The organism is Paludibacter propionicigenes WB4, from assembly GCF_000183135.1.
GTDB classification, from domain to species: Bacteria; Bacteroidota; Bacteroidia; order Bacteroidales; family Paludibacteraceae; genus Paludibacter; species Paludibacter propionicigenes.
This window is the reverse complement of record NC_014734.1, coordinates 2,768,226-2,883,568: the sequence shown is the minus strand read 5'-3', so window position 1 is coordinate 2,883,568 and position 115,343 is coordinate 2,768,226. Positions and strand designations below refer to the sequence as shown.

The window sequence follows — 115,343 nt, the reverse complement described above, 5'->3', positions numbered from 1 at the left end:
TCAAACTGGAAATTACAGCAAAGCACTGACCGTATTGAATGAAATAGAAGAAGATATAGAGAAACTTAAAGGACAATCTAAACGATATAACCAGTTCTTGGAAAGTGTTACATTCTTAAAAGGTGTTTGCTTAGCAAGACTAAAGAAATACAAAGAATCAAATAAGGAATTTACGAAAATACTGAAGAAGAATCCAACGAATGATAGATATATAAACTGGTATAAATCTAACAAAAAAAATGAAATAGATCGATTATTTTGGATATTCTTGATTTTGGGGCTTGGCTATTATTTACTTGTTCTTATCTTACAATTTTCAGGACTTAAAATTGAAAATGTAATTTTAAGAGAAATTGGTTCTGCAATAGCTTTGCTGTCAATTGTTGGATCTTTTGCTTGGAAAAAATTGATTGACAAACAAATTTTAAAATTGAAATAAAAAACCGTACGCCTAACACACGCTTTTGTTCATTGGCTTGCTGACGTACAATTTGGCAGTTTTGCTCCTGCCTGCCGCAGGCAAGCCCGCATTAGCTACGCTGATTTGCAATTAGCTTCGCTGATCTTCGATTCACTTTGTCGTTTCACGACAGCGAATGCTCCCGCAACCAACGGTCACGACCAACGGGAGTAAACCGCCAAATACCCATAGCCTCGGTCGTTAAGACCAAATGTAAAGAATAATAAAGCACAGAAATATGAATAGACCCAAAGTTGTATTACAAGTAAGCTCGTCAATTGATGGTAGAATTTCATTTATGCCAAATTCAACAATGTTTTCACCAATAGATAATTCATTAAAACCTTTTACTTTAAAAGATGAGGACTGGAAATATTTCGATAAAACAGTGAAATCTTTACATGAGATTGATTTCTATTTAGAAGGAAGCAATATGTTGATTTCTGATATTGATAAGATAAAAGAATTGCCGGAATACTCAGGTAATAGGGAGTTGTTGTACCAAGATTATTTACCTGAGAAAATTATTAATCGAGAAGGTCGGAGGACCTGGACTTCTGTTGTTGATGGACGTGGTAGATTTCGTAATGGTTATAAAGCATACTTTGATAATCCTGAAACCTATATGATTCATTTGACTAGTTATAATGCGCCTCAAGAATATTTAGCTTTTTTACAAAGGGAAGAAATTCCATATATAATAACTGGCAAAGAAAAGGTAAATCTTACCGAATCATTTGATAAGCTTTATAACATACTGAATGTAAAATGTATTTTGACCACTTCTGGTGGAAAACTTGCCGGGGCATTAATACGCGAGAATTTACTAGATGAAATCAATATACTTTTTAGTCCTTCGATTTATGGTGGATTTCAAACGCCTATCCTATTTAATTCACCAGATATTGAAGTCCCTAAAATATTGCCAAATAAATTGAGGTATATTGAGTCACATGTGTTTGATAGTGGGTCGATATGGGTTAGATATGAAGTAATAAAAAAATAGCACTATAGCTAACACACGCCTATGTTCATTGGCTGGCTGACGTGCATTTTGGCAGTTTTGCTCCGGCCTGCCGCAGGCAAGCCCGAAACCATCGGTCACGACCAACGGGAGTAAACAGCAATTACCCATAGCCTCAGTCGTTAGTAGCAATTATAGAAAAAAAAGAAGGACCATTTAGAGGACGAATTATGAAAAAAATCACATTATTACTACTAGTTATAGTTACTTTATCTTGCAATTTGAGTCGAGAGCAGAAAGACAAAAGTTCGTCGACATTCTCGGATGAAATTATCAATATTTCGAACAAAGAAGCGAAATTATTGTACGAAAAAAGCATTGAAAGTGCGAAAAACAATGATTTTAAAACAGAATTATCTTTGTTGATTAAGGCTGACAGTATTTGTCCAAATACGCCATGCATTTTGACTAACATTGGGACTGATTACGCAATTTTTAAGGATTATACACTCGCAATTAATTATTACGACAGGGTGTTGAATATAAATTCACAATACTCAAAGGTACATGTCAACTACGCTAAAGTACTTAATCATTTGGAAAGATATAGCGAAGCTGTTGAAATTGAAAAAAAAGGCTTAGAAATAGATTCGATTCACGAATTAGATAAAAAAATGTTGTTGTTTAGTTTGGGAATTACATATTCTAAGCTAGAGAAGTATGATTTGGCACTGAATGCATTAACTAAAGCAAATGAATGTTCAAATCATGAATATAAAAAAGACGAAATTAAAGGACTCGAAGACTATATCAAATCTAAAATGAAAAACAAATAACTGCTGCTAACACACGCCTATGTTCATTGGCTGGCTGACGTACATTCCGGCAGTTTTGCTCCTGCCTGCCGCAAGCAAGCCCGCATTAGCTACGCTGATTTGCAATTAGCTTCGCTGATCTTCGATTCACTTTGTCGTTTCACGACAGCGAACGCTCCCGCAACCAACGGTCACGACCAACGGGAGTAAACCGCCAATGCCCATAGCCTCGGTCGTTATGCATAAGTTATAAAAAAGAAAAACATGAGACAATTAATGCTGACTGTTATCGTATTTCTCACGACTGTAATATCCGGACAGACAAAACAAGAGCTGACTAATTTTGTTCCTAAAGGATTCGTAATTTCTGAAAAAATTACGGGTGATTTAAATAAGGATGGATTAACCGACTGTGTTCTCATTATTAAAGGAACAGATAAAAAGATGATTGTTAAGAACAGGAATTCTGAGGAAGTTGACCGAAACCGACGAGGAATAATCATTTTACTCAACAAGAATAACAGTTTCGAGTTGACAACTAAAAACTATAATTGTTTTTCGTCTGAAAATGAAGATGGTGGTGTTTATTTTGCACCAGAACTCTATATTGAGATAATCAAGGGAAACTTAAGCATACATTATGGACACGGACGATATGGATTTTGGCGTTATACTTTCCGATTAAAAGATTCGTACTTCGAGCTTATAGGTTATGATTCGAGTGATAATAGAGGACCTGTGGTAAACAGAGAAACAAGTATTAATTTTTTGAGTAAGAAGAAGAAAATAAGAGAGAATACAAACCAAAATGTGTCGGCAGAGAGTGAAGAAGTTTTTAAGGAAACTTGGGAGAAAGTTCAATTAGACAAGCTTATTAAATTGTCTGAAATTATAGACTTCGATGAACTAGACCTTGAAAACAACTAAAAATAATTGCCCCTAACACACGCTTTTGTTAATTGGCTGGTTGACGTGCATTCCGGCGGTTTTGCTCCCGCCTGCGACAGGCAAGCCCGCATTCACTTGTCGTTCTATGACAGCGAATTGAACTAAAAATCAGCAAAGCTAAAATCGGCGAAACTAATGCTACCGCAACCAATTGTCATAACCAACAGGAGAAGATGGGCACAGGCTAGGATACTAGCTAACATAGAAAATACTTAGCATGCAATTTAATCTTAAAATCAATTGCAATATAGAAACAGTTAGAAACAAGGAAAATAAGATGAATAAAATATTTTGCATTAAAAGTTGTTTGAAGCCATTGTGCATATTAACGATTGTGATAGTCACTATTTTACAATCCTGTAATCAAAATAATGACTTGGTTGTGAAAACGGAGAATTTGACACAGTTTGAATTAACACAACCGGAGATACTTGATGTAACTAAAAAGGGATTATCTCTACAATTCGATTTTAGAAGTTGTGTTGATCTGGCAGTAGATGAATATGGATTGATATGGTATGATAAAGAAGACTCCATATTAGTAAATAATTGTGTAAAATCAGTCATGGGTAAACCAACTAATAGAGAAAAAATATATTTTGAAATAAATAGTTGCCTACCCATAAATAAAATAATCTACATTCGCGCTTATATCAAAGTTCAAGGTAAAGTAAAGTATAGTCAATTTGTATCTGTCGAATCTCAGGGTTGTATTGCCCCAGTAATTACTAAATTGTTGCCTGAAAAAATACTAGCATCAAAGCAAATAAAAATTGAGGGTACAAATCTTATAAGGACAAAAAATCCTTCGTATTTAAAAATATCTGTCAACGATTATCAAATCAATCCAGACTCGGTAACCGAAGATGGAATCTATTTCACTTTACCTTCGAAATATTTTGAATCGAATCATTTCAGTTACGAGATGACATTAAAAATAATCATGTTTGGGAGTGAATATCCAATTGAACAGAAATGGACGTTAACCAATCCGTGGCGCAACATAAGCTTGTCTGGAAACTTTCCCTATAACTTTTCATTTTACAAAGGCTGTGCTACAGGTTATAATAATAAAGGGTTTGTGTTATTCGGGAATCAAAATTCTAAAATTTATACCTACGATGCAGATAATAATAGTTGGTCTAATTCGGACATGCCATTATCAGTGGATGAAAACAGTTTTTGTTTTAATGCAAATAATAAAATATATGTTATGACGCAAGGAGTTATGTATTCGCGAGATGTAAATGGAAGCACTTGGGAACAGGTAACCATATACCCGTCAAAATATTCTAATAATAAACCTTTTTTTCATTTTGTAGATAATTGGTTATATATAGGTTTTTTTCAGAATTACAATTCATATGGTGTACGGGAATTTAGAAGATATAATATAAAAGAAAATGTATGGGAAAAGCTAGCATCTATACCAGATGCCGGTGGTAATGTATACAGTTATTTTACTTTCGATTTTGCCAATAAAATTAACTTTGGGACGCGAAGAGTTAATGAACCATGGGAGTATTCGTCCAACCATCGGATATGGTGCTATTCAATTTCGAAAAACATATGGTCATGGGATTTTGAAGCAGAATACTCAGATTATCCAAACCTGTATGATGAATTAGAACTTACCAGTTTTAATGATGGAATAAATGTGTTTATTGGTTTTGGTGAAAATAGTGATTGGCCTTCATATTGTGCCGATTATGCTTGGAATCTTAATAAGAAGAATGGTACGTGGAATATGATTCCAAGATGTCCCTCCCATATTAAATTAATCGCATGGTTCTCAGTTGGCAGAAAAATTTATTTATTGGGCACAGATCAAGATCATATTCAAAAGTATTTTTATGAATTAGATACAACCAAAATATAAAAATTATAGGCAATGAGAATAGTCAGTAAATATAGAGTATTACTTTTTCTATTTGTTGTAACTTTTTTATCGTGTAAAAATGACGAAATACAACCTACGACAAACATTAATAAGTATTCAGAGAAACATGCACTATCTGTTGATACTATATTGATTTCAGGTTCAGCATCTATTAAAGTCAAATCTACATTTAATTTGGCTTTCGATCCTACTATCAATGAAATCGGCGTTATGTTAACAAACGATCTAAATAGAATAATTGGGAAAAAAGTATTTGGTCTAAGTACTATCAAATCAAAAGAAACTACCTATTTTGACAGTTTATCAATAGGAAGCTATTCAGTCAGGTCTTATCTGATTAATCATAATAAAAAGGATACAATTTATAGTAATACAGAAACGATTAAAATTCAAAATATTGATTTTAATGATTATGCGATTACGTGTTATCCTAGCTACTATTCATCAGATGATAAGGCAGTATACAGTAAAAGCACTGGCGAGTTTATAGTGATTTTTCTGCATACAAACAGAGAGTTACCTCTCGATGAAATCAAAATCAAACTTGGTGATAATTTGATATTTAAACCGAATAATATTGAAAAAGAAATTTCTTCGGAAATAAAGAAATATGAATATTATATTCAACTGAATATAACCGATAATATACCATCAGGGGTATATGATGTCGAATTAACTGAAAACAACGTGAAATATCCCACAGGAGTACAGATCGACAAACTATCGGGTAGTTGGGAACGAATTAATTCTCTTTTTTCTGGCAAACTAAAGGGTGGCACCAAAATTTATTTCCAATCAGGAAAAGATGCTTTTATTGGAATTGGAGAGTCTTTTTATGTGTCCAATTCAAAGATTAATTTATTCAAATTCGATTTACAAAACTATACTTGGGAAGAATTAACTACTTTAGACTTATCACCCAAACAGATATGGGATCAAAATACGGGTGTAGTTATCAATAACACGGGATACGCATTGTTAAACATATTTACCGATTACGAACTGTGGGCTTACGATATTATACAAAACAAATGGATATTTATTACAAGTGCACCGAACGAAATGAAAAAATCTGATGGAGCTATAGTGTATTTTCTCAACAATAAACTATATCTAGCAGGTGGAACATATGCTTCAACAGGTAATGAATTAATATATCTAAATACTGTTTGGTGTTATAACATTGAGAGAAATGAATGGACGAAAAAAAACAATAAAATGCCATTTAATTATCGAGGATTTTCATACACTTATTCAACATTTTCATCAAGTAAATCAGCATACTTTATTTTTAGCAATGCATCTCTCAGAGAGTTCTGGCGATATACAGAAGCTGATGATTCATGGACAAAACTATCAATTCCTTATCCTCTGTTATCTGAAGGAGGAAGAGCTATTTATCACAATGGATTGTTTTATTATGTGGGGGGAAAATTAATTACATCTTTTTTTGATGCCAGTACAAACTGTTGTTACACATATTCAGAACAAACAAATACTTGGAAACAAATTGCCAATTTACCAAATGAAATTTCATGTGGAACTGCCTTTGAGTATAACAATCATCTTTTTTTCGGTATGGGTTATGGAAGCTATGCAGCATCACTTTCAATGTTTAAATACAGTGAATAATTGACGTGACGAACATTCGTGTTTTTCAATTTCATGAACAATTGAAAATACACTTTTGCTAACACACGGCTAGCCTCGTTCCAACCTTAGTTTCAGTAGTATACTCAGGCTCTAGTTCAGCGTAGTTTGTTCGGCCAAGTGTCTTCGCTTGGTCGTAGCTAGAAGAAAGTCTCCAGACTTCCAAAAAATACAAGACAGAGCATCTCTATATCCCCTGAATATATTCTTGATTAGATAAGAAAAAAATAATATTGATTGGTGTTAGAAGTTTAGCGGGCAGGATTTCTGTTAGCAGTCTTTGATCCTGCATTCACCTTATCGTTTCACGACAGCGAATGCTCCCGCAAACCGCCAAATGCCCATAGCCTCGGTCGTTAGCGGGCATTTTAGAAAAAAAAGAAAGACAAGATGAAAATAAGGTTTTTAGTTTTTTTGACTGCAATTTTAATGTTGAGTTGCAAGGGAAAATCCCAAGAAACAACTTTATCACAAGTTGACAGCTTGAAAACGGTGCGATCCGTGACACAAGAAGCTGTCGAGCAAAAAAGTGAAGTCAAAATTGAAACAACTGAAATTTTATGCGACTCTGTTTATAAAGACAAAGGGTACAAAATTACCTTAACTAAGTTTGACTTAGACAACGTTGGAGACGAAACAAGGTCAAATTCCATTTTCTCTCTGTACAAATTTGTAGAAGGAAAATATTCTCTGATTTACAAAGACTCAATATTTTTTCAATTTCAGGAGGTGAAGTTTGAAGACTTCAACAACGACAAAGTAAAAGACATTCTCATACAAAACTATTCGTCGGCGAGAAGTAATTTGTTCTATTATTTGTATACTGTTGACACGAAGAATGACAAATTGAAAAAAATAGATGGTTTTGAAAGAATTCCAAACCCGACATTTCTGTCAAAGTACAAAATTATTGAGGGCTCGGCTGTTGCAGGAAAAGACTGGACTAAGTTCTATGAAATTAAAGGTGATAGTATTCACGACTTTGGAGTTGTAATTTACGACAACCATTTGGAAAACTCGAATTATGAAAGAAACTATAAAAAAGCAATCAACAAATTAATGAAAAACAAAAAAACTACCCCCTAACACACGCCTATGTTCGTTGGCTGGCTGACGTGCATTCCGGCGGCTTTGCTCCCGCCTGCAGGAGGTAAGACTGCAACCATCGGTCACGGCCAACGAGAGTAAATCGCCAATGCCCATAGCCTTGGTCGTTAGGTGTAAGCGTAAAAAAAATAAAGACTGGGCATAACCATTCGAAGAAAATCTTATTTGACGTTATCTTGACGACATAAAAGGCTGAATTAATATGAAAATTCTTATATCGATTTTATTATTATTGACTTTTACACCTGTTTTTATGCCTTTCGGTAAACTTTCCGAAGATAAAAGAGGTCAACAGACATTGACTGTGAGTTATGCTATTTATCTGCTTTCATTTTCGATTCTAGTATACTGTGCTTTATTTAGAGATTTATATTGGGGATTTGAACTCGGGGATTTGATGATTTACTTTGTTTTTACAGTCACAATGGTTGTTTCAAACTTTGGTATTGGATTGAGAAATAAAACTGGAAGAGAAATTAAGTATTTCTTTTCGACGATAAACATAATTGCAAGCATATATTTAATCATAATGTTATGGAAGCACTTAGTTTGATTGAATGTCGCAACACACAGAAAGCTATGAATGGAATTCTAAAAATATTAAAATACATTGTGGTGATTTTAATTATATTCAGTCTCTTTGGTTTACTCATGGAATTAGGTTTTTCCTATTTCAACCAAAGTAAAAATCAAGAACATAAACTCACATTTATGAATTTCCTTTTGCCATGGCTTATTACAGTCGGATTTATGATTTTTGGTTCAATAGAAATGTATACTGTGAGAACCAATATTGTGAAAACCAAAATTATCTTGATTCTTCTAGGTTTACTCGAATTGATTTCAATCAGATGGCAGTTTGAGTTCTTAATATGGACAATCGAGAAAAGAAATATAGGTGATATTTTTCCTATTTTGACTGGGATTTTAATGATAGCATTCGTATTTGTGAAGTTGTCATTGAATCTGGTGAAACTAAAGAGACAAGAAAAATAAAACAATGGAAATAAACGCCTAACACACGCTATGGGCACAGGCTGGCTGACGTGCATTCCGGCAGTTTTGCTCCTGCCTGCGGGAGGTAAGCCTGCATTAGCTACGCTGATTTGCAATTAGCCTCGCTAATCTTCGATTCACTTTGTCGTTCCACGACAGCGAATGCTCCCGCAAACCGCCAAATGCCCATAGCCTCGGTCGTTAGGCGCAACTATAAAAAACAGAAAACAGATAGTAATAAATAAGAATCAAACAAAAAAAAATATGAAAATGACGACAGGATTGATAATTGGATTGATAGTTTTGATTTCCGCTTTTGGATTTTATTCTTGTAAAGGCAAGGATAAGTCAAGTGAGAAATATGTTCAACCGGAGAAAGTTACAGTGACAAAGGTTAATGAAAATCCCTATCCTGGACTGAGAACTCAGGCAATTAACGTGACTGCAGAGCAACTAAAATTGAAATTAGATGATGATAAAGCGGTATATGGGATTGCAATGGACTGGAATATGGGTAATGCTATTATTACTGTTTTCTCTTTTACAACTGGAGATGCAAGTGTATATATAAGTACTGGACAAGTTCTCATTGGTGGTTATGCACATGAGACTGTAGTTGATGCCGCAAAAGAATTTGTGAAAATAGGAGAAAATTATATTTCAATAGCAAAAAAAACTGATAAAATTGAACCAACGAATGAATCTAAAGTTGATTTCTATTTGTTGACTAAATCTGGAAAATATTATATAGAAGATGATTTGACTTTGATTCAGAATGGAAAGTCTGAATTATCTAAACTTTTTGAAGCGGGTAATAAAGTTATTACAGAATACAGATTAATTGCCGACAAAAAATAGCAGCGCATAACACCCGCCTATGCGCATTGGCTGGCTGACGTGCATTTAGCAGTTTTTGCTCCTGCCTGCGGGAGGTAAGCCTGCAACCAACGTTCGCCGCGACCAACGGGAATAAATTGGCAAAAGAGCTTAGGCTCTCTCGTTATGCTGCATAGTAGAAAAAAACTGAACGTTGACTGAAATAAATTGAATGATTAAAACTCAACACTAACAAGATATAAAATAACAGCAAAGAATGAAGAAAATAGTTCCAATCACTTTGATATTTTTTTGCACTTCAATTTGGGCGCAAATAAAGCCTATTGCCACAATTCCATTTACGTTGGAGAGAAATTCCATATATTTTTACTGCAAAGTAAACGGTTCAGACAGTTTGAAATTTTTATTTGACACAGGTGCCGACGGTTCGGTTATTAATGAACAGGCAAAACAGAAAATTCCATTAAAAATCAACAATCAATCACTTAATGTTGGTTCAAATGGGGCTAATTTAGTTAGTCAGACTTTAGACAACACGATAGCATTTGGAAACATTACTAAATCAAATATTGATTTTACAATAATTCCGTATGGAACTTCCAGCTTTGATGGAGTATTTGGTACAAACTTAATGACAGACCATGTAATTGAAATAGATTATAGTAAAAATGAATTACGCTTTTATGAAATCGCAACATACAACAAGGACTTGAGTGACTATGATGCATTCAAAATTTATTTACCGGGGAATTACGTGTCAATCAAAGGTAGTATTAGGATAAAAGGTAAAAGATATAGTGGATTATTTGGACTGGATACAGGAGCAGACAATGTACTTACCCTTTCATATCCATTTGTAATAGGAAATAAATTAATCAATAAGACAATAAAAATTGGAGCTTCATTATCACAGGGTTCTGATGGGTCTGAATATGAAAATCCCCTTGTTCTACTGCCGGAAGTTGGCATTGGAGCAAAATCATTTTATAGAATACCTGCAGATTTATCCATGTCGAAAGAAGGAGTCGATGCTTCAACAGATAAAATAGGATTCTTTGGAAATAATTTTTTGAAAAGATTTAATGTGGTTCTAAATCTCAAACGAGGGTTTATATATTTAACTCCAAATCACAATTTATATACTGATTTCTTTTAAAGTATAGATTAATAGACAAACAAAAACTACGACCGCTTAACGCACAATTTTATGTTTGTGGAATGAATAAAAATTTTGCTAGTTACAGTTAATTATTGTACTTTTGGTGTGAAAAACCCCGAAATTAAAGGGCTTTTGAAACTACTTCAAATACAGGAAAAAGCCGCAATAGAAATAAGAACAGGTGGAGAACAGGTACCACCATTAAAAAAATGTGGCGAATTCCGAAAAGCCATACGAGTAGGAAATTTTATAGATAAATGAGGATGAAAAAAACTTTTTTTTGCTTATTAGCACTGTTTTATTTTGGATTACCGGAAGTAAAATCGCAAACTTTGAATGACATACCAATAAAAGACATCAATGTTCAGTATTTACAGATTGTTGGCAGGGCGCTTAATTCAGGTCGGGCATTCGACATTGAAATTGATTTCGGTCAGGCCACTAAAATATTCTCGTCGAAGGAGACACGCGTAAAAGACGAAAACGGCAAATCGGTCAAATTCAATTCGATGATAGATGCTCTCAATCTTTTTTGCAAAAACGGATATAAATTCGTCACTGTTTATGTAAACTCAAGCGCCGAACGACCGATTTATTATTATCTGTTGGAAAAAACAAGCAAGTAAACTCTTTAGTGTCTAAATGTCCGGCGTAGTCTCCAGACTACGCCTTGCTAAAAGGAAAGCTTCACCTCACATATTGAAAAAAATAATTAGATTCTTGAGAAGCGAACAGGGGTTTTCAAGATCTTCACACCCCGATCTGATTTTATAAAAAACAATGCTCTGATATGCTTATTTTGTAGAACAAATATAGTACTTTTGGCTTCCCATGCCGGGTAACCTCTGGCATGTTCAGATTTAATACTATCATAGTTTTTATAAACAAGAAAAATATCACTGCGTTATGACCCAAAAATTGATTGGTTATTTGTCGATTGCCTGCATTGTTTTTACTGCTTCATGTTCAAAATCAGAAAATTCTCCGATATATACCCCTCCCCCCACCGTAAATGACACTGTGCCTTCAACTACTGCCGGCAATGCGATATTGAATTTGACGGACGAACAACAAGTGATCGACGGATTTGGTGGTAGTACGGCCTGGAATGGCGCTTTGTCGGATGCTCAGGCTGATGCTTTATTCGGAAACAGTGATAATTCCCAAATGGGTTTGTCCATTTGCAGGCTACGAATAGACCCTAACAAGTACTGGGACCAGGAAAAATCCAATGCCCAGAAAGCAAACGCACGGGGAGCCAAAGTGTTTGCATCTCCCTGGTCGCCACCTGTTACAATGAAGACCAATAACAACGTAGTGCAAGGGGCTTTAGATCCAACCAAATATGCTGACTATGCTTTGTACCTGAAAAGCTTTGGCGATTATATAAAAAATGCAGGCGTCACGCTAACCGCTATATCCATTCAAAATGAACCGGACTGGAAGCCCGACTACGAATCGTGCTCATGGACTGGGGAAGAAATAGCAAAATTTGCAAAAGAAAATGCACCTGCAGTAGGATATCCGTTGATGATAGGAGAAAGCTTAAATTTTAATCCGACAATGGCAGACCCTACCCTGAACGATGAGGCTGCTTGTGCCAATGTATCATATATTGGAGGTCACTTATACGGACGAGACCCCTTTAAGTACACTAATGCCATTGATAAAGGGAAGAAGATATGGATGACCGAGCATTATTATGATAATGCAAATAATAATATCTCTGTAGCTTTGTCGGTTGCCAAAGAAATAAATGCGTGTATGAACCTCAATATGAATGCTTATGTATGGTGGTGGGTTTTACCATTAAACGGAAGCATCTGCAATTTAATTAATGAAAATAAAGCAATGACCAAAAATGGTTGTGCGTTAGCTCAGTATTCCAAATGGGTAAGACCCGGATTCAAGAGGGTTTATATCACTCCCGAACCTTATACGGGCATATGCATGAGTGCTTATAAAAATGGGAATAAAACGGTTATCGTAATTGTCAACAGTTGTGTAGTCGCTATTAAACAACCTATCACTATTCAAAACGGAACCATTACTGCGTTCACTCCTTATGAAACAACCGCTACAAAGAACGTTGCAGCTTTATCTAAAATTGCAGTGAACAATGGAACTTTTAGTGTTAATCTGAAAGGACAGAGTATTACAACATTGGTGTCTGAGTAAACATAACCGACAGAATTCATTTGAAAGTATAAGAAGCAAGCTATTCTGGTAATATTAGTTTATTACCAGAATTTTTGTGATGGTACTGAGCGTTCCATCGGCATTGGCACAGATGGCGAGATAAATTCCGGTATTTACTTTTCGTCCGTTAGCGTCTTTGCCGTTCCACGTAGCCAGGCTGCCATTCGACACGGTTTCGCAAACCAGATTCCCAGCAATATCCGTAATTTTCACTTGTGTGTTTTCTACCAGACCGGTGATGGTAATTACGCCTGAGTAGCCCTGACGCACCGGGTTTGGATAAGCGTAAACATTACCAAAAGCGCTTTCCGCATCGGCGGCATCGCTCTGGTAAGAAACCAAACCCTGATCGGTGCCAAAAAAGACCTCACCCGTAACAGGATTTACGGCTATCGACAGAACGTTATCCGATAGCAACGGGCTATTGGTGCTTGTAAAGTGCTGTATGGTTTGCTGTCCGTTGGCCGACATTAAATAAACGCCGGAATTCTCGGTGCCTATCCATTTCCTGTTTGCCCCATCAATGGCTATGGCTTTGATATGTTCGTTTACCAACAGATAATCGGCCAGATTGGTGCTGTCCGCACGTGGTATTTTTACCCGGGAGCAGGTGTAGTCATCGTTGTACACCTTCGAGATATTGTTGAACAAAAACGGTCCAATGTCCGTACCTACCCATACCACGCCATTTTTATCCTGCGCAATGCAGTACACGGCAGAGGGATATTGTGAGGTATGTATGGTGTTCCCTGTTTTATCCTGTTCGGGGTAAGTGAATTTCGATAGAAAAATAGCCTTATCGTCCGACTGGTCAGTCAGGGTTTTGTTGTCGTCGAAAACAAAAATACCGGGTTGCGATCGAACGGACAGAACCCATTTCTGGTTGACATTCTGATTTGAAATCAATATCTTGCCCAATGTCGGTTTAGAAGCTATAGCCGGATAGGTAAGCTGAGACCATGTGCCGTTGGATGCAAGAATTTTAATTCCGGCTGCGGCACTCGTATTGCTCACAAACAAATTACCCTGTTGATCAAAAACAGCTCCATCCAATCGGATATAACGATACGGATCGTTAGCAACAGCAGTTTCCAATTTGCTGTTCAGATGATTATACCAGTTGGCAAATGTGTTGTTTTTAAATTCATACAGCCCTGTTCCGTAAGATGACACGAAAAAATGGTTGTTGTCCAAGGGGTCAACAGCCACATTCATAAAGTCGTTGACGAGGTGTCCTGTTTTATCTTGTATGGTTTTGGCATAGATATTTGTCCACACGCCGGCTTCGTACATCATTACGTCTCCATTGGTGAAATTCTGCGATGCCCATCGCCCACCAGGTACAACGAATAGCTTCTTACCTGAGAATGTCATATCCCAAGGGATGTTTACGGCCGGCCCTACCGGTTTAAAATAATTAACCACGGGTGTTTCGCTTCCGGTTTGCTTGTACGAAATGATGCCCGAACTATTGGCGGCAAGATAGTAAGTGCTGTTTTGGGCATCATATTCAGCATCGGTAATTGTGCCAAGGTTATTGATTGTTTTCGCATTGAAGCTCGTATCGTACAGATAGGTTACATTGTCCGTAAAGACGGCTAAACTTCCATTTGAAACGTTGAATGCATTTACGCCGACAAGTAAAGGTGTCCATGAGTTATCATTTTCCTGTTTATATAGTTTTCCGCCGCGCTGCAATATCAGCTTTCCGCCAAAAGAGACAATTCCCTGGAAGTCACCTGTTCCGGGCCACGATGTACCGCTAGTCCAATAAGCATAATTCACGAGTTGCGGTTCTGTTATCGAAGCCTGATAAATAGTCGATTTGCTGAGGGCGTAAATAGTGGCGTTGTGTATGGTGGTATTCAATACAGCCACCTGGCTTGCATTTGGTCCTATGTAGTAAGTATCAGCCACCTCTTTTTTATCCAGATTCAACACCACAATGCCAAAGTCGCAAGACAGGTAAGCCTTTTTCTGATAAAACAATATGTGATGAACCGCTTTACTGGCGCTCATTTGCTTGTTGTACAGATCAGGAATATTGATTATGCCGTTGTTTCCCAATGCATCGATATTCCCGTTGCTGTAAATAATAAGCAACTCCTGTGTGGTGGGGTTGTATTCAATATTGGTAATGCCCGAGCCGTTGAGTCCGTTTGTCTTGCTATAGAAATAGAGACTGCCGTCCTGTTTATCCACCGAAAACAAAGCACCCTGACTCACCGCGAAAATTTTATTGGGCGATTGAGCAATTTGCGTAACATTGTTGTAGGAGAGATGTGTTCTCCATTTGCCCATAGCAACCTGCGCCATTACCGAAAATGAAATTGCCGATAAAAGAAAACCTATAATGATTATTTTGTTATTCGTATGACGCATAATTTCATTCTTTATTGGGGAAAAACAGGAAATTCAGGTGCTAAACACAGTTGGGTGTTTTGGTGCCTGACGGTGTTGGTTCGGGCTGTTGCAGATAGTTTACCAATTGCTTTACAGCCAATGCCCGGTGACTGATTTGGTTTTTCTCCTCAGCGCTAAGCTGGGCAAAAGTCATCAAATAATCTTTTGCTATAAAAATCGGATCGTATCCAAATCCGCTGTTACCATGAGGCTGATGGGTAATTTGTCCATCAATTTTTCCTTCAAAATACAGGATTTTGTCTCCCTGTATCAGGGCTATCACGGTACGGAAACAGGCTTTTCTATTCGGGTTGTCTCCCAGTTTGGTCAATACTTTGCTCATATTCTTTCGGGCATCGCATTCTATGCCTGCGTAGCGTGCCGAGTAAACACCGGGTTCGCCGTTGAGAGCTTCTATTTCCAATCCGGTATCATCAGCGAAGCAGTCCAACCCGAATTTATCGTGTATATATTGAGCTTTCAAAAGCGCATTTCCATCCAATGTATCGGCGGTTTCCGGAATGTCTTCGTTACAATTCAGGTCGGCCAGGCTGATAATGGTAAACTCAGGTTCGAGTATAGCTCTGACCTCGGACAGTTTATGAGCGTTGTTGGTGGCAAAAACCAGTTTTTTCATAATTTGTGGGCTTAATAAATCAAATGTATGCAAAGATAATTATTTCTCTCAACATTGAATCTATTCAGGATATACACAACGCAATATGTAACCGGGTTTTTACAAATAATGATTAGCCGGTTTGATACAGGTCTTATACCAAACATTTTTGTTATTTTTGCAGGCATAATTCTCTTTAATACATTGCTCTGATGAAGAAATTGGTTTTAGTTACTTTGGTTGTTTTGTCTCATCTGGTTGCTGTGGGGCAGCAAACTGAGGCAGATAAATACCTGGTGACTACCCGAACAAATTCATTGGGATATGTTTCGCTTCAACTTACTGATCCTTATCTGTCGCCCCTGACCTACAGTGGTGATGGTTTTGATTTTAATCATGAAAGTCGCCGCTTTTTGTCGTTACACAACAACAATATTTCCATTCAGCATCAGTATTATCTGGTAGGAGCCATCGCTTACAATCCGGCGGGAACGGCTTCGATGCTTTACTTCGGGGCAAACTACAGTTTCGGAATGCAATACCATTTTCGTCCGGCACAGGGATGGCAAATACTGGTTGGTGGAAACTGGGATGTTGATTTCGGATTTAAAGATCTGACCCGTAATATCAATAACCCGGTGAATCTGGATATGGCAACGAATCTCAATCTATCGGGTGTGATACGGTATGATCTTCCCCTGCGTCGAAGGACATTGCGCCTTCAGCTCTCGGCCGAAACTCCCGTAGTAGGATTGATGTTTGTTCCGTTGGCAGGAGCATCGTATTACGAGATGTTTGAACTGGGAAATCATGCCGGATTGACTCATTTCAGTTCGCTACTCAACAAACGCGGCATAAATCCAAAACTCACTGTAGACATTCCTTTCGCACGATCAACCTGGCAGGTTGGATTGGCTTACCAACACCTGAAGTATGAGGCTAACGATATGGTTTTTAAACGAAACTCGTTCAGCCTGATGGTTGGAACTACTTTCGATGTCGTATCTTTCTCCGGCAGAAAGAAAAAGCTCTCACCTAATTTTATCAGCACCAATGAATAAGACGGGAGTAAAGAAAAGATCTGGTTTTGTGCTGTTGTTTGTGTTGACCATGATAACATCGTGCATGCGTGAGCCCGAAATTCAACCCAACACCTACGAAGGTAATTTTCAGGCTTTGTGGAACATCATCGATACAAGATATTGTTATCTTGACTATAAAAAAATCAATTGGGATTCTATTTATACGGTATATCATCAGAAGTTGCCGGCAATAAAGGACGAAATTGCTTTCTTTGATTTGTTGGGTAATATGCTTGCTGAGCTCAAAGACGGTCATGTAAATCTGTATTCGAGCTTTGACCGAAGTCGTTACTGGAAATGGTTTGAAGATTACCCGGACAATTTCAGCACTGATCTTATTGAAAAAGACAGATACTTAGGAAAGAATTACAGGATTGCCGGAGGATTGAAATACGCGCGGATCAGCAATAATCAGATCGGTTACATTTATTACGGCAGTTTTTCCGATTATTTTTCGGACAATAATATGGCGTATGCCATGAAATCATTTGCAAACTGCCGCGGATTGATTATCGATGTCAGAAATAACGGTGGCGGCTCGCTGGATTTGTCGAAACAACTGGCTTCCTATTTTTTTACCAGCGATGTAGTTACAGGATATATCCGTCATAAAACGGGTAATGGTCATTCGGATTTTTCAGCACCGGTAGAAATTATTACGCCGGCTCATAAAACTATACAGTGGCAGCGTCCGGTGATTATTCTCACCAACCGTTTGTCCTACAGTGCTACCAATGACTTTGTAAACCGAATGAAAAAAGCCCCTCACGCCATTATCGTAGGCGACAAAACAGGCGGTGGAGGAGGATTACCTTTTTCGAGCGAACTTCCTAACGGTTGGATGGTCAGGTTTTCGGCAAGCCCCATGTTCAATTCCGATATGCAAAACACTGAATTTGGTATTGATCCCGATTATACTGTCAATTTGAGTATTGTTGATATGGAAAAAGGAATAGACACGATTATAGAAAGGGCAATCTTATTAACAAAATAGAGACAAGAGATAAGGAGTAAGAGGCAAGTAATTTGCACTGCTATTTTCACTTACTCCTTACCTCTAACCTTCTTACCTCTGAATAGAAATGAAAAAACTTAAGATAACAGAAATGCACCGCCTGACGGTGGATGAATTTAAAGAAAAGGCGAAAACTCCACTGATTGTAGTGCTTGACAATGTAAGGAGTTTACACAATGTGGGGTCGGTTTTCAGAACTGCCGATGCTTTTTTGGTGGAGGCTGTTTATTTATGTGGTATTACCAGCACACCTCCGCAAGCCGAAATTCATAAAACGGCGCTTGGTGCGGAAAATACAGTCACGTGGAAATATTTTGAAGACACGCATCAGGCTTTAGAAGAACTTAAAGCTCAAGCTTATACGGTGTTTGCGATAGAACAGGCCGCAGGAAGCACGCTGTTGCCGGAGCTGGCACTCAACCCGGCAATGAAATATGCGGTTGTTCTGGGCAATGAAGTAAAGGGAGTGCAACAAAGCGTAGTAGATGCATGCGATGGTTGCATCGAAATACCTCAATTTGGCACCAAGCATTCACTCAATGTGAGTGTAACCGGTGGAATTATTATCTGGGAATTCTTTAGATTAATGCATAATTCATAATGCACAATTTATAATTGAAAGAAGAGCTAAATCCTTTCAATGAAGAAATAGAGCCCTATGGATTAGAATCTAGCAGTGATGACAGATCATAAAAAGAGAATCTATAAAAGAGACAACTAAACAATTGTGCATTATGAATTAATATCATGGATTGGAGAGATAAACTGAACGAAGTAAAGAAAACAGTACCACAGGTGGAAGAAAGTCCTGTTCAAAAAGCGGCTCAAAAACCTGAGAAGAAAAGGCAATCTGAGCCTTTACGCGTGGAACTGGACAAACGCAACGGTAAACCTGCCACACTCGTTACAGAGTTTCAGGGCAAAGACAGTGAACTGAAGGAACTAGCAAAACTACTGAAAGTGAAATGCGGTGCAGGCGGTTCTTCGCGCGACGGTGAAATATTGGTGCAAGGCGATTTTCGGGTGAAGATTGCAGAGATCTTACTCGAAATGGGCTTTAAAGTGAAGAAGATTAATTTCAAATAAATCCGGATTAGTAATACCAGTAATCATTGTTGCGGCACTGAATGCAGGTGGATGCAGCTTTGGAAGGTATGCGATACTCAAGCATAACTTCGTGACTGGAGTTCTTGTTGTATCCGGTCAAATAGCTTTGATCATACGCATAGCCTACACGAAGATTCTGGGTGATATTCAGTCCGAACAGAAAGGTAGATTGATGGGAAGACCGGTAGGTTATTCCTAAATCAAATATCTCCCGTGGACCTGTATTAAGCCCGGTGGCATGCTTAAATCGTACGGAAGCATTACCCTCGTAAACCATCAGACTAGAGCGGTTAACCACTTGTAATCCTACATTGAAATTAAATAATTCGGAATCGGTATTCTTATAAATAGCATAGCCGTAACGGTGGTTTGCATTCAAAAAAGAACTGCTGTCTTTAGCTATAGAAAACAAGTGGGTCGAAGAAATACCGAAAACAAAATGGGATGTCTGAAGTTCAATTCCCACATTGGCATCCGGCTTGATAATTCTTTCCATGGAGGTGTATATCGACGGATCGCTCACATTATCGGCTTCCAGCAGTGATCCATCAATCTGTCTCGAAAATACTCCGGCAGATAAACCCATGGATAACGACCAGTCTTTTTCATTAGAAATACGATAGGCATAAGTGAGCATAGGGTTGATAGCCTGCGTAGCACCGATCTTGTCGCTAACCAGAGAAATTCCAAAAGCAGAATGCAGATTGTGAATGTACTCAGATGCCTGCACATTAAAAACGGTAGGTGAGCCTGTCACGCCAACCCATTGTTTGCGTACATTGCTGAAAAGATAAATATATTCTGTTCTGGCTATAGAGGCAGGATTATAATTAGCCCGGTTATACCAGTGAGTAGCCATGCTTATATCTGCCTGGGCTATTACTTTCGTGCTTGTAAAGCAGCAAAAGGCTATGATAGAATAAAGAATTGATCTTTTCATTTTATCTCTTGAGTGTAATATAGCCTTTTTTTATCTGTGTATTCTTATTCCTATCAAGATACCGGACTTCATAAAAATAGGTATCATTATCCATCTTTTTTCCATTGTATGTCCCGTCCCACCCGGAAGAGCCACTGTATAACTGTAGCCCGTATCTGTCAAAAATATGAATATCAAATCCGTTCATAAACACATCATTGATGCCATCTCCATTGGGCGAAAACACATTAGGAATAAACGGAATAACTTCGATTGTTTTGACACTGGAACTGGTACATCCGGTTGAATTTGTAGCCGTTAGCTTAACAGTAAATTCAGCTGTTGAGCCGGTTATCTGATAAGCATGCTTTGTGGTAGGTTGGTCATCTGTTGACCCGTCCCCAAAATCCCATTTATAATTTATCCCACTTTCAGAGAGCGACGTCATTGAGACTTCATTGTTTCGGCTATCTATTTTTTCGGTCGAAAGTTTAATATCGCTTTTAGGAGTACTGATGACTATAACATCCACACTGGCACTGGCTATTTGTCCTATTGCATCAGTCACTGTAACAGTATATAATCCATCCATATTCTGGCTGCTGTTTAGTATCGTAGGGAGTTGATCCGTTGACGCATAACCATTCGGTCCGCTCCAAGAATAGGTAAAAGGTGGTGCACCTCCACCCACTATTGAATGAAGACTTATCCCCGTTCCTTCGCATACAGGCCCGTTGCTCGAAGCGCTTACTGTTACCGGATCGGTATGGAGTGTGCTCAATAAAATGTCGTCGATATAATAATCATTCCCCATCACAAGCGAGTATTTGTTCTGTAGGCCTGTAGATACATTGTTCGTGACGTTGGTTGACGAGAGTGGTACCGGAAAGTCCAGCGTGTACTGAGTCCATACGCCTTCGGTATTAAGCACCGGACCGGTAAAAGTTTTATTGGTATTGTTGGTAGAATTGACAACTTCCATCGAAAACTGAGAACTTCTGGCTACAACGTAAATCCAAAATGAAAAACGATAACGAAACCCGGTCTTAAGAGCTAAATCACGTTTGTATAAATAGTTTATGGTGGTACCTGCATTTACTACCATAACGGCTCCATTAGTATCTCCGGTGTGGTCTGTGGTGTAATAGGGTCTGGCTCCTGTGGGGATAAAAGAAGTTGGGCTCGTAGAAGTCCAGTAGTATGACGACTGACCTGCATCGACTATATGTCGGGGATCTATCACTGCATAATAGTTGTCCTGAATCTCTTTTGCTGCTGAGGTGCCGTTTGGATCGGCAAAGACATAACTGCCTCCAGGCATATAAGGTGTGGTAACACGGGTGATATGTTGTCCGAAACTATCATAGAATATTGTGTCTCCATAGGTAGTTTGAGCATGTATCGTACACACCAACGATAATAACAGTACAGTAAAGACTGATTTTAAGACATTGCCGGACATGATTATCATGGAGCTGTTTGTAAGGGTTGTATTTATTTAAGGCAGTTGTATAGTGAGAGCAAAGATAATGGATAAAAATTATAATCAGGTGTTTCCATCAAATTTAAGTACCCTATAAAATCTCATTCTACTTTTTTATTATCAACCCGCCATATATCCACTCAAACCATATCAGTTTTAAGGTCAAAAAGGCTCCAGCAAGTAATAATTGACGTTACAACAGCTGCAAAGCCCTGTCAACGACTGTTGATACACCTTTGCACTCGCTGTAAAGCACCTCCAATAACTGTTGAAACCCCTTTACAGTCGATGTAAACCACCTCCAACAATTGACAATACATCTTTGCACTCGGTGTAAAGTACTTCTGACAACTGACAATACCCCTTTGCACTCAGTGTAAAGTACCTCCAACAACTGACAATACCTCTTTGCAACCGATGTAAAGGCTTTTGTCAACCGTCGACACCCCTTTACAGCTGTTTTTGAATAAAATCAACCTTATTCGTTAGAGAATATTGAAGATTTCGCTTAGGCTATGTATCCTGTAAGTAGCCTTTTTGTCGGCAGCATCCGAAGCGGGATTAAAATATACCTGATCTATTCCGGCATTGATAGCTCCCGTAATATCTGCTTCGTAACTATCTCCTATCATTATGCAGTCCTCGGCTTTAGCGGCGTTGTTCAGCTGCATGGCATACTCAAATATACGTTTATCGGGCTTTAGCGCTTTAGCTGCCTCCGAAAGCACCACATGGCTGAAATACCGCTCCAGTCCGCAACTGTTCAATTTCTTATATTGCACTTCTATAAATCCGTTCGAAACAATCGTAAGGGGGTATTTAGGATAAAGATATTCTAACAGTTCTTTAGCGTGAGGTACCAAAGCTGTTCGGGTAGGCAGCATCTTCAGGTACTCCTCTCCTATTTCTACTGCCAATGCAGAATTATCAATGCCAACCTGAATTAGCGGATGCAGAAATCGTTCCAGCGACAGTTCAGCTTTAGAAATGGTGCCTTTACCGTATTCTTCCCAAAGTTCGGCGTTACGTTTGGCATAAATACTGAAGTATTGCTCAAAGCTGTCGAAAAACTGACCCAGCTTTCTTGTTTCGTACATTTCCTGTAGGGACGACTTTGCATTAGCATGAAAGTCCCACAGCGTGTCGTCTAAATCTATAAAAACATATTTATAAGTCATATTGTAGTCTGTGTTATCAAGTTTGTAAAAAAAACAATGCGCTTTCCGGAAAAAGGAAAACGCATTTTGTATTGGTTTTTGTCTGTAATACGCTTTTAGGAATTTATTCCACTTCCACCACCAGGTATCTGCTTATACTCCAAAATTCGTCGGTATCTACAATCAGCAGCACAAAGTTTCCATTTTCCTTTTCAAGTGTATAGGACGATTTCGGGTGATTAGTCAGAATTTTAGCACGCGACGAATAAAGAGGAATTGATTTTGTATTGCGGGCATCAATTCTTACAAAATAGTTTTTGTTGAAATCACGTTGAAGCACTCTTTGCTGACTGAATAATCCATCAGACGTAATAATGTGTTGTTGTTTGAGCTCTGTGCGCGTACCGAACACATACCATGCGGTGTGAATAACTTCGTCCTGCTCCTTTATTTTCGATTCTTTTGATTTATTTTCGTTGGTTAGATCTTCCACATTTTTGCCCAACTCATTAACTTTTGTATCAAGGTTCACAATTAGTGAATCTTTTTTTGCCAATTCGGCCTGTAGAAGCGCAACTTTCGAAGTTTCCTCTTCCAGTGCTTTGGTGATACGCAAAATTGTTCGTTCCAGTTCAGCTGAGCGAAATGCACTTTTCTTTATTTTTGATTTCAACCGGGCAAGTTCATCTTTGTTGGCCTGAAGCATATCGTTCAGATACATCATGTCCTCGTTGATTTTAGTCCGTTGGTCATCGGCCAATTCTTTACCTACCGGCTGAATGGATATGACATTCTCCGTATTCTTGATCTTTTCAATGTTTTGCTCAATCTGGTTCATGGCAGAGAAGTAACCGTCAACTTCTTCCTGAAGTTTAAGTTTTGCGTTCATCAGCGAATCGTTTTGAGCTTGCAGCCTTTTATATTCGGATGATTGTTTGCCACACGAAGTGAGCACTACAAGAGAAATAAGCAAAGAAAAAGGAACTAATTTCATATAAAAAGATTGATAAAGGCGGTAATTGAGAATTACTTATACGGATAATAAAAGCTGTGATTTTTTCTCAATTTTATGATTACAAAGGTAATGTTATTCTTCTAATCCTGCAACAATTAGCACAATTTCACCTTTAGGATTATGTTCGGTAAAATATTGCTGCAACTCGGCCAGCGTTCCCCGTTGAGTTTCTTCAAAAATCTTGGAAATTTCGCGCGATACGGATGCTCTTCTTTCGGCACCGAATACTTCGGCCAGTTGCGTCAGAGTTTTCACCAAACGGAAAGGCGATTCATAAAAAATCATCGTTCTTTTCTCGGTTGATAAATCGTGTATTTTCGTCTGGCGTCCTTTTTTCTGTGGCAAAAAACCCTCAAAACAAAATCTGTCGTTGGGCAAACCGGAAGCAACCAAAGCCGGCACAAAAGCAGTAGCTCCGGGCAAACATTCCACTTCTATTCCATTTTCCACACATTGACGCACCACCAGAAAACCCGGATCGGAAATAGCTGGAGTTCCTGCATCCGAAATCAGGGCTATCGTTTGTCCGCTTTTAATGCGTTGAACTATGGTTTCAACGGTTTTATGTTCGTTAAACTTGTGGTGAGATTGCATCGGAGTCTTTATTTCGAAATGCTTAAGCAGAAATCCGCTGGTGCGTGTATCTTCTGCCAGAATCAAATCTGCAATCTTAAGTATCCGAATGGCACGAAACGTCATATCTTCCAGATTACCAATGGGAGTTGGAACCACATACAGTTTTGCTCCTGCTTTTTCGTGATCGACCGACGTTTTGCCTGTATTGCTCATTGTTTTCGTATTCGTTGAATTGGTTGATTATTGTATGGCTCTTGTTTTTCAGATTCAGTTTTTCTGCTGCTTGCTTTAAAGAAGACACCCTTTATCATTGCTTTTGCAAAGAATAGCTTTCTTCTGTGCTGTGTTCATATCTTTTTTTATAAAAGCAATTTCTATCCTTGTTATTTTTTTATCTTTGCAGAATACAACAAAACAGAATTTACCCGACAGCACCTTTAAACGGGTGTAAAGGTACAATAAACAAGAGACAAACGAAATAAAGTAGAACCAATTTTTCAACAATATACCATGATTTATTCTGAAAGAAACCATCCCATTCAACAAAAACGTGGAAGTATCGAAGTGATTTGCGGCTCCATGTTTTCCGGCAAAACGGAAGAGTTGATTCGGCGGTTGAAACGAGCTAATTTTGCCAAACAACGTGTAGAGATTTTTAAACCTAAAATTGACACGCGTTACTCCGAAGATGAAGTCGTTTCTCATGATAAAACAGCAATTCGTTCTACTCCGGTTGAGTCTTCAGGCAGCATTTTACTCATGTCGGGCGATGTAGATGTTATTGGCATTGATGAAGCTCAGTTCTTTGACGAAGGGTTGGTAGATGTATGTACACAACTGGCCAATCAGGGAATAAGAGTCATTATCGCCGGTCTGGATATGGATTTTAAGGGAGTTCCGTTTGGGCCTATGCCTGCCTTATGCGCCATTGCCGAAGATGTTTTTAAAGTTCACGCCATTTGTGTGAGGTGTGGTGCATTGGCTTACGTGTCGCACCGGCTTGTAGACAGCGACAAGCGCGTACTGCTGGGCGAAATGACTGAATACGAACCAATATGCAGAGATTGTTATAACGCAAGTAAACATCAAGAATAATTTTACGCTTAAAATGTAAGTCATGAAGAGAATTTCAAAACCTTTTACTTTCGATCGGGTTGTACGAATAGTTATTGGCTTAACGGTACTTATATTGCTTTTTCTTCTGTTAAACAGATTAAGTGGTGTGTTGTTACCATTTTTGGTGGCATGGCTATTAGCATACTTATTACAACCGATTGTAAAACTATTCCAACACAAACTCAGGTTCAAAAGCCGGGTTTTGTCAATTATTGCAACTCTTATATTATTTTTCGGTTCAATAATAGGCCTAATCTCTATCCTGGCTCCTATTGTTAGCCTTGAAGTTCAGAAACTATCGCAACTAATCGGCGCGTTCAGCAAGACGATTGATGTAAACACATTTATCCCAGCAGCCTGGCAAGATGAGATTAAGTATTATCTCACACATCTAGACTTTCAGACATTACTAAAAGACCAGAACATAATGGAGGGATTTAAAAAATTAGCACCGGGTTTGTGGAGCTTTATTAATGGATCGCTGGATTTCGTCATGGGTTTCTCCGTGATTGTTATCGTTTTTCTTTATCTGGTTTTCATATTACTTGATTACGAAAAAATAACCTCCGGATTTTATGGCATCATTCCTCCCAAATACAAAACACTGATAACCGAAATCCTATCTGATCTGGAATCCGGAATGAACCGTTATTTCAGAGGACAGGCTTTAATTGCACTAATTGTCGCTATTTTGTTTGTCATTGGGTTTAGCATCATCCAGTTACCTTTGGCCATTATACTCGGTTTGCTTATTGGTGCACTCACTTTGGTTCCCTATCTGAAAGCTTTGGCGCTGATTCCGTGCGGTGTAATGGGACTGCTTCAAGCTGCCGAAACCGGTCGAAACTTTGGTTCCATCCTGCTAGGTATAGCTATTGTTTTCACGGTCATTCAGGTTATTGAAGATATGGTTCTAACACCAAAAATTATGGGAAAAGTAACAGGACTTAATCCGGCAGTTATTCTGTTGTCTTTGTCTGTATGGGGATCGCTAATGGGAATGGTGGGAATGATTATAGCATTGCCCATGACAACGCTGATGATTTCGTATTATAAACGTTTCGTGCTCAACGACGAGGATGAAATTCAAACGAATAACCCCGAGGATTTAAAACCCGAAGAAACTACCATGTAACACGTGGCGGTCATTCAAAAACAGACGAAGCCGGATAAATTGATTTATCCGGCTTCGTCTGTTTTATTCAGGACAATATTCCTTATTTCTCAACAACTTTTATATCTCTTATCATCAGCTGGATAGAAGTATTTCCATTAAACGAATTTTCTTCTATTGTGTAACATATATCCAGCGGATTGAGCGCTTTCAAATGATCGTTGTACTCATGCATACGGAAAGCAATGCCGTTCATCACATTCTCCGAACTGGAGTCAACCAACTCAAGTTTTAAATGCTCCTGCTCTTTTCCAACCAATCGACTGGTTCCATAGTCCAACACATTTTTCGACACAAATATCGGTTTCATATTTCCCGGACCGAACGGACCAAACTGTTTCAGAACCCTGAAAAACTTAGGAGTAATATCTTTGAACTCCAACACAGCATCGATATCTATCTGAGGATAAGTTTGCTCCTTCAGAATATTCTCTGCCACAAATTTTTCGAATCGTTCGGTAAATGCCGGAATGTTTTCTTCCTTCATCGATAAACCTGCAGCATACATGTGCCCACCAAAGTTCTCAAGCAAGTCGCGGCACGAATCAATGGCCTTATAAATATCAAAACCCGAAACCGATCTGGCCGATCCGGAAGCAAATCCGTTGGAATTGGTTAGCACAATGCTTGGTTTATAGTACTCTTCGGACAATCTAGAAGCTACAATTCCAATAACGCCTTTATGCCAATCGGGTTTATGCACCACTATTGATTTTCTATCAAGATATCGCTTGTCAGCTCCGATAAGCGCAATAGCCTCATCAGTGATATTCTTGTCTAAGTCTTTTCGGTCGTTGTTATACTCGTTTATTGTATCACTTTTTTCTTTTACAAACAGATAATCGCTCGACACAAGCAACTCTACAGCTTCCGAAGCCAGCTTCATCCTTCCAGAAGCATTGATACGGGGACCAATTTTGAAAACAATGTCACTTATGGTTATTTCTTTGTCCTTCAGCCCACAAACTTCCAAAATTCCCTGTAGCCCGATACTTGGGTTAGAATTAATTTGCTTCAATCCATAAAATGCTAGAATTCTATTCTCGCCTGTGATGGGAACTATATCAGAGGCAATGCTCAAAGCCAGCAAATCAAGCAATGGAGTAAGTTGCGAAAAGTCAATGTTGTTGGTAATAGCAAAAGCCTGCATCAATTTAAATCCAACTCCACAACCCGAAAGATGCTTGTAAGGATAGGTACAATCAGCTCTTTTAGGGTCTAAAACGGCTACCGCAGGAGGTAAAACTGCATCGGGGGTATGATGGTCGCAGATAATGAAATCCACACCTTTTTCCAAGGCATATCTCACCTTCTCCACTGCTTTGATTCCGCAATCCAAGGCGATAATCAACTTGAAGTCATTATCAGCCGCAAAATCAATTCCCTGAATAGAAATGCCATAACCTTCGTTATAACGGTCGGGAATATAAAAAGCAACGTTCCGGTAAAATTGCTTCAAAAACTTATAAACCAACGCTACAGATGTTGTTCCATCTACATCGTAATCACCATAAATGAGAATTTTCTCATTCTTCTGCATTGCCTTCGTGAGTCTGTTTACTGCATTATGCATGTCGGCCATCAGAAACGGGTCATGCAAATTACTCAGATCGGGACGAAAAAAACTACGCGCTTCTTCAAAAGTCAGAATATCTCGCTGAACTAACAATTGTGACAGTATAGGACTGATACTCAATTCTTCTGCTAACTTGTTTTGTGTTTCACGTTGTTGTTCGGTAAGGGTTCTGTAAATCCAGGTATTTATCATTGTATATTATTTTTCCACTCAAGCGGAAGAGACCACACTCTTCCTGAAAATCCAAGCTGTTATTTATCAACCTTATAAGAAAAAACATTCAACTTTTTCGAATAACAAACAAGGTTCAATGCTGTAAAAGTACAGATTTTTTTCCGAAAATACAATAACGGTACATCGATTAGAGTCCAAACAAAAGCTTAACAATACATAACGATTGAAGAGATAAAATACTATCTTTGCATGGAAGAAAATGATATTTTAAAAGTAGTGAATCTAGTAAGTTGCATTGATGAGTTTACCTTCCATCTGCTTCATTAAACTGTCATTTACACTTTAAACAAATCCGAATAAAATTATGCACGAAGAAATTATAAAAACGCTTGAAGTTCTCCGGTCCGGAGGTGTTATACTTTACCCAACCGACACTGTATGGGGGCTTGGCTGCGACGCAACAAATGAAACTGCCGTAAAACGTATCTTTGATATTAAAAAACGAGCCGATGCTAAAGCCATGCTTGTGCTGATTGATAATCCGGGCAAGTTGCAATCTTATGTTGACGAAGTTCCGGACATAGCGTGGGATTTGATAGAAATGTCTGAGAAACCACTCACCATCATTTATCCTCAGGCACGCAATCTGGCTCCAAACCTTGTTGCAGAAGATAAATCAATCGGAATCAGGGTGACTAACGAAGAATTTTCAAAAAAGCTCTGCGCTCAATTCAGAAAACCCATTGTTTCCACTTCGGCCAACGTAAGCGGCGAACCAACACCTCAAAACTTCAGCCAGATAACAGATGAAATTAAAAATGCTGTAGATTATGTGGTGAATTTCAGGAGAGAAGAATTGTCGTTACCCAAGCCATCATCCATCATAAAACTGGGAAAAGGAAATCTGTTCCAATTAATCAGGAAATAAAACAGAATGAACAAAGGCCGCTTACGATTTGAATTTGTACTATGCGATATGCTTGCTTCGCTCATCGTATGGGTGCTCTTTGTGGCTTTCCGAAAACTCATCAACGACATTCAAATTTTTGAGAGTATTCGTTTTCTGATTCCAAACTACAGTTACCTGATAAGCCTGATTTGCTTTCCTTTCTATTGTATTTCAATTCATTATTTGTGCGGCTTCTATTTAAACCCGATAAAAAAATCCAGAGTTGCCGAGATATTCAGTACATTCACATCATCAGCATTTATATCTATTTCCATTTTTTCTATCAGAATGATTAAAGATATTTCTGTTTCGTACCAGTACTTCTATATTTCACTTCTTGTATTATTCGGGTTGCTGTTTATTTTCACGCTGAGCTTCAGGAGTATTGTTAGCTCAAAAATCAGAAACAATTTCAAGACCAGAAAATGGACTGTTAACACAATCATCATTGGCACAGGAAAAAACGCATTAAAAATAGCTTCGGAATTTGAAAAATATGCCAGACACAACACCCTGATAGGCTTCATAAGCAACGATAAACACACTGCCGTCCCACCCAATAAGGTTTTGGGTAATCTTTTTCAGTTGGACTCAATCATAGAAAAATACGATATCAAAGAAACCATAATTGCGCTGGACGATGCTGATGATTATCAACTCTTCAAAATTATCAACTCATTGTATAAATTCAATATCGAAATTCAGTTTACTCCACGACTGTATGAAATACTAACGGGAAGTGCAAAAATAAAAAACCTGGATATAAGCCCTTTGGTAAACATCACCGATTCTACAATGTCCGATTGGGAAGAAAGTGTCAAGCGTCTTTTTGATATTATCATTTCGCTTTTGGCCTTAGCTTTAGTTGCGCCTTTTGTGCTTTCCTTTATTTTCCTGATAAAGCTAAACTCAAAAGGACCTGTATTTTACAAGCAGGAGCGGGTAGGTCGGTTTGGCAGGACTTTTACGATGCTGAAATTCAGAACTATGTACACCGGAGCCGAAAAAGGTGTACCACGTCTCAGCAGTCCTAATGATCAAAGAATTACAAATGTAGGCAGGGTGTTGAGGAAATACAGGCTGGACGAAATTCCTCAGTTTTGGAATGTGCTCAAGGGTCAGATGAGCGTAGTGGGACCCAGACCGGAGAGAAGATATTATATCAACAGGATTATTGATCAGGCACCGTATTACTGCCTGCTTTACAGAATCAGACCCGGGTTGACTTCGTGGGGTCCGATAAAAATCGGTTATTCTGATACGGTGGATAAAATGATAGAACGACTTAATTATGATATTATTTACATGGAAAATATGTCGTTACTGACCGATGTGAAAATTCTTCTGTACACCCTCGAAATTCTATTTAAAGGAAAAGGTGTTTGATTTAGATTCTAATTTATATATCTTTGTTGAAAGTTTTTTGAAAGATTGTTAGGTGTTTTTTATAAAGGTATGGAAAATAGGAATTGGTATTTGAGAATGATTGCATGGCGTGAGGCTCATGTTAAGCAGCGAAACTTTATACTCATATTGAGCTTCGCAATAGGAATCTTTGCCGCTATTGCCGCCTTTGTGCTAAGAACTATTATTCATCTCATCCAGCACCTGCTTACCAGTCATTTTAGTCATCAGGATGTAAATTACTGGTATTTACTCTTCCCCATCGTTGGTATTTTAATCACTTCTTTATTTGTTCGCTACATTGTAAAAGATGACATCAGTCACGGGGTGACCCGGATTTTGTATGCCTTCTCGCAACGAAAAAGTATCCTGAAACTTCATAACACCTGGACTTCAATAGTAGGAAGTTCCATAACCATCGGCTTTGGTGGATCTGTAGGAGCCGAAGCACCTATTGTGCTTACCGGAGCAGCTATTGGTTCAAATCTGGGAAATTTTTTCAAAATGGATCAGAAGACATTAATGCTTCTGGTGGGTTGTGGCTCTGCCGGAGCTATTGGCGGCATCTTCAAAGCACCAATTGCAGGTTTGATGTTCACACTTGAAGTGCTGATGCTGGATATGACACTCACAGCGATTGCACCACTTTTAATTTCCTCTGTTACAGCCACATCACTATCATACTTCTTCTCCGGAAGTAACTTCATGTTTCAGTTTAGCAAATACGAGCCCTTTGCCATAGAGCGAATACCTTACCTGATTCTTTTAGGCATTATTTGTGGACTTGTATCGCTCTATTTTACACGGGGAATGAATAAAATCGAGAGTTTTTTCAGAAGATACAAAAATCCCTATTCGAAACTGATTATTGGAGGTCTGATCTTAAGCATACTTATTTTTATTTTCCCGCCGCTTTATGGCGAGGGTTATGATACAATCGTCGCTCTCCTAAATGGTCAATCGTCTTCTGTTCTCAATCAGAGCTTCTTTCTGGGACTCGGAAACAGTCCATGGGTAATAGTTATTTACCTCTCTTTAATCGTTATCTTTAAAATATTTGCATCGGCATCTACAACTTCGGCCGGTGGCGTGGGTGGAATCTTTGCGCCATCGTTGTTTGTCGGTTGCTTAACAGGTTTTGTGGTGTCTCATGTTTTGTCGTTTTTGGGAATTCATGCTCCGGAAGCTAATTTTGCATTGGCAGGAATGTCCGGGCTTATGTCGGGCGTAATGCATGCTCCTCTGACCGGAATATTCCTTATTGCAGAACTAACCGGTGGCTATAATTTATTTATGACGCTGATGATTGTTTCCGTAGTTTCCTATCTGACCATTATTCTTTTTGAACCGCACAGTTTGTATGCCATGCGATTGGCCAAGAAAGGCGAACTGCTGACTCATCATAAAGACAAGGCGATACTTACGATGCTGAAAATGGAGAACTTCATAGAGACGGATTTCATAACATTGTACCCCGACATGACATTAGGCGAGCTCGTAAAGAAAATATCAAAATCCAAAAGAAATATATTTCCTGTTGTAAACCCGGTTACTAACAGATTAAACGGTATAGTGCTGGTAGATGAGGTGCGCAATATTATGTTCCGCCCTGATTTATATAACCGGTTTAAAGTAAATAAATTGATGACGTCTCCTCCGGCATTGCTCAATGCCAGTATGCCTATGGAGACTGTAATGGATATTTTTGAAGATACTAACTCCTGGTATCTGCCGGTGGTGGATGATAATAAAGTCTATCTGGGATTTTGTTCGAAATCTAAAATCTTCAACTCTTACAGACATGTGCTTGTTCATTTTTCTGAAGAATAGCATAAAATCATTTCCCCTGACGTAAAAATTAAAACAATGGCAAAACTAAAGCTAACATACACCGAAGCAGTTGCTGAACTGGAGCAAATTCTGGCTGAGTTGGAAAGCAATTCAGAAATAAATATGGATTTAATTGCTGAAAAAGTAAAACGCGCTGCCGTTCTGATGGAGTTTTGTAAAAAGCAATTGCACGAGTTGGATGAGGAACTTGAGAAAATGATGGCTGATCTGGAGAGCTGAATTATTCAATAAAGTGAACCTCTACATTTGCTAATTCGGCATACTTTCCCAGCAATTCAATAGAAAAATCTACAGCATCCTGAAGCCCTGACCTGCCACTGTATCCGTTTATAATCATTAGCAGTCTTGTTGTATCAGCAGATATTTTTGTTCGCTCATTGTCGCTGGTTGGCGTACCTATTCCACCTGTTTTATCTTTGTAGAGCGGCAATCCTGCCACATTTAAAAGTCCTCTGCCTATAGCTTCAAATTCGTCATCGGCTGTTCCTACCTCCAGTCGAATTTCTTTACCCTCTATCTTATCTAAATCAAAACCTCCGATAGAAAATCCGCTTCGAATGGAAACCAGGTTGATAACATCAACTAAAGTACTGACTTTATAAATTGAAATCTCGCGCAGTATGCGCCTACACAATGCTTCTGCCGACGGACGATAACGATTGGGATCTTTACCCAGTATTTTATAAACCTTACGGGTTGCTGCTATTTCGGGACGCTTGTTTATTTCCTCCAACGCGTAAACCGATTTTATTCGTTGAACTTCGGCCTCCATTTCAGACCAAAACTCTGATGAAGTTTCAGCGTTCTTCACCTCACATGTGATGGTTGCCAAAACCAGCTGCGGACAAGCCTCACGTATTCTATTTGAAATTATAATATCCATACTTAGAACTACGAATGAATGTTTCAAGATTTCTTAATCATTATTCCACTTAGCATCCTGCCTGACTTTATTCCTAACCTGCGGGCTGAAAAGAAACGATCAGGGCTGGTAAATGTACAAAGCCCCGCAATCTCTATATTTTCAGCCGGTATTCCTGCTTTTTCAAGTGATTGCTGATTTGCTTTCCACAAATCGAGAAAAAATGAGCCTTCCCGTTGTTCACAGATGTTGGATACATCAAAGCCTGCCACCTTAAATGAATCAATCACTTCAACACCGACTTCATATACCTCGCTCGATATTGATGGTCCAATAACCGCCAAAATATCCTTTACACTGCATTTATGTACCTCAACAAGCCTACGGATAGTTTTCTCTGCAATCAGACCACACGTGCCACGCCAGCCTGCATGAGCAGCTGCCACCACTTGCTTAACCGGATCATAAAATAATAACGGAACACAATCGGCTGTGGTAACTCCGATACAAATTCCCGGTAAGTTGGTATATAAAGCATCAATACCATTTAGATATTGCAATTTCTCTGCTTTTGATAGATGAAAGTAAGCTTCGTCAATTTCTCTAACCTCAGTGCCGTGATTTTGATACGGAAGGATAAGGTTTTCCAAATTTATACCAAGCTGATCACACAAAATTTGCTGATTTTGCGAAAGACTCTCGGGCGCATCACCACAAAACGGACTCAAATTGAATGATGCATAATTGCCCATACTTACACCACCTTCCCGGCTCGTGCAAAAATGGGCAATTTCATTATATCTTTCCAGTAACTTGTACGTAATCATAGTTGCTTACCTCTTACTGCTCACCTCTGTTTTACAGTTCATCCCAGCCTATTCCTTTATATTGACTCAAGTCATCCTCCTCTTCATCTTCTTCCTCTTCCTCAAGCTCTTCCTCCACTTCACGATAGGCTATTTCCATTGGACGATGCGTTATTTCAACGATTTTATTGGATTCCTTGTTTATTTCAGTCCAAATCAAATCTTTGAGCTCTGCAAGACCCAAACCCGTTACCGACGAGATGAAAACAGACTGAATATCTGTAGGCACCAGTTTCTTTATTTCTGCTGTCAACTCTTCATCCAGCATATCACATTTGGTTATAGCCAAAATTCTCTGCTTGTCTACAAGCTCGGGATTATATTGTTTCAGCTCATTAAGCAGGATATTGTACTCGGCGATAATATCATCCGTATCGGCCGGAATCATAAACAGCAAAATAGAATTTCTTTCGATATGACGTAAAAAACGTAATCCAAGACCACGGCCTTCCGATGCTCCTTCAATTATTCCCGGAATATCAGCCATTACAAATGATCGGTCATCACGATAAGAAACAATACCCAGATTTGGCACCAATGTGGTAAAAGGATAATTCGCAATTTCGGGTTTTGCAGCAGATACAACCGATAGCAGGGTTGATTTGCCAGCATTAGGAAAACCTACCAAACCAACATCCGCTAATACCTTCAATTGCAAGATCACTGTTTTCTCTATCGATGCTTCACCGGGTTGTGCAAAACGCGGTGTTTGATTGGTTGCAGAACGGAAATGCCAGTTGCCCTGTCCACCACGTCCACCTTTAATCAACACTACCTCTTCGCCATCTTCCTTTATATCAGAAAGAAATTCTCCTGTCTCAGCATCATATACTACAGTTCCGCAAGGCACTTCGATAACTTTATCCTCGCCATCTTTTCCAAAGCTTCTGCTCAAACCTCCACTTTCACCATCGCCGGCATAAATATGTCGGGCATATTTCAGGTGAATCAGCGTCCAGTGATTTTTACTGCCTCTTAAAATAATATGGCCTCCACGTCCGCCATCACCTCCATCGGGACCACCCTTTGTCGTAAGCTTGTCCCGATATAAGTGTTTTGAACCTGGTCCACCTTTGCCCGAACGACAAAAAATCTTTACGTAATCTACAAAGTTAGAGCTTGCCATTTTATTTGTTTTGTTTATGAGATAACAAAACACACCTGAATAAGTTTCCGGTGTGTTTTTAGTATTTTTTAGTCAGAAAAATTATTTCTTTGAATCCAGAATAGAAGCTATACGTCCGAAGATTTCTTCTACAGAACCCATACCGTCAACGGCTGCATATTTGCCCAGTTTTTTATAGAAATCACTTACAGGAGCTGTTTGCAGTTCATATACTTCTAAACGTTTCTGGATTGTTTCCAGATTATCATCGCTTCTTCCTGAAGTTTGTCCTCTTTTTAAAAGACGATCTATTAATTCATCTTTTTCTACACTTAAATCAAGTAAAGTACTGATTTCCTTGCCACTGTTACTCAACATGGTTTGTAAAGCCTCAGCCTGCGCTACTGTTCTCGGAAATCCATCCAAAATCATACCATTGATATCATTATCAAAAGCTTCAATATTCTTCGACAGGATATTGATAATCATTTCATCCGGCACCAAATTCCCTTTCGAGATATAACTTTCAGCAGTTATTCCCAATTCGCTTTTTTCAGCAATTTCTTTACGCAGTAAATCACCGGTAGAAAGGTGTTTAAGATTGTATTTACCTACAATCAAATCACTTTGTGTGCCTTTTCCGCAACCCGGCGCACCACAAATAATAATGTTGAGCATTTCTTTATCTTTAATATATTAACTAAAACAAACTGCAATGATACCTAAACATTACAGTTCATGGAATTTTCATTCAGAAACCACTGTGTAAATATCCTTCAAATTACGACCATACCCGTCGTAATCCAATCCATATCCGACTATAAAATCGTTCGGAATTTGCATTGCCACATAATCAATCTTTATATCCCGTTGCAAAGCATCTGGTTTTTGTAAGAAAGTAGCAACTCTTATATCATTGGCACCTTTAGCTCTGAGCGAACTCAGAATACGCTCCATAGTAACGCCTGTATCCACAATATCTTCAACCACCACCACGTTACGTCCTACCACACTCTCATTTAAACCGATTATCTCTTTCACCGAACCACTGGAATATAGCCCCTCATACGACGACAACTTAACAAAAGTAATCTCACACGGAATACTTACATTTTTCATCAAATCACCGGCAAACATAAATGCACCATTCAAAACGCAGATAAATAATGGATTTTTTTCTGCAATATCATGGTTGATAGCTTCCGCTACTTTACGAACCGCTGCTTGAATTTCTACCTCTGGGATAGATAGTGAAAACTTTTTGTCTTTAATTTGTATCGTGTTCATGTGAAATCCGGAAATTTAGAGAATTGTTTTTTAGTTTATTTCTATTTGAAAATGCTATCTAGCAATAGTTTAAAAATATTACGGCAATATCATTAAAAGTTTTGCAAAAGTACAAAAAAACATCCGTTCCCGAAAGATACTGTTTCAGGTTATTGCAATATGAAGATTAGATTATTAAAAGATTTAAGCACCGTTTTTAGTCATGTCATATGAAAACACCTGACCAAATGCACTTACAACGGAGAAGTAAAAATAAGAACCTATAAAATGACCAACCGTATCAAGGCTAGCCTTGATACGGTTGGATAAATTATCTATTTTTTTAGAATAAACCTGTAACGGTTATTTAGTAGTAGTCTATCTTCCGTTATTGTTTATCCCACCAAACACGGCTTGTTATTGTAAGCCCTGCGTAAGGTTTAAAATTATCAAAATTATACAATCTTTCATCCTGAGCATAAGGTAGTCTGCGAGGAATTTCTGTAGTAACAGCACCTGTAGCAAGAGCTAGTGTTGGAAATCCTGTTCTTCTCCAATCTGTGAAAGATTCAATCTGCAAGAATGAACTCAAATACTTTTGATTCATTATTTTTTCTAATGAAATAGTTCCAGCAGTAATAGAATTCGCTGCAAACCAAACTGCATCATACACACCTTCACGATCCAATGATGCCTTTAAGCCTTCATTGTAAGCTGTAACAGCACGTGGAATATCATTAGTCTGGAAACTTGCTTCTGCTTCAATGAATTTAATCTCAGCATAAGATATTAAATAAACAGAACTTGCTGACGATGCATAATTTGCCCCTACTTTAGATGCACTTGAGTTTGACTGACCGGCAGCAGAACCTACATTACCAGCAAAATAGACAGCTCTACGCGGATCATTTACAGAGTTCAACATATTCAAATATGTAGTATTAGCACCGATATAATGTGCACGCTCCGATTGAAATTGAAAAATTGGATTTGAATTGTTGTAAGCCTCACCAAACACAAATTTTAAATCATCATCATTACTTTTATAAGCATTTGCGATAGCTTTTAAAGCATCCGTATACGCAGATGTACCTTTTTGCTTTACTAAGTGTAGGCTATATCTTGCTTTCAACGCATAAGCAGTTTTAGTCCACTTTGTTAAATCACCACCGTAAATTAAGTCTTCTGTTCCGGGTTCATAAGCACTTGAAGCAGCACTTAAATCAGCGATAGCATCATTTAATAAAGAAAAAATGGTAGTATAAATTGCTTCTTGTGTATCATACTTGGATTTTGTTTGTCCTGTTGCACCTTTGAACGCATCCGAATATGGTATATCACCAAAAAGATCAGTTGTCACTCCTAAATGATATGCCATTAAAACTTTAGCAATACCACCATAATGAGGCGATTTAGTGCTTACAGCTTTTTCCATAAGCAACTTGGTATTAATCATGCCTGGTGAATAAAGATTATAACTCCACGCATTTTCTGTATCTGCCTCACTGATATTATAAATATCAATATCTGCTGACTGACTCTGTAGTCCTGCAATTTGTTGCATCCAACTACAAGTAAATCTGGGTAACTCTCCACCTACAATATAAGCTAAGTTAGCCTCTATGGGTGCAACAAGCTGCGCCATAGCAACATCTGTTGGATTATTTGGGTCATCATTAAGAGAGGAGTCAATCCAGGTCGAACACGAGCTTAATAGCACCGTAAACGACAATATAGAAATAATTTTTATTTTCATAATAAATAATTTTTATAATTATAAATCAAGTTTCAACCCAAATACAAAAGACTTTGTGTTTGGCATATTAAAATAGTCAAGCCCTTGAGCATTAGTCGCACCCATAAGATTGGTTTCAGGATCAATACCATCATAAGGAGTAGACAACCATAAATTACGACCAGTAGCATAAATCTTTAAACTCTTCATGAAAGGAGCATTAAGAACTCTTCCAAGTTCATACGAAATTGTGATTTCACGTAGACGCACCCAATCTGTTTTTTCTACAAATTGCTCTTGTGCAGGACTTGCACCTCCACCAATATTTTTATAATAATACTCTGAATAAGTTGTTTGAATATTATTAGTAACACCTGCGGAAACAACAGTACCATCATTAGCAACATGACCCATAACTCCATCGAATACAACTGCCTGACCTCTGTTTTCGGTAACCTGAGCAGTTCCAAAACCTACAAGACGACCTTTTGTTCCATTCCACATAAGTCCACCATGTTTTATATCAAAAAGGAACGATAATCCAACGCCTTTATAAGAGATATCATTATTAATTCCAAGTGTCCATTTTGGTGCAACACTTCCTAAAGATTTCATAGTATTATCTTTAATCGGAAGTCCATATGCAGGATTTGGCTTGTTTGGCTTGCCGGCTTCGCCGGGAATTTCAGCAACATCATTTATAATAACTTTACCCTGAGCATCTTTATAAAAACCGGTACTATAAATACTTCCATAAGGTTCACCTGCTACAACATTAACAGTGATACCCGTAAATCCACCTAATTCGATATTGTCAACACCTGGAGCCAACGATAATACTTTATTGTTATTCTTAGTGAAGTTAGCCGTAAGAGTCCAATTCAAATCTTTAGTTTTAACAGGGACAACACTTGCCATAATTTCAATACCTTTATTTTCCATTGTAGCAGCATTCATATAAATTGATTTATAGCCGCTTGTACCACTAATTGGAACCGGAATTAACAAATCTTTATTTTGATTATTGTAATAAGTAATGTCAAAATTTACTCTGCTATCGAAGAGTTTAAGTTCAAGACCAATTTCTCTGGACAAAAGAGTTTCCGGTTTAAGTTTAGGATTTCCAAGGCTGTTAGATATATTAAATCCGGCAACGCCATTCATTGGGAACGAAACACCAGAAGCCCAACCATCACTCACTGTAGCTGAAGTGTAGACATTTTGAATACTATAAGCTGATGGAGCATTTGCAATCTGAGCATATGAAGCTCTGATTTTTCCGTAATTAATGATTCCATTAGTTTTCAATGCAGGTAATTCAGTAAAAATGAACCCTAAACTAGCTGATGGATAAAAGAAATTATTATCCGCTACAGGTAAAGTTGTAGACCATTCATTTCTTCCTGTCAAACCTAAATACAGCATATTTTTATATGAAAATTGTACATCTGCATAAAACGCAGCAGTTCTGTATTCTAGCGTAGATTCACGAACAAACTGCGAAGTTGTATTTGACATATGATAAAAGTCAGGAACTACAAAACCATCACCTTCAGCAAAAAATTGCTGATAATAACTTTGATACATGTTTTGACCTATCGTTATATTCGCATTAAAATCAGCAAATAGTTCCTTATTAAAGTTGATTGTCAAATCAGAATTTATATTATTGCTATAATGATTGTCTACTTGTTGTTGTCCGTCTGGTGCGTTTGCAGAATATATTGCATAATGACCTTTACGTCTGTCACTATATAAGTCATCACCAATCTTATATGCCACAGTAAGAGAACTGATTGGTTTATATACAAACGACAGGTTTCCTATCAAACGATCCACCTGATCTGAAAAAGTATTCTGGTTAACTGTCCAATATGGATTGTCATAACCTGCATAAGCACGCTGTGTACCATCTTCGTACATATATGAATCAGAATATTTATATCCATCTTTGCCATGTCCATTTCCATTATCAAAAGAAGTTGCCCCTCTGAACAGACCCAACATAACACCCGAGGTATTTGATCCTTGTTGAACTCTATCACCCCCTGAACGAACATAATTTAAAGATCCTGAAGCAGTAAATTTCGAACCAAATTTAGTTTGACCTGACAATTTAATTGACGTTTTAGCAAATGTATTTTTGGGAATGATACCCTTTGTAGTTATATTACCAATAGACATATAGTAATTACTAATTTTATCTCCTCCGGATAATGCTAGTGTATTATTTACTGTTGTGCCGGTTTGAAAGAAATTACCCACATTATCATAAGCATTCGCCACCAGATTAGCTTTAGCGGCAGGATTAGTAGCAAGTACCAGATTTCCATTTACGTCACGAGTAGAATTTGTTGCTCCGTCGTAACGCATATCTGATAACTTTGGACCAAATGAATAAGGAGTGCTGGTAGAATAGCTACCATTTACACCTTGTGCATACATAGTCTGAGTCGCTGGTAATTGACTTACCTTATCTATAGCAAGCGAAGTTGAAAAACTCACATTTGTTTTTCCACTACTGTTACTTCCCTTTTTTGTTGTAATAAGTACAACTCCATTACCTGCTTTCATACCATATAAAGCTGTAGCAGCACCACCTTTTAATACCGAAACAGTTTCAATATCATCGGGGTTAATATCAATAGCCCGGTTGGAGTAGTTAACACCAGCTGTTAAGTTGTTTTTACCATCATCAGGATTACCAGAATAATCCATAGAGTTATCAATTGGAATACCATCAACAACAAACAGAGGTTGGTTATTACCTGTAATTGAATTCTGACCACGAATTGTAATAAATGAAGCAGCACCTGCCACACCAGCCGAACTAGTGATGTTAACACCAGCCATCTTACCAGTCATTGCTGATAAAACATTTCCGGTTTCAGCATTATTTATTGCATCCCCTTTTACATCCTGAACAGCATAACCTAGAGACTTTCTATCTTTTGAGATGCCTAAAGCTGTTACAACAACTTCATCAATCATCTTAGAATCTGGTTCAAGCTTAACAAGCAAATTATTTTTTGCTTCAACCTGTATTGTTTTCATGCCTACATACGAAATAACAAGAGTCTTTTCATTTTCATGCAAAGTGATTCTAAAATTTCCATCTGTATCAGTAACAGTACCCAGAGCGGTTCCATTTACTCTTACAGTTGCTCCAATAATAGGTTGCCCATCATCTGCGGAAAAGACTTTTCCCGAAATAGATTTTGATTGAGCATTAACCAAACCCACACTTACCAAAAACAGGCAAGTCAATAAGAACGTTAGTTTTCTCATAAATTTAACATTTTGTTTATTAATCTTCTTTAATTTGCGTTTCTTCCTGTAACCTCTTTTAAACAGTTTGCAAAAATAAAGTATTAATGATTAAAAAACAAGTGTTTTTGATGACAAATAGAAAAAATATACAGAATTTTTGTGTCAATATGTAGGTAAAAGTATATTTTCGACATCGAAAAACACACAATGAAACACATTTTTATCTTTTAACTGTTTTATACACGCTTGTATTACAGCCATATAACTCACGCTATTGCGTCGATTAAAATGTAAAACAAAAAAATGTAAATGAAACAAAAATAAACACCTTAAAGCGAAAAATTCTTTCAATAAAAAGAACTTTAACATTTTAAGCACGCAAAAAACAGCAAATTTAAAGCAAAACCACATAAAAAAAACATGAAATCATACAAAATGTTTCAATTTTAAACCATCAACAAACAAAAAGGAATTATTCAGACAAACAGTTTATATACATAAGAATAAATTTTAAAAGAGCAGTCAGCGTCAAATTCAACTCCGACAAACAACAACTTATCTACATAAAAAATCTTATGATAACAGTATTCTCTAAAGTCTACCCTAAAAAATCAACATTGATTGTTGGTTTTTATGCAAAAAACTGTACACAAAATAAACCCGTAAACAAGTTTGTAATAGAATTAGCAAATGAGTGATATCTGATACGTTTAATTTTGCATATATATTTCGATTCATCATTGACAGACTCGATGACAGCACCTTTTCTAAGGATTAGTCTATATTTCAATGGAATTTCGCCTCTTTTTATACAGTTTCTCATTTGGGTTATCAGTTGAACAACATCAACAAAAAGGTATTCATGAAGTTATTCTGATATGTAACCTCTGTCACCAAACAGCTGGACAAAGACGATCTTTGTAAATCCCATTGAATAAAGTAGTTGCCTGTCATCTATATTCCCTTGGATAATAACAAAGTTTTGTATTCCTCCTTTGTCATTAATGATAACATGTGATTTGAATCCGAAAAACCAACCTAAGCTTCCATAAAACTAATACCTATTGTTTTCACCCATGCGACACATTTTCAAGAATTCATGTGTTTACAAACATAGAAGAAATTAAAATGCTTTAAATTGCGATAAGCACCTGAATGAAATGAAACTATAATAGTCATAAATTTTCTCAGAAACTGCTACTTAGTCTAGTTTCGACTTAAATTATTATCGTTATCTTCTTTTAAAAGGTATTTTAAAGGTTTTATCAAATTACTCTATGAATTCATCATTTAAATAATAAATTTTTGTAACCTTGTTAATTATCGACAAATGGCAAAATTATAGTTATCTATCTGTTTTTAGAAGTGTAGATATAATTACTTTCTTGTCTTATGCTAATTTTTTCAACTTTCTTATATTGAACTCGCATTAAATTAGGCTGAATTCTCACAGTTGAATATTTAAAAATCTTTGATTGCAAATATATTTGGAACAATTAATCAATTCAAAATAAGCGTAAAAAACGAAATAACATTCGAAGCACGTTACTTCGTAAAACAATTTAAAAACAGAAACAGTTGCAAGGCATACCTTGCAACTGTTTCTGTTTTTAAATTCTACAAATAAAACTACATGAAAATAGTCCTATAGTTCATTTTGCACCATCACTGGATTTGTATCCATTTCTTTCTGAGGGATCAACCATTGCCATAGCTTATCTCCAACAGGTACAGTAGCTACATTCATTTGAGCAACTACATGGTTAGCACCCGTACGATCAAGAGGCAAGTTTAATCGTTTCAAATCAAGAAATCTAAAACCCTCACCCCATAGTTCTACACGACGCTGAACCATAATTTCATCGATCAAAGTCTGACCAGTACTAGTAGATTTTACATACGAAGGATTTCGATTTACAACTAGCGTATACAAAGCATCCTGAGCTTTCCCATCTTGACCCGCACGCGCATAAGCCTCAGCCTCTATCAAGTACATTTCAGCAGCACGCATCATTACCACATCACCAACACTGGACGTATAATCAACAACAGCAAACTTAGTATTCATATAATTATATCTAGTAAAGGAAGCTGTAGGAAGAACAACTTCTTTAACTGTACCTGTTTTTTCTGTTGGATGCCAAAGACCTTTTCGAACATCAGTTGCCGAAATTTTAGCATACAGCAGAGAGTTAATACATTTAGGGCAAGTTCTGACAGCACCTGCATTAAAATTATAAGACATAAAGGCAAAATAACTATAGAAATAAATTGTTTGATCTGCAGACATAATAGACCCCCAAATCCACTCAGGATTTGTAGCACTATTGAATCCCGCTTTATATTCTGCATTCGACATTAAACTATATCCCGAACGAGCCGCAGCGGCAGCAGTTGCAGCAGCAATCCAATTTCCCTGTGTAAGTAAAACACGAGCCTTAATCCCATTAGCAACATTAGCATTAAAATGCGATTTATTAGCACGTTCAGCAGTTCCAGCAAAAAGAACAATTGCATCATCAAGATCTTTGTTTACTTGAGCATACACTTCTTCAACAGTAGCTCTTGGCTGAGGCACTGTTGAAGACTTTAACATCAATGGAACGCCTAATTGAGTATTCGCAGCTCCAGGAACATAGCGTTTTGCATACAATTGAACCAAAAAGAAATGCGCCCAAGCACGGTAAGTCAATGCTTCAGCCTTAACACGATCCTTATCTTTTTGAACACCTGCAATTCCATCAATACCATTAATAACTATATTGGCATTATTTATCACCTGATACATAAAATCGTACGGGTAAAAATCCCATAGAGCATTAACATTCCGATGCACCGTCCATCTATAAACAGAATTAGAATACCATTGATTTATAGGAAAAACCAAGTCTTCCCCCATAGCATCCATAGCTATCATCATACCGGCATATCCGCCCATATCTTGGCTACTTTCCCATTGTTGATAAAGCATACGGTGAATACCGTTGATTGAAGCTTCCGCATTTCCTACAGAAGCCAGAATAGAACTTGAAGAAACCGAAGTCGTCGGAGTTGTTTCCAGAAAACTTTCCTCGCAAGAAGAAAGTAACCCCAATATTAGAGCTATAAGTGTTATTTTTTTCATATTACGTATTTTTAAAATGTAATGTTGATGCCAAGTGAAACAATTTTAGACGGATTGTAAACATTTGAGGTAGTTCCGGCAAACGATTCCGATACATTCATCCCTTTTCGCTTGGAAAGAATAAACAAGTTTTCGGCCGACACAAATATTCTACCATCGGTAGCCTCAATTGTGCGCATCCAATTGGCAGGAAAACTGTATCCAAAAGTTAAGTTTTTAAACATTAAATAATCTCTAGAGATTAGAAACCGATCACTATTCGCATTAAAATTAGTCGCTTGTCCTGCATCCATTCGTGGTACATTGGTAATATCACCTACATTCTGCCATCTATTCAAAATATCCGTATGTTTTGGACCATAGGCTGAAGACACCATCAACGATTGATAGTTTGTATCATAAATTTTACCTCCTAGAGAGTAAGTGAACATAAAGGAAAGATCAAAATGCTTATATTTCAAAGTATTGGTAAATGCTCCCTGCACTTTAGGTAATGAAGAACCAGAATAACCATAGCGCGCATTATTTACATTTGTAGTCAGAGTATCAACTCCAATTACAACCCGATTAGTTGTGGTTACTTTATCTTGTGCATAATACAATGCCGAACCATCAGCTTGATTTACGCCATACCATTGACGCAACCAAAAATCATACATAGAATGTCCCTCAGAGAGCTTCTTTGTACCTGAAATAATTTCTTTCGAGGTGCCATCAATATTTTTAGGCATCTTAGTTATTTCGTTCTTATTTGTAGAGGCTGTCAAGTCAATCGTCCAAACAAGATCTTTAGTCTTAACAGGATCCACTGACACCATAACTTCAAAACCACGATTATACATAGTTCCAATATTACTCCAGATACTTGATACACCGCCTGAAACAGGAAGTGGTACAGAAAACAGAAGGTTCGTAGACTGGCGATTATAAAATTCAAAAGAACCTCTCAAGCGATTAAATAAACCATATTCAATCGCAACATCGAATTGAGCATTTTTTTCCCAAGACAAATCCTTATTTTCTAAAGAACTTAACCAGAAACCAGCCTCAGTACCATTATTTTGAATGTTATAGAGCCCTTGATATGGAAAATAATCTTCACTACCCGAACTCGTCAACAAAGATTCATTACCATTCTGACCATATGAGCTCCGTAATTTCAAGGAGTTAACAAAGCCAAATTGATTCATGAATTTTTCTTGATCTATTCGCCACGAGGCACCAACGCCCCAGAAAGTTCCCCAACGATTTTCTTTTGCAAATTTAGAAGAGGCACTACGATTAACATTGGCTGATAAATAATACTTATTATTAAAATTGTACTCGAAATTTCCTAGATACGACTCTGTCCTTTTCTCCGAAGTGTAACTATAAACATCATTGGTCGTAGTAAAATTATACAATTCAAAATTACCATCAGCTATCAAACCTTGGCGCATGGCATATAAATCCTGATAAGTATATTTGTAACTTTCATGTATCGCTTTTACAGCAAAGCTATGTAGTCCAAACGATTTTTCATACGCCAATACTTGATTCAAATTCCAAGTTTTGCTGTCTGAAAAGTCTCTTTGACCACGACCAGAAGGAGCACCATCACCAACTAAAGTATTCTCATAAACAGATTCTTTATAGTCCGAGAAATCTCCTGCACCATTCAAAGTAAGTTTAAAATCCTTCAAAAAACTCAACTCAGCAAATGCTCTAACACCTATTGCCTGACGAACATAACTGTTATTATTCCATTCTGTTTCAGCAATCACATGGCGACCCGCGTTAGTTGCACGGCTCGAGGTGTAATCATATTGTTTTTGACCAAACGCATCGAGTATATAGTCACCACTAGTTGGATCGTGCAAATAGATTGGATAAATAGGAGCCATACTACGAGCAAAGTTAAACGGATTCACGTAGGCTGAATTATCATCCGAACTTGTTCTTGCAAATTTCGAATTAGAACGAGATCCATTAATACTGACACCAGTTCTTAAATAACTTGTTACATTCGATTCCACATTTGCGCGAGCATTAAACCGTTCAAAATCAGAATTTATAACATATCCCTTTTCATTTAGATACCCCACAGAGAAAAAATATTGTGTCTTATCATTACCTCCTGATATGTTCATTCCGTAATCTTGACGAATTCCGGTACGCTCAATTGCATCAAACCAATTACAATCATTTCCATATTTTAATTTAGCCGCCGAATTCAACACTCCATCTGTTGAAAATATTTCTGTATTCCCAACGGTGTAGGGATTCATATACAAAGCACCTGAAATTAAGTTATCAGAAGCATATTGACCAGCAGCAGTTGCAGTCATAGCAACTCCGGTAGTTGGATATATTTTGCTATTACGAAGAGTCTCCCAAGACAATTTCATATAATCGTCTACGCCAACTGTTCTCTGCTCTGGCAACCCTCTAGAAACAACTCCTGTAGTAGCCTTAAACTGCACACGAGCCTTATCTTTTTTACCCTTTTTTGTTGTCAACACTACTATACCATTGGCAGCCTTAGCCCCGTAAAGAGCAGTAGAAGCAGCATCTTTCAAAATCGTCATACTTTCAATATCATCTGAACTTATATTAGAAATAGCTCCCTCATAAGGAACACCATCTACAATATAAAGAGGAGTATTGGAAGCATTCACTGAACCAAAACCACGAACACGCACATTGATTCCAGAGCCTGGCTGACCACTATTGCCTGACACTGATACACCTGCAGTACTTCCTTCAAGAGCAGCCGTCACATTAGACATTGATCTATCTGCAATTTTAGCTGCTGAAACTACACTGGCTGATCCAGTAAATGAACTTTTCTTTGCCGTTCCATAAGCAACTACCAAAACCTCATCTATTATTTTTGAATCAGGATGAAGTATAACTGTCATACCATTTACAGCTTGAACTTCAGTCTTAGTCATACCAACGTACGAAACGATTAAAATTTTTGCATCTCCCTGCAAACTAATTTTAAATTCGCCATCTACATTGGTAATTGTACCTACAGTGGTACCCTTTACCTTTATATTAGCTCCAATAATTGGCTGCCCGTCATCCGCGGAAAGAACTTTTCCGGAAATTGATTTTGATTGAGCATTAACCAAACCTACACCTACCAAAAACAGGCAAGTCAATAAGAACGTTAGTTTTCTCATAAATTTAACATTTTGTTTATTAATCTTCTTTAATTTACGTTTTTTGTTGTAACCTCATTTAAACAGTTTGCAAAAATAAAGTATTAATAATTAAAAAACAAGTATTTTTGATGATAAATAGAAAAAATATACAGAATTTTTGTGTCAATATGTAGGCAAGTATATAATTTCAGTATCAAAAAACAGCCAATGAAACATATTTTCATTCTTTTTACTTTTACTTATTCAATTAGTTTTCATGGTATTACACAAATTAAGCGTATGAAGAAAAATGTAAAACAAAAAAATGTAAATGAATCAAAAATATTTTTTTTAAAATAAAATATTCCTTTCTTAAACGGAACTTTAACGTTTTAAATACGCAAAAAACGAGGAAAGAAGAGCAAAAACACATAAAAAAAACAGGAATAAATACAAAATGTTTCAGTTTTCAACTAACGACAAACAAAAGGGAAATACCTCTTTCTCAAATCCAATATGTCAAAACACACTTGAAGGTAATAATTGGGAATTATGAATTTAATAAAACCAAAAAAAACTCATAGGAAATACTTTCTCTGAGTTTGAAATATAGAACTATTCAAGACATATAACTGGCACTTAATATTTAAGAGGTATTTCTATATAGCTTTTTCCCTACAATAGTTAATACTACAATTTTTAAATTCCACCAAAATGTCCGGTTATTCAAATAAGCCATGTTATATTCTACACGCTTTTCCATCTTCCATAATTCATCTGTCTCTCCTCTGTATCAATTTACCTTAACCCAGCCTTTAATTTCGAGTTTCACATCATGACGAACACCACAAATCCATTTATATTAATCCTTTAATAAAAAATATAAAAGTGGAGATTTGAATGATTAAAACAGACTCACACTAACATCAAATAAAAAAACCTTCAACAAAGATTGTCAAAGGTTTTTAAAATGAACTAGCTTAAAACTAAAGTGCGTTTTTATATGCACTTTTACCAAAAATAGTCAGAAATATAATTCTTAGATCCCAGCCAAATGTCCAATTCTCGAGGTATTTCATATCGTATTCTACACGCTTTTGCATCTTCCATAACTCATCGGTCTCACCTCTATACCCATTCACTTGAGCCCAACCTGTAATTCCCGGTTTAACATAATGCCTAACTCTATAATAATCAATGAGCTCTGAATATTGGTCGGTATGCTTTATCATGTGTGGTCGTGGCCCCACAATAGACATTTGACCTATGAGTACATTCAGAAATTGTGGAAATTCGTCCAAATTCGATTTCCTCAAGAATCTTCCTATTCGGGTAATTCTACCATCTCCTTTTGTAGCTTGCTTTTCATCGGCATCATTGCTCATGCGCATACTTCTGAACTTAAGGCAAGTAAAGGTTTTATTATTTATTCCGGTACGCTTTTGACGAAAGAAAACAGGGCCTTTTGAACTTAATTTAATTAATATAGCGAGAACAGGAAACAGCCAACTAATGACGAAAATCAAGACTAAAATAGAAAAACAAAAGTCAAATACTCTTTTAAAAAAACGGGATTTTAGATCATCAAGCGGTATTTCCTGCGGATTGAATACAACTAGAGAGCCTATAGACTCCATATTCATTTTGGTTCGAAACCAGTATTGGTTTTCAGGAACAAATCTTAATCTTACCCCTATTTTATTGCAAATAGCCAGTAATTCCTTAGTTTTCTTTAAATCATTATATGCTGAATTTGTTACGAAAAGAAAATCAACTTCATTCTCCCTTACAAGCGTTGCCAATTTGTCTATAGAACCCAGTATACTATTATCATCTTCATGTTTATCTTCTACAAAACCAACAAATTCATAGCCAAGCATTGGATTATTCGTCAAAAGATTGCGTAGAAATGTGCTCATATCATTTAATCCAATAATAAGCACTCTATGAACATAAAATCCTTTAGATCGGCTCAATCTGAGGTATCCATACAAAAAGTAGTAGAATACCAACTCTCCGATATAAAAAAGGACAGTATAAATAACAATGAATAATACAGAATAATTTGGAGGTAAGAAAAGTTGCGCAATAATAAATAATACAACAATGAATACGAGTAATCGATTCGTAATTCGTCGTACTCGGTTTAAGAAATTATCATGTAAATATAAATTCTTTCTGGTGAGTGCAGAATATGCTATTACAGCCGACATATTAGCATGTAATAAATATAAGCTTATATCATGAATATTCAATCCTTTCAGTAATGGCGTTACTGATATAATGATTGCAATGGCAACATTTAAAATAATCAGATCAAAAAACAGATATAAGAAACTCAGTTCGGTTTCATTTGACTCCATAGAATTAACTTGTAAAACAATTATAAAATAAGAATCCTGAGTCTGGAATAAAACATTTATGACTTCAATTTTTCAATCAATATATATCCCAAAAACTTTGTATTTCCAATCAAATATCTCCTCCAAAGACGACGAGGCTCCTTGATTAATCGATATAACCACTCAACTCCAAGCTGTATCATCCACTTTGGAGCACGCTGAATTGTGCCAGCGTAAAAGTCAAATACGGCCCCAATACAACACACATGCCCAACCTGCATTTGATTAAAATGCTGAAAAGCCCATTTCTCCTGTTTTGGAGCAGTCATTCCAACAAAAAGCACATCGGGATTAATAGTATTTATTGCATCTATCATTTGCTCATTATCCTCATCGCTAAATTCAGCTTTATATGGAGGAGAAAAACTAAAAACCTGCACATTAGGGTATTCTATAGCTGCTCTTTTTTGTATTTTCTCTAAAGTATCTTCGGTACTTCCAAGAAAAAAACATTTGCCTCCCTTAGCGTTTGCACGCTCCATTTCATAAAAAAACAAATCAGCTCCGGCAATTTTCTGAATTTTCAAACCATTCAAAAGCCTCATAGCCCACACAACACTTATTCCATCAGGCAACAAAACATCACTGCACAATAGAGCCTTGTTGAAATCATCATCCTTTCTCGCCGTATTAAACGAATGTGCATTAAGCGTGTTTATTAGAACTTTTGGATGATCTATTGATTTTAATGGATGATTGAACAAAGTATATTCTTGTAACATAAATATCTCTTAAATAGCTTGATTAATCAGTTATTTAATTTCATAACAAAATTATAGCTTTTAATGTTGTATAGAAAAGTTCTTTTAAGCTTTAGGTGTGGCTGCTATTTCAGCACATCTTCAATAATCGATTGCAAATGATGCTCAAATTTTATTTGCGTAAAGTCCGATTCATATTTCTTCCTACCAGCCTCACCTAGCTTTGCACGCAGTTGAGGGTTACTGATTAAAGTTTCAATTTTATCAGCTAATGCGTAAATATCCCGTTGAGGAACTAAGAATCCGGTGAAACTATCCTCAACAATGTCAGGAATACCGCCTTCGAAAGTGGAAATTACAGGTAAAGAGTAACTCATAGCCTCTAAAAGAACTAATGGAAAGCATTCATTAGAGTAGAAAGTTGGAAAAACAAAAATATCAGCATCAATAAAGTACTCTCTTTTATCAGCGCCATATTTCCGACCGGCATAAGTAACATTGTTAGTCAGTTCAAGGGCTCTCACTTTTTCATTAAAATGGAAGGTATCAATATTTCCTTCTGCACCTACAAAAATGCAATTAAAATTTAGACCTCTATTTTTCAACGAAGAACAAGCTTCCAATAATACTGTGACACCCTTTGAATCAATCAAATTAGACAGAAACAATATATTAACAATATTATTAGCTTGAAAATTCTTTGGTTCAGCTAAACCTTCGTCAGTTATACCATTCGGACAGATATGAATTTTAGAAATAGGAACAAAAGACGCAATATCCTGATACAAATGCTTTGATAACAAAATTACATCTGCATTTTTAAATACAAACGAGTACAATAACCTGTATCTCTTTTTTGTTTGAAATTTCAAAACTCCTTTATTATGGAGATGATAAACTCTCTTTATCCTCAAAAATCTCAAAACAGCGATAAGAATAAAGTCTTTAAAAAAAGCAGTTCCGGACACTGTAAGTGCTAAGTAAACTAGTTTTGGTCTTTTTACTACAACTCGAAATAAAAAAACACACCAAATCAACATAAATCTAAACACTTTAAGCGAAGTTGCCCTACCAGTCTCATTCAATGATCTTGATACCAACATATTTATATAGTTGCAGCTAAAAGAACTGTTGATAAGAGTACTGTCAAATATCATTTTACCAACAATGGACGATCCATGCACAGGAGGAGGCATGTGGAGTATAAAAAGGACTTTTTCTTTGGGTTTGGGCTTTATTTTTTTTTCACTACCTATGTGAAGAAGAATATTTGTTAGTTTGTTTTCAAAAGTGCTTAACGTAAATTGTTTCTCATATTTAATCCTCCCCGCATTTCCCATTTGTATTCTCAACTCAGGGTTTTTAATTAAAACCTCCAGTTTTTCAGCTAAAGCCTCAGCATTTTTAGGAGGCACCAGAAATCCTGTTACTCCATCTTCAATGATATCAGGTATTCCTCCTTCAGAAGTAGATACAATAGGCAAACAAGATTGCATCGCCTCCAAATTCACTAATCCAAAACACTCAAAAAAAGTAGGAAAAGCAAATATATCAGCCTGTTTAAACAACTCAAATTTCTCTTGTCCGAATTTTTTGCCTAAATAATGAACTTCAGCTGAAAGTTGCTTTTTGTTTACCAGATAATTAAATTGACCTTCGCAAATATCACCTTCAGCTCCCACAAAATTGCACTCAAAATGTATTCCCTTTTGTTGTAGAATTGAACATGCTTCCAAAAGTATAAAAAGTCCTTTTGACTCTAATAAATTTGAAAGAAACAAAATCTTAGGCACTTCATTTTGTTCTACTGTCCGATTTATTGGTTTATCAAAAACCTCGTCAATTCCATTCGGGCATATATGCACTTTCGCAAGAGGAACAAAAGACTCTACATCAGCGTACAAATGCGACGAAAGCAAAATAACGTCTGCTTCTTTAAAAACAAATTTATAGGCTAGACGATAAATCCATTTAGATTCATTCTGTTTAACTCCTTTATTGTGAAGATGAAACACATGTCGGATACGCAAAATCCTCAACAACAAAACTAACAATACATCTTTCAGAAACGCCGAACCATATACTGTGAGTGCCAGGTAACATACATCCGGTCTATTACACAATATTTCACGTATAAAATTTAACCAAATGCCAATAAACCGGAATACTTTTTTCGGACTGGATTTCCCAGTTTCATTAAGTTTCCTGGAAACAAGCAAATTTACATATCGACACTTAAATGTATCATTAATTAACTTTGAATCTCTAATCGACTGGCCTATGACAGATGAACCATGTACCGGTGGAGGATAATGTAATATAAATAAAATTTTCATATACAGGGGATAAAATTAGATATCAGGATTGCTCTTTATTCAAAAAATTCCAACACTCCGTGTTGTTCATATAAGATATTCCTTCATGAAAAGCCAGAATTTTCATAACTTCTTCTAGCTCTGTCCAGAGTCCGTATTTTTCTATTTCCCAAGAATGTCCCCATAAATGAAAAACTCCACCATTTAGCAATAATTTTCTCAACATATCTTCGGCTAAAACTCTGAATTTGTTATGATTCTTATAAAACAAACAATAATCCAAAATCGGCAATAAGTATAGATTTTTCAAACAATGCCTTATTAAAACCGCATTGTTATGGTTGTAAGCCTGCATTCCTGTGTGCATTAATTGCTGAGAAGTATCAATTGAAGTATGAAGCAATTTTGTAGTTCTTCCAAATAAAAACCCAGCGTCTTTTACTATTTGAATATCCCGCTGAGAGTATTTTCCTCCGGGATAACAAAATGCATAAATCGTTTTTCCTAACCTTTCTTCCAGCATTGCTTTACAAGCAGAAACTTCATATTGAGCGGTTACCAGATCGACTGTATTAAGAAAAGTGTGATTTACGGTATGTCCTCCAATCTCATGACTTTTAGAAATTTCTACCAACATGGCTGAATTCATCACCTCGCGCTGAGGATTATTGATTGGAACATAAAAGGTACCGCCAAGTTTGTATTTTTCTAGCAACTCAGCAATTCTAATATCCAATGCAAACCCATCATCCCAACTAGTAGTTATTATTATTTTCTTATTTTCCATAACTTTTTCAAAGAATTATTTATCAAAGAATAAAGCCTGAGGAATTGTCTAACACAAATTCATCAAGGATTATATTGAATTTAAATTTTAACTAAGCTTATTCCATTCCTTGACAAAATTTTGTTGATGATTAAACATTAAAGTTGGCTTATTCTCAAGGTTAATGTCAGCAACAACATTAATTAGATTCAAAAATCGGTTCAAATCATGAATCGTTTCACTTTCATCCAAGGGATCAAATATCATCCCTGTTTCAGATTGGATTAAAACAGAAGCCCCTGCATATTTTGAACAAAAAACTTTTGTGCCAAAAATTAATGACTCATTTACAACTGCTCCAAAAGGTTCATAAGTGCTTGGTAAAACTAAACCTGATGCACATAAATACCAAGCATAAAGTTCCGTCCCCTCATATCTTCCAGGCAATAATACTTTATCTTCCAATTTTTTGTCTTTTAGAAAGACTTCAATATTTCCTTTTTCTTCTCCATCTCCGACTAAAACAAATGCAATATTCTCTTGTTCATGGAGGATTGCTTTTATAGTATCGATAAATCTTGTAAGACCTTTTACCGGAACAAATCGCCCAACAAACAATAAAACTTTTTTTCCTTTCAGATGATATTTCTGCGTATATTCATTAGCTATACACTCTAACTCTTTCCGCTTTTTTCTGAGTCTTTCAGTATCTTGCAATAAAGGATTAATAATGACCTGATTTTCTTTAAGGTTAAATTTGTTTTGATAAAATTGTGAGACTTCTTTTGAAAGCACTATTAAGTAATCTAAACGTCTGACAGAAATATGACGCGCAAAAAAACGGATTCTCGATTGGACATTATGGCAAATATCTATATTGTCATCGATTATTGAGCCTATGCTTTGATGTATTAACCCTAATTTTTTCAACAAAAGCAGATATTGAGTTGTAAATGAATATTCATAACCAATAATAATATCCGGATTGATCTTTCTAATAGTACTTAAGATGCCGAAACGGAATACTCTTTCCTTGTAATGAAGTCCTTTTAATAAAAATGAACTCTTAAATTTCAACAAAGGAAGCAACTTGCTTTGATCAAATTTATCATACCGCAGATTACGAAAAAGGAATACAACATGTAAATCATACAGTTGACTTAAATCATTAAATTGGTCAACCATATATGGAGCTAAGGCAGGATGAATAATTAATATCTTTTTCATAATTATTATCTTATTGATAAGACAATTTTTTAATATAAAAAACAGCGTTGTTATAGGTTGTGAGTTGAAAAATCTTTTAATCTTAAATAATATTCAATCAACTGTATATCATTTTTATCTGATTCTAATCTATGTCTTAACTTTGAAAATTCCTGTAAATAAGGTATCCAATTATCAATCTCAAAATGGTGAAAATATCGTTGTATAATATCAGAATTTTCCTTTAGGATGAGCTCAAACCGCATCTTTTCTTTTACTATAAACTCATATTGAAAAACATATGTAAACAAATCGTAACCCAGTAAATACTGACCGGCAAGCTCCCAATCGAACAATTTAATAGCTCCCTCATAAATCAATATATTCCATGGACAAAAATCACCATGAGCAAAACAAGATCGTAAGTTCGAATCATAGATTCTATTACTTTCTACTTGCTGATCTGCCAAAGTGAAAAGTATAGTCAACATTTCTTCATTGATTGGCTCATGTTTCATTTTTTCTCCAGACAAAACCGTAGTTTTGATTAAAGTAAATTCATGCTCCATATTGACAATCAATTGTAACGTTGGCACAAATGATAAGTGCTTTATTTGTTGTAAAACAACACCCTCATTAAATACATTTTTGCAGGCAGTTTCTTTCGTTGCATACTTAATAAAGAATGTATCATTAGTTATTGTATCAACCCCTAAAACGGTAGTTTTTTTCTCAATTCCGTCAGTTCCGAAATTGAATGCTAAAATTGAACTTGGCGTTACAAATTGTCCAATTTGTTCCAATGGTAAAATTTCCTCGGGGTGACTAGTAGAGAATAAATAACGAACAAATGACGAAATTTGCCAAATTTGCCACATTAGCCTGGCACTCAATTTATAGGGTTTATAAAAGGTTGTAAATAAAGAGTAATTTTTAAACCCTTTCGGAAAATAGTATGCCCTGCTAAAAGGATTAAAATAATAATATCTCATATTATTGTATTTAAGAAAACATAAATCGTTTTATTACAACTTTTAAAATACATTTATCCAATAATGTCAATCAGTAGTTGAGAACGAAAAGAAATAATACCGAAGGTATAAAGTTATTGAAAAACAATTATTTAAAAGCAGTTATACTACTTCAAATCTTCACCTTTCAAAAATGAAATCAGTTCACAAATTTTCTGATTAAAGGTATATGGCATTAATGAGGTATTGTTTAATTTACTTTTTTCGCTAAACACCTTTTCAATAGTGGTTAACAATTCGCCTTTATCATAGGGATTAAAAATCACACCGTTTCTATCGTTTATCAGACAAGAAGCACCTGCTAAATTTGAACATATCACCGGAACGCCCGCGATTAAAGATTCATTTACTACAGCACCAAAAGGCTCCCATGTACTTGGGAGTATAAAATAATCAGCTACCCGAAACCAAGCATACAATTCTTTATGCTCAAATCGACCGGCAAAAATAACATTATCTTTCATTTTCAGTAGTTCTACCAGCTTTATTAATTCTGATTTCTTATCGCCATCGCCAACTAATATTAATACTGTATTTTTATTCTTTGATACATAATCGGAAAAAACTTCAATCAGAAAGCATAAGTTTTTAACTTCCACTAACCTGCCTACAAAAAGTAAGACCTTCTTTTCGGCTAAATTATATTGACTAACATAACTCTGCGTAAGAGTCTTAGCTTCATTGATAATGGATAAGATTCTTTCTTCCTTCTGTATAATAGGGAATACAGTAGTTTTGACATTAGGAAAGTTCTTATTATACCACTCTTCGGCAAATTCATTATCCAAAACAATTCCATCCAAAAAAACAAAGCACAATAGTCTTCCAATCTTTCTGAGAGTGGAACTATTTTGGGCGATATCTACACTATCATCACAAAGGCTATACACTTTTGTTTTGGGAAATACTATTTTTGTAAATAGAGCAGTTATAAATGTTATTATATTGTATTCCCAGACTAAAATTAAATCTGGTTTGAACTTAACTATCTTTTTTAAATAGCCAAACCTGATCATTCTACCTTTATGATGAAGCTCAAAACCTGATGTCAGAAATTTAGGTGTAAAATTTAATTGAGATACTAACTTATTCATGTCAAATTTCTGAGACCGTAGATTTTTCCGAAAAAAATAGATATCGGCTTCAAAAGCATTATTCAATTCATTAAAGAAATCAATGCTGTAAGGAGCCAACGCCTTCTGAAATACCAGTATCTTCTTTTTCATATTTTCATTCTCATTTAATTGAAAATTGTTGATTAAGTATGAAGTAGTCGTCTTGACTTTTTATTTGCTAATTCTAAACTCACAAAACAATTAATGATATTATAATGATTTCACTCCTACTGAGCTAATATTGACTATATAATTATCAATTTCTAGCCTGATCTTGCTTCTATAAGAAGCAATGGAATATGAAAAATCCTTTAGGAGCGTTATATAAGCAAGAATGAATAGAAATTGCTAGCCAAACAGTTTACTTTTACATTAACTTCCCCCATTCTTTAATAAAACTTGTTTGATGATTTGACATCAACGAAGGTTTATCTATCAACTTAATATTTTCAATTGCAGCCAATGAGTTCATAAAACGATTAAACTTCTCAATAGTATCTTTTTCATCAAGCGGATTAAAAACTATTCCGTTTTCACCTACTAAACCAGAACAACCCGCAAATTGAGAACAAAGGACTTTTAATCCAAAGATTAGAGCCTCGTTTACAACAGCCCCATAAGGTTCATAAGTACTTGGCAACACAAAACCGGATGCACAAAGATACCACGCATGAAGTTCTATTCCTTCAAATCGACCAGGAAGAAGAAGCTTGCTTTCCAGCTTATGCTCAGCAACAAAATTCTCTACAAATTTCTTTTCACCACCATCACCAACTAAAATGACTATAAATTCATCTTGCTCCAATAGGATTTTATAGATAGTTTTCACAAATGCTTTCAAACCTTTTTCAGGAATAAATCGCCCAACAAATAAAAGAACCTTTTTGCCAGCCAACTGGTAATCCTGAGAATATTGAACTGCAAGGCGTTCTAATTCTTCAGCATTATTCCTCAATCTTGCGGAATCCTGCAAAATTGGAGATACAATAATCTGCTTATCACTCAAGTTAAAAGTATTCTGATAGTATTGTGAAACTTCATTCGAGAACACTACCAAATAGTCTAAATTGCTAACAGAATTTTGACGTGCTAAATAACGAATTCTTGATTGAACATGATTACAAATATCTATACTATCGTCTATTGTAGAACCTATCTTTTGTTTTATTAATCCTAATCGTCTTAATAAAATGAGATACTGGGTTGTAAGTGAATATTCATACCCCAAAATAATATCCGGTTTAATCCTTTTGATAGCTCTAAACATACCAAAACGGAACACCCGCCCCTTAAAATTAGGCCCTTTTAATAAATACGAAACCTTGCATTGCAACTGCGAAAGAAGTTTACTTTGATCAAATTTATGGTTCCAAACATTATCAAAAATAAATACAACTTCCAAATCAAACAGCTTACTTAAAGCATTGAATTGATCTACTCTATATGGAGCTAAAGCCGGATGGAATATTAACAGCTTTTTCATTCTTTCAGATTTAGTCTCTTTATTCTATTAATTTGTGTCATCTTTCATTTTTCAAATAAATTGCTTATAAATATCAATTCATTTGCTTTTGGATCTTTTTTTTCCTGTAGTTTTTAATTCCGTCTCTGATAGGTTTTGAATAATTTGATTGTCTAATTTTTGACGTAGTAGCGGAAATTAGACCCTTAACTTTATCAACCATATAATTAGCCGAGTAGGATCTATAAATATAATAAAAAAAGAGTAAATGAGGTTCTGCTAATAATCTCCTTTTATACTCCGTCTGTCCCCATAAAAAATGAAATGTAGATAATCCCTTGTTTATTGAAGTTTCAATTAAATATATAAAGCACATTTCACCCAAATTAAAATTCGAGTAATTATTGTCATGTCCAATCACATGAGCAAATATATTTTTATTTAATATAGTTGAAATACAACCGGCTACAATTTCACCATCTATCTCAATATAAGCAACGCATCCATAGAACGTTGAGTATTTACAAATACTATCTTTGAAAGCGTTATCAATACCGAAAACTGTCCCTTTTGATTGCATTCTATTGCTATTGAGCAAAAGAATTTTATCAACGATACTTTCATCTATTTCAGAGCCATATTTAGTTTCGAATTTGGCCATTGGAAATTCTCTTAGAAATCGATTTTTCCGGTTCTTACTATTTTTCCTTACATGGTAATTAAGTTTCTGATAATACTCATCTAATGTCGAAGGTAATTTTAAGATTTGATCATCTGATTTAAAACTTAAAAAAGATTTCTTTAAAGTATAGTCTTTATAAGACGCAACAATCTCAATCTTTGAAATGGTTGGATGCTTTATAAATAATTTTTTTGTAAACTCAGAAATAATATTCTCATCAATAGACACCAGTGAGTTAAAACACGTGGCAGTATTGCCTTTATTCCCATAAACTAATAATTCAATAAGTTTACCATTTTCCTTAACCGTAAAATAATTGATATCAAAGTCAGGATAATTTACTTCAATATAACGACAAGTGGTTATAAATGAGGCATATTCTTCAATCAAAAATAATTCATAATCAACGGGTATACCATTAAAACTTTCAAACGTCAACATACTAACTATTTACATAAACAAGGTTCAAAACTATTAAATTTTAAAATACAATCAAAAATACTAATTTGGAAAACTCAAATAAGACGAGTGTTGACAATTCAACTGCTCCAGCAATTTGTGTTGATCAAACTTATCGTATTGTTACATTTCCGTTCAAAAATACGACCTTAACTACATACAATTTATTCAAATCGTTGTATTGATCAATCATATTAGGAGCTAATGCAGTATTAAAAATCAGCATCTTTCTCATACGTAGTCTTCCACTTTCCGTTTATATCATCTTCAAGTAAATTATATCAGGCTTTCTTATATTTTGTCCAAAACACAGGAAACATCGTTTTAACCCACAGCATAGTAAAATAATATGGAAACTGATACCTAAAATTCTTCTTCAAATAATAAATCTGTTCTTTGTACGATAATCCCAAAGTGCTATACAGGTATTTTATTCGTTGTTTTAAAGGTGCATCAGATGCCAACCAGCTATTCCCGTGGTCATCGCTACAATAACCTCCAAAACCAGGACAAACCAGTACAGGGATTTCATTTTTCGAAGCCACGAGTGTATAATCATAATCTCCGAATTGATGTACATAGTTTTCATCCAAAATACCAATTTTATCAACAACTGATTTTGTGACCATCAAGATATTAGCATTTGCCATTGTGCATGCTATGGGGACATCGGCCGGTTGAATCAAAACAGACTTTATTCTTATTCCCCAGTGAGTGATTAATGTTCCACCATACGATATTTCTGAAGTAGCCTTATCTTTTGTAGAACTTACGTAAATTCCCGGCTTATGATATTCTCTCAAACAATAATCATGAGTTAGAAATAAATCATTAAGAAAAGTTTCCACTAGCTCAACATCATCATTTAAAAGTAAGAAGAAGTCATAATCCTTTTCTTGAGATAATGCAGTTTTCCATGCAAACCTCATTCCTCCAGACCAAAACAGGTTACCGGTTCCTGCAATTACATTTACCTGAGAGAACAATGCCTTAACCACATCGGGTGTTCCATCTGTACAACCATCATCGACCAAAAAGACATCAAATTCTCTATCTCCGTTAGATAAACCAACAGCGGCATAAAATGATTTCAAGCAACTTATAGTTTTATTTCTTCTATTATAGCAAGTTAGCAACACTGCAATTTTATCCATATACATTCCTTTTTAGCAATTAAACACAGAGTAAGATACTATATGCCTCTTATAAATTTAGCTGGATTTCCGCCCCATATCTCATTCCTTGGAATTGATTTTGTAACGACTGAACATGCACCAATAATTGAATTTTCACCAATACGAACTCCTTTTAAAATAGTAGAATGCGCACCGATAAAAACATTATTTTCAATAATTACGGCTTCCTGATTAGTATTATTGTAATCAGCTTGTTCCTCGTTTCTCAGATTAGAATCTAAGGCATGAAAGTCAGTATCATAAATCACAACATTACCTCCAATTTTCACGAAGTCACCAATTTGTATATACTTATCACAGATAATGGCTGTTGAACTTATACCTACATTATTTCCAATGACTAAATGACCTTTTTCTCTTACAATAAAGAAACATTTTTGTTGTCGACCTATTTTATTGTACTTGTGACCATTATTCATATCAAAATTGTTCCCGATAGAAAATTTTCCTCCTAAAGAAACATCTACACTCGGTATACCCCTCGATTTCAGTCCGGAACCAATTGTAACGCCATTCAACCTCAACAATACATAAGAAACAATCTGTTCAAAAAATAGAGATACAGATTTATATATTCTCTTATTGATTTTAAAAAGTATAATTAGAATTTTCATAAAATCATTTTAATTAATCGACAATCAGTATAATTCAACAAATAGAAAATCTATCTATTGATTATTTTCAGCTATCCGTTTCATTTTTATTCTTTGTAACTCTCTCTTTGTCAATCCATTCTGAAACCTAAAGATTCCTCGTACCCAACGCTGTACTTCTTTGTCAGACATGGATCTGAAAGACCTAGAAAAGCAAAAACCGATAGTTAGCCAAAGAAACACTGTTGTCAACGTAAAATAGTTAATATCTTCAACCCATGCATACGCCCATCTAAAAGCAATAAACAGCCCAATGATTTTACTAAATATATTATTAGATTGATTTATAGCCAAATACGAAGCCCTATAAAATACAAAAAGATATAATATAACTCCCACTATACCTGTCCATGTAAATACATTTAAAATAGCTACTTCGTTCCCTAATCGCTCGCCAACTCTACCGCCTTTATCTTCACCATAACCAAAAGCTTCACTCAAGTTACCTCTAGCAGGCGATCTTCCAATAATCCAGCTATTATAAACCTTTGCTGAATATAAAACTTCAACATATAAAAAAGTTCGTGTATCTGCCTTTAGATCATCCTCAACAATGTTACCATTAGCGTCTCTTTCAACGGTATTATAATCTTTCTTTACATACTTATCTATCTCAAATACGTTGAACAATCCACTGACTGCCAACGAAAATAAGATCACCGGAATTATTATTAGTATTAGCCTGATTACTTCCAATAATTTAGTAGAGATTCTATACCTTAAATAATAAAGAAGCATTAAAACTGAAGGTACTCCGAACTTAATAACATTACTTCGTGCACCAAGATCTGCTGACATAACCAGCACCGAAAATATTGCTATAATCCATTTCCAACGAACAGATAAAACCGGGAAAAATAACATTAAAAAGCCTATGGGAACTAAATAAAAACCATAAGAATCAGTATTGATTATAATAAAAAACACAAGAAAAAGAGGTAGTACGTACTTCAGGTAAGTAGTCAATATAGACTGTAACAATTTAGTATTTAAGGCCGAATACGCCACCAATGGGGCTAATAATCCAAATGAATTACCGATTAATCCTTTCCAATCCCAATAAGTTTCTGAAACAAACCCACCTCTAACAATACAAAAAAGATTCCAAACTAAATACCATTGAATTACCCTCATATTTTGGCTGTTTCCTTTTTCCAAATAATAATAACTATTTAGCAAAAAGGCAACAAAAATGAGCACTATCACAATCCACCAGAAAGTTGTTATATTGAAATAAGCAATAAGATTAGTCCTTGGTGCCGGATGATCAATCACTGAAAAAACAGTGATAGGTAACATCGAGAATGATATGGCATTTAATAAAAGCTGTCTTTTGGTCATTTTGAATTTATAAAACTAAAAGGATAAGTTAGAATACAAATAATAAATAAAGGCAATCATCTCAGAATGCTTTCATATATCGAACAAAGTTGTTGGGCATTTATCTTACCATTATGACGAAAAAGTGCCTCTTCCTTACCTTTTTTTGATAATTCTGTGGCCAAAGTATCATTATAGAAAATTTCGCAAACACCATTCGCTAGAATTTCAATCTCTTCAAATCGATACAATATCCCTGTTTTTCTTTGCGAAATCAAATTAGACATTCCACCTACATACGAAGCAACACATGGAACGCCCAATAATTGGGCTTCACCCACAGAATTAGAACTGTTTTCTATAGACGATGGACAGACAAACACATGCGAATTTAGGTATCTTTCACACATATCCTTTTCCGATAGATTTCCCGTGAAAATTATTTTGTCTTTTAATCTGAATTTATCTATCTGTGAACTAATGTATTTTCCATACCCACTCAATTTCCATCTTCTGTTTGTAATAAAATCATTTCCGGCAACATATACTTTAACAGAAGGAAAATGTCTAATTATGAGCGGCAATGCTTCAATCATCTTGTGCAGTCCTTTTATAGGATAATTAGCCTGACTAAGAAAAATGCTATATCTCTCACATTTTTCAATTTCCCAATTTCCAACATAAAAGCTTTCTCGTAAAGTTTCGTTACAAAAATGATAATTTGCTGAAGGGTTCAATGCCCATGTATGAATTTTATCCCAGGATGTTCTGCCTATAACATGATCAACAGATTGTAGAGTCTCTTTTTCCCAAAGTCCACGCCTACGCATATTTGACTGTTGAAAAAAGATTGTATCTAGTCTGACAAGATCTCTTAAAGTAGTATTTTTGAGCAATGTATATCTGGAAATACCTCCATAATAATACTTTTCATAAACGCTTACCAATCCTTGAATTGACACTACAACATTCCTATTACCACAAGCTTTTATAAAAGCCAATCCCACAGGATATTCTGAACCGTGTAAATGTACAATGTCTGGTCTAAACTGACTATTAATGGTTTTCCAATGCGACTCTAACGCATACTCATACTTCCTGTTATTCCGCTTATTAGGAAGCAGAAAGTAAGTAATCCCATTCAAATGTATTGATTTAAACTCTTTACCTTTATATAAAGTCGCTACACCCAATTTTATTCCGGAGTTCTCATTCAAAAGAGCTTTTGCGCCCGAGTGCATCCAACCACCTATAACGGGAACGCTAATACCGAGTTCGATACAGATATCAGGGAAGAGCGTATTTGTAATCCAAAGAATCTTCATATGCAAATTTTTACATTACCAATAACAAGCATCCTCAACATTAGATGCATTGCGGGGTTTTTCTTGTTCCGCTGGTTTTACCCAATGTTCATTCATCAGTTTGGAGTAATTATATACTTCATTATAGTTCTCATTTTCCCAACGTTTACCACGTATGCCGAAAACAAGTTGAAGGCTGCCACCCACATGAATAGCCTTTTTCCCAATACGTTTGACGTATGCCGCTAATGGAAATCCGTATGCTCCGGCTCCGATAAGACAAATATCAAAATCAATTTTATCAATCTCCGATTTCATGTAATCCAATGCTTCAAACCAGGTAGAAAATTCACTGTTCCCACCCAGACTTTGTACAGCTTTTATTGTCTTCAGCTCGAATTCAGGAAGAATATCTGGGTTTGTAAACAGCAGTTCTCTTTTTTTGTATTGCGACTTAATCGTATCCTCAAACGGATGTATTACCAATACTTTCTTTCCCTTCAAAGCCACAGTCCAGGGCGTATCACTCCAGAATGGGTCTAGAAGAAGACCTTGAAAACGATATGCATCCGCGATATATTCCTGCATATATTTCTCGTTGTCTATCCATGAAGCCAACGCATCGACTTGGGCAGAATCATCAATCATTAATTCACAAAAACGTTCAACATTTTGGATTGTAGCAGGGAAAAAACCACTCAGCTCCTCTATTTGCTTTAATTTGTTGTCAGCCCACCACCAATCAGAATCTTCAGTATTAAAATACTCTCTTAAATTAGGCCTGCCTTTCTTTATATTTATGTAATTCACAATACACAATAATTCCGTAGCACCGTATCTGGCTACCATTATGGGTTTGTCTGAAGTTATCAAATCAACAAGTTCCTTACATACAACATTGGGGTCTTTCTCAAATTCAATTGGTTCACCCTTGTTTGTATTAAAAAATTTCCTGTATATTTTTTTTATACTTTTCAGAATAAAATAATCTATCCTCATATTTTTCAATTTATGTGTAAATCTCTATCAAGAGAACCTTTTTTTACCGCTGGAATACCCACTATGACAGAATTTGGCTCAGTGAAACTTTTATTTACTACAGCATTAGCACCGATAGCGCAACCGTCAGCGATATAAATATCTCCAAAGAGCTTTGCTCCCGGTCCGATATAGACATTATTACCAATTTTGGGAACTTTATCAATGTACCCTGCCTGAGTGCCAATATTTACACATGCATTTAGAGTACAGTTCTCACCTATTTCACATTGTCCGTTTATGACTATAGTTCCACGATGCAGTATCCTCAAACCCGGACCAAAACAATTCGTAGGAATAGTAAATCCTAACTTACACGAAAGTCTTTTAAAATTTCGCGCAGCAAAAAATTTCTTTATTCTCCACATTATTGAATTGTTATCGATATTATAAAAATACTCACACTTTCTTAATGCTTTCTGGAACTCCCAAATCTCCAAATCAATTTCAAATGGATTTAAGAATAATGGCTTGTGTTTTTTTATACCAAGTCGTAATCTATCCTTTTCCAGATATTCCAAATATGATGCTTTAGAGTTAATCATTGTAATGCTTCTATTTGACAGCTAAATCTGTATCAGTTTATTATTCTTTTATGTATTGGACTACGTTAAACCCAAAATTCCTAAATATTAACAGCGCAAATAATCAAAACATTTCATTTAATCATTCGAAGAATATTCACTCCTTTTTCATCCAAGACTCCGTTTTGATCAACCAATATCCAATCAGCTGTTTGCGGATAACCATGCCAGAAATCTTTTGGACACACCTTAATGCCTCTGTTAAGCAAAGCCGGTTTATATGAAAATGAACTTTTACTCGTAATAAGCAAATCCGCATAAACCATGTGTAGAAATGAATCTTTAGCACCCATATCCAAGCAAAAATTCAGATTCTCAAATCTATCAAAGTCTTTAAAATCTTCTTTGACTCCTTGAGAGAACAAATAAATTGCTATGGGTTTTGCAGGTTTAATAGTTTGAACCACATTAGCAAGAACGGTTTCGAAGTATTCATTAGCCTGCCAACGCATTAACAAATTTTCATTCCGATTAAATTGTCCCACAACGATGTCGCCCCTTCTTACATGAATTGCAATATTGAAATAATCACTCGAATAGAGTAATTTATCATCAATCCTTGCTTTGGCTGAATAAAATTTATCTTTTATTTCAGTCATTACACCAAACTGATCCCGATAAAACTGATCCTGCTCAGCAATGAAAACTATCTTTTTACCATGAAACGACGAAATAATATTCTTTACAAGATCAATCTCCTTAGTATTATATTCATCAAATAAAGGTAGAAGTCTTTTCTTATAACCCTTCAACTTCACTAGATCCACTGATGTCATTTCTTCATCACCAAAGCCTAAAAAAGTTTCCCAAGACTGTTGCGAAAATGGAATATGAGCGAATTTTAATCCAAATTGCTTTGCAAACCAAAATCCTGCAATCCAGTTGGCTATTTGGTGTCCAATACCTGCACCCGGGTTGGGTCGTGCTCCAAAATAACAGGAATCAGAGGTTATAGCTGCTGATGTACCATGTAACAAATAATGCCAATAAGACTTATAAATGTATGGATAAATGCGTTTGTTTCTTGTAGAAGACACCAAATAGTACCATAACTTTCGCCTTACTTTAAGTATAAATTGTCTAATTGTCATGGATCTTTCTCCTTCTTAATAAATCAATATAACTTCCCATTAATCCATTCCTGACAATTCGCCACTTAAACTTAATTCTACTTTCAAGCGTACTTGGTAGTTCTTTAAAATACCCTCTTCTGTCAAAATCAATCTTATAGTTTAAGCTATTAAGATGTTCAATGGCATCATCAAGCCATTTCCCCTTATGCAAACAACCGGCGCCATTATAAGGAATAGGATTATACTTGTCATCCGCAATGTAAGCAAGTCGAATTTGCATTTTCTCGGCTCTGAGGGTTCCATACCATTCTGACATCCATGGATCCTCGTGTGGCAATGCCATTTGATAAAGAATAGCCTTTTTCCAGAAGGCAATTTGATAGGAAAACATGATATATGGGGCTGGTGGATTCACCATTAGTAATTCAGGGTGCTCACTATCTGTTGTATTGGGATATTTTTGATTAACCAGACACAAAGAATCAAGCTTATTATCAACAAAATAAGAATAATACTCCTGCATCTTATCACTATTGACATTTCCCATGAAAAAATAATCAATCATCATTAATAAGACATTATCATCTTCAATTGAATCTAATCCCTTTCTGAAAGTTATGCCAAAAGATTTGTTCTTTCCAACCTGAGTGCATACAATCTGCAATCCTTCTGTTGAATATGTTTTCTCCTCTGTATTAAGGTAAATTATTCCAGAGTATTGTGGCCAATACATCTTAAAAAGATCAAAAAAAACAGGCCATAAATCTGAGTAAGAATCAGATGAGCTTATAAATATAGGACAATCCTTCATTATCTTTAAATTTAATTTGTCTTTAAAATATACGCGGTAACAAAATACATTTATGCCACTTTAAATAAGCCTTTGATTTTTATAGCAGTTGCTTTCAAAATTTCCTTTGATTTAGTCCTTTCTTCATTCTTAAAACCAAAAAACCAAACAAATACAAAAAATGACATTGTACTAACAATGCCACTCGTAACAAACCGAAGAAAACCCTCTTGCATAAGAAGGAACGGAATCAGTGTAAAACCAATAACCAAAACAACCACTACAGAACTCGGCATAATAACTTCTTTTATATATAGTCGTAATGATAAGTCGCATACTTTTTTTGTGAAATATAAAGTAAGAATTCCGCCTAGCATAGTGTAACCTATAAAAACAAGATACAAGGTATAAGGTGGAAAGTTTAATTTAAAAAGTATATATGAAATTACTAACGGGAAGAGATTAAGAATAGAGTTTGAAATCTGATACGATTTTATTTTACCCACAGCACCTATAGAGTTAGACATAGTTATATATAGTTGCTCAATAACGCTTCTGATTAATGCAAGTCTACAAAATAAAATAGCATAATCAGGAATATTTTTCAGCCAAAATCTAAAGATATATGGCATTTCTATAAAAACAGGAATCATAAACAGAATTGACAGGTAGAACGACATTTTAGCTCCAGTCATAGAGATCATTAACATTTTTTGTCGGTCTCCTCCACCCTCACTTTTATCTATTACCGGGTTTATTGCCTTGAGCATATTCATTGCAAATGCACCAAGCTGACCATTGACCTGTGCCGCTACACCCTGTGCTGCATTAATAACTGTACCAAAAAACATATTTATAACAACCCCGGTACCGTAATTAGCAACTATACTGGTCGATGAGCCTAAGAATGTCCAACCGGCAAATTTAGTCATCTCCGAAAACACCGGTTTACTAAAATGCTCCTTCAAATCAACCCTACACTCAGGATACATTCTTTGACAATAGACTGCTCTAATTATAAGCAATAAAACAGACAACAATGTCATCAACAAACCATACAATATCAGTTTATCAGAACTTGCATAAGTTACGTAAAATGCGATTGCCAGCTTTAATACAGCCTCTACTATTCCGAATAATGCAAAAACAAACATGTTTTCACGAGCATTTAAAGCAGCATCGTAAGGAACAGATATAATCGTAAAGAAAGTACTTATAATGGTAAATTGATAGATTATTTTAGCTACCGTAACACGATCCGATGGAATCACTAAGATGCCGTTAAACAAATAAAACCCTACAATTTCCAATATTACCAAAATCAATATTGCTATAGTAATATGTAATACTACACTTACATTAAATATTGTTTTCACTCTATCAGGATCTCCGGATCCCTGCGAGAAGGACATAAACCGCTGTGTAGCTGAGGCCATTGCAGTATTCAAAAAAGTCAGCATAGAAATTGCTCCTGCCACTACATTGAAAATACCAAAATCAACAACGCCTAATGCCGCTAAAATTAAACGGGTACTATAAAGAGAGATAAAAACGGTTATAACCATTCTTGCATAAAGAATGCCGGTGTTATTTGCGACTCGATGAGCAGACTCCATGTATAAGAATTAATTTTAAAAACTATTTTTTCTCTGATTTATATCCGTATTCGTATTTTCGGCTTAAGCCATAACGATAATCTCTGTCATTGTCGACTCCATTCAATACGAAATACATATTTTTCAGCTTTTTATTTATGTATAAATCTGTGGCTTCTTCTATGTTTCTTTTATGAGTAAAGTCAGCTCTTACAACATAAAGACTTGTATCTGCAAATCGATTCAGTGTGAAACTATCCGACACTACACCAATTGGGGCTGTATCAATTATAATATAGTCATATTGTTCTCTTAACTCGATCATCAATTTATCAAGTGCGGGTTTAGCCAGTAATTCATTAGGATTTGGTGGTACTGGTCCAGCAGTTATCACAGATAAATTCGGATGAATTCCCGATGGTCTTATCAATTGATCCTTGCTTAAATGTTCGGTAAGAAACAAAGTTATACCGGATTCATTACTTAACGAAAGATATTCTGCCAACTTTGGTTTGCGGATATCCAATCCTATAATCAATACTTTCTTATCAAGCAGAGCCAGACTAACTGCCAGATTAATCGTCACAAATGTTTTACCTTCTCCACTAACACTAGAGACTATATTAATCACTTTCTTTTCCGGACTATCTAATACAAATAATAGATTGGTTCGTAAAAGGCGAACTAATTCTGTAAAACTATCGGTGCTATTTTCTTTTATTATTACATTCTCCTTTTCATCAACTCTTGGAATTTGGCCTAAAATAGGAACAATCGAAAGCTCTTCCAGTTCTTCTTTGTTTTCAATCTGGAAACGAAGCATATCTTTTATTTTAATTACCACGATAGGAATTATAAGACCTATAAATAAGGCAATAGCTAAAATTATTGATTTTCTTGGAGAAACAGGAGTTCCGGTGCTATTTGCATTATCAATCATTTTAGCAATAGGCTCTACTATAGACATATTCATGTATTTTTCTTCTTTTTTCTGAAGCATATACAGGAACAGTCCTTCCTTCACTCCTTGCTGACGTTTAATTTCATTATACTGACGTTCCTGACGTGGTATTGCCCTGATATGAGCGGCAGTTTCCTGATTTTTTGACAACAAGTCTCTAAGAATTATCTGTAGATTATTTTTCTCATTTCGTACACTTGCCTGCACCGTATTAAACATAGATTCTATCTGATTAGTCAAATCAATCATTGCCTGATTACTGCTTGAGGCAATACGCGAAAGGCGATTACGTTCAGTCAATAGCCTGTTGTAATTGGTTATCAGCTCACTAAGACCTGCAGTCTGAATACCTGTACTTGCAGGAAGCAGTTGATATTTATTTTCCTTTTTGTGCATATAGTCATCTATGTCAGTAACAATGGCTAACTGAGATTCTATATCCAGTCGTTTCTGATCAATGCTACCCGTTTGTTGAATAAACATATTGCCTTGAGACTGAATATCGGTAATTCCCTGAACCTGCTTATAATTCTCGGCTTGAGATTCAACATCGCCCAGCTGTTTACTTAAGATCATAAGCCGCTCATCGATAAACTGGGCAGTTTTATTTGCCATAGCAAGTTGTTCATCTACATCATTTCTGTTATAGATTTCGATATATTTCTTTAAAAAATCTTTTCCTAGTTGAACATCCGAAGTTGTAAATGTAACAGCCACTACAGAGGTTGTTTTTGATGTTAACTCCAGTTTTAGACCCGCAAGCATTTCAGCAGCTTTGCTCGATGGGCTTTGAATACTTACACCAATGAGCATATCTTCAGTTGGTCTAAACTGTCCACGTGATATATAAATTTTCCCAAATGGCAATATCACCTGATTATCAGAAATTGAAGCTTTAACTTTATACTCTTTGTCTTGATATACGCCGGAAAATTCATACTCACCATAGGGGTGGACTAAAATTTCGAACTCATAACCAGTAGTTATGTTTTCCAATAAAGTAGCTGGCAAGCGAAGAAGTATAGGGCATTCAGAACCATATAATATTTGTTGGTCATATTTTCCAATCTGAGGGTATTTACGATCTACACCTAAAGTTTTTGCTAATTGAAGAGTACCTCGCTCGGTATAATTTATGTACAAGTCCAGTTCACGAACTACCTGCTCAACAAGTGTCGATGTTTTTAGTATTTCCAACTCGTTATCAACATTATTCTTTTGCGTATAAAGACCTAATTCTTTAAACGCACTCAATTCTGGTTGGCCTCCGCCTTTTTGATCATCTTTCAGCAAGATAGAAGTATCAACTTCATAACTTGGCAGGGTAAATTTCAACTTAACAATTGCCACTATCAAACATAAAGCTATGCTAACTACAAACCATTTCCAGTATGACAAATATTTAAAGAAAATACCAACAAAATCTATTGGTTTTTCAAATTCTTCTTCTGACTCAGAGTACTTATTCATATTCAATTATTTATAATGGACTTTATGGTATTTATACAAATACATTCAACTTTATTTTTATTATAGCTTGATACTGAAGACGGTAAACACCAAACTTGTTAACGTAAGCAAAACAGATAAGGACGAAATTCCAAATGATTCCGCGGCACCATAATTAGAAGATCTTGATCTTGATTTATTTGGTTCTACATAAACCACATCATTTTGTTCTAAATAGTAAGCAGGTGAATAAATTACATTTTTATCATTTAAATTTATCGTAATATATTCTTTAGAACCATCAGCCTTCTCTCTAAGCACTTTTACGTTATCACGTCGTCCGTATATCGTTAAATCACCGGCTAATGCGAGTCCTTCAAATATTGTAAGTCGCCCATTATTTGTCTCAAATTTGCCTGGCCTCTGAACTTCCCCTAATACATTAACTGAATAATTTGTGAATCGTATGGTTATTATGGGAGATTCTTTTGTAAATGCAGCTGATAGTTTTGAATGCAGAATTGATTCTAACTCATGTCGGGTGAGTCCGACAACTTTTATTTTTCCTAATACAGGGAATTCAATTTCTCCGTTGTTATCTACCTCATAAGTTTGTAATACTGGTTGCGAGGAAAGGGCGGCCTGAGTTGATGCTTTTTCTACCTGAGGCATTATGAGATTATACATTTTTGATGCCTCCGGCTCAGAACTCACAACTGTAATACTAAGTAAGTCTTTCGGTTTAATTTTTGCTTCATATAAGCCTGTAGGAATCGTTGGCGTATTCCCAAATTTCTTTGAAGTAGGATTTACTTTTTGAAAGTAAGCAATATCTTTTCCTGGCGCACATGAATACATGAAAAGTAGGCTGAAAAACAGATACACGAAAATTTTAGTTTGTTTGCAACACATAATAAATAACTTTATTGAATTAAAATTAAATTATACACAAAAGAATAACCACGTTTATCGTTATGCATATTTCAAATATGTTTTATTCTACGATTATGATCGATTGAATAGGATTGTATTAGATTTCAGAACTCGTATTTTACGCAAAAATGTTCGTCAATCCCATATAGAATCAACCAATTAGAATAAAGTTACGAAAAAATATATTGTTTATTACATCTGTAATAATGTATGACAAACTATTTCATTAACACACAAAAGTGAATAGCCAGGAAATATCAACAATGATCTTTCAGTATTCTTTAACACCCCGACAACAGACAGCTTAGATTATTGATAAATTCAAATTTTTGAGTCGTATAAACTGTGACAAATTAAAAATGTAGACATCTTAAAAAAATCACAAAATATAGTCCATCAAGTCTATTTAACTGTAAATTTTGCATTGAGATGTAGAATAGCTCTTTTTAGAGTTAACAAGAGTAAGGACAAAATGTTTTAATCTGAATATAATTATTGCTACAAAAACACCAATAAATAGTAAGATAGTTACAGAATATTCTATTCTTCAGGTTAATAGTCTAATACTAACTTTTTAAAAATTATATAACACAACATAAAAAAACCCCTTCAAAATTGAAAATTTTGAAAGGGTTGGATGTTGCAAGAAAAAAAGATGGATTATCCGACTCTTATTTTTCTTACTTCCAAGGTTTTATTATCTTTTGAAATTTTCAACAAATAAATACCTGCAATAAGATTACTCGTATTAATCTCTGTTCTATTACTACTTATTGATTGGTCGACAATCATTTGTCCATTCAAATTATAGATAGATATTTTCTCGTTTCCAGGATTCTCAAAAGTTATAACTATCGATTTTCCAAAAACTGGATTAGGATATATCTTGTAAAGTGTATTGGTTGGGACTACCACCGGTTCTGTTTCTGTAGTAATACCTTTAGCCTTAGCGATATTCTGAGGTAGAATTGATGCACTCAATGTGGGGTCAGAAATATTTGTTTCAAGCCCGGCAATAGGGCCACAATTGCTATTCGCTTGAATATTCAATAGATTTCCGTTAGTTGTAGAGTAATAAACTCTATTATTTCTTATTGTATTAGAGGAACAGTCAATTTTCCCCTCATCAAAATTGTACATAATTAAACCAGCAGTTTGATTAGCCGGATTTGCCGTTGCACGATCCTGAAATAAGATATTATTTTCAAAGACAATATTACTACCACCTGCATTTCCGATACCTCCTCCTACAACATTAACAAGTATATTGTTTTTGACAAGAACGTAAGCCCCCCCATTATCACCAACCGTTATAGCTCCTCCAGTGTGGTTCTCAGCATTATAATCTCCACCTCTAAACCAATTACCAATAATCTGAATCGAGTCATTGACAGATCCGTATGATTTAAAAAGACTTACAATGTCATCGACATGCGATTGAAGATGTATACTTTCAAAACTATTATAGTTTACTTGATTACCTCCACCGCCATTAACTCCTGCAAACTGTACAGCATGATGTCCGGGCCAACCTCCTATAATATTTTTAAAATAATTATGAGTCACTTTAACACCGGAACATGTACCTCCATTAAAAGGATTTCCATTGTGGCTATTAACTAACACACCATCGGCTACCGAATCAAATACACAATCTTCTATCAATAAATTCTTAGCATTCTCAGCCGTAATGGCTTTGTAAGCGGATTTTGAAAACTTACAATTCTTAATTGTGATATTAGAACATTCCCACAATTGGATATTATCCTGATTTAGCTTCGTAAAACTTAACCCACTAATAATCTTATTATCCACACCATTCCAAACAATCGGGCCTGAAGGTGTATAAGGACCCGTGTATCTGGTTCCCTGACCAAAGGAAAGTATGTGAGTTATGAATATCAACGTTGTAATTAGGACAACTTGTTTGTATGTTCTTTTCATTTTTCTTTCAATTCAATGTACTTGTGTACGGATAAATATGGTTATGAACTATTGCTTTGAAAATCATTATCTCGTATAAAGATTGTGATTAACACTGTGTATTTTTAAAAATTTCAAGCAGAGTGCTATGTTTTCAATTTTCATAGTTCAAAAATACAAATAAACCTATAATCTATTGATAAATAGGTGTTTGTAGTAATTTCTATTGTCTTTGTAGTTTAAATTCCGACTAACTCAGTAGAATAAAGAGAAAGCAGAATTTGGTAAAGCAGAATAAATGCAAGATATTAGGCATAAACAGCATAAAAACAGATCAGTAATACAAATTAGAGTAGGTTATTCTAACGTATTTTCAATTCGCATGCTGTATAAACTGGAATTTTTCCAATATATTATTACAGCAAATCAGAATAATTATTTATTTGCACATCCAACAAACGGAGAGTTATTGAGAAAAAGTATAATTCAGATTAACTATTTTTGCGTTTTTTGGCAATATTATTCCTGATTTTAAACTTCTATAACTTTAAAGGATGGAAATTTTAGATTCAAAGACTTAAAATAGTGTAAATTATTTGACAGGAAAGAATGATTATACTATTAAAAATAGCTATATCATAAGGCCATATATCTGCGTTATGATAGCATCCCGGTATTTTTACGAAGTAATGGCTTAACCACAGTCCAATGGTCATACTGTAAGGGAATGAACATAAATCCTGAATAAACAACACGAGATAGAAAATAAAAAAACCTCCAACAATGATTGCCGGAGGTTTGAGTAATAAGAATGTAAGGTATCATATCAGTGACTCTACAGGTTGATTAAGGCACAAAAAAAACAGATGGCATAAATGTGCTCACCTGTTTTTCATCAAAATTCATGTAGTAACTAACTTTTACAATCTACCGATACTTTTTGAATATAAAGATTTCAAATTCTCAATATTAGGATATTTAAATATTTTCAGCTCTTTCTCGTTTAAATCTTGGGAATTTACTGAACTTGATAAATCTCTATACAAGTAATTATCTTCGGAAGCCATAGCCGTTTGGGGTTCAAGACAGTCATTATCAAAAAGCAGTGACACGCTTTTATAATATATTATTTTAAGACCCACAATAACCGGAGCTTTAAATATATTCATCTCATTACCAAATCGCTTAAGCGATTTACGGGTATGCAACAATATTTTAGATTCACCATAAGTGTCATCATCAGTCGACTTCCAACTCTCTTTGTCGAAAATATAAGTTATACTTTTCCGATACATTCTCTTAAGATATTCAATACTTGGCTTCCTGAATATCTTCAATTCTTTTCTTGTGTCCATAATCTCTCTTATTATTGGGTGTAAACTCTCTGATAACTATACTCTGACAACAAAAAAACATAATTAAAGTTCTGTTTTTGATGACGAAAATCGCGATTAATATATCGAAGTTAGAGTTGTCTATTTCACAACATTTATCGTGCCAAATTGATATTATTTCAGAATATTCGCTTCTTTTTTATAAAAAACTTCAATCTAAATTAAAAAACTCATAAACAGGACTATAAATCGCATATAAAAGTTCAAAACAGATGAGCTATGGTGCAATCGCCAACACTTCAAACCAACATAAATGTAAGGAAAATATATAAATATACTCCGACGTACCATTTAGCATACAGTTCAAAAAAAATGCTGGCAATGATTTCTGAATTTATCCGTTTAATACATAAATATCATATGCCTCAAATAATGAGAAATGGAATCAGAATTGTTACGCAAAACTCGAATTGGCTGACTTTTATAGTTGCTGCCGCATTATTATTTTTTGTCCAGTGTAAAGACAACGATAGCAGACAAAACGCTTATTTTCAGAATCCGTTGCAAAACCCTGCTGATGGTCCTGCTGCTGGCAATCAGGATGGTAACTATCCCATACCTGCTGAAGCCGGCCTGGAAGACGTATCAAACCCGACACAAATAATAGGAACAGGAACACCCGAAAGTGTAACCGAGGAGACATTCATTAAAGCTGTTGCTAAAGGTGGTATTATAACATTCAACGGAGGAAATAAGCCTTTCACATTAAAACTTACTAAAACCGCTAAAATATACAACGATGCCAGTCAGTATGTAGTCATTGATGGGGGTGGATTAGTAACAATCAGCGGATGTGGCAAAGTACGAATACTGTATATGAATACCTGTGACGAAAACATGCATTGGACCACGTCTCACTGCCAAAATCAGGAATTTCCACAGCTTACAGTGCAAAATATAACATTTGCAGATGGAAATTCGAGTTCAGAAACTGAATTCGACGGTGGAGGAGCTATATGGGTACGTGGAGGCAGATTAAAAATTGTAAATTGCAGGTTCTTCAACAATGTTTGTGCAACAAAAGGAGCGGATGTGGGTGGAGGAGCTGTTAGAGTATTCAGTCAGTACAACAACCTATCGGTATATGTTGTGAATACCACATTTGGAGGAGCCAGTGGATATGGCAATATTGGTTCAAACGGTGGAGCTATCAGCAGTATCGGGGTATCGTGGACATTTATAAATTGTTTATTGTCGTACAATATGGCCATAGGAAATGGTGGAAATCCGGCACAAGCCGGGACTTCCGGTGGTGGAAGTGGCGGAGCTATTTACAATGATGGTAACACCATGACATTGTCTGTATTAGGATCACGGATAGAACACAACAGTGTAAATGCATTCGGGTCTTCTATTTTTTTCGTCAGCAACGATCATACAGGCTCAATAAAAATCGATCAAAGTTTAATACAGTTGAACACCGGAGGCTCATGGTATCCGGTTTATCCTTCCATTTCTATGCATGCCGATACAAAAATCTCGGTTAGTAATTCCATCATTAAATAAGCTTAGGAAAAGGTCAATATGTTAATCACCTTCTCGCACTGACTACCGTTAAAGAATATACTTAAAAGAACAAAGCGCTCATCAAATCAGTTAGTTTATAACAGGAACATTACACTAAAAAACAAATCGTATGAACCTACTTGAACAAATTAAAAAACACACAAAGGTAGTGGCCGACACCGGCGATTTCACATCTATTCAGGTATACAAACCCGTAGATGCCACTACCAACCCATCACTTATTTACGCTGCTGCTATGGATACGCAGTATAGCTCATTAATTGACGATGCTATACAATATGCCAAAAGCGCTTCGACAGACAAGCAAAAACAGCTAAATGTAGCCCTGGATAAACTCGCTGTGAATTTCGGACTAAAAATACTGGAGATAGTTCCGGGAAGAGTATCTACCGAAGTGGATGCCCGCCTTTCGTTCGATACAGAAGCAACGGTAAGCAAAGCGCACGAACTGATTAAACTCTATGAAGCAAACGACATTTCGAAGGAACGTGTACTAATAAAAATTGCTTCCACCTGGGAAGGAATTCAGGCCGCGGAGCAACTGGAAAAAGAGGGGATACATTGCAATCTGACATTGCTTTTCTCGCTGGCACAAGCCATCCGCTGCGCCGAAGCCAAGGTAACATTAATCTCACCTTTTGTCGGTCGTATTCTGGATTGGCACAAAAAAGACAGAGGAATATCAGATATTCCGGCTAATGAAGATCCCGGTGTAAAATCGGTAAAAGAAATATTCGACTATTACAAGAAATTTGGATACAATACCACGGTAATGGGTGCCAGTTTCAGAAACATCGGTGAAATAACAGAATTAATCGGCTGCGATGCCCTAACTATCTCACCCACTCTTCTAAAAGAGCTTGAGAGCAGCCATGCCATTGTAGAAAAAAAACTGGATGCAGAAAAATCGAAGTTACTAGAAATTCAGAGAATAAACGTAGACGAAAAAACATTTAGATGGATGATGAACGAAGATGCTATGGCTACTGAAAAACTGGCTGAAGGAATCAGAAAGTTTACTGAAGACCTAGTTAAGCTAGAGAGACACATAGAAAAACTATTGTAGCCACTTTACTGCATTAACAACAAAGACCGTCGAGTACTTAATCCCGACGGTCTTTATTTTGGAATAAATTCTGATTTATCAGTTCCAGGTTTTCTGTCCTTCTCTCATTTTTTGCAATGTGTTTTTAAAGCCTTCTTTGCTATCTTTGCCAACCAATTCCAACGCTTCTTCTTCCATAGCTACTGCTTCTTCGTTTTTGCCCAGTTTATACAGTAAATTTGCGTAGGTATCCATCCACATAGGGTTTTCAGGATAGATTTCAAGCGAACGTTTGGACCAGCTGAGAGCATCGTTGAGTGCCTTCTTATCCGATACAGTTTCAAAGAATTTCCAAGCTACATTATTGAGAGCCTCGCTGATTTTATCTCTCACGGCATGTGCCGAATACTGTCTCAGCTGTGCTAACTGTACAGAATCAATCTTGGCGAGCGCTCCCGATTTAATCTGGTTCTCTATCAGTTGCAAGGTCAGTTGGTCTTTTTTATCAATAGAATCTTTGGATATTTTCATTAGATAGTTATTACAAAAACCGGTAGCATATTTCTGGTATTTATTGGTATTTTCGGTTCGTTGATAATACTCCATGTATATCTCATCTCGTTGTTTCTGCAACGTGTTTCCAGGTAGTTGATCGTAAGCCTTAATTGCTTTTTCCAAGAGTTGATCATCCTTTAGTTTTGCAGCTTCGCGCATGGTATTTACGACTCCGGCCATAAGATATAAGTCAGTATATCCAAACAGCTTAGCAAAATATTTAGTCCTGTTTTTGAGCAAGTTTTCATACGCATAGCTATTGACTTTCATCTGTTGCCCATCGTTTATATATTTCTTTATTACAATATCAGACGTGAGTTCCTCTTCGGGAATGAGCTGAAGATACTCATCAAAAAGCTGATCGTTTGGTTTTCCCAGCTTTGAGCGTTTGTCCATGTAGCCTAATAAAAATGCAGTTTCATTTTTGCGGGTAGCATATTCCTTATCCCATTCTTCAATGGGCTTCGGATCACTCAGATCGGCTAAAGCCACTGTTGCTACATTTATAAAATCTTTTGCGGGCATAGAACCAAGTGCTCTTGAAAACAGCGTTCCATCAGGCTTAATAAAAACATAGGTAGGATAGGCTTTTACTTCATATTTCTTTGCAAAATCAATCCCTTCACCTTTTTCGGCATCAATCTGGTAACAAACAAAATTGGCATTGTATACAGCCCCAACCTCAGCCAACGGAAAAATTTCTTTGCTCATTTTTTTACACGGTCCGCACCATGTGGTATATACGTCCACAAAAATGGGCTTGTTGGTCTGTTTGGCCTTTTCCAATACTTGCTTCCACGTTCCTTGTTCGAATACAATACCCTGAGCGAAGCTCGAGATTGCAATAAATAATGTTGACACAATGAGCAACTGTTTTTTCATACGGTGTAGTTTTTTTATGATTATCTTATTAGTCTTATAATTGAAGGATATTTTCTACCATTACCTTTACGTGATACAATAGCAAAATATATCGGGAGAATTAAATTCAATGCATATAAACCCAATGCGATTTCAATCCAAATATTTCTCACGTGAAAGTGCATAATCTTTGAAAATGCCCACTGAAACATGGCTAGAAATGAACACACCGTCCATATAATCTGATAATTTAGAAGATTTGCACCTGATTCTTTAAGTCCTATTACTTTATCTTTTTTGGTCAACCACAGAATCATCGGCAAAATGATATTTCCAAGCGGAATAACAAAAACCGAAAGCACCGAAAGATGGAAATATACCATAAAACTGTTGTCAGTTTGCTTTCCGTAATCCAAAATATCCTCCGCGTGAATGTCAAGCACCTTACATATCAGGTGCATCGTATTGCCCCGCGGTTCACTCTCGTTGTTCTCAATTCGTTGAATTGTTCTTAAATTAATGCCGGCTTGCTCGGCTAGTTCTTCCTGCGAAAGTCCTTTTTTCCTTCTGAGCTCTTTAATCTTTTCTCCAATCTCGTTCATAAATAATTTGTTTTAAAATTTCCAGCAAAATTAGATATGAAACAATACTGCTGATAACGGTTTGTTTGCGACATTTTTACGGCATATCTGACAATACATTGATTTTTAGATGTTTTATACAAAGCCTTTCCGTGTCAACCTATCGTTTTACAACAACAATTGTGACTACGGGCGCTTTTGTTTCGGAACTTTTAAAACAGCTTCAAAAGCGGGTTTAGGATTCTTGTTTCTGTCGAACAACAACGGATAATCTATTCTACCCGGTATTGGATAATCGTTTTTCCATGACATACCATCATGCAGTCCCCAAACAGTAACACGGTCTATTTTATCACGTTTTTTATAAAAAATCCCGAACAACTCAGCATAACGATCGGTTAGTTGCTTTTCTACTTCTGCAGGAAGTCCGTTTCGGTAAGGATCCAAAAATGTCTTGAATTCTTCCAACTGAAACTGCGGGTCACTCATGCCTTGTCCTATTATCTGTCCTTCTTTAGTTAGCGGAAGTACATCCACATCCAGCTCGGTAATCATAACCTTAACACCCAATGTTGCAAACGTATCAATAGCCGCTTCGATATATTCCTTTTTAGGATAATTCAACCCCCAGTGTCCCTGAATACCTACACCATCAATGCGAATACCCTCTTTTTTGAGCATACGTATCATGCGTGCTATTCCATCGCGCTTGGCAGGGCGCCAGACATTAAAGTCATTGTAATACAATTCTGCATCAGGAGCATACTGGTTGGCAAATTTAAAAGCCAGCTTAGCCAACTCATCACCACCGCCAATACCTTTTACCCAGGTAGTCTGGCGATACGAACCATCGTTGTCTATCTGCTCATTCAACACATCCCAGGCTTTAATGCGTCCTGTATATCTTCCGGCCACTTTTTCTATGTAACTCCTGAGTTGTTCTACCATGGCTTCGTGCGATTTAGGGTTTCCCTTATCATCTTTGAAAAACCAATCGGGAGTCTGGTTGTGCCAAACAAGCGTATGACCTACGGTAAACATATTGTGCTCTTCCGAAAACTTCACATAAGCATCGGCCTGTGCAAAGTTCCAAACTCCAGGGCGGGGATTGACCGTTTCGGCTTTCAACACATTTTCGGGTGTGAGGGAATTAAACTGTTTCAGAACGATTTGTTGTGATAAAAAATCAGATCCCTGAACAATGGCATTATTTACCGAACATCCTATTTTGAAAGCATCTTTATAGGCATCCTTCAGGGTAAGATTGTCCTTTACCGGATTTGCTGCAAAAATAAAGTTAGAGAAAAGTAATGCATTTAGCGTTAGTAAAAATTGCTTTTTCATTTATTGTGTTTTTTAATTGACATCGTGTTTGACTGTATCCTCGTTAATTGAAAGAAAGCTCCGTTTTGAGTACGGAAACTCTGTCTCCTTTCGAAACGTAAAGATACAAAACAGATTTCAATTAAAAAATCTATCAACCAGCCTAAATCTCTTGAGAAAAAGTTCATGCAGAAGTTCCAAAAGAGATGTTTTACATTCATCCAACACAAGTTTGAAAATCCATTCAATACCGTATCGAATCCTGAGCCATTGGGGTGATTACTTCGTTTTGGAAATTATAAAGTTTTACATAGGTTTGCGAAGAGGCGTTTGCATTTTGCGGAGTAATAACCACAAAACTCATGGTGGTAGGAGCTACTCCATTATGATCAATCCATGTTCCTGAATTTGCATAGATGCATTTCTGACCTGTCAAGTTTGTCGAAGCAATTATCTTCGGATCGTGCGTATGACCAAAGATAACGATTCTTTTATCCGAAGCAGGATTCAGAAAATACTGATTTTGTGCTTGTAACTCCGCTTCACTTGCCTTACCCGAACCTGCTATTGCCTGACCGACAGGAATTGGTATAGCCACATGATTGAGAGCTTGACGTTGAATCCAACTGTCCTGAATACCTTTATAGAGTTTCACGTCTATTGCACCTCCCGGGGTGGTTTGATAAGGCAGTATATCATTTACCGCATAATTTCCTTTGAAACCATTCACATTGGTGACAATGATCTTCTCGTCAAACTTATTGGCTATCGGGTAGGAAGCTAATGCTTTGCTCCACACATACCAATAGGTGTATAGCAAACTTTGGCTGGCAGTCGCCGAAGGGTCTTTTGTAATCACAGGAGGTGTGTCGGCAGGTGTTACTGGTTTTTGCATTACATACAGCACAGCTATTCTGGTGTAAAAGTAACCCGGAGGTAAAATTGTGCCCGGAGCAATATCCTGATTGGAGATAGGATCAGGAGCACAAAAGAAATTATAACGATGCCCATGCTCAATAGCTATCTTAGAACAATCGACCGGCAAATAAGTGCCCAATCCCTGTTCTTTATCCCTGGCCTGATTTATTCCAGGAAGGATACTCTCAACGTTGGCAGCCGTAATGGTCAAATCATGATTTCCCGGCACGTAGGTAACCCGTATCTTCTTTTCACCGATGATGCTATTAAGCGCATCTATCACCCCCTTATTCGTTGCCGCAATACGTTTTACAAAATCAGCCTGATCCTTTCCCTGATAAGTATCCACGTTAGCAGGCACAAACCATTCGTCAAGCATATCGCCGGCAATAACCAGTTCCTTTACGTTGGGCGATGCTTTTATTTGTTTCAGCAGTTTCTCCAACGACCCCAGATTTTTGTTACACTCAGCATACGTCAAATCGGCACCCAGATGAAGGTCACTCATCACCACTATCATATTGCGTTCATTGCCTCCATTATTAAAAGCGCCGATGGTATGATCAACTTGTTCATCCTTACAGGCCGAAAACAGAGTTACAAAAAGAACTATAAAACTTAAAACAGAAATGCCTGCCGGATTTTTCATATAGATTGTTTTTATTACGGTTTAGTATTTTAAATAGATAGTTATTTTGCTAATCTATTTTTTCAAATAAGTAATACCCACCCAGTCATCAGTCCGAAATGGAGATGCCGGTAAGCCAGCGCCATTAATTAAATTACAAACCGGATTCGAAGCCCAGGCATAACGAACGGCAACAGGGTTTTCAACCTCCTTGCAGGAAACCACTATTTCATTGCCATCGATTACAGCTTCTGCCCAATGAAATTTATGATCAGATCCTGCAACGGCAAATCCTTTCACCGGTTCTCCATTCTTAGTCTTCAGACCTGTCTCAGCTTGTTTAAATGTGATTCGGATGGAATTCTTTTCTATCCGATAAGAGTCGTACACCGGACCCGAAAAAGGAATGTTTTTGTTGTAGGTTTTTGCCAGAGCAATCAGTGAAAGCCTGCGTCCAACTTCTTGTTTGTTTTTCGGGTGAATGTCTTTAGCCTCGCCTATATCGATGGTCACAGCCATACCAGTATTTTCGAGATGCAACAATGTTTGAAACTGGGCTTCACGTAATTCTGCCCACGAAGCTTCTGCCGGTTGAGGTAGTTCTGGCATATAATTGGCTAGTTGAACAAAATAAAACGGAAAGTCCGACTTCCATTGCTTCCGCCAGTCTTTAATCAGCAGTGGAAACAACTCCCTGTATTGATACGCTTTGTCGGCATTACTTTCTCCCTGATACCAGATAGCTCCTTTGATCGTAAACGGAACGAGTGGACTTATCATGGCATTATATAAAACAGTCGGTTGATTCGGATCGTTCCATGTTTGCGGAGCAGCGGGTATTTCATTCAGGTTCATACCTACTTTATATTGCCATGCACCTGCCAGCGGAATGGATTCCTCTTTCGATAAACTTAGTTTCATCAAACCAGACTCTCCGTAGAAACCTCCACCTCCTCCGGTATCTACAATACGGACAGTAATGACAGCTTTTCCCGGTTTTACAAGATTTGATGGAATGGAATAAGTTCTTGATGCCGTATAATTTGTGGTTTGTCCAATTTCTACTCCATTAAAATAAGCAATATCAGTATCATCAATCTTATCCAGCGAGAGAGTGAGTGATTTATTCCCCCAGTTAGCAGGGATATCAATTGTTTTGCGTAACCATACTACTCCGTCAAAATCGGGTAATACAGTTTCTTCCCAGAAACCGGGGACATTCATTGGTTTCCAATCGGTTTCCACTGTATTGTTGGCTGCCCAAAGAGCTTTTCCGTTAGACATTCCACGGTCTTTTTCTTTTACCAACGCTTGCCACTTAATAGAATCTTGTTTGAACTCCACGGTCAGATTTTTGAAGTTGGCAGATTTCCGGTCTATCTCTACAAGTGGAGATATGAAATCAGGCATTGTTCTCAGTGAACCAGAACTGGTCCATGCTTCGGCTATAGTTCCTCCCCACGAAGCATCAATAAGCCCAATGGGAATATGTAGATTCTGATTTAAATTACGCCCGAAGAAGTACGCAACAGCCGAAAATTCCGGAATTGTTTTGGGCGAACATGTTACCCAGCCTTTATTCCTTACGACCAACTCATTTGTAGGTTTGAAGGCAACACTTTTCTCCACCCGTAGCAATCGGATATCAGGATAATTGGCTTCGGCTATTTCTTTTTCATAATTCATAATTCTACCCCAACCGTCCACTGGCATTTCCATATTCGACTGACCGGAACACAACCAGACTTCGCCTATCATTACGTTACGAAGTTCAAGCTTTGTACCATCTGTTATCTGTATGCTGAACGGACCACCATATTCGGGTGTAGTCACTTCTGTTTTCCAACTCCCATCTTTTTCTACTGTAGTTTGAATGGTTTTATTGTTCCACGATGTAGTGATTTTTAAAATCTTACCCGGATTGGCTGTGCCCCAAAATGGAACAGAAGATTTCTGCTGAAGTACCATGTTGTCGGAAAAGACAGCAGGTAATTTTATTTTGGCTGCTAAAGCAGAAAAAGAGAAAATAAAAATGAATACTAAAATGTATGAGCTGTGCTTCTTCATATGATTTGTATTTTTAAATGGATTCAAAGGTTGCTAAATCATTTCTGATTTTTTGAACTCCAAAAATAATAAAAAACGAGTTTATCGTGCGATAATAGGAAGAATATATTTGAACCTGATATCCAAACATCCATTGCACTATTCTCAAAGAGCAAGAATATCCTTCGTCTTTCCCTATATAGATCTTATTCTTTTCATATAGGTTATGACCGTTAGCGGGGATATGCTTTTTCCAGATTCATACAATTATTACAATCTATCCCTATGCTCCATTTAATTTTAGTTGTTTGGCTATAAATTTTCTTTATCTGCAATTACTTTATTTGTTTAGTCAACAGTTCAACAGCAATTGATACATCTTTGTCTACTTCACTGTTCAGATATTCATCAAGACTGTAATCTACTAAAATATCCGGCATAATTCCTTCATTAAATGGTTTCAGGGAATATGGGAATAACACTCTTCTGGTACAAACTTTAGCCACTCCATTTTCAGGAAATTTATCCAATACCAAAGGTGAACCTGTTGAACCCATTGTAGGGCGACCAATAAAAACAGGTCTGTCTTTCCGCTCTTTTATTGTTATTAAAAAATCTTCTGCTGCTGAACAGGTCTGCTCTGAGATAAGCACTACCATTGGTACATTAAAGCGTTTAAAAGAATCAGGAATCCTTATCGTATCAGCTGCAAAAGTTTGATAAGCTCTGTTTTTATAATAATCCTCATTCTCTTTAACGTAATTCCCATTTGCTTTTTTGACTCCACTATTGATACGCGTTTGCCATGCATAGGACAAAAAGTAAGGGTCTTTAATCATATAGTTCAACAAATACCAACCTGTACTCGTATCTCCGCCGCTGTTGGCTCGTAAATCGATAATTATCCCTTTGGCAGTATACAACGTATCTTTTATGCTTTCAAACATCTTCACAAGCCTGTCTTTCGGGGAAAATGTATTGAATGCCAAGCGGGCTATTTTATTTTTTTCCCAAAACACTTCTACCGGTTTATTCCAGCGTTTGGGTTTCGGTCCCATATATTTTCTATCAACCGATTTTCCGTTGCGGGGAGGAGTATTGGTAAGAATTCTTCCATCGGGTGTTTTATACGTAATGGTTATTTTTTTTGTGGATAAACCGTACCCAAACAGGTGGGAAGCAGATATTTCCTTTACGGTAGGCCTGTAGGCCGAACAAACATAGTTTTCCACATTGCGTTTCATATACTCCTGCGTGGGCAAGTCATTTATTCGTAAAATTTGAGAGCCTATAGGATATTGTTTTGCCAAGTCTTCTCGTACATTTACGATATACAAACTATCTCCAAAATAACGCGCCGACAATGGATAATAATTTGAATATATACCTTTCATCCTATAAAAAACCTCCGAATGCAAATCTTTGAGGTTGGCGGCAAATAACTCCATTTGATCATAAAAATCATAGTCGGTATGGGTAGCCAATACTTTCGGAATATATGATTGGTATAAACTGTCCAAATCGAAAGGAAGTCGGTCAATAAAAGCAAAATTGTATTTTGTTTCGCTCCAAAACGAACTCAAAGCATATATTTTATCTTTATTGCTAAGCGTACTTGGTATTTTATTGCTTAAACCAATTACCACCTGAGCCGTATCTTTATTGTTTAAGACTATTGCTAATTTTACAGGCTTATTTAGTTTCACGACGAAAGTGATTGAGTCAATATCCGTAATAAATCTGATTGTTCGGAATTTCACGGTTTCACTGTACATAGTGTAGATTTCAGGCTTTAACTCGGGAGCGATAGTCCAATCATTTTTCCCAGAGTTAATCATCATTACTATATGCTTTTTGTTAGAATGAATAATAGTTTGCTGCTTTGCATTTGTAGTCAGCAGAACCATACAAAAGATCAAAAACAATGCGTTTCGTTTCATGTTGTGAAATTAAATTTATATATTATTCGAGTTTAATTGTCTTACGCTTGTATTAAATAATACGATTTTTCTATTGCAACTATCACCACTTTTCCCTACACAAATTCTTTTTATCTTTTCTGTAACTACGCCAAACAATACACGATACTGTCAACAGAAATCATTATTTTTTATTTGCCTTTTACAGTGGATATGAAAATAAGAATGCTCGTTTCTCAAATCCAAGTTTCAGATAGAATTCATGAGCTTGTTCGCGGTGAAAGGCAGAATCTAATTCCAATCGTTTTAATCCTTTGTCTTTCGAGTCTTTTATCGACTCTTTAATCAACATGGTACCATATCCTTTTCCTCTGTGTTTTTCATCTACTACCATTGCATACATATAAGAAATGTATCCGGCTTGCCATAAATTGTTCACAATGGCATAGGCACAAAATCCAATCACTTCACCACAATAGTCAAGACATAATAATTCATCTGTGTCCGAGTTTACTCCCCGGTCAAACACAATTCTTAATGCTTTTTTATCCAACTCTTTATTTGGCCAAAGTTGCTCAAACAATGGATAAACTTTCTCAAAGTCATTTTCTGTTGCTTTTCTTACTGTTCCGCTCATATTACATAAAATATTATTCTGCGTTTAAATGTCTATCTGTTTATTTATTCTCCTGAAACACTTTCATCTTTCCCTATATCTCTATCTTATTCTTTATAGAAAGGTTTTGACCGATTGTTGTGAAACTATCTAACCCACGATTATATCAGATTAAAGGATATATCAGATTTCAAAGTATCTGTTCTTCATCTGATCTATCTGCTTCACGAGTTCAGACAATTTCTTCGCCATACAAAGTAAAGCGTATATCTTATAAATCGTCTTTGGCTTTCGTTCTAATTATGTTGCCATTGATTTTATCTGAGTAAGTCAACATGACGAAAGCGTTTGAATTGGTGCTTTTGATTGATAATTGAATACTGCCTCTTTCTGTTTCATAAGTCGTAACATACTTGCAGTTACCAAGATAAACTTGTTGCATTTTTGAACCATCATCTACTTGAAAGAAAGACCCAAATTTTTCAACACTTTTAGAAGGTTGACCATACTTTTCAGTAAGCAACTCTTTTAGATTGAAATAATTTGAAGCAAGGGAGGACCAAGCATCTTGTTTTGGAAAATTCACCGTGACATAACTTACTATATCCTTTCCTTTTAATGTTGAAACTACAACGTTACAACCCTCGTAAGAAGCAAAATCGCCTTCGAAACTTGCAAAATCAGGTTCTGATCCTCCCTCTTTAAAACCGTTTTGTTTCATTTTCGAAACGAATTTATCAAGTGTACCGTCAATTGGAACTCCCTTGAAAGTAAGGTGTTGAGACGTTTGACTTTGAGCAAACGAAACGATTGTCAGTAGCAAAATAACTGTCATTAAAAGTTTGGTTTTCATCTTATTCATTTTTTTTGAATTGATTTATTTTACAATAGTTGTTTTTTATATTTATCGTACAATGCGAGTTCCTACACTCCCGCCAATTTGTAATCGGTATGTTGCTCGTTAGAGAAAAAGAAGAATAAATTGTTCTTCAAGATAAGACACAAGTTACAAACTTGCGCCAGCGTGTGATAACTTTTGTCTAACCCACGATTATATCAGATTAAAGGATATATCAGATTTCAAAGTATCTGTTTTCATTTGATATATCTGCTTCATCCGGGTTCAGACAATTTCCATTCCCCAAACAATACACGCTACACTCAACAAGGATTTTGTTTTAGATGCATTTTAATCTTTTCCACAACACGATCAATATCATGAAGTATTTCTTCGTTTGTGAATCGGAGAACAGCTATGTCGAAACGTTCTAATTCTGCTGTACGACCTTCATCGTAATCTTTTTGTGATAGATGTATTTTGCCATCTATTTCTATCACTAACCGATGTGGATGACAATAAAAGTCCACAATAAAAATGTCAATAGGATGTTGTGCTTTGAAACGTACTCCAAGTTGATTTTTACATAATCGCTCCCAAAGTTTTTTCTCAGCCAATGTCATGTTTTTGCGTAACAAAGCTGCATTCTGAAATATTGTGCGTTTTGCACCATAAAACATATTCGGAAGTTCTGTCCGTTGCATGATAATCCTTTTTTTAAATTCCACCCCTAAATCCCCTAAAGGGGACTTATAGTTAGTACCGCCTCCTATAAGTGCTTTTTATAGATAAGTAAAGTTTATAATACCATTGTCTTTTTCATATTGATTAAGTGTAAATCTTCTTGAATCGCACTCTTAAGCCCCTTCAGGGGTTTGGGGTGCATTTAATCTGCTTCATCCAGGTTCAGACAATTATTACAACCTCTCCCTACGCTCCTACTCCCGATGATTCTTTTCTTCTTTTATTAGCACGGGTTACAAACCCACGATAGCTAAAGGCTTGCTTATATTCTTATTTGTCTTCTGATACAATAGTATTCTTATCCATATCGTATGTAAAAGAAAGAGATAAGGCCGGGGAATAAACCTGAAACTGTTTCAGTCCGGAGAAAATTGCATAAAGTTTAAAAGTACAGATGTCTGTGGCTGAAATAAAAGGTTCTGTTCGAAGGTGGCTATGAAAGACTCCTTTTACAGTTTCTCCGTTATACTTTGTCATGGTTGGAATCAACCTTGAATGGAATTTTCGCCAGGAAGTTATTTCGCCATTTTTATCTGCAAAGAAGATATAGTCGTTACCAAATGGAATAACACCCGATTTAGAAGTCCCCGGGATAATATAAAGTTTATAACCCGATGCATAAGGAATCAACTCAACATTTAAACTATAGCCTTCAGGACATGTTATTTGATATTTTGGAGTGAAAATATCGTTGACTAATTTCGTCTTGATAGCCTGTAATTTCTTTTCTGCATCATTTAGTTTTCTAGTGACAAGATTTTCCTTGCTTGGAATAGATAAGTCTTTAAAATAAGTCATTTCATATATGCAATTGTCCTGACCTTTCTCAAGAATGATCGCTTTTATAGAATCCCCCGATTGATAAATCAGATAACCTCCGAACTTCTGTTTTATATCTTTCAGAGCTAAAGCCTGATCGGTTGAAACCCATGCAACTTTTTCATATTGATACAATAAATTGCCTTCTGCCAGAATGGAATCTGTCTTTTGTTTAATTTCTTCTTTTGAAAAAGTCTCTTGTGCGTTAAGTAGGACTGCTACGAAAACAAATAGTAATAAAACGATCTTTCTCATGATATGATAACTTTATAGGTATGTTTCTAATATTGTGTTCAGCCTTTTTAATCGTAGCGTAAATAATGATTTTAGCAATGTTTGAAGAAGCGGGGCGCTTCGCCAAACAAATAGACTACGCTCAACTAGGGTTACAAACCCGCGATAGCAACCTCTAGACAAGTTTTCTACTACAAATCATTACCTAATATCTTACTTGCCAAAAAGTCTGCAATTTTGGATCTAAATGCAAAATCTAATGGCAGTCCGTTTAAGATAGCATTTGACAATGATGTAGGTATTATAAACCATGTTGGATAACCTCTTGAAATTGGATTACCAGATTTATCCCAAAACCAGCGAATCCCTAGTCTTGGTTCACCATCCCAATCTAATGCAATTATTACCCACCGTTCTTTTATGTGCTTATATACAATTTTATATGGACCATTAACACAAGATTGTGGAGAATTAATTGCCAATATATTTGCATCAATTTCTAAATCAAATTTTTCACCAGACATATTTCTATAATTTTATAATTTTTGATATCTCTTTTTGAACTTCATCGGAAAAATCATTACTTATTTTAGTTTCAAGAATTCCTTGTGCTTCATTAACCTGATCAATTTCAAGATTTTTCAACTCAAAATAATCATATGTATACTGACCTTTACCATTTGTCAACACATTATATTTGATAAGTTTAATGTCGTCATTTATTTGTACTATTAGATTAATATGAGTTTTATAATCATCTAAATTAGGATGTATAAATTTATATTTTTTCGATTCAAAAGGATTTGACAGAATATCTTCTCTTGAAGTAATAAATGATATATTTGCACCCTTAATTTCCATGTTACATCTTTTACAAGAGATATTCAAATTATATGGATGAAACATATATTTACGAAAATCAATATCAGACTTAGGCAAAATATGTTCTATATCAATAACCATTGAAAATTCACCAACAAATTCTCTTCGACAGTAACAACATTGGTTTCTTCTATTTCTAAAATATCTTTTAATTTTATCTTTGACGGGTTTTATTTTCTCATTTTCCCAAATTTTGCCACCTTCATCTTTGACAACTCTAATTAAATCTATGTCTTCTTGAGTAAACATAATACTAATTTTTTCTTTGAAGAACAATTTTTTCAGCTAATTTTGAAATGCCATCTAACATCTTTATTTGACGCTTATCACGAACATTATCATAAATTGGATCAAGATATTTAAGAAAATTCTCTAGACTAATCTCTTTCTTTTCTAACTTATTCAATTGATTTACAATAATATTAGATAGTATTCGATTTTCGGGCATAATTGTATCAAATAAATCATAATATATCTCTTCAATGTTTAGCGTTCTTTTTTCTTGTAGTTCAAGTTCAAAATTTTGGGCTTTATATATTTTTGCTCCTTTTACATTTAATTCAGCACCACTTACTATTAATGGTGAGTGAGTTGCAATAACTATATGGGGTTGATATAAGTACACAATGTCAACAAGTAATTTTACATATTCTCTTTGCCATTTAGGATGCAAACTATTTTCGGGTTCATCAATTAAGATTACAGTTTTTTCATTTATAATTGATGTGATATATAAAAAACTTGTAATTAATGCTAACTCACCCGAACTAGCTGACAACAATGGAATAATTTGGTCGTTTTTTGAGAGAAAAACATCAATGGGTTCTATTATCTTATTTCTAACTAATATATATTCCCATTTAAATAAATTGATTAATGAAAATTTATACGAAGATTCATAATCATTCATATTAAACCAAATTATATCATAGAATTCGTTGTAAGTTCTTTGATTGTAGACTTTTTTGTTTTTGATAGAGTAATTTAGATATTTCAATAATTCAGAATAAATATCTTCCCGTTCTTCTTTCTCAATATCAATATCTTGTAATTTATATTTTAGAAATAACTCATCATTCAAATCGAATATATCATCTATATCATTTAGAGATGTATTTTTGAAGTGAAGTCTAAATCCAATTTTTGAATCAAATCCAACATATTTAAGTACGTTTGTAGCGAAGTTAATTCTCTTTGAAGAATCTTTACTCATGTTAATGAGTGATTTCTTTAAAACATCTTTAGTATATTTTCTCCCAACACTATTTTTTAGTGGGTGAAATCTTATGGAGTGATGAGGTTTAAATTTATCATGAATTGAATTGGCAATGACTACAACATCTTTATTATTTGATTTTAAATGATTTTCAGCCAATTGTGAGAGCATATAACTTTTTCCGCTTCCATTCTCTCCAACAATGATATTTACATCTTCTGGTAATGTATTTCGGAATGAGAGTAATTCTGTGGGTATTTGAAAATTTGAATCAAACATTAGCTCTCCTGATTATAATAAATCTTATAATACTTCCTTCCTTCTTCATCTGTTCCCTGCTCAATCATATCTCTGTCACCATGCACATAGATATGAAAGTTCTTATCCAGTTTAATGACGCTTTTTAAAGCACGTGCTTGTTTCTTTACTGCTGCTTCTGAAATAGAGAACCTATCCAGAACAGCTAGTTCACGAGCAAATTCATACTCCGATTTATATTGATCAAAACTCTGAGCAACCTCCGGTTTACCCATTACTACTTTTTTAAAGTCTGACATATCAAAGTCTTCATTCTTTTTGAAGTACTCTACCGCCTTATTTAAAAAGTCTACCTGATCTGCTTTTGATATATCCAATTCTTCCGGAAGACCTTCTTTGATAAAGTTCTTACACATTGACAGTACATTTTGAGTATTATAGTACTCGTCTTTTCTTTGTTCAACGTGTAAAAAGTTTTCAGTCCAATACTTTGCTTCTATACTTTTATTCGTCCTATCAATTATAGATACAATATTACCATTTCCCTTTTCTAAGTTAAATATAAGACATCCTTTGTCTATTTTTTCAATATTAATGCCTTGCTCATAGTTTATATCATATTGTTTGTTTGATTCATGAGTTTTCAAAAAATAATCAAGATTTTCAATTTTGAAAATGCCAATAGCGTCAGTTACTATATCATCAATAATACAGTTGTCAAAATAGGCAATGAAAACTTTTCCATTTTTTATTTTTGGATGAATTGAACAATCTGAGAGATATTTGGCAATATTAATTGAGTTTTCTAAAAAGGTACTATTATTGTCAAATATTTCATTAGTGTATGAATATATTTCATTCATTTCTATATTTGAATTATGAATAAAATGATAATAATTATCATTTTTAAATGAAGAAAAAAAATACTCTATAATAATTCCTCTTAACTGTTCATCATCAACTGTGGTTTCATTTGAGGAAAGAATAAAAGGTCTAATACTTTCTTTGTTCTCAACATGATGAACAATAAACTTATTTAACTTTACACTTGAATAATTAATACTCATTTCTTTGTTTTTTTTAGATTATTGATTTTATCCAACTTTTCTTTATTTATGAAATAGTGATGGAGTTGACTGAAATTAAATATATTGATAGTTATTTGAATAACCAAAAAGAGTGATATTATGAACCAGTAAAGAATTAAAAATAGACCTAATTTATTTATTATATCGTAATAATATATTTCTATATTAGAAATTATTTCATTATCAAAATAAATAATAAAGTGAACAAAAAAAGCAAATATCAAAGCAAACCCTTGAAAAATCACATTTAAAGCAAAATTAGATGACATATTCTGATAAAGACTATATTTGCTATCTTCTATTGGTTCTGATATTTTACTTAACATGCCAGATTGAATAAAACCAACTACTAAAGTATAACCGGCAATAGTGAAACCGAGTATACTTGGTAAAAAATTCACCATCAGTCCAACTATCTCAACTATCAACTTATATTCATCTAACTCGAAAATAAATGAGCAGATTATAATAATGATAGACAAACTAATGGAAAGTATATTTACTACACTAAAAATAATTTCCTTTAATCCGACAATTTTAAAAATACCTTTAAGTCCTACAACGAAATTATCCTTTATGTTTTCATAAGTATATTTAGTTTCCATTTCTGAACATTTCCATAATTTTATTATGAACTAATGCATTAAATCTGCTCGGAAATCCAAATACATGATCCTTTAATGGAAAGTCTGATGTATTAATTGTATGTGTTTTCCCTTTTTCATCAATGACTCTAGCTTGAGTCTCACCATTACTTAAAGAAGATGATATTGCACCAGATAGTATCTTACTCTCTTTTACATCTATTGATACGCCAGGTTTTTGTGTTGCCTCTATTTTTAGCTTAGAAGTATTAGACTGCCTAACATCATCGTCTACAAATCTTTTTAGTACATTTCCACTGTCAAAGTTTGAGTAATTAATGTCTATAATTAGTTTTTTTATTACAGGGGATGCAAGAATCATTTCAATAGTAGATGCATCTGTTTCTACATCTACTTGCACATATTCATTAGATTTGCACACTTCATTTAATGCCTTTTCAAAAAAGTTTTTTATTGGATAAGGATTAGTTTGAAATTCACTAGTTATCTTGTAACAAAAACGATGTGCTTTTGGGATAAAAACATATTCTGTCATTTTAGCATCTGGGAATAAACCTTCTGGAGCTGCGAATTCTTCATCAATATCCATTGATTTAACATTGAACCATTTTTCATTTTCAATGTAGGTAAACTGAGCTATAAGTCCAGATAAATACAGTACTTCATCATTTTCTATTTCTTCAAAAAGATTCTTAATGATGCAATGCTTAGTGTTTGATGATCGCTTATGCACCCTATTATTAAATAGACTTTTAAAAATTCTTGTATAATCAGTATGTTCTAAGTCTTTTTTACTTTCTTTATCTCTTAACTTGATGTTTATTACATAAAAATAAAATTCTTTTTCTTTCTGTTTTTTGCTCATAATATTAGTTATTTTATTGGTTTATTATTTAATTACTAGATATTTGCAAATTTTATAACAACATTAGATTCTAAACTTAACTCGCTTACATTTTATAGTTTAATCATTTTCCTCAAATCATTATCGTCTAAAAACTATATCGACCTTTTAATCTTTAAAATCAAAAGAATTTAGACCTATAACAATATCCCTCTCACCAACAAATCTTACACTCTCTCCTACCCATCTTTTTAGCTTTAGCTATCGAGACAGCTACTATAGCATCGCTACAATTTTTTGCTCCACGGCAGGTACTTATAGAATGATATACTTTGGCTTTTGGACCGGTGCAGATATAGACGGTTGATGAAGGGCTTTCGGGAGAAAAAGCGGAAAGAAGCAAAATCGTAAACAGACTAAGTGTAAGTTTTTTCAAGGTAGTATAGATTCTTTAAATAAAACAATTCACAAACTTACATATTTTAGATATAACATCCAAAAAATTAGACTCCTTTTTATAAGCAAATTTAAAAGTTGTTTATTGGTGCGGGTTTCAGTGTATAAAAAAACCATCCACGCGGCGGGGCATAGATGGTTTTAGGGGTAAGTAGCTGTACGATAGCGGCGCGTTATAAAATGTAACTGGTAGCAATCTCGCTGTAAATGCGCGAAGGATCGGAGCCTGCGCCTGCCACACGGAAAGCATATTGCTTGCCGCTGATGAGTCCTTCGAGTTGAAGTCGGCGTTTGGTGCAAGTTTTCTGAATCCAGTTGGGTGTTGCTGTCAAAGGCATTTCGGTGTATTCAAATTCGTAGAACGATGCACTGGGCACCACGTCGCAAGTCAGTATCACGGCACCTTTGTTGTCGCCCGGTTTCACGGTTAAGTTTTCGGGTTTGGGCAGTTGTCCCACGGGGCTTTTCTTTTTGTTCACATCCATGCCGCTGCTCAGTATAATAGATTCGTCGCCCCCGCTAATGGTCTGCACATAGCCTCCCAGCGTTTGCAGCATGTCTTCTACTATTGCACGCAAGTTGTTTTTGATTACCGTATCCTGTTTAGTACCTCCCTCTACCTTAGCCAGCGACGCAATGTAGTTGTTGTTGGCCGTACGCAGTTCCTGTATCGAAGGAGTAGGTGACTGAAAGTTCGGGTTTCTTTCCATGTTTTCGATAATGTTGTTGGTTTTGGTACCCAGGGCTTCGTCAGAGTATTTGCCCGACGAAAAATTGATTGAAACTTTTGCATTTCCCATAATGTTGTTGATTTTTTTAAAGGATTAGTATATAATTAATTGAATCTGTGACTATTATTCTGTGCTTATATAGGCCGCAATTGCTGTTAGTCAGGAAAACAATAGAATATTGTTTGCTTAAGTTGCTTCTACTTTTCCAAACTATGAAGCATTGTTTGCCAACAATGAGCGCATTTCTTCCAAACAACGAAGCATTGTTTGTTTAAAATGTTTCTGCTTTTCCAAACAATGAAGCATTGTTTAGCAACAACGATTGCATTTCTTCCAAACAATGAAGTATTGTTTGTTTAAGTGACTCCTGCTTTTCCAAACTATGAAGCATTGTTTGGAAAATCTGCTGTAGTTTTCACCTGACAATGAGTCGGTTTATACCATAGTTGCACCTACTCTTTGATGAAATACGGCTGCTTAACAGAAAGGGCAAGCTACTCAGGTGTACATTCAACCAACTTACGGCTAAGGCAACAAACTTTTTTGTTACGCTGCAAAAAAACAGAATTATTTCGGGCTATTTTTTAAGTCACCGATACCTTTTTTAGCCTAATTAGTTAAATATTATTAACACTCCTTGGAAGTTAAGGGTATTTTTTATTTTTTTGCAACGTGAATTATAAAGTGCGTCATTGATTTTTGTTTGTTATGATATGGCGTTGATATATGTTCAACCTAAAACAAATGACTATGAGTTATCTGCCGACTACACATCAGTTGGTAAAGGAGTTATACAAACTTCTGTCCACACACTATTGTACAATAGCACCTCTTATGCTGGAGCAAAAAAAGTATTTTGAAAAAACTTTCAGTCACCGAAAAGGACTGCGTGACTACAGCGTGACGATTTTCGACCTGCACACGAAACATTTCACGTTTCACGATTCGCTCTTTAATAAATACCTGAAATATCCGTCGCTGAGTCCTGCCGTGATGGACAATATGAAAACACTGAACGACCTGACCGAACCGCAAAACCTGCGTTTCTGCCTGGACACCATCCTCAGGAGTTATGAATTTATTCAGAGTCTTACTGCCGAGGAGCGACTGCACTTTCGTGTGCTGTACATTCGCCGACTGCTGGAAAGGGATGGACTATATCACCCCTACCTGCATCATACGTACATAAGCGAATATGATGAACACGGCAATGCATGGTTAATTACCACCGAAACCAAACGACTACAGGATATGAATATCCCTGAGTTTAGGAAATTTAGTCCGCCAACGGAGCAGTACACCGAAGAGCACCAATATTCGGCAAAACTACTTACCCTTAAACTGGATGAGATAGACCGGGAGCTGATAAAAAAGCATGTTGAGGATTGTAAAAAGAAAGAGCTGAGCAGGGAACTGTACAAGAGTCCGCACACGGTATCGAACCGATACAATAAAGTAAATGCGCTGTTTGGAGTAAACTCCATAAACACCACCTGCCTGATAGCCAAAATTATGGAACTGGTGTGATACTCCGTAAAGTTATATGAGATAAACACAATGCAACCCTGACGAGCACAGCATACGCTACCGCGTAAAAGTCAAAAGCAATCCATACCGCCTTTGTGCGGATAAGTAGTATGGGAAATATAATGCTCTATTTAATCAACCACATAGTAGCACTTAGCTACATAGATTCAGATAGCGATTCTGAAGAATACATAGAAAACAGAGTTTATTGCTTATGGTTTTTACTCAACATGACGGGGACTGACCTTGTCCGGTGAGCCGAAAAACAAGAAAGGAAAGCGTGAAAATACCCACTGTTTGACGACCGAAGGGAGAAGTTTGGGGATTTTAGCTTTCCGATCGTCAGTTTTTCGAGTGAAGCGGGCATAGTCTTGAACTTTTTTGCTTCGTTTTTTGGTTCAAGCCAAAAAATGAAGTGGGGTTTGGGGTAAGACCCCAATATGAAAACTATTCTTTTTTATAAATACACTACGAGTTAAGTAAGTGTAATAATTAAATGTCACAATTATCAAAAAGAACATTCAATCTCACAGTAACACTTAGCTACATAGAACCACTTAGTGGAAAATCATGGCTTCAGAAAAATATAATCTTGATTTTTAGTTGACATAGAATCACTTAGTTTATTTTTGAGACAAATAGCATTGGTATAAAATAGAATCTATCAAATAAATGCACTATGGGTTTACTTAGTATAAAAGGACATTGCCGCCGGTGAATTACATGCGGATGGTAAGTTTTACGGTGCGGTTGGTTTTAGTCCATGCAGGGCTGCCCATAAGCAGTGCGGTGAATTCCTGTTCTATTTCCGGGCAAGGCGACTGAGTTACTTCTATTTGAAGAGGTTTACCATTCGCATCAATACGGAAGCGGGCTTTCAATTCATATTCTGTCCGGTCGCAAAGTCCGGCACGATGGTGGGTTTTATAGTATTTCTCAAACTCTTTTTCGCCAAATTTTTCACCCGTAACGGGAGTTTCCCGTATAGATCCTACTACAGATGATTTCCGTTGCGATGCATAACCCACAACCACTACTTCGCTCAGTGCCGAATTGGACGGTTTGAGTTTGATAATGTACGAATTGCCCGCAGCAGGGACTTCTTCGTTTTGGTATCCGATATAAGATGCCACAAGTTTGTCCTTACCGTTGAGCTGAGCAGGAAGTTCAAACTTACCTTCGGCATTGGTAATGGTGCCATTGTTCATACCTTTTACTTTTACGGTGGCTCCTATCAGCGGTTCGCCTGCATCATCAAGCACCTGCCCGGTAATAACCCCCGATGGTGCTTTCACGTCCGACAGCTTTGTAATGGTTCGGGTGGCAGATTCTTTTTGGACGGGACTTCCATTGACAGAAACAGCCTGTACTTTATCCGCCTGCGTTTTATTACTATCTACCGGCCTGAACGACATTACATCGGCAATGTCTTTGGTGGAATGCACATCGGCAATGTCATATCCCGGAGATACATCGGACACACTGATATGCTGCTTGCTTTCGTTAATCTCTTCCTGAGTCTTTATCGGTTCGGCGTTGCTATCGGCAACCGGTGGCACACTGAGTACAGCGACGGGTTTCCGGAGTTTTTTATCCAGATGTTGTGCCACCGCACGTTCTTCGGGAGCAGGGATGCTTTTTCGGGCAGTATCGGCAGGCGGCAGGGTTACACGCACGGGTGGATGCAGTGCAATGACCTTAGGTTGTTCGGTGCGGAAGTAAAACAGACTCCCTATGCCCAGCATCAGCACAACAGAGGCTGCCACTCCTATTGCCCACGCCCTGTACGGTACAAAGCGCTTGCGCCGCGTGGCTTGCTGCATGATACTGCGTTCAAGGTCATCAATATCCTGTACATGGTTGCCCTCCACAGCATCAAAACCATCAATGGCATCCTGTAGAAAAGGATCATTCATGGCTTCGCGTTCGAGCTTATTGGCTTCTTTCCCGCGGCGTTTACCTTGTATGTACTCTATTAACCTCATATTGTCTGCAACTTCTGTTCTCCCCGTGAGAGCTGAGTCTGTATCGTTTTGTTTTATTATTCTATACCGGTTTATCGATCAATCGTAGCGTGTTTATCTCCGTCAGCGCTCCGGGTTTAATTTTAAAACCTTTATCATGCAACTTTTCAGGTTTCGTTTTCCGTTCTGAATATAACTCTTCACTTTGCTGAGCGCGTATCCCGTCAGATCCACAATGTCGGCATAGGATTTTTCGTCGTAAAAAAAATACTGAATGCTTCGCTTTTGCTCCTCGGGCAAGGTGTCCATACAATAAGACAGCGCTTCCATCTCTTCCTGCGACTGCGGTTTATCCGTTAGAGTCAAAATGGCTTGATTTTCCACAAGCACATCTTCAATATTAACCATACTGACGTTTTTGTCTTTGCGCAATACGTGCAAACAATGGTTTTTTGCCACACTGTACAGCCAGGTATTGAAGTTCTTAATCTCATACTGCGGCACTTTGTCTGCCAGCACCCCAAAAATATCCATCACCGCATCTTGTGCCGCTTCTTTCTGATTGAGATATTTCAGACACAAACCATATACCAACGGAATATATCGTCTGTACAATTCTCCCAGAAAAACAGTGTCGCCACTTTCGGTAAAAGTGCGAAGCAAATTTTCTTCAGAATATTCCGATATTTTCTCTTTGGCTTTCAACTAGATATGAGTTGTATTATTTATTTAATTGCACAAAAGTAAAAAAAAATTGCCGCTGTTTATGGAATTTGAATGGAAAATGTATCTAATGGTTATAAAGAATTTCCGGATTAAAGTTATTCATATAAAAAACTCAATGTCATGAAAACAAGAAACAACAAATTACTGGTCATCGTCTGTACGATTTTCATTTTTACAGCCAACACTTTTGCTCAACAAATTCAGGTAACAGGAATTGTAACCGATGCACAAACCCGCGAATTAATCGTGGGTGCTACGGTAACGGAAAAAGGATCGAAAAAAGGAACAGTGACCGATACCAAAGGACGTTACAGCATCACCACCCAACACGGAAAAAAATTGGTTATCTCGTTCATTGGTTATGAAAAGAAGGAAGTAGTCGTAAAAAGCGAATATATTGATGTTGCCCTCACTCCCGATCAAAAAGCATTGGAAGAAGTAGTGGTAGTAGGTTACGCATCGCAAAGAATGATTTCTACAGTCGGTGCTATCAGCGTGGCCGATGTTGCTGATGTAAAGGTCTCGAATTACAATCAGCCATCGTCATTTATGCCTGTAATGATAAAACGAGTTCAGCCCGATGCCGAAGAATATGGAAGTTACAAAGAAAATCGTTTCCTCTCGGCCAAAGAACAGGCACTATCTACGTTTTCGCTGGATGTGGACGCTGCCTCTTACGGCAATATGCGCCGAATGATAAACATGGGTCAGAAACCACCGAAAGATGCCATCCGTGTTGAAGAACTGATCAACTATTTCAGCTATGATTACCCGAAACCTACCGGCAAAGATCCCGTTAGTATCAATACCGAAACAAGCATCTGCCCCTGGGACGCTACTCACCGCTTAGTAAAAATAGGAGTAAAAGCCCGCGAGATTCCGTCAGAGAATCTTCCTGCCTCTAATTTTGTTTTTCTGCTCGACGTGTCGGGTTCTATGGATGTTCCAAACAAACTGGAGCTGGTCAAATCATCAATCAAGCTACTGACTAATAACCTGCGTAAAACCGACCGTGTAGCTATAGTAGTTTATGCCGGAGCTGCAGGCGTTGTGCTCGAATCGACCGAAGGAACGGATAAACAAAAGATAATGGAAGCAGTGGATGGCCTACATGCAGGAGGCTCTACTGCCGGAGGAGCAGGAATACAGCTGGCCTACAAAATAGCCGAAAAGAACTTTATAGAGAATGGAAACAACCGTATCGTGCTTTGTACAGATGGCGACTTCAACGTAGGTGTTTCCAGCAACAATGAGCTGGAAAGTCTGATAGAATCAAAACGAAAAACAGGCGTTTATCTTACTGTACTGGGCTATGGCATGGGGAACTACAAAGACAATAAGTTGCAAATTCTCGCCGAAAAAGGAAACGGGAATCATGCTTATATCGACAACATACAGGAAGCCAACAAAGTATTGGTCAACGAATTTGGCAGTACAATGTACACTGTAGCCAAGGATGTAAAGATTCAGGTGGAATTTAATCCGGCTCAGGTAAATGCTTACCGACTGATAGGATATGAAAGCCGCTTACTGAACAAAGAAGATTTCAACGACGACACCAAAGATGCAGGCGAACTAGGCTCAGGACATACCGTTACGGCACTCTATGAAATCATCCCTGCCGGAGTAAAAAACACCTATGGTGGAGTGGACAACCTGAAATATCAAACGAACAATAACACAACCAACAACGTACAACCCAACAATTCATCGGAACTGCTCACCGTAAAACTTCGTTATAAATTCCCAAACAGCGACAGCAGCAATAAAATGGAAGTTCCGGTTTTAATGAGCGATATCAATAAAAAACCATCGTCCGACTTTAAATTTATCATGGCGGTATCTATGTTCGGACAGTTGCTTCGCGAATCGGACTTCAAGGGAAACAGTTCGTATGATAAAGTCATAGAACTTGCCAACAACGGCATAGGAAACGATACTCACGGTTATCGCAGAGAGTTTGTGCGCTTGGTTGAATCGGTAAATCAACTGGATAAGTAATAAAACATAAACGAAAAACGGAATAACATGAAAAAAGGCAACTGAGAAATATCAGTTGCCTTTTTTTGAGCGCTTAAACCAAATTTTTTCAACTCTTTTCTTAAGTCCGAAAGACTTGAATGTGAATAACCGCGGGTAAAACCCGTGGATAAAACAACACATGAACACGAACCCCTGATGGGGTTCAATAACAACATCGTATCTTGCTATTCAACCCGCTTCGGGGTTGTATGTCTTCGATCATTTACATCCCCCGGCTTCGCAGGCTTCACCGGGGGCTATTTACATTTAGCCACTTCGTGGCAATAAATCACTTTTCAGCAGACTATAAAATAAAATAAGAGACAAACTATAAATAGAATGTCTCTTATTAAGAACGTACCCGAAGCAAAACTTGAACCTGCCTGCGGCAGGCAGGCCCGAACAGCCGTGAAGCCAAAGGATTTTATGTCTGTATTAATTTTTTCAGAAAGTCTTTTCCAACACCACTTTTAAAGTATTTCTCTCTATTCCGCGCTTCTATTCTACTTTCAACCTCTTCCTTGTATATCAATTCGAATGGTCTGTATGGTTTGGTTGTTTGCTCATAACCGGCATTATGCCTCTGTAATCTCTCATCAAGATCAGAAGTCATACCAACATAAATATAATTTCGTGTCAGGCTTCTTATGGCGTAAACTGTGTACATAGCTCTAAAATAAAAAAAAGAGACAAACTATAAATAGAATGTCTCTTTGAAAGAACGTACCCGAAGCGGGACTTGAACCCGCACAGCCGTGAAGCCAAAGGATTTTAAGTCCTTCGTGTCTACCATTCCACCATCCGGGCAGGGAATGAATCCTGTGTAGCATAAAGCTGAGCGAAAAACGGGACTCGAACCCGCGACCCCGACCTTGGCAAGGTCGTGCTCTACCAACTGAGCTATTTTCGCAATATATTTGAACACGCTTTTCTCTCAAAGCGGCTGCAAAGATACGTTTTTATTTTAATTTCCAAAACAGTTTGGGAGAAAAAAATCAAAAAGCAAATACGGTTTCTTTGAAAATTTCACTTACTGTTGGATGTGGAAACACAACTTCCTGCAATTCAGCCAGAGTCATACCCTTTTCAATAGCCATACATGCTCCATAAATCATTTCGCTGCATGGATTGCCCAACATATGAACACCGATAACCTTGTCGGTTGCTTCTGCTACCAGTACTTTGCATAATCCATTGCCACCTTCGTTTTCAGCTACAAAACGTCCCGCAAAAGTCATGGGCAATTTGGCAACTTTATACGCAATGGCTTTGGCAGTGGCAGATTCTTCCGTTTCACCCACTCCTGCAACTTCAGGGTTGGTGTAAACCACACCCGGAATAGCGTCGTAACGCATTTTATCTTCTCTTCCGGTCAGGTTATTCACTACCACTTCCCCTTCGCGACTGGCTGTGTGAGCCAACAACGAGAAACCCGTTACATCGCCTGCTGCAAATACATTCGGTATATTGGTTCGCATCTTTTCATCAACTTTAATACCGCCTTTTATCAATTCTACCTGCAGATTTTCCAATCCAAACCCTTTTGTAATGGCACGACGACCAACACTCACCAGGATTTTATCGCCTTCAACCGATTCGGTTACTCCCTCTTTCTCAAAAATGACTTTGTTGCCTTCCACTTTTACCACTTTGGCTTCCATGTGGAATTCTATACCCTTCTTCGCATACATTTCGCGAAGCATAGCCGAGATCTCAGCATCGTTAGCACCCAGTATTTCGGGAAGCATTTCGATTACCGTAACCTTTGTACCCAGACTGTTATACAGACTGGCAAACTCCATTCCGATAACTCCTCCTCCGATAATAACCAACGACGCAGGCTGCTCTTTCAACTGAAGAATTTCGCGGTTAGTCAGAATGATTTCACCGGCTTCTTCCAGTCCGGGAATAGGAGGAACGAAAGCTTCGGAACCTGTACAAATCAGCAAGTTTTCACCCAGATAAGTTTCTCCGCCACAAGTTACTTCTATACCCTCATTGGTCTTTCCCTGAATGATAGCTTCGCCCGATACAACCATTACCTCATGTTGTTTCATTTTGGCATTGACTCCGGCAACCAACTTACGTACTATTTTATTTTTACGGGCTACAATTTTGCCGTAATCAAAACGGACATTGTCGCCATACACGCCGTATTTATCTCCGTGTAATGCGTTTTCGTAGGTCTTGGCACTGTAAAGCATGGTTTTGGTCGGAATACAACCCTCATTTAAACACACTCCACCCATGGCATTTTTTTCAAAAAGTATCACCGAGAGTCCTTTATGCCCCGCACGTTCTGCAGCTACATATCCGGCAGGACCTCCACCAATAATTATTAAGTTGTACATAACAGTATGATTAATAAACCGACCCGAAGCCAGTGAACGGCTTTTGAAAAGTACGATTCCGGTTGTTTCTAGGGAAGCAAAGATACAATTATTCATCCGAACTCATTAAATTTTGAATGACAAAAACAAAAGAGCTCAGGTCAAAAGACAGTTTGATATAAACCCGGAGTAAGCACAAAAAAAATAGAGCTATTAAAGCTCTATTTCTGATAAATCAACACCAAGTGTTTTGCGGGCAATTTCGTTTAGTTGTTCAAAATCACCTTTAAAGTGCATGGTGGTATGAGTATGTGTCAACGTTTCACCCGGTTTCAAAGCTGCTGCCGGCGACGAAGTTTCTATTTCGTAAAACGGTCCCATAATGCTGCCGTCTTCCAGTGGTCCATCGTTGTAGGAGTTGATTACATCTCCTTTAAACGGCTCAGTCTGATATTCCCACATCGAATTTACATACACGTTCCGTTTGATATCGAAGTTGAACTTCACCACAGTAAGCGTTCCGTTTTCAGCATCGTAAGCACCTGCAACAGGGATAGTCATTTCGGGTGGTGTACCGATCTTTCCACGTTTACCACCATCGCCTTTGAAGAACAAATGCGTATCCGTCACCTTCAGTCTGTCGGCATCAATCTTTCCGAAATAGCTGTCGTTGATTTTGGCTACGTCCGATTGTTTGTATGGTATAATAACCGTATTTTTTGCAGAAGGAATAAATTGTCCCAATATCCAAATGGACAACATACCCGAAGTTTGATTCCATTCAAAATCACCGGTGTTGGTCAGTTTGTTTTCTGAAGAAAAAACAATTGAGCTGACAGATTCAGGCAATTTCACACCCAATTCTTTTTCTACCACACTGTTTTCGAGTAGCGTAACCGAACGATCTAACCGGCAAGCCAATTGAGATCCCGACCAGTTTTCAAGCACGGTTGATTTGGTAAAGACGGCTTTTGAATCATTGGTCGAAACCAATTCCCATCGATCGGTATCAATCAATGCCGGAGCCTGCCAGTCTTCGAAATTGAAGCCTTTGCCTGAACTGCTTTTGAAAAAGATTGAAAACTGTCCACCTTCCGGACCCAACCAGAAACGATCTTCACCACCAAAGTTATTACAGTGTGGGAGAAACTTGCCTGAAGCAATTAAATCATAGTTCAGCCAGCCAAAACTATAGCCATCCTGCCCGTTGGCACTACTTGTAAGTACACGTCCCTGTAAGTCTGGTGTAACCAAAAGACATTTATCACCTGATTTTAATTCAACAACATTCAGGTATTTCGACAAAAACTGCTTGTCGTTCAGATAATTTTTATTTTCCATTTTTATATATTAGCGAACTTTGTGACCTTTAACTGCGTAATAAAGAATAAATGCGAACAATGGTATTGGTACTAAGAAACCTACTGACATTGACCACATATCCGCTATCCATCCCATAAACATAGGGAAAACTGCACCACCCACAATCGACATAATGACAAATGAAGAACCTTTTTTGGTTTGAGGTCCAAGATCTTTAATAGCCAATGCAAATATGGTTGGGAACATGATAGACATAAAGAAGAATATCAGGAACAGCGCCACTACCGAAGCAATTCCAAGACCTGCACTTACGATAGGAAGCAGCAAGACACACATCAACGAGTAAAAAGCCAGTATCTTGGTTGGTTTAAAATACTGCATAAGCCAGCTTCCTGATAAACGTCCGATGAAAAACAACGACATACCTCCGAAACCTAACAGATAGCCGGCAGTTGATTTGGAAATGTCCAGATGTTGTTCCTTGGCAATAAGAAAGTTGACAAAAAAGCTAAACACACCTGTTTGAGCAGCCACGTAGCAAAACTGAGCAATTACCCCCAGTATAAGATGCTTTGTTTTAAACAACGATTTGGCAGGTGCAGATTGTCCTGAACTATCCACTCCATGAGCCATATCCACATCTTCTTCCGTAATTTCAGGAAGTTTTACAAACATGTATATGATAGCAATAATCAACACAACGGTTCCGATTCCGGCATAAGGAGCAATCATCGAGTTTAATCCATCCGATGCTTTTTCTTCGCTACCTCCCAAAATAAAATAAGTAGCAAAGATAGGTCCGAAAATCCAGGCTAAGCCATTGAACGATTGTGAAAAATTGATTCTTCTTTCGGCCGATTCTTTATCGCCAAGTTTAGTAGTATAGGGATTTGCTGCAGTTTCGAGAGTAGCCAATCCGCAACCCAGAATAAACAAACCACCCAAAAACAAATAGTAAGATTGCAGAATTGACGCAGGAACGATAATGTATGCACCTGTTGAGAAAAGCAACAATCCGAGGATAATACCTTTTTTGTATCCAAAGCGACGCATAAAATATCCGGCAGGAAGCGCCATTGAAAAATAAGCCATATATACCGAGAATTGAATTAATCCTGATTCGGCTTTTGAAATTTTAAGTACAGTCTGAAAATGGGCATTCAGCACATCGAGCATACCGTGTGCGCTTCCCCATAAGAAGAATAAAGAGGAAATAAGAATAAAGGGAACCAAATATTCTTTGGTGGTTAGTTTGTGTTTTGACATGATTTGATTTATAAGTTAGTAATAGATTGTAAAAGGTTTTTTGAGAAAAACAATGAATACGCAATCAAATCAGGTTAGTTTGATTGCGTATTCTTTTGTTTCTATTTCTTGAAATTCACACGGAATACAACAACTTTATATTCAGGCAATTTTGTTGGTTTACTGATAACTAAAGCATTCTCTTTCTGTTTCCACTGAATTTTCTCGCGGCTTCCGAGCATCGAAATTGAAGCAATTGCCTTGTTGGAATATTTGGACAGTTTGCCTAACGATTTTAGCTGAATATCTTCAGTTGGTGTGCTCATGCAAAAAACATACAGCGCACCGTTTTTAGTTGTAAAGCGAATGTCTGTGGCTTGATAAGGACGCGTATCTTTCAAACCTCCAAACTGACCTTTCTCCTGATTTCCCATGGTTGATGGTCCTTCACCATACACTTTCCAGGGACGAGAGCCATAAATTCCTTCGCCGTTATCTTTAGTCCAGTTTCCAATTCCATCCAGGATATTCAATACGTCGGGTTCCAAATCGCCCTCGGGAGTTTGAACAACATTGATAAGCAAATTTCCGTTTTTACTGACAATGTCCACCAACATTTGAACAACTTCATCCGATGATTTGTACTTTTGACCAGTACGATAAAACCAATCACCAATTGAAGTATCTGTCTGCCATGGAAATGGGCTAATCGAATCCAGCACTCCGCGCTCTACATCCTGCGCAAATCTTCCTTTCGAAGGTTCTTTACAGTTATATACAGCTTCGAGTTTCCCGTGATTTTTCGCCATATCCTCATTGTAAAAATGAGCAATAAGGCTCCTTCCCACTTCGTTGCCAAACGGAAGTGCACAATCGGAATAGAGTAAATCCGGCTTGTACATATCCAGCAGTTCAGCAATTCTATCGTACCATTCTTTTTGCCAAACCGGATTTTTAGTCATCCAACCCGTGTCAGTAGAATCGGCTTTACCGTGGTACAATTCTTCAAATTTAGGATCGTTACCATCATAAGGAACTCCTGCTTTATCGCCGGTTTTATCTGCTTTATGAGCAGTTTGAAACCATGTATAACTTGCAGCCAGATGCTCGGAAACACCGAAACGCAACCCTTCTTTTTTTGCCGCAGCTTGCCATAAACCAACTACGTCTTTTTTAGGTCCCATGTTTACCGAATTCCAACTGTGGAGTTTTGAGTTCCACAAGAAAAAATTATCGTGATGCGTCCCCATACTGACAAAGTACTTGGCTCCTACCTTCTTGTAAAGCTTCATCAGTTCTTCCGGATTCCATCTTTCGGCTTTCCATAAAGGAATAATGTCTTTGTAACCGGCAACAGAAGGATGACCATATCTTTTCAAATGATCTTTATAAGCAGGAGTCTCCCAATCATTTCCCGTTTGAACATACATATTTCGTGCATACCAGTCGCCTTGACGTGGCACTGCCTGTGGTCCCCAATGCGCCCAGATACCAAACTTAGCATCCCGAAACCAGTCGGGATACTTGTATTGTTGGAGCGATTTATCGGTTGGCTCAAACTTCTCCTTTTTCACTTCCTGAGCTTGCAACGAAATAGAAAAAGTAAGGACAAGAAACAAAGAGATTTGAAAATAACGACTTTTCATAGCATTGTTATTTGACAATTTCGCCATCTAAATCCCAAAGATCTTCCCAACCTTTGGCACCTTCCCATAAAAACACCTGACCTTTAATGAGTCGGCAGTTTTTATCAATTTTAGAAACAGCTTCCATTTCTTCTTCGGTCAACGGACCTTCGGTAATTCCTTTCAGGTTGTTGAACATCTTGTCAGTTTTTACTGAGAATGGAATGGTGATTTGTCCGCGTTGAACGGCCCATTTTAAACAAACTACTGCAGGATGCACGCCCAATCGGTTAGCAATTGCCACAATAACCGGATCTTCCATATCAACGGTATCTTCAGGAGTTTTATCGCGTTCAGGACGACCGGGCGAACCAATCGGGCTATAACCAATCACTTCCACGCAATTTTCTTTCATGAACTTATACAACTCCGGTTGTTGAAAATGCGGGTGAATCTCCATTTCGTTCAGTACCGGTTTGATTTTGCAATCACGCAAAATAAGTTTCATCTTAGCAATGGTCACATTGGAAGTTCCTATATTCTTCACAAGCCCAGCTTCAACCAAACTTTCCATTTGAGCCCATGTATTCATATAGCTCTCGTGATTGTAAGGAACAGAATCCGGATTACGCGCATCGCCGGCACAACCGGGAGCATGATAATTAGGAAATGGCCAGTGAACCAGATACAAATCCAGATAATTAAGTTGTAAATCGGCTAACGATTGTTTGCACGATGCCACTACTTCCTGATGTTTATCATTCCAGACTTTAGAAGTAATCCAAAGGTCTTCGCGCTTTACAATTCCTTCGGCAAAAACTTCTTGTAATGCTACACCAATTTCATTTTCGTTGCCATAAACAGAAGCACAGTCAATATGGCGGTAACCCATCTTGATCGCTGTTTTAACTGCTTCTGCAATAGTTTGAGCACTGTAATTATCAGAACCAAAAGTTCCAAGTCCGATTACGGGAATTTTTGCTCCATTATAAAGTGTTTTATAAGGAACTTTTGTTGAGTCGATTGTTTGCATAGTAATGATTATAACCCCTAGCCCCTAAAAGGGAACTAGGTTAGTATTGATTTCTATTAATTCTATATATTTCAAAAACTTAGTCTTAAAGCCCCTTTAGGCTTTGGCGTGAGCTCAGTCGAACGGGGTTAGGGGTATGTATTATTTGATTTCTTCGTCAAAAACGATGGCTATTTTTCCACATTTTCCTTCGGCCATCAATGAGTAAGCCTCAGGAGCCTGATTTAACTGGAAGCGGTGAGTAACCAAATCTTCAGGGTGAATGCCCCAACGCTCAATGCGCTCAACCAGTTCTTCCATACGCCAGATAGAAGTTACCCACGAACCGTAAATGGTTTTTTGATCGTGAATAATATCCGGACTTGGATTGAACTCTACGGTTCCACCTTCGCCTATCATCACCATTTTTCCCCACTGACGGGTAGCACGGATACAAAGCTGACGTCCGGAAGTGTGACCTGAACAGTCAACAGTACGTTCGAAACCTAAGCCATTGGTTGCCGCCATAACTTTTTCCATTACGTCCGGTCCCGACACGAAAACTTCGTCGGCCAAACCAAGATCTTTGGCTATCTGACAACGTTCAGCCACAGTATCAACTCCTATCAGTTTCTGTGCTCCCATAGCTTTAGCAAGCATCAAAGCAGCCAAACCAACCGGACCCAAACCGGTAACCAATACTGCATCATTACCACAAATGCCTATTTTTTCCAAGCCTTCGTAAACGGTCCCAAAACCGCAAGCGATTTGAGCACCATCGGTATAAGTAAGGCTATCTGGCAAAAGAACAAGATCTTTTTCTTCTGCAATCATATATTCAGCCATACCACCATCGCGTTGCCAACCATAAGCAGCACGTGAAGGGCTTTTACACGAAATCATATAACCACGACGGCAATCGTTGCAACAACCGCAACCCGAAATGTGGTAAACAACTACACGGTCGCCTTCTTTGAAGCGTTTCATTCCCGGACCGCAAGCAATAATTTGCCCTGATGGCTCGTGTCCACAGATTTTATTTTGATAACCTTCCGGTCCTTTTCCTAGATGCTCGCGATAAATGGCGCGGATATCACTACCACAGATAGTTGATGATTTAACCTTCAGTAAAACTTCTCCATGCCCGGGTGCTGGAAATTCCACATCTTTGAAGATTACGGTGCTGTTTCCCGGTAAATAAGCAGCTTTTGATTTAAATGACATTGTAATTATGAATTTTAAGTTGTTAGTTTTTTATATAGAAGGAGTAACTCCTTTTTTCAGCAATATATTACCATACTTAGCTGTTTCGCCGGTCATTACCACCGCAAAAGCCTTTTTGGCACGATCATAGAATGCAAACCGATCGATTCGTTCAATAGCAGGCACATCAGGATTGCTGATACGAATGCTTTTCAAATAAGATTCTTCTACTTTGGGGTCAAGTTCGTCGCCCGGAACGGCAGCCATCATGACCAGTGGGTGAGGAACGTATTCATCGAGTTCGAACAGAGGTAAAATGGCAGCTAACAGATCCGGAATGCGGAGTCCATCGGCTCGTAAAACGCGACCATTAAACGATTCGCCTGGGAAATGAGCATCGGCGAGTATAATTTCGTCGCCATGTCCCATTCGTGCCATAACGGCCAATAGTTCAGGGCTTATTAAAGGTGAAATTCCTTTTAGCATAATATTGGATTTTGGATCACACGTGTGTATTTTTTATTTTCTACAAGTATTATTTTTCAGTTCAAGACAAACAAAAGCATGTCTGTTTTTTATCGGGCTGAGTCTCCATTCAGCATTTTAGCTTTCACTTCCCGTTCAATCAATTCATCTTCCTGATTATCGCGAATGATCATATTTTCCAATAACTCAAAAGCGATTTCAGCAATTTCATTTTCAGGTTGCTCTATTGAAGTTATCGAGGGCTGAATGATAATGGATGACAATAATGTGCCAAATGAAATAATCCCCAAATCTTTTGGGATATCAATGCCATAAGCCTTTGCCTGCAAAAGAATTCCCAGAGTTAAATGTACCGACGATGAAATTATAGCATCAGGTCTGTCAGGCGAATCCCAAAGTTTTGTAAAAATATCCTTCCCCAGATCCATACTAAAATCATCAGTAATAATCTGTGAATTGCGATACTCCATATTATACTTATCCAATGCAGCACGGTATCCTCGATCTCTGTCTCTGAAAACATTGATATCCTGAGTCCCAGTAAAATGAGCTATTCGTTTAAAGCCCCTTTCTAGAAGACATTCTGTAGACTGTTGCGTAATTTCAAAATTATTTACTCTCACTTTCGGAGCAATAATATCTTCGCAAACACGATCAAAAAAAACCAACGGAATACCAAATTTTCTTAAAACAGAAAAATGGTCACTTTTTACGGTGTCTTTAGCTATCGAAACGATTACGCCGGCAAAGTTATGCTGAACAATGGTGTTGATAATCTCTTTTTCCTGTTGATATTTTTCGTTTGTCTGAAAAACCGAAATAACATATCCCTTCTTATAAGCCAGGTTAGTCAGCTGACTGATAATATCCGAAAAGAAATTATGGTTTATATTCGGCACAATGAGCGCAATGGCATTATTCGCCTTACCGCGCAACATCACCGCATTCATGTTTATCTGAAACTCATGCTCCCGCGCATAAGCCAAAACCATTTCACGCGTTTTTTGCGTCACGCGCGGATCGTTTCTCAGTGCTCTTGAAACTGTCGAATGATGCACATTAAGTTCCTTTGCAATATCCTTTATGGTAATTCTTTTCTTCATGTGCTATAATACAAACGTGTGTAAATGTAATATATTTATAAAAAAGAATCAAAAAAGTCTCTTGATTTTTAAGATTTTTTTTGAGAATTATTACTATGATAATAGTAATCAGCAGTATAAAGAAAAGCGCTTATTCAGATAAACGCTCCTTAATTCTTATGTAGCGCACAGGATAGTAAGCCGCCAGGAATCCCATAATCAGGACGGTAACAAATACAAGAAGCATATCCATCACATTGGTAACCACCGGATAAGCATCAACTATATACCCGGTACCCAATTTCAGGAACCCAAAATACTCCTGCAACAAGCACAATATGGAACCAAACCCAATTCCGATTAAAGCTCCTACTCCGGAAATCATCCAGCCTTCGAACAAGAATATTCTTTTTATAAGCTCATTGTCGGCTCCCAAATTACGAAGGGTTTCAATATCAGCTTTCTTATCGATTATAAGCATCGAAAGTGATCCAATAATATTGAAGCTGGCTATCAGTAAAATAAAACACAGAATCAGGTAAGTAATCCATTTTTCAATTTTCATGATTTTGAAGAAGCTCTCCTGCTGCTCATAGCGGTTCTTTACCTGATAATCTTTGCCGAGTTGTTTTCTTATTTTGGCTTGAAAAACATCAGAATCCACTCCCTTAGCCAGTTTAAGCTCGACAGCAGAAACAGTCGATTTTTGGTATTCAAATAAGTCGCGGGCCACATCTATGGAAACCAACACATAGTGATCATCGTAAACCGATTGTTTAACCGTGAATATTCCGGAAACAAATGTGCCTATCTGATTAAAACTATTCTCGGGACGAAGCAGATTAATCTTAGACGTTCGTTTGGGTGCAAAAATGTAAAGCGGATCAATAAAATGCGCTCCCAGTCCTAAAATACCTGCAACTCCCACACCCGGAACCGCGCGCTGAAATGCACCATCGTACAAAATAAAATTGCCATCGTACATAATGCTGTCGATGCGGGTCATCTTTTCAAAATCGTTGCCAACACCTTTGACCGTGGCCGGCATTTGTTTATTTTTAAACCTCAACAAAGCATTCTCCTCAATCACTTCGGTAAAATAAGCAACCGATTTATCTTTTCGTAGCTGATTGAATTCAACAGAATTGACATCAAAAGTTTTTCCGTGAGTCAACGTAATTTTCAAATCAGGATCGAAGGCCGAGAACATATTTGAAATTAACGAATCAAACCCATTGAATACAGACAATACGCATACCAACGCCATCGTTCCTACGGCCACACCACCTGCCGAAATACCTGAAATGATATTGATGGCATTGTGCGACTTTTTGGAAAAAAGATAGCGTCGTGCTATACGAAATGAAAAAGACAAACCCCGAAGTTTGCTTCCCGATGTTGTATTATCCTGATTGTTCATTTACTTGCATTTATCGCTTTAAACAAGGCAATAAAGTCATTCTCTGCAATTTATTTTTCTTCGTTCAGAGGCGAAAAAGGATCGCTTTTGAGTAGATTATCAATATTCTCCAGATAGTCGAGCGAATCGTCCACATGGAAGAAAAGTTCCGGAACTATACGCAACTGGTGACGTACGCGTTTTCCTAAATCGAAACGAATAGCACGGCTGTCATCCTGAACTTTAGCCAGCACAGCAGCAGATCTATCACTAGGGAAAATACTTAAATGTGTACGTGCAATTCC

96 protein-coding genes, 2 tRNA genes and 1 pseudogene (2 of these 99 cut by a window edge) are annotated in these 115,343 nt (G+C 36.7%); 26 read left to right on the top strand and 73 right to left on the bottom strand.

The window, feature by feature from the left end; genetic code table 11:
• The 12 genes from PALPR_RS11875 to PALPR_RS11810 form a co-directional block, all read left to right on the top strand.
• Positions 1 to 439, top strand: partial view of a hypothetical protein gene (locus PALPR_RS11875; protein ID WP_148226476.1) — the 3' portion only. The gene continues 176 nt to the left of window position 1, outside the view; only the last 439 of its 615 coding nucleotides appear in the window; its start codon lies beyond the left edge, outside the window; its stop codon occupies positions 437 to 439.
• A gap of 259 nt (positions 440 to 698) precedes the next feature.
• Positions 699 to 1,466 carry a dihydrofolate reductase family protein gene (locus PALPR_RS11870; protein ID WP_013445879.1) on the top strand — a complete coding sequence of 256 codons (768 nt, stop codon included), beginning with the start codon at positions 699 to 701 and terminating at the stop codon, positions 1,464 to 1,466.
• A 188-nt stretch (positions 1,467 to 1,654) separates the two neighbouring features.
• Entirely contained in the window at positions 1,655 to 2,260 is a 606-nt protein-coding gene (locus PALPR_RS11865; protein ID WP_013445878.1) for a tetratricopeptide repeat protein, read from the top strand.
• A gap of 243 nt (positions 2,261 to 2,503) precedes the next feature.
• The gene (locus PALPR_RS11860) at positions 2,504 to 3,166 is read left to right on the top strand and encodes a hypothetical protein (RefSeq protein WP_013445877.1); all 663 of its coding nucleotides are present in this window, start codon (positions 2,504 to 2,506) and stop codon (positions 3,164 to 3,166) included.
• 238 nt (positions 3,167 to 3,404) lie between these two features.
• Positions 3,405 to 5,066, top strand: a complete 1,662-nt coding sequence (locus PALPR_RS11855) for an IPT/TIG domain-containing protein (RefSeq protein WP_013445876.1) — start codon at positions 3,405 to 3,407, stop codon at positions 5,064 to 5,066.
• A 12-nt stretch (positions 5,067 to 5,078) separates the two neighbouring features.
• Positions 5,079 to 6,719 carry a Kelch repeat-containing protein gene (locus PALPR_RS11850; RefSeq protein WP_013445875.1) on the top strand — a complete coding sequence of 547 codons (1,641 nt, stop codon included), beginning with the start codon at positions 5,079 to 5,081 and terminating at the stop codon, positions 6,717 to 6,719.
• 519 nt (positions 6,720 to 7,238) lie between these two features.
• Positions 7,239 to 7,823 carry an XAC2610-related protein gene (locus tag PALPR_RS11845; protein ID WP_148226474.1) on the top strand — a complete coding sequence of 195 codons (585 nt, stop codon included), beginning with the start codon at positions 7,239 to 7,241 and terminating at the stop codon, positions 7,821 to 7,823.
• A 555-nt stretch (positions 7,824 to 8,378) separates the two neighbouring features.
• Complete coding sequence (locus PALPR_RS11835; RefSeq protein WP_013445872.1) at positions 8,379 to 8,840, top strand: hypothetical protein; 462 nt, start codon at positions 8,379 to 8,381, stop codon at positions 8,838 to 8,840.
• Positions 8,841 to 9,104: 264 nt separating this feature from the next.
• Positions 9,105 to 9,698 (top strand): hypothetical protein, encoded by a 594-nt coding sequence (locus PALPR_RS11830; RefSeq protein ID WP_041620396.1) that lies wholly within the window; start codon positions 9,105 to 9,107, stop codon positions 9,696 to 9,698.
• A gap of 235 nt (positions 9,699 to 9,933) precedes the next feature.
• Positions 9,934 to 10,833: a retropepsin-like aspartic protease gene (locus tag PALPR_RS11825; protein ID WP_013445870.1), complete on the top strand. Its 900-nt coding sequence runs from the start codon at positions 9,934 to 9,936 to the stop codon at positions 10,831 to 10,833.
• 266 nt (positions 10,834 to 11,099) lie between these two features.
• A complete protein-coding gene (locus PALPR_RS11815; protein WP_013445869.1) occupies positions 11,100 to 11,462 on the top strand; it encodes a hypothetical protein in 363 nt (120 codons plus the stop codon).
• 280 nt (positions 11,463 to 11,742) lie between these two features.
• A complete protein-coding gene (locus PALPR_RS11810) occupies positions 11,743 to 13,014 on the top strand; it encodes a glycoside hydrolase (protein ID WP_013445868.1) in 1,272 nt (423 codons plus the stop codon).
• A gap of 54 nt (positions 13,015 to 13,068) precedes the next feature.
• Here the strand turns inward: PALPR_RS11810 and porZ are convergent, their stop codons facing one another.
• Together porZ and PALPR_RS11800 are read right to left on the bottom strand one after the other, a co-directional pair.
• The gene (porZ, locus tag PALPR_RS11805; protein WP_013445867.1) at positions 13,069 to 15,417 is read right to left on the bottom strand and encodes a type IX secretion system anionic LPS delivery protein PorZ; all 2,349 of its coding nucleotides are present in this window, start codon (positions 15,415 to 15,417) and stop codon (positions 13,069 to 13,071) included.
• Between the two features lie 40 nt (positions 15,418 to 15,457).
• Entirely contained in the window at positions 15,458 to 16,075 is a 618-nt protein-coding gene (locus PALPR_RS11800; RefSeq protein ID WP_013445866.1) for a non-canonical purine NTP diphosphatase, read from the bottom strand.
• Between the two features lie 191 nt (positions 16,076 to 16,266).
• Here PALPR_RS11800 and PALPR_RS11795 point away from each other — a divergent pair, with 191 nt between their 5' ends.
• From PALPR_RS11795 to PALPR_RS11780, 4 genes are all read left to right on the top strand, one after another.
• Complete coding sequence (locus PALPR_RS11795) at positions 16,267 to 17,115, top strand: DUF3316 domain-containing protein (protein WP_013445865.1); 849 nt, start codon at positions 16,267 to 16,269, stop codon at positions 17,113 to 17,115.
• Complete coding sequence (locus PALPR_RS11790) at positions 17,108 to 18,130, top strand: S41 family peptidase (RefSeq protein ID WP_013445864.1); 1,023 nt, start codon at positions 17,108 to 17,110, stop codon at positions 18,128 to 18,130. The genes PALPR_RS11795 and PALPR_RS11790 overlap by 8 nt, the downstream gene beginning before the upstream one ends.
• An 88-nt stretch (positions 18,131 to 18,218) precedes the next feature.
• Complete coding sequence (locus PALPR_RS11785; RefSeq protein ID WP_013445863.1) at positions 18,219 to 18,752, top strand: RNA methyltransferase; 534 nt, start codon at positions 18,219 to 18,221, stop codon at positions 18,750 to 18,752.
• 146 nt (positions 18,753 to 18,898) lie between these two features.
• Positions 18,899 to 19,237 (top strand): translation initiation factor, encoded by a 339-nt coding sequence (locus tag PALPR_RS11780; protein WP_013445862.1) that lies wholly within the window; start codon positions 18,899 to 18,901, stop codon positions 19,235 to 19,237.
• 7 nt (positions 19,238 to 19,244) lie between these two features.
• On the opposite strand, the gene PALPR_RS11775 is transcribed toward PALPR_RS11780, so the two are convergent.
• From PALPR_RS11775 to rsmI, 5 genes are all read right to left on the bottom strand, one after another.
• Positions 19,245 to 20,198 (bottom strand): PorP/SprF family type IX secretion system membrane protein, encoded by a 954-nt coding sequence (locus PALPR_RS11775; RefSeq protein ID WP_013445861.1) that lies wholly within the window; start codon positions 20,196 to 20,198, stop codon positions 19,245 to 19,247.
• Position 20,199: 1 nt separating this feature from the next.
• Positions 20,200 to 21,648: a T9SS type B sorting domain-containing protein gene (locus PALPR_RS11770; RefSeq protein ID WP_013445860.1), complete on the bottom strand. Its 1,449-nt coding sequence runs from the start codon at positions 21,646 to 21,648 to the stop codon at positions 20,200 to 20,202.
• 497 nt (positions 21,649 to 22,145) lie between these two features.
• Positions 22,146 to 22,838: a YjjG family noncanonical pyrimidine nucleotidase gene (locus tag PALPR_RS11765; protein ID WP_013445859.1), complete on the bottom strand. Its 693-nt coding sequence runs from the start codon at positions 22,836 to 22,838 to the stop codon at positions 22,146 to 22,148.
• Between the two features lie 103 nt (positions 22,839 to 22,941).
• Entirely contained in the window at positions 22,942 to 23,811 is an 870-nt protein-coding gene (locus PALPR_RS11760; protein ID WP_013445858.1) for a coiled-coil domain-containing protein, read from the bottom strand.
• A 93-nt stretch (positions 23,812 to 23,904) separates the two neighbouring features.
• Positions 23,905 to 24,621, bottom strand: coding sequence for a 16S rRNA (cytidine(1402)-2'-O)-methyltransferase (gene rsmI / locus PALPR_RS11755; RefSeq protein ID WP_013445857.1), 717 nt, complete (start codon positions 24,619 to 24,621; stop codon positions 23,905 to 23,907).
• Between the two features lie 297 nt (positions 24,622 to 24,918).
• Between rsmI and PALPR_RS11745 the strand changes: the two genes are divergently transcribed.
• A complete protein-coding gene (locus PALPR_RS11745) occupies positions 24,919 to 25,503 on the top strand; it encodes a thymidine kinase (RefSeq protein ID WP_013445856.1) in 585 nt (194 codons plus the stop codon).
• 22 nt (positions 25,504 to 25,525) lie between these two features.
• Positions 25,526 to 26,659, top strand: coding sequence for an AI-2E family transporter (locus PALPR_RS11740; protein ID WP_013445855.1), 1,134 nt, complete (start codon positions 25,526 to 25,528; stop codon positions 26,657 to 26,659).
• Positions 26,660 to 26,741: 82 nt separating this feature from the next.
• Here PALPR_RS11740 and recJ read toward each other — a convergent pair whose 3' ends face one another.
• Entirely contained in the window at positions 26,742 to 28,466 is a 1,725-nt protein-coding gene (gene recJ, locus PALPR_RS11735) for a single-stranded-DNA-specific exonuclease RecJ (protein ID WP_013445854.1), read from the bottom strand.
• Positions 28,467 to 28,812: 346 nt separating this feature from the next.
• Here recJ and PALPR_RS11730 point away from each other — a divergent pair, with 346 nt between their 5' ends.
• From PALPR_RS11730 to xseB, 4 genes are all read left to right on the top strand, one after another.
• Positions 28,813 to 29,376, top strand: a complete 564-nt coding sequence (locus PALPR_RS11730) for an L-threonylcarbamoyladenylate synthase (RefSeq protein WP_013445853.1) — start codon at positions 28,813 to 28,815, stop codon at positions 29,374 to 29,376.
• A gap of 6 nt (positions 29,377 to 29,382) precedes the next feature.
• Entirely contained in the window at positions 29,383 to 30,783 is a 1,401-nt protein-coding gene (locus PALPR_RS11725; RefSeq protein ID WP_013445852.1) for a sugar transferase, read from the top strand.
• A 69-nt stretch (positions 30,784 to 30,852) separates the two neighbouring features.
• Entirely contained in the window at positions 30,853 to 32,631 is a 1,779-nt protein-coding gene (locus PALPR_RS11720) for a chloride channel protein (protein ID WP_013445851.1), read from the top strand.
• Between the two features lie 36 nt (positions 32,632 to 32,667).
• On the top strand, positions 32,668 to 32,871 hold the full coding sequence (gene xseB / locus PALPR_RS11715) for an exodeoxyribonuclease VII small subunit (protein ID WP_013445850.1): 204 nt from the start codon (positions 32,668 to 32,670) through the stop codon (positions 32,869 to 32,871).
• 1 nt (position 32,872) lies between these two features.
• On the opposite strand, the gene PALPR_RS11710 is transcribed toward xseB, so the two are convergent.
• From PALPR_RS11710 to PALPR_RS11550, 32 genes and pseudogenes are all read right to left on the bottom strand, one after another.
• Positions 32,873 to 33,535 carry a B3/B4 domain-containing protein gene (locus PALPR_RS11710; protein ID WP_013445849.1) on the bottom strand — a complete coding sequence of 221 codons (663 nt, stop codon included), beginning with the start codon at positions 33,533 to 33,535 and terminating at the stop codon, positions 32,873 to 32,875.
• A 23-nt stretch (positions 33,536 to 33,558) separates the two neighbouring features.
• Positions 33,559 to 34,341, bottom strand: coding sequence for a peptidoglycan editing factor PgeF (gene pgeF, locus PALPR_RS11705; RefSeq protein WP_013445848.1), 783 nt, complete (start codon positions 34,339 to 34,341; stop codon positions 33,559 to 33,561).
• A 31-nt stretch (positions 34,342 to 34,372) separates the two neighbouring features.
• Positions 34,373 to 35,506, bottom strand: coding sequence for a GTPase ObgE (gene obgE / locus PALPR_RS11700; RefSeq protein ID WP_013445847.1), 1,134 nt, complete (start codon positions 35,504 to 35,506; stop codon positions 34,373 to 34,375).
• A gap of 81 nt (positions 35,507 to 35,587) precedes the next feature.
• Positions 35,588 to 36,163, bottom strand: a complete 576-nt coding sequence (locus PALPR_RS11695) for an adenylate kinase (RefSeq protein ID WP_013445846.1) — start codon at positions 36,161 to 36,163, stop codon at positions 35,588 to 35,590.
• Between the two features lie 69 nt (positions 36,164 to 36,232).
• Positions 36,233 to 36,772 (bottom strand): hypoxanthine phosphoribosyltransferase, encoded by a 540-nt coding sequence (hpt, locus tag PALPR_RS11690; protein WP_013445845.1) that lies wholly within the window; start codon positions 36,770 to 36,772, stop codon positions 36,233 to 36,235.
• A 367-nt stretch (positions 36,773 to 37,139) separates the two neighbouring features.
• Positions 37,140 to 38,507, bottom strand: coding sequence for a SusD/RagB family nutrient-binding outer membrane lipoprotein (locus PALPR_RS11685; RefSeq protein ID WP_013445844.1), 1,368 nt, complete (start codon positions 38,505 to 38,507; stop codon positions 37,140 to 37,142).
• Between the two features lie 18 nt (positions 38,508 to 38,525).
• On the bottom strand, positions 38,526 to 41,774 hold the full coding sequence (locus tag PALPR_RS11680; RefSeq protein WP_013445843.1) for a SusC/RagA family TonB-linked outer membrane protein: 3,249 nt from the start codon (positions 41,772 to 41,774) through the stop codon (positions 38,526 to 38,528).
• A 613-nt stretch (positions 41,775 to 42,387) separates the two neighbouring features.
• A pseudogene (locus PALPR_RS16195) lies at positions 42,388 to 42,792 on the bottom strand (transposase); the annotation flags it as partial.
• Between the two features lie 609 nt (positions 42,793 to 43,401).
• A complete protein-coding gene (locus PALPR_RS11675; protein WP_013445842.1) occupies positions 43,402 to 44,880 on the bottom strand; it encodes a RagB/SusD family nutrient uptake outer membrane protein in 1,479 nt (492 codons plus the stop codon).
• An 11-nt stretch (positions 44,881 to 44,891) separates the two neighbouring features.
• The gene (locus tag PALPR_RS11670) at positions 44,892 to 48,047 is read right to left on the bottom strand and encodes a SusC/RagA family TonB-linked outer membrane protein (RefSeq protein ID WP_013445841.1); all 3,156 of its coding nucleotides are present in this window, start codon (positions 48,045 to 48,047) and stop codon (positions 44,892 to 44,894) included.
• A gap of 947 nt (positions 48,048 to 48,994) precedes the next feature.
• Complete coding sequence (locus PALPR_RS11665; protein WP_013445838.1) at positions 48,995 to 50,371, bottom strand: undecaprenyl-phosphate glucose phosphotransferase; 1,377 nt, start codon at positions 50,369 to 50,371, stop codon at positions 48,995 to 48,997.
• Between the two features lie 56 nt (positions 50,372 to 50,427).
• Positions 50,428 to 51,138, bottom strand: a complete 711-nt coding sequence (locus PALPR_RS11660; protein WP_419185430.1) for a WecB/TagA/CpsF family glycosyltransferase — start codon at positions 51,136 to 51,138, stop codon at positions 50,428 to 50,430.
• Between the two features lie 98 nt (positions 51,139 to 51,236).
• Positions 51,237 to 53,447, bottom strand: coding sequence for a glycosyltransferase family 4 protein (locus PALPR_RS16015; protein WP_013445836.1), 2,211 nt, complete (start codon positions 53,445 to 53,447; stop codon positions 51,237 to 51,239).
• A gap of 22 nt (positions 53,448 to 53,469) precedes the next feature.
• Positions 53,470 to 54,213, bottom strand: a complete 744-nt coding sequence (locus PALPR_RS11645; RefSeq protein ID WP_013445835.1) for a polysaccharide deacetylase family protein — start codon at positions 54,211 to 54,213, stop codon at positions 53,470 to 53,472.
• 87 nt (positions 54,214 to 54,300) lie between these two features.
• Complete coding sequence (locus tag PALPR_RS11640; RefSeq protein WP_013445834.1) at positions 54,301 to 55,419, bottom strand: glycosyltransferase; 1,119 nt, start codon at positions 55,417 to 55,419, stop codon at positions 54,301 to 54,303.
• A 50-nt stretch (positions 55,420 to 55,469) separates the two neighbouring features.
• The gene (locus PALPR_RS11635; protein ID WP_013445833.1) at positions 55,470 to 56,390 is read right to left on the bottom strand and encodes a phosphotransferase; all 921 of its coding nucleotides are present in this window, start codon (positions 56,388 to 56,390) and stop codon (positions 55,470 to 55,472) included.
• Between the two features lie 146 nt (positions 56,391 to 56,536).
• Entirely contained in the window at positions 56,537 to 57,655 is a 1,119-nt protein-coding gene (locus PALPR_RS11630) for a glycosyltransferase (RefSeq protein ID WP_013445832.1), read from the bottom strand.
• A gap of 256 nt (positions 57,656 to 57,911) precedes the next feature.
• Positions 57,912 to 59,027 (bottom strand): glycosyltransferase, encoded by a 1,116-nt coding sequence (locus PALPR_RS15500; RefSeq protein ID WP_013445831.1) that lies wholly within the window; start codon positions 59,025 to 59,027, stop codon positions 57,912 to 57,914.
• 73 nt (positions 59,028 to 59,100) lie between these two features.
• Positions 59,101 to 60,129 (bottom strand): GNAT family N-acetyltransferase, encoded by a 1,029-nt coding sequence (locus PALPR_RS11620; RefSeq protein ID WP_013445830.1) that lies wholly within the window; start codon positions 60,127 to 60,129, stop codon positions 59,101 to 59,103.
• Positions 60,130 to 60,428: 299 nt separating this feature from the next.
• Positions 60,429 to 61,301: a glycosyltransferase family 2 protein gene (locus PALPR_RS11615; RefSeq protein ID WP_013445829.1), complete on the bottom strand. Its 873-nt coding sequence runs from the start codon at positions 61,299 to 61,301 to the stop codon at positions 60,429 to 60,431.
• 38 nt (positions 61,302 to 61,339) lie between these two features.
• Positions 61,340 to 61,957, bottom strand: a complete 618-nt coding sequence (locus PALPR_RS11610) for an acyltransferase (RefSeq protein WP_013445828.1) — start codon at positions 61,955 to 61,957, stop codon at positions 61,340 to 61,342.
• A 54-nt stretch (positions 61,958 to 62,011) separates the two neighbouring features.
• Positions 62,012 to 63,337 (bottom strand): hypothetical protein, encoded by a 1,326-nt coding sequence (locus PALPR_RS11605; protein WP_013445827.1) that lies wholly within the window; start codon positions 63,335 to 63,337, stop codon positions 62,012 to 62,014.
• 56 nt (positions 63,338 to 63,393) lie between these two features.
• A complete protein-coding gene (locus PALPR_RS11600; RefSeq protein WP_013445826.1) occupies positions 63,394 to 64,641 on the bottom strand; it encodes a glycosyltransferase family 4 protein in 1,248 nt (415 codons plus the stop codon).
• 15 nt (positions 64,642 to 64,656) lie between these two features.
• The gene (locus PALPR_RS11595; protein ID WP_013445825.1) at positions 64,657 to 65,619 is read right to left on the bottom strand and encodes a hypothetical protein; all 963 of its coding nucleotides are present in this window, start codon (positions 65,617 to 65,619) and stop codon (positions 64,657 to 64,659) included.
• A 5-nt stretch (positions 65,620 to 65,624) separates the two neighbouring features.
• Entirely contained in the window at positions 65,625 to 66,203 is a 579-nt protein-coding gene (locus PALPR_RS11590; RefSeq protein WP_013445824.1) for a serine O-acetyltransferase, read from the bottom strand.
• 113 nt (positions 66,204 to 66,316) lie between these two features.
• On the bottom strand, positions 66,317 to 67,333 hold the full coding sequence (locus PALPR_RS11585) for an O-fucosyltransferase family protein (RefSeq protein WP_013445823.1): 1,017 nt from the start codon (positions 67,331 to 67,333) through the stop codon (positions 66,317 to 66,319).
• Entirely contained in the window at positions 67,323 to 68,126 is an 804-nt protein-coding gene (locus PALPR_RS11580) for a hypothetical protein (RefSeq protein WP_013445822.1), read from the bottom strand. Before PALPR_RS11580 ends, PALPR_RS11585 begins: the two co-directional genes overlap by 11 nt.
• A 50-nt stretch (positions 68,127 to 68,176) precedes the next feature.
• The gene (locus tag PALPR_RS11575) at positions 68,177 to 69,721 is read right to left on the bottom strand and encodes a lipopolysaccharide biosynthesis protein (protein ID WP_013445821.1); all 1,545 of its coding nucleotides are present in this window, start codon (positions 69,719 to 69,721) and stop codon (positions 68,177 to 68,179) included.
• Between the two features lie 22 nt (positions 69,722 to 69,743).
• Positions 69,744 to 72,131: an exopolysaccharide transport family protein gene (locus PALPR_RS11570; protein WP_013445820.1), complete on the bottom strand. Its 2,388-nt coding sequence runs from the start codon at positions 72,129 to 72,131 to the stop codon at positions 69,744 to 69,746.
• Positions 72,132 to 72,191: 60 nt separating this feature from the next.
• Entirely contained in the window at positions 72,192 to 73,022 is an 831-nt protein-coding gene (locus PALPR_RS11565; protein WP_013445819.1) for a polysaccharide biosynthesis/export family protein, read from the bottom strand.
• Positions 73,023 to 73,703: 681 nt separating this feature from the next.
• Positions 73,704 to 74,987: a T9SS type A sorting domain-containing protein gene (locus PALPR_RS15495; RefSeq protein ID WP_013445818.1), complete on the bottom strand. Its 1,284-nt coding sequence runs from the start codon at positions 74,985 to 74,987 to the stop codon at positions 73,704 to 73,706.
• Between the two features lie 899 nt (positions 74,988 to 75,886).
• Positions 75,887 to 76,321: a hypothetical protein gene (locus PALPR_RS11550; RefSeq protein ID WP_041620392.1), complete on the bottom strand. Its 435-nt coding sequence runs from the start codon at positions 76,319 to 76,321 to the stop codon at positions 75,887 to 75,889.
• A 411-nt stretch (positions 76,322 to 76,732) separates the two neighbouring features.
• On the opposite strand from PALPR_RS11550, the gene PALPR_RS11545 reads away from it, so the two are divergent.
• Together PALPR_RS11545 and tal are read left to right on the top strand one after the other, a co-directional pair.
• Positions 76,733 to 77,866 (top strand): hypothetical protein, encoded by a 1,134-nt coding sequence (locus PALPR_RS11545; RefSeq protein ID WP_148226530.1) that lies wholly within the window; start codon positions 76,733 to 76,735, stop codon positions 77,864 to 77,866.
• A gap of 130 nt (positions 77,867 to 77,996) precedes the next feature.
• Positions 77,997 to 78,953 carry a transaldolase gene (gene tal, locus PALPR_RS11540; RefSeq protein WP_013445814.1) on the top strand — a complete coding sequence of 319 codons (957 nt, stop codon included), beginning with the start codon at positions 77,997 to 77,999 and terminating at the stop codon, positions 78,951 to 78,953.
• A gap of 78 nt (positions 78,954 to 79,031) precedes the next feature.
• Here tal and PALPR_RS15490 read toward each other — a convergent pair whose 3' ends face one another.
• From PALPR_RS15490 to PALPR_RS11455, 18 genes are all read right to left on the bottom strand, one after another.
• The gene (locus PALPR_RS15490) at positions 79,032 to 80,369 is read right to left on the bottom strand and encodes a thioredoxin family protein (RefSeq protein WP_013445813.1); all 1,338 of its coding nucleotides are present in this window, start codon (positions 80,367 to 80,369) and stop codon (positions 79,032 to 79,034) included.
• Between the two features lie 20 nt (positions 80,370 to 80,389).
• On the bottom strand, positions 80,390 to 80,950 hold the full coding sequence (locus tag PALPR_RS11530; protein WP_013445812.1) for a helix-turn-helix domain-containing protein: 561 nt from the start codon (positions 80,948 to 80,950) through the stop codon (positions 80,390 to 80,392).
• A 165-nt stretch (positions 80,951 to 81,115) separates the two neighbouring features.
• On the bottom strand, positions 81,116 to 82,273 hold the full coding sequence (locus tag PALPR_RS11525; protein WP_013445811.1) for an endo-1,4-beta-xylanase: 1,158 nt from the start codon (positions 82,271 to 82,273) through the stop codon (positions 81,116 to 81,118).
• A 223-nt stretch (positions 82,274 to 82,496) separates the two neighbouring features.
• Positions 82,497 to 83,819: a metallophosphoesterase gene (locus PALPR_RS11520; protein WP_013445810.1), complete on the bottom strand. Its 1,323-nt coding sequence runs from the start codon at positions 83,817 to 83,819 to the stop codon at positions 82,497 to 82,499.
• 54 nt (positions 83,820 to 83,873) lie between these two features.
• Positions 83,874 to 85,865 (bottom strand): sialate O-acetylesterase, encoded by a 1,992-nt coding sequence (locus tag PALPR_RS11515; protein ID WP_013445809.1) that lies wholly within the window; start codon positions 85,863 to 85,865, stop codon positions 83,874 to 83,876.
• A 314-nt stretch (positions 85,866 to 86,179) separates the two neighbouring features.
• Entirely contained in the window at positions 86,180 to 87,685 is a 1,506-nt protein-coding gene (locus PALPR_RS11510) for a S41 family peptidase (protein ID WP_171805043.1), read from the bottom strand.
• A 280-nt stretch (positions 87,686 to 87,965) separates the two neighbouring features.
• The gene (locus tag PALPR_RS11505) at positions 87,966 to 88,400 is read right to left on the bottom strand and encodes a GNAT family N-acetyltransferase (RefSeq protein ID WP_013445807.1); all 435 of its coding nucleotides are present in this window, start codon (positions 88,398 to 88,400) and stop codon (positions 87,966 to 87,968) included.
• Between the two features lie 250 nt (positions 88,401 to 88,650).
• Entirely contained in the window at positions 88,651 to 89,232 is a 582-nt protein-coding gene (locus PALPR_RS11500) for a hypothetical protein (protein ID WP_013445806.1), read from the bottom strand.
• A gap of 308 nt (positions 89,233 to 89,540) precedes the next feature.
• On the bottom strand, positions 89,541 to 89,921 hold the full coding sequence (locus tag PALPR_RS11495; RefSeq protein WP_013445805.1) for an endonuclease domain-containing protein: 381 nt from the start codon (positions 89,919 to 89,921) through the stop codon (positions 89,541 to 89,543).
• A gap of 310 nt (positions 89,922 to 90,231) precedes the next feature.
• On the bottom strand, positions 90,232 to 91,035 hold the full coding sequence (locus tag PALPR_RS11490; protein ID WP_013445804.1) for a hypothetical protein: 804 nt from the start codon (positions 91,033 to 91,035) through the stop codon (positions 90,232 to 90,234).
• Positions 91,036 to 91,205: 170 nt separating this feature from the next.
• Entirely contained in the window at positions 91,206 to 91,538 is a 333-nt protein-coding gene (locus PALPR_RS11485; RefSeq protein ID WP_013445803.1) for a hypothetical protein, read from the bottom strand.
• A 4-nt stretch (positions 91,539 to 91,542) separates the two neighbouring features.
• A complete protein-coding gene (locus PALPR_RS11480; protein WP_013445802.1) occupies positions 91,543 to 92,145 on the bottom strand; it encodes an HNH endonuclease in 603 nt (200 codons plus the stop codon).
• Positions 92,146 to 92,149: 4 nt separating this feature from the next.
• Complete coding sequence (locus tag PALPR_RS11475) at positions 92,150 to 93,391, bottom strand: AAA family ATPase (RefSeq protein ID WP_013445801.1); 1,242 nt, start codon at positions 93,389 to 93,391, stop codon at positions 92,150 to 92,152.
• Complete coding sequence (locus tag PALPR_RS11470) at positions 93,391 to 94,437, bottom strand: nucleoid-associated protein (RefSeq protein ID WP_013445800.1); 1,047 nt, start codon at positions 94,435 to 94,437, stop codon at positions 93,391 to 93,393. The genes PALPR_RS11475 and PALPR_RS11470 overlap by 1 nt, the downstream gene beginning before the upstream one ends.
• Positions 94,434 to 95,063: a hypothetical protein gene (locus tag PALPR_RS11465; RefSeq protein WP_013445799.1), complete on the bottom strand. Its 630-nt coding sequence runs from the start codon at positions 95,061 to 95,063 to the stop codon at positions 94,434 to 94,436. Before PALPR_RS11465 ends, PALPR_RS11470 begins: the two co-directional genes overlap by 4 nt.
• Positions 95,053 to 95,928 (bottom strand): DUF4747 family protein, encoded by an 876-nt coding sequence (locus tag PALPR_RS11460; RefSeq protein ID WP_013445798.1) that lies wholly within the window; start codon positions 95,926 to 95,928, stop codon positions 95,053 to 95,055. Before PALPR_RS11460 ends, PALPR_RS11465 begins: the two co-directional genes overlap by 11 nt.
• A gap of 193 nt (positions 95,929 to 96,121) precedes the next feature.
• Entirely contained in the window at positions 96,122 to 96,343 is a 222-nt protein-coding gene (locus tag PALPR_RS15820; RefSeq protein WP_148226473.1) for a hypothetical protein, read from the bottom strand.
• 193 nt (positions 96,344 to 96,536) lie between these two features.
• Positions 96,537 to 97,163: a fibronectin type III domain-containing protein gene (locus tag PALPR_RS11455; protein WP_013445797.1), complete on the bottom strand. Its 627-nt coding sequence runs from the start codon at positions 97,161 to 97,163 to the stop codon at positions 96,537 to 96,539.
• 681 nt (positions 97,164 to 97,844) lie between these two features.
• Here PALPR_RS11455 and PALPR_RS11450 point away from each other — a divergent pair.
• Positions 97,845 to 98,621 (top strand): hypothetical protein, encoded by a 777-nt coding sequence (locus PALPR_RS11450; protein ID WP_148226472.1) that lies wholly within the window; start codon positions 97,845 to 97,847, stop codon positions 98,619 to 98,621.
• Positions 98,622 to 99,340: 719 nt separating this feature from the next.
• Here PALPR_RS11450 and PALPR_RS11445 read toward each other — a convergent pair.
• Together PALPR_RS11445 and PALPR_RS11440 are read right to left on the bottom strand one after the other, a co-directional pair.
• Positions 99,341 to 100,606 (bottom strand): carboxypeptidase-like regulatory domain-containing protein, encoded by a 1,266-nt coding sequence (locus tag PALPR_RS11445; protein ID WP_013445795.1) that lies wholly within the window; start codon positions 100,604 to 100,606, stop codon positions 99,341 to 99,343.
• 102 nt (positions 100,607 to 100,708) lie between these two features.
• Positions 100,709 to 101,290, bottom strand: coding sequence for an RNA polymerase sigma factor (locus tag PALPR_RS11440; RefSeq protein ID WP_013445794.1), 582 nt, complete (start codon positions 101,288 to 101,290; stop codon positions 100,709 to 100,711).
• A 141-nt stretch (positions 101,291 to 101,431) separates the two neighbouring features.
• On the opposite strand from PALPR_RS11440, the gene PALPR_RS11435 reads away from it, so the two are divergent.
• On the top strand, positions 101,432 to 103,312 hold the full coding sequence (locus PALPR_RS11435; RefSeq protein ID WP_013445793.1) for a vWA domain-containing protein: 1,881 nt from the start codon (positions 101,432 to 101,434) through the stop codon (positions 103,310 to 103,312).
• Between the two features lie 445 nt (positions 103,313 to 103,757).
• Here the strand turns inward: PALPR_RS11435 and PALPR_RS11430 are convergent, their stop codons facing one another.
• The 13 genes from PALPR_RS11430 to rbfA form a co-directional block, all read right to left on the bottom strand.
• Positions 103,758 to 104,000: a GIY-YIG nuclease family protein gene (locus tag PALPR_RS11430; RefSeq protein WP_013445792.1), complete on the bottom strand. Its 243-nt coding sequence runs from the start codon at positions 103,998 to 104,000 to the stop codon at positions 103,758 to 103,760.
• 57 nt (positions 104,001 to 104,057) lie between these two features.
• A tRNA-Leu gene (locus tag PALPR_RS11425) sits at positions 104,058 to 104,140 on the bottom strand.
• Between the two features lie 30 nt (positions 104,141 to 104,170).
• Positions 104,171 to 104,243: transfer RNA gene (locus PALPR_RS11420), tRNA-Gly, on the bottom strand.
• A gap of 85 nt (positions 104,244 to 104,328) precedes the next feature.
• Positions 104,329 to 105,684 carry a dihydrolipoyl dehydrogenase gene (lpdA, locus tag PALPR_RS11415; protein ID WP_013445791.1) on the bottom strand — a complete coding sequence of 452 codons (1,356 nt, stop codon included), beginning with the start codon at positions 105,682 to 105,684 and terminating at the stop codon, positions 104,329 to 104,331.
• Between the two features lie 192 nt (positions 105,685 to 105,876).
• Complete coding sequence (locus tag PALPR_RS11410) at positions 105,877 to 107,004, bottom strand: DUF6786 family protein (RefSeq protein ID WP_013445790.1); 1,128 nt, start codon at positions 107,002 to 107,004, stop codon at positions 105,877 to 105,879.
• A gap of 9 nt (positions 107,005 to 107,013) precedes the next feature.
• Positions 107,014 to 108,252: an L-fucose:H+ symporter permease gene (gene fucP / locus PALPR_RS11405; protein WP_013445789.1), complete on the bottom strand. Its 1,239-nt coding sequence runs from the start codon at positions 108,250 to 108,252 to the stop codon at positions 107,014 to 107,016.
• Between the two features lie 101 nt (positions 108,253 to 108,353).
• The gene (locus PALPR_RS11400; RefSeq protein ID WP_013445788.1) at positions 108,354 to 109,877 is read right to left on the bottom strand and encodes an alpha-L-fucosidase; all 1,524 of its coding nucleotides are present in this window, start codon (positions 109,875 to 109,877) and stop codon (positions 108,354 to 108,356) included.
• A 7-nt stretch (positions 109,878 to 109,884) separates the two neighbouring features.
• The gene (locus PALPR_RS11395; protein ID WP_013445787.1) at positions 109,885 to 110,889 is read right to left on the bottom strand and encodes an aldo/keto reductase; all 1,005 of its coding nucleotides are present in this window, start codon (positions 110,887 to 110,889) and stop codon (positions 109,885 to 109,887) included.
• 141 nt (positions 110,890 to 111,030) lie between these two features.
• Entirely contained in the window at positions 111,031 to 112,092 is a 1,062-nt protein-coding gene (locus PALPR_RS11390; RefSeq protein WP_013445786.1) for a zinc-dependent alcohol dehydrogenase family protein, read from the bottom strand.
• 30 nt (positions 112,093 to 112,122) lie between these two features.
• Entirely contained in the window at positions 112,123 to 112,557 is a 435-nt protein-coding gene (fucU, locus tag PALPR_RS11385; protein ID WP_013445785.1) for an L-fucose mutarotase, read from the bottom strand.
• A gap of 89 nt (positions 112,558 to 112,646) precedes the next feature.
• Positions 112,647 to 113,660 carry a LacI family DNA-binding transcriptional regulator gene (locus PALPR_RS11380; protein WP_013445784.1) on the bottom strand — a complete coding sequence of 338 codons (1,014 nt, stop codon included), beginning with the start codon at positions 113,658 to 113,660 and terminating at the stop codon, positions 112,647 to 112,649.
• 130 nt (positions 113,661 to 113,790) lie between these two features.
• On the bottom strand, positions 113,791 to 115,014 hold the full coding sequence (locus PALPR_RS11375) for an FtsX-like permease family protein (protein ID WP_041620919.1): 1,224 nt from the start codon (positions 115,012 to 115,014) through the stop codon (positions 113,791 to 113,793).
• A 95-nt stretch (positions 115,015 to 115,109) separates the two neighbouring features.
• Positions 115,110 to 115,343: the 3' portion of a 30S ribosome-binding factor RbfA gene (gene rbfA / locus PALPR_RS11370; RefSeq protein WP_013445782.1), read on the bottom strand. It continues 132 nt past the right edge of the window; only the last 234 of its 366 coding nucleotides appear in the window; its start codon lies off the right edge, out of view; it ends in the stop codon at positions 115,110 to 115,112.

Coding starts and splice junctions, on each gene's coding strand:
- PALPR_RS11500 (WP_013445806.1), bottom strand. CDS start 89,232: ATGAAAACCAAACTTTTAATGACAGTTATTTTGCTACTGACAATCGTT.
- PALPR_RS11860 (WP_013445877.1), top strand. CDS start 2,504: ATGAGACAATTAATGCTGACTGTTATCGTATTTCTCACGACTGTAATA.
- tal (WP_013445814.1), top strand. CDS start 77,997: ATGAACCTACTTGAACAAATTAAAAAACACACAAAGGTAGTGGCCGAC.
- PALPR_RS11390 (WP_013445786.1), bottom strand. CDS start 112,092: ATGTCATTTAAATCAAAAGCTGCTTATTTACCGGGAAACAGCACCGTA.
- PALPR_RS11640 (WP_013445834.1), bottom strand. CDS start 55,419: ATGAAAAAGATATTAATTATTCATCCTGCCTTAGCTCCATATATGGTT.
- PALPR_RS11530 (WP_013445812.1), bottom strand. CDS start 80,950: ATGAACGAGATTGGAGAAAAGATTAAAGAGCTCAGAAGGAAAAAAGGA.
- PALPR_RS11545 (WP_148226530.1), top strand. CDS start 76,733: ATGAGAAATGGAATCAGAATTGTTACGCAAAACTCGAATTGGCTGACT.
- PALPR_RS11665 (WP_013445838.1), bottom strand. CDS start 50,371: ATGGAGTCAAATGAAACCGAACTGAGTTTCTTATATCTGTTTTTTGAT.
- PALPR_RS11810 (WP_013445868.1), top strand. CDS start 11,743: ATGACCCAAAAATTGATTGGTTATTTGTCGATTGCCTGCATTGTTTTT.
- PALPR_RS15500 (WP_013445831.1), bottom strand. CDS start 59,027: ATGAAAAAGCTGTTAATATTCCATCCGGCTTTAGCTCCATATAGAGTA.
- rsmI (WP_013445857.1), bottom strand. CDS start 24,621: ATGAGCAATACAGGCAAAACGTCGGTCGATCACGAAAAAGCAGGAGCA.
- PALPR_RS11515 (WP_013445809.1), bottom strand. CDS start 85,865: ATGAAGAAGCACAGCTCATACATTTTAGTATTCATTTTTATTTTCTCT.
- PALPR_RS11600 (WP_013445826.1), bottom strand. CDS start 64,641: ATGAAGATTCTTTGGATTACAAATACGCTCTTCCCTGATATCTGTATC.
- PALPR_RS11730 (WP_013445853.1), top strand. CDS start 28,813: ATGCACGAAGAAATTATAAAAACGCTTGAAGTTCTCCGGTCCGGAGGT.
- PALPR_RS11795 (WP_013445865.1), top strand. CDS start 16,267: ATGAAGAAATTGGTTTTAGTTACTTTGGTTGTTTTGTCTCATCTGGTT.
- PALPR_RS11835 (WP_013445872.1), top strand. CDS start 8,379: ATGGAAGCACTTAGTTTGATTGAATGTCGCAACACACAGAAAGCTATG.
- PALPR_RS11590 (WP_013445824.1), bottom strand. CDS start 66,203: ATGATTAACTCTAAAGCATCATATTTGGAATATCTGGAAAAGGATAGA.
- PALPR_RS11635 (WP_013445833.1), bottom strand. CDS start 56,390: ATGAGATATTATTATTTTAATCCTTTTAGCAGGGCATACTATTTTCCG.
- PALPR_RS11645 (WP_013445835.1), bottom strand. CDS start 54,213: ATGGAAAATAAGAAAATAATAATAACTACTAGTTGGGATGATGGGTTT.
- fucU (WP_013445785.1), bottom strand. CDS start 112,557: ATGCTAAAAGGAATTTCACCTTTAATAAGCCCTGAACTATTGGCCGTT.
- PALPR_RS11475 (WP_013445801.1), bottom strand. CDS start 93,391: ATGTTTGATTCAAATTTTCAAATACCCACAGAATTACTCTCATTCCGA.
- PALPR_RS11825 (WP_013445870.1), top strand. CDS start 9,934: ATGAAGAAAATAGTTCCAATCACTTTGATATTTTTTTGCACTTCAATT.
- PALPR_RS11630 (WP_013445832.1), bottom strand. CDS start 57,655: ATGAAAAAGAAGATACTGGTATTTCAGAAGGCGTTGGCTCCTTACAGC.
- PALPR_RS11575 (WP_013445821.1), bottom strand. CDS start 69,721: ATGGAGTCTGCTCATCGAGTCGCAAATAACACCGGCATTCTTTATGCA.
- PALPR_RS11800 (WP_013445866.1), bottom strand. CDS start 16,075: ATGAAAAAACTGGTTTTTGCCACCAACAACGCTCATAAACTGTCCGAG.
- PALPR_RS11465 (WP_013445799.1), bottom strand. CDS start 95,063: ATGGAAACTAAATATACTTATGAAAACATAAAGGATAATTTCGTTGTA.
- obgE (WP_013445847.1), bottom strand. CDS start 35,506: ATGGCAAGCTCTAACTTTGTAGATTACGTAAAGATTTTTTGTCGTTCG.
- PALPR_RS11815 (WP_013445869.1), top strand. CDS start 11,100: ATGAAAAAAACTTTTTTTTGCTTATTAGCACTGTTTTATTTTGGATTA.
- PALPR_RS11490 (WP_013445804.1), bottom strand. CDS start 91,035: ATGAGAAAGATCGTTTTATTACTATTTGTTTTCGTAGCAGTCCTACTT.
- PALPR_RS11505 (WP_013445807.1), bottom strand. CDS start 88,400: ATGAGCGGAACAGTAAGAAAAGCAACAGAAAATGACTTTGAGAAAGTT.
- PALPR_RS11435 (WP_013445793.1), top strand. CDS start 101,432: ATGAAAACAAGAAACAACAAATTACTGGTCATCGTCTGTACGATTTTC.
- PALPR_RS11485 (WP_013445803.1), bottom strand. CDS start 91,538: ATGTCTGGTGAAAAATTTGATTTAGAAATTGATGCAAATATATTGGCA.
- PALPR_RS11770 (WP_013445860.1), bottom strand. CDS start 21,648: ATGATAATCATGTCCGGCAATGTCTTAAAATCAGTCTTTACTGTACTG.
- PALPR_RS11670 (WP_013445841.1), bottom strand. CDS start 48,047: ATGAGAAAACTAACGTTCTTATTGACTTGCCTGTTTTTGGTAGGTGTA.
- PALPR_RS11830 (WP_041620396.1), top strand. CDS start 9,105: ATGAAAATGACGACAGGATTGATAATTGGATTGATAGTTTTGATTTCC.
- xseB (WP_013445850.1), top strand. CDS start 32,668: ATGGCAAAACTAAAGCTAACATACACCGAAGCAGTTGCTGAACTGGAG.
- PALPR_RS11450 (WP_148226472.1), top strand. CDS start 97,845: ATGAGTTATCTGCCGACTACACATCAGTTGGTAAAGGAGTTATACAAA.
- PALPR_RS11780 (WP_013445862.1), top strand. CDS start 18,899: ATGGATTGGAGAGATAAACTGAACGAAGTAAAGAAAACAGTACCACAG.
- PALPR_RS11470 (WP_013445800.1), bottom strand. CDS start 94,437: ATGAGTATTAATTATTCAAGTGTAAAGTTAAATAAGTTTATTGTTCAT.
- PALPR_RS11745 (WP_013445856.1), top strand. CDS start 24,919: ATGATTTATTCTGAAAGAAACCATCCCATTCAACAAAAACGTGGAAGT.
- PALPR_RS11720 (WP_013445851.1), top strand. CDS start 30,853: ATGGAAAATAGGAATTGGTATTTGAGAATGATTGCATGGCGTGAGGCT.
- pgeF (WP_013445848.1), bottom strand. CDS start 34,341: ATGATTACGTACAAGTTACTGGAAAGATATAATGAAATTGCCCATTTT.
- PALPR_RS11455 (WP_013445797.1), bottom strand. CDS start 97,163: ATGGGAAATGCAAAAGTTTCAATCAATTTTTCGTCGGGCAAATACTCT.
- PALPR_RS11695 (WP_013445846.1), bottom strand. CDS start 36,163: ATGCTCAACATTATTATTTGTGGTGCGCCGGGTTGCGGAAAAGGCACA.
- PALPR_RS15495 (WP_013445818.1), bottom strand. CDS start 74,987: ATGAAAAGAACATACAAACAAGTTGTCCTAATTACAACGTTGATATTC.
- PALPR_RS11480 (WP_013445802.1), bottom strand. CDS start 92,145: ATGTTTACTCAAGAAGACATAGATTTAATTAGAGTTGTCAAAGATGAA.
- PALPR_RS11740 (WP_013445855.1), top strand. CDS start 25,526: ATGAAGAGAATTTCAAAACCTTTTACTTTCGATCGGGTTGTACGAATA.
- PALPR_RS11785 (WP_013445863.1), top strand. CDS start 18,219: ATGAAAAAACTTAAGATAACAGAAATGCACCGCCTGACGGTGGATGAA.
- lpdA (WP_013445791.1), bottom strand. CDS start 105,684: ATGTACAACTTAATAATTATTGGTGGAGGTCCTGCCGGATATGTAGCT.
- PALPR_RS11680 (WP_013445843.1), bottom strand. CDS start 41,774: ATGAGAAAACTAACGTTCTTATTGACTTGCCTGTTTTTGGTAAGTGTG.
- PALPR_RS11510 (WP_171805043.1), bottom strand. CDS start 87,685: ATGATGATTAACTCTGGGAAAAATGATTGGACTATCGCTCCCGAGTTA.
- PALPR_RS11775 (WP_013445861.1), bottom strand. CDS start 20,198: ATGAAAAGATCAATTCTTTATTCTATCATAGCCTTTTGCTGCTTTACA.
- PALPR_RS11620 (WP_013445830.1), bottom strand. CDS start 60,129: ATGTTGACGTTTGAAAGTTTTAATGGTATACCCGTTGATTATGAATTA.
- PALPR_RS11585 (WP_013445823.1), bottom strand. CDS start 67,333: ATGACAATTAGACAATTTATACTTAAAGTAAGGCGAAAGTTATGGTAC.
- PALPR_RS11525 (WP_013445811.1), bottom strand. CDS start 82,273: ATGAAAAAGCAATTTTTACTAACGCTAAATGCATTACTTTTCTCTAAC.
- fucP (WP_013445789.1), bottom strand. CDS start 108,252: ATGTCAAAACACAAACTAACCACCAAAGAATATTTGGTTCCCTTTATT.
- PALPR_RS11445 (WP_013445795.1), bottom strand. CDS start 100,606: ATGAGGTTAATAGAGTACATACAAGGTAAACGCCGCGGGAAAGAAGCC.
- PALPR_RS11570 (WP_013445820.1), bottom strand. CDS start 72,131: ATGAATAAGTACTCTGAGTCAGAAGAAGAATTTGAAAAACCAATAGAT.
- PALPR_RS11685 (WP_013445844.1), bottom strand. CDS start 38,507: ATGAAAATAAAAATTATTTCTATATTGTCGTTTACGGTGCTATTAAGC.
- PALPR_RS11550 (WP_041620392.1), bottom strand. CDS start 76,321: ATGGACACAAGAAAAGAATTGAAGATATTCAGGAAGCCAAGTATTGAA.
- PALPR_RS11595 (WP_013445825.1), bottom strand. CDS start 65,619: ATGAGGATAGATTATTTTATTCTGAAAAGTATAAAAAAAATATACAGG.
- PALPR_RS15490 (WP_013445813.1), bottom strand. CDS start 80,369: ATGAAAAAACAGTTGCTCATTGTGTCAACATTATTTATTGCAATCTCG.
- PALPR_RS11495 (WP_013445805.1), bottom strand. CDS start 89,921: ATGCAACGGACAGAACTTCCGAATATGTTTTATGGTGCAAAACGCACA.
- porZ (WP_013445867.1), bottom strand. CDS start 15,417: ATGCGTCATACGAATAACAAAATAATCATTATAGGTTTTCTTTTATCG.
- PALPR_RS11765 (WP_013445859.1), bottom strand. CDS start 22,838: ATGACTTATAAATATGTTTTTATAGATTTAGACGACACGCTGTGGGAC.
- PALPR_RS11380 (WP_013445784.1), bottom strand. CDS start 113,660: ATGAAGAAAAGAATTACCATAAAGGATATTGCAAAGGAACTTAATGTG.
- PALPR_RS11410 (WP_013445790.1), bottom strand. CDS start 107,004: ATGGAAAATAAAAATTATCTGAACGACAAGCAGTTTTTGTCGAAATAC.
- PALPR_RS11865 (WP_013445878.1), top strand. CDS start 1,655: ATGAAAAAAATCACATTATTACTACTAGTTATAGTTACTTTATCTTGC.
- recJ (WP_013445854.1), bottom strand. CDS start 28,466: ATGATAAATACCTGGATTTACAGAACCCTTACCGAACAACAACGTGAA.
- hpt (WP_013445845.1), bottom strand. CDS start 36,772: ATGAACACGATACAAATTAAAGACAAAAAGTTTTCACTATCTATCCCA.
- PALPR_RS11675 (WP_013445842.1), bottom strand. CDS start 44,880: ATGAAAAAAATAACACTTATAGCTCTAATATTGGGGTTACTTTCTTCT.
- PALPR_RS11790 (WP_013445864.1), top strand. CDS start 17,108: ATGAATAAGACGGGAGTAAAGAAAAGATCTGGTTTTGTGCTGTTGTTT.
- PALPR_RS11520 (WP_013445810.1), bottom strand. CDS start 83,819: ATGAAAAATCCGGCAGGCATTTCTGTTTTAAGTTTTATAGTTCTTTTT.
- PALPR_RS11565 (WP_013445819.1), bottom strand. CDS start 73,022: ATGTGTTGCAAACAAACTAAAATTTTCGTGTATCTGTTTTTCAGCCTA.
- PALPR_RS11725 (WP_013445852.1), top strand. CDS start 29,383: ATGAACAAAGGCCGCTTACGATTTGAATTTGTACTATGCGATATGCTT.
- PALPR_RS11870 (WP_013445879.1), top strand. CDS start 699: ATGAATAGACCCAAAGTTGTATTACAAGTAAGCTCGTCAATTGATGGT.
- PALPR_RS11430 (WP_013445792.1), bottom strand. CDS start 104,000: ATGTACACAGTTTACGCCATAAGAAGCCTGACACGAAATTATATTTAT.
- PALPR_RS11855 (WP_013445876.1), top strand. CDS start 3,405: ATGCAATTTAATCTTAAAATCAATTGCAATATAGAAACAGTTAGAAAC.
- PALPR_RS11610 (WP_013445828.1), bottom strand. CDS start 61,957: ATGAAAATTCTAATTATACTTTTTAAAATCAATAAGAGAATATATAAA.
- PALPR_RS11460 (WP_013445798.1), bottom strand. CDS start 95,928: ATGAGCAAAAAACAGAAAGAAAAAGAATTTTATTTTTATGTAATAAAC.
- PALPR_RS11615 (WP_013445829.1), bottom strand. CDS start 61,301: ATGGATAAAATTGCAGTGTTGCTAACTTGCTATAATAGAAGAAATAAA.
- PALPR_RS11580 (WP_013445822.1), bottom strand. CDS start 68,126: ATGAAGGATTGTCCTATATTTATAAGCTCATCTGATTCTTACTCAGAT.
- PALPR_RS11850 (WP_013445875.1), top strand. CDS start 5,079: ATGAGAATAGTCAGTAAATATAGAGTATTACTTTTTCTATTTGTTGTA.
- PALPR_RS11760 (WP_013445858.1), bottom strand. CDS start 23,811: ATGAAATTAGTTCCTTTTTCTTTGCTTATTTCTCTTGTAGTGCTCACT.
- PALPR_RS11710 (WP_013445849.1), bottom strand. CDS start 33,535: ATGGATATTATAATTTCAAATAGAATACGTGAGGCTTGTCCGCAGCTG.
- PALPR_RS16015 (WP_013445836.1), bottom strand. CDS start 53,447: ATGAAAATTTTATTTATATTACATTATCCTCCACCGGTACATGGTTCA.
- PALPR_RS11605 (WP_013445827.1), bottom strand. CDS start 63,337: ATGACCAAAAGACAGCTTTTATTAAATGCCATATCATTCTCGATGTTA.
- PALPR_RS11395 (WP_013445787.1), bottom strand. CDS start 110,889: ATGCAAACAATCGACTCAACAAAAGTTCCTTATAAAACACTTTATAAT.
- PALPR_RS11400 (WP_013445788.1), bottom strand. CDS start 109,877: ATGAAAAGTCGTTATTTTCAAATCTCTTTGTTTCTTGTCCTTACTTTT.